Consider the following 113,189-nt stretch of genomic DNA (forward strand, 5'->3'; position numbering starts at 1 on the left):
GCTCTGAGTTCGGCAATGCGCCTCACGATCAATGCGCCTTCTGCAGCCGAGGACTTTGGAGCAGGCCCCCCTTCCAGATGCGCGACGAATGCTTCCAGTTCGGCCAGAAGAGGCATTTTCGTGCCAACCTCGATTTGCTGAGGCTTCTGGCCTTGATCTCTCGGGGCAAGGAGAATGCGATCGTCATAGGATGAGACCAGTTGGGCCACCGCCTTGCTGCCGATTACGACGGCGGAGCGTTTTGGGGCCGGATGGAGGGAAGAGATCTCCATGGTGACGGTGAGCGGTTCCCCATCGTTTTGAAGACGGGCAATCAGGTCCTCACCACCCAGGCCCGGGATCTGGGCGATCGCCGAATGAGCCTTGGGCAATGTTCCCAGGATTTCGAGTGCGATCGAAAGATCATGCGGCATCAGGATCCAGAGGCTGTCGACATCCTTGTGAGGATTGCCCCAGCCGAGCCGATAGGTGCGCACCGCTTCGATCTGGCCCAGAGCTCCGGATTTTGCCAGTTCCGCAAGTTTCAAAATGCCGGGATGATAGCGCCACTTGTCCATGACGAAGAGACGTTCCTGCAGCGTATCGGCAAGTCTTTGCGCTGCCTGTGCGTCGTTGGTGACCGGTTTCTCGCAGAAGATCGGCCGCTTCCGCGGTGCAAGTGCGTCGATGCAGGCTGCGTGAAGCACTGTTGGTGGCGCAACGACATATCCCGCGCAGTCAGGAAGCTTGGCAGCGCTATCGCACACCGAAGCGGCTCCGGCCTCCCGGGCTGCGTTCTGGCTGTCCGAACCGGGCACCGCCACATGCACGTTTACACCCAAGCTGCGCAGATCGCGAAAGATGAGCTTTCCCCACCGGCCAAAGCCAACCAGACCGATATCAGTCATGGCTGTGTCCAACAGCCGGCGATGTGAAATTGCAGGTGACTGCGTAATCAGGCATTGGCGTCCGCATAGAATTTATCAAGCATCTGCGAATAGTTGTCGGCTGTTCTGTCTCTATCGGAAAGGATGGGGTCCTTCGTTGGCCAAGACAGGTTCAGTTCCGGACAATCGAACTTGCAGCCCAATTCGTCCGTCGGGTCAAAGTAGGTGGAAACGGAATAAAGATGCGTCGCGGCTTGCGGAAAATAAAATCCGTGGCAAACCCCCGGTGGGATTGAAACAGCTCGTCTGTTTTCCGCTGAAAGATCGAGAAACTGCGATGTTCCAATGGTCGGGCTGTCGCGGCGTATGTCATGCAGACCAAGCAGCATCTTTCCGGACAGGACCATCAGATAATCGTAATGATCCTTGTGCACGTGAACACCGCGCAATGTGTCTTCTTTCGAGGTGACGATGTTCCACTGGATCGACTTGAAACCGGTGAGCCAGGTCTCCCGGTAGATTTCGGTGAAACTGCCGCGGTCATCGATGTGCGAAACCAGGTCATGGACAATCACGCCTTCAATTGACGTTTCTTCGGTTTTCATCGAATTGCCTGACCCCAACGACCGTTTTTCTCGCGCAAGCTTCGCGGCCCATCCGGACCCAGGGACAGACTAACAGGTTTCACGACGATGTGGAGGCCGGCATCGGAACGGCGTTTGAGGAAAGGAGGCTTTCCCAAGTCCTCAAAAACTGATCTTGGCGCCCAGGCGAACCGATGCGGATAGTGTATCGGCGCTGTCGTAACCGCCTTCTATTCCGGCGAGAAATTTTGTGCCGTCATTGACTTGCCACACGGCATCGGCTGCCGCAAAACCGCGGAGCACCGCATCGTCGTCGTCGACGGACAGGTTCAAGGCAGCTCCCTGCAGGGTGCCGTCGACACTGTCGTTTAGCGTGAAGATGCCGTCGATACCCGCATTCGCACTGAGATAGAGCGTGCCGCCATTCTGGACGATGGGGGCATGATCGTAGGTCGCCTGCGCGCGCAGTTCCAGAACGTGCAGCGACCGGCCGGAAACCGAAAGGCCGGTGGCGCTTTCATCGGCGTCGCCCGTTTGCCAGAGACCCGAGTAGCGCACACGAGCGCTGGGTGTCAGCGTACCCTCACTCAGGGCGAAGGCATGGCCGAGGCGCGCAGAGGGCGTGACGTAGACATAGTCGTAGTCGATGGAAAGGTCCTGCAGGCCACCGACAACCATGTTGTTGAGGACGGTGACATCTTCATCGCTCTTCAGGTAGCCGCCGAGAAGGCTGAATTGAGCAAAGGTCGCCTGCCAGGAGCGGCTGAGATAGCCACCGGCGTGGATGCTGTAGCTGGAGGCCGAGTGAATGTCGCCGTCGCTGGTCGTCCTGCCGATGGTGAAACCACCGGCAACACCGGCGGCAAGCCCTTCGGCGAATGTCTTCTCAGCCCCGGCAGTGATGCCGCCGAATGTATGGTCAAACCCGTCGCTGCCTTGCCTGGAAAGAACACCGCCAAGAGGCGTGACCCAAAGCGCGGTGGCGTTTTGCTCTTCCGGAGCCGGACCGTTGGTTGCGACGAAGGACGTGCCGCCCAGTCGATTGAGGTCCATCTGCTGTTCAAGGCTGCCGGTGACAGCGCGCGTCATGGTGTTGAAGGTCTGGGCAACCGTGTCCAGCCGGAAGTCGTCCGGATTGAGGATGGTGATCGTGTTGCCGTTGGTCGTTGAAGTGAGGCCTGCTGTCGTCAGCGTTCCCGGGATGCTGCTGAAGGTCAGGATCGCCGTTCGCCCGGCCGCGTAGTTCAGGGTTGAGGTGGTCGGATCGGTAAAGGTCAGAACACCCTGAAGTATGGTGCCATTGTTCAGGGTAACGGTTGCATCAGAACCATCGACATAGATCGAGGACCCATTGCTGCTGTAGATCTCGCCGGAGTTGGTGATCGTGACATTGTCGCCGTCAACGGCAATGCCATGTCCGACATCGTCATGATCTCCGGAAATCGTGCCAGTGTTACGTAGCGTGCCGCTGTTGGAGATGGTGACGTCATCGCCACTGGATTCGATCGGGTTGGCGTCTTCTCCCGAAACGGTGATGGTGCCCGAGTTGGTGATCGCGGCGCGGTCACCGTCATTGTCGATGCCGTCTGCCAGCGTACCGGACATGGTCATCACACCGGTATTGATCAGGATGACATCGTCGCCGTCGCTGTCAAAGCCGTCCGCGTCCTCTCCAGTCGTTGTAATCGTTCCGGTGTTGGTTATCTTCGCGTCGTCTTCATCGGTGTCGATGGCATAGGCGTCGTCACCTGTCGTGGTGATCGTGCCTGAGTTCAAGACGGTCGGACGGTCGCCCTCGGCATTGATGCCATAGGCAGCTTCTCCGGTCGTGGAAATCGTGCCGGAGTTGGTGATGTCCGTGTCCGCACCAAGGGACAAGATTGCATCGGATTCCTTACCCGTTGTGGTGATGGTGCCTGAGTTGGTGACCGTGAAGTCGTCCCCGTCACCGGCAATGCCGAAGGCACGGCTGCCCGTGGTAGTAACGGTTCCGTTGTTGTGTACGGTGGCATTGTCCTCATCGGACCCAATACCGGCAAAATTAGGTGTGCCAATGGTTGTCTTGGTGACTGTGATGGTGCCGTTGTTGGTTGCTGTCTGGTCGTCGTTGCCGAGAACAAGGCCATCCTGATCGGTAACGTCGATGGTGCCGCCGCTCTCGACTGTTCCGGTGTCGCCAACGTCCGTCAGCGTCTGTGTTGTGGTGACCGTGGTGCCTGAGCCGATGGTAATGTCACCGGCAAGGCCTTTTTCCGGACCAAGCAAAACCAGGGCGCAACTGCAAAGCAGAAAAGCCTTGAGTTGGCGGCGATGCTGAAGGGCGGATTTCGTCTTGATTGGCAACGGCCTGTCGCTACACAAGTTAACGTCTCACCTGGCTATTATTGTTGTATTCCGAGGAAGACGCCACTGCTCGTCCGCAGAAACCTTAATGAATGAAACGTTTATGTGTCATTGGTAGAAATAGCAATCGATTTGGTTACGTTGCGCGTGTAACCATGCCGTGTATTATTTGAAATCTAAACTTTAAGACTTGTCGGCCGGGTCTTCTTTTTTGGCAAACGAGACAAGCTCACCCATGAAGTCCGAGATGGTCGGTCCAGTGCCGGCCACGAACGGTGCCGGCCTGCAGACTGCAATTGCTGCAATGCCGATGCGGGCAGTGAGCAGTCCATTGACCACGCCTTCGCCCAGGCGGGCGGAAAGTCGAGCCGCCAGACCGTGACCCAGCACCTGCGAGGCAAGGCTGTCGCCTGCTGCCATGCCGCCGGTCACTGCCAGGTGTGCCATGACGTGTTTTGCGAGGCGCAGAAAGCCAAGTGTGCCGGGTCTCCCGCCGTAAAGGGCGGACAGGCGCCGGATCGTGCGCAGGTTCTCGAACAGGACCGCCAGCAGATCGACCAGTGCCCGTGGGCTGACGGCCGTGACGATGGAAACGCGCTTTGCACTGTTCATCACGATACGCCGGGCTTCCAGGTCGAGCGGGCTGAGCAGATCGCGTTCGGCCAGTTTCACCAGATCCCGGCCGTCGATGACTTCCCGCATATGCCCTGCCAGCGCCTTGCGGCCCTGGGCCGTTTCGGGACGGTCCTTGTAGAGTGTGAGCAGTTCCTTCAGGCCGACTGATGCCGCCTTCGCGTCATCTGCTTCGGCCGCGCTCTGCAGCCGGTCTCGCAGGTGGTCTATTCGGCCGAGGCGCATGAGGCCCGCGATCTCGCGAATGACCAGGCCGAGCAGGCCAAGTGCCGCCAGAACGGCAAGAGCCACACCCAGCCATCCCAGCCAGTCGGTCCGGGCAAAGAGATCCCGTATCAGGCTGTCGACCGCAAGGCCGACAGCCAGCGAGACGAGGCCGGACAGGCCGATCATCAGCCACTTGCCGAACCGAAATCCGGATCTGGGAGTGCTGGCGGCGTGGGGAAGGCGAGGTTCCTCGTCGTCAATGAAGGCCTGGGTGACCAGGGCTTCGCCGGCCGAGGGCATCCTTGTTTCGTCATCGGTCATCCGCACCTTGGAATCATCGAGACGGAAGGCGGTCGGTTTGCGATTGGACGGGGGCTGGGAACCGGTCATGCCAGGCGATCTCCGATCAGGAATTCGAGGGCGCGGTCAAGCCGGATATGCGGCAGAGACAAAGTCAGGCCTTCTGCGGTCTTGTCGAGTTCCGGCGGCCGGAACCTCAGGAACTGAAGGTCTGCCTGAGCGGTTTGAAAGCTTGCTCGAAGTGCTTCAGAAACTGAGTCAGCTTGTCCAAAAAGTGATTCAGGGTCGTCCGGCAAGTCACCGGGAAACATGGCGATTTCGGTTTTTCCGTCGTAGGTGTCACCGTTCAGCCGTTCGCCCGGCAACGGTGTTCCAAGGATCGCAGGCAGAGCTTCGCCGCGATGTTTGACCGTTGCCTCACGCGTCGCACGGACCGCAGCCATGGCCAGCACTTCGACCTCCGCACCCTTGAATGTTGCCTTCTCTTCTGCTCGGGCAACCAGTCTCTTCAGGATCAGCTCCAGTCGGTCGTGATCCGATCTGTGCAGGTGGTCTGCCTTGGTCGCCGCGAACAGGATGCGGTCGATCCGTCGCGAAAGGATGGAGGACAGCCAGCTGCGTTTGCCCGGACGGAAAGCTCCGAGAACTTCGGTGAGGGCGGTCTCCAGATCGGCAATCGCATGCGGCCCTGCGTTCAGGGCATGAAGGACATCGACCAGCACGATCTGGCGGTCGAGGCGCGCGAAGTGATTGCGGAAGAACGGACGCACAACGTGGGTCTTGTAGGCCTCGTATCGCCGCTCCATCATCGCCCGCAACGTGCCTGTCCTTGCCGGGGCGGCGTCTGCCGGAATGTCCAGCGGCGCGAAGGTCAGGGCCGGGGAGCCGTCGAGATCCCCGGGCATCAGGAAGCGTCCCGGGGGAAGCATGGACAGGGCGTGGGCGTCGGCTCTGCAGGCAGCCAGATAGGTTTTGAACTTTGCCGCCAGCTCTTGTGCCGCCGGTTCGCTTTCCTCCGCGTTCGCATCCGTGGCGACCAGGATTTTCAGAAACGGCGCGGCGATCTCCGCCCGGTTTTCCGCCCGGGCGCGCCGCATTGCCTCGGCGGAAAAGGTGGCATAGTCCTTGCCGAGAAGCGGTAGATCCAGCAACCACTCGCCGGGATAGTCGATCAGGTCGAGATGAAGGCGGCCGGGACCAAGCTTGCGGTGGAAGTAGGAGGCGCTCTCATAGTCGATGGTCAGGCGCAGCTCGGAGACCTGACGGGTCGATTCCGGCCAGATACGCTCACTCACCAGGGCACGCACGTGCGCTTCATAGTCGAAGCGCGGCACGGCGTCGTCAGGTTGCGGCTGTAGCCTCGCACCGGTCATTCTGTGCCCGGAAGCGGCGCTGAAGAGCGGCAGGCGGCCACCATGAACGAGGTTGTGCACCAGCGCGGTCAGAAAGACGGTCTTGCCTGCGCGCGCAAGTCCGGTCACGCCCAGCCGGACGCTCGGCACTGCCAGGTCGGTTGCCGCATCGGCAAGATTGGCCAGTGTCAGCCGGGTTTCTTCTGCAAGTGTCGTCAATGGGTTCACAAGGGCCTCCAGCGCGTTCATGTAGGCGCAGGCGGGAACAAGTACAATCCGGGACTCGGCTGATGCTCTAGTCGAGGTCTTCCTTCAGGTCCCGTGGTTTGACGAAACGTTCCAGATGGCCGGTCTTCGGCTGCAGCTCCGACCAGTCGGCAATGTCGAAATCGATCACGGCAAGAGCGCCAGTCGGAAACTTTTCCTGAATATCGGCAATCGCGTCGCTGGATGCCGTGCCGCTGAGGCTCAACGCCGTATCCTCGGTTGCCGGGTTATGGCCAATGACCATGAGGTTCTGGGCCCGGCCACCATAGCGGCGGATCAGCCCGACATAGTCGTCTTCGCTTTGCTGGTAGAGGTCGGACACCAGGTGGATCTGTGTTTCCTGTGTGAGGGTCGGCAGAAGGCGGGCCAAGGTTTCCCGGGTCCTCTGTGCAGTAGAGCACAGGATCTGGTTGGGCTGCAGGCCCTGTTCCTTCATGTAACGGGCCATCTTGACGGAGGCGGTCTTGCCGCGGCTGTTCAGAGGCCGGTCGATGTCGGCCAGGTTCGCGTCGCCCCAGTCTGATTTAGCGTGTCTGAACAAAAGGAGCCGCATTGTCTTTCCTGGTTCCTTGAAAGTGGAAAGTGTGCCGGCGGGTCAAAAGCCGGACTGCCGGTCAGTTCTGGTTGGCAAGCGCCATGGTGAAGGCGGTTACTGCCGGTCCGATCTCCACTTCCTGAGTCGGCAGCGTGTAGGACAGCCACAATGTATAGTCCGATGTGGCACCGGAAAAGTACCACATCGTTTCGCACAGGCTTGTCGGCGTCCAGTTGCGGGTCCGGAAGGAGATGCCGGAGGCGGCTGCGCCCGTCAGCTTGATCGGTTCGAATCCGGCTGCCTTGTAATTGCGGGAAAATGTCAGCGCTTCGCGGCGGCCGGTGCCCTGCAGGTGCTTGCGCAGGACAGCGGTAATGCCGTCGCGGCCGGTGTAGATGCATCCCGCCTGGCTGACGGCATCACCCTCCATCACCTTGATGCGGTAGTAATCGCCGATCATGTCGGGGCAGCGCAGGCCGGTGAAATGGCGCAATCCACCGACATCGCTTTGCCAGCCTGCGTCCTTTTCGGGAGGCACTTGTGCGAGAACAGGCCCGCTCGCCGTCATCGGCAGCGTGAGCATCGCCAGTACCAGAAGAGCGGTGGCCTGTTTCACCAAGTCAGTCTCCTTGTCACCCCGACCCGAAGATCGCGTTTTGCCCGGTCAGCCGCCCGGGCGCTCAGCCTCGACCAGCTTTCACGTTGAGGCAGGTCCGGATCTTCAGGACCGTTCCCGCCGCGCCATGAATGCCAGGCGTTCGAACAGGTGCACGTCCTGTTCGTTCTTCAACAGCGCGCCATGCAGCGGCGGTATCAGTTTGGAGCTATCTTGTTGACGAAGGGTTTCAGGATCGATGTCTTCGTTCAGCAGCAGTTTGATCCAGTCGATCAGCTCCGAGGTCGAGGGCTTCTTCTTCAGTCCGGGGACGTCGCGTACGTCATAGAAGAGGCGCAGTGCCTCCGACAGGAGCCGTTGCTTGATGCCGGGAAAATGCACTTCAACGATTTCCGACATGGTATCGGCATCGGGGAACTTGATGAAATGGAAGAAGCACCGGCGCAGGAACGCGTCGGGCAGGTCCTTCTCGTTGTTTGATGTGATGATGACCACCGGGCGCTGCTTTGCACGGACGGTTTCACCGGTCTCGTAGACGTGAAACTCCATGCGGTCGAGTTCCAGGAGAAGATCGTTCGGAAACTCGATATCGGCCTTGTCGACTTCGTCAATCAGCAGAACCGGCCGCTCTTCAGCGTCGAATGCTTCCCAGAGCTTGCCCTTCCGGATGTAGTTGTTGATGTCCTTGACGCGCTCGTCACCGAGCTGGCTGTCGCGCAAGCGCGATACGGCGTCATATTCATAAAGGCCCTGCTGAGCCTTGGTGGTGGATTTGACATGCCATTCGATCAGCGGGGCTTTCAGGGCGACCGCAACCTGTTCGGCGAGCACGGTCTTGCCGGTGCCGGGTTCACCCTTGATCAGCAACGGCCTCTCCAGGGCGACTGCGGCGTTGACCGCGACCCTCAGGTCTTCCGTGGCAATATAGCTTTCAGTTCCTTCAAAGCGCATTTGGCCGTCCGTTTTTCCTAGGTTGGCCGCAAGGTGGCAGGCCGCGCGCGGCTGTGCAAGCCCGTAAAAGGCAGGAGTGCCGGCGCACGGCAATTTTGAACATCTGCCACCGGCCAGAGCGGAAGTTTTTGCCTGTCGGGTCATGACCTGCCGGGTTCTTTTTTCCGCTTCTGGAAAAGGAAAATTTCCTAAGCTTATGAAACAAAACGATAAATTATGTCCTCGTCAAACTGGCACGGCCTTTGCGGAGGAAGGCCGATTATGGGCGTAAGCCCGCGTCGCAGTGCCCGATCTATAAAGAGGACCGCAAATGGGTATTTATGGGGCTATCAACTCGGCTGTCTCCGGACTGGCTGCGCAGGCTACGGCTCTGGAGAATATTTCCGGTAACGTCGCAAACTCGCAGACGACCGGTTACAAACGGCTCGACACGACATTTTCGGATCTGGTTTCCGGGGGTGGGTCCAAGCAGGCCCAGCAGGTTTCCGGAACCACCTTCGCCACTTCCCGCGCCACCAACACCGTGCAGGGTGATATCACGTCGGTCGACGTCGATACCTACATGGCCATCAACGGCGCTGGCTATTTCGTCGTGACCAAGGCGTCCGACGTGGTCGATGGCTCGACCACCTTCGCAGATGAGACCTACTACACCCGCGCCGGTGACTTCGAGCGCGACAAGGAAGGTTATCTGATCAACAGCTCCGGCTATTACCTGCAGGGCTTCCCGCTGGACCCGAACACCGGAAATGCGATCGGCGACAACCCGGCCGTCATCCAGATCGAGAACCAGCCGCTGGCAGCATCCGCAACCACGACTGTGGACTACCAGGCCAACCTGCCACGGGTTCCCGCGACTACCGACTATGATGGCACGGATGAAACCACTGCCCTCCTGAACGCTTCGGTTGGTGCCGGTAACGTTGCCGTTGCAGACGAAACCGACTTCCTGAACAGCTCCATTTCCGGCGGATCCACAACGATCTACAATCAGAACGGTACGGCGATGAACGTCGAAATCCGTTATGCCAAGACCGCGAACTACGATGCTGGCCCGCCCATCGTTGAGGACGCCTGGTCGATGTATATCGGTACTGGCGGCGATGCGACCGATGCCTGGTATGATGTTGGTACCGTCCAGTTCGACGATACCGGCGAGATGACGACCCTGACCGCCGGTGCCATGGCCGGTTCCGCAGTGAACGGTACGGGCGACGGCTTTACAATCTCCTCGCTGACCATCGGCGGCACGACGGCAACGGACGTCGAGTTCTCCTTTGCCGATGGCTCCCTGACCCAGTATTCCGACAAGGACGGCAGGGCCAGCTCCGTGTCGCTGGATCCGGATGGCTATCCTGCAGGTGAGCTGATCGGGGTGGCTGTAGACGCTTCCGGCCGTGTCATTGCCAGCTATTCCAACAACCAGCAGCGTCCGGTTTACCAGATCCCGCTTGCGACGTTCGAGGCCGAGCAGGACCTGCAGCGCGTTGACGGTGCCGCGTTTGCGGCAACGGCCGGATCGGGAGACGCGGATCTTTCCGGAGGCGGGCAGATCCTGGCCAAGAAGCTGGAACTCTCCAACGCCGATATCGCGGACGAGTTTTCCAAACTGATCATCACCCAGCAGGCCTATTCCGCAAACTCGAGGATCGTCACCTCAGCAGACGAAATGCTCGACGATGCCCTGAATATGGTCCGGTAACACCGCCTAGGCCGGCGGGGCACTGACCCGCCGGCCATCTGGCCTGGTCGCGTATAAGGAAGGAGAAGCCGCCATGGGTCTTACAAGTGCCCTGAATACCGCGGTTTTCGGAATCACCTACAATCAGCGTCAGCTGGACGTCACCGCGTCCAACATTGCGAACGCGGATACGGCCGGCTATTCGAAAAAAATAATTTCGGCGAATGTCTATTTCGACGGCAACGGCAACGTCGCCGGAATGAATGCGACGGAAGTGCGCCGGATTGTCAACGAGCAGATCCAGTCCGACTATTTCAACTCTCTGGCCGACACCAGCTACTCCCGGCAGATTGCGGATTTTACCGACCGTCTGGACGATATTTTCGGCACGATCGACGACAAGAGTTCGTTGTCGTCCCTTGCAGGCAATCTTTCAGCTGCACTTGCCGGCCTGGTAAACGATCCGGGCAACTATGCCGTTCAAAAGGACGTGGTTTCGGCCGCCGAAGCTTTTGCGCGCGAAATCAACTCATCCTATGAGCAGATTGCGGACCTGCGCCAGGAAGCGGACAACGCACTGGCTTCCCAGACAGATAGCGTGAACGGCCTGCTCTCAAGCATTGAAGACATTGACGAGGCGATCCAGAACGCGACCCAGTCCGGTGTTTCGACCGCCGACATGGAAGACGAGCGCGACCGGCTGATTGAGCAGTTGTCCGGTTATATCGACATCGACGTCACAAAGAACGACAACAATTCCATTTCCATCCGTACCGCAAGCGGCGACCAGCTTTACGCAGACGGCCAGGCATCGACGCTGACCTTCGATGCCACGCATCTGCTGCAGCCGGGCCAGGCAGGCAACTCGGTGATGGTGAGAACGCCAGGCGGCACCCAGTTCGATCTCATCGCGTCGTCGAAATCTGGTTCGATGCAGGCAACTGCTGAACTGCGCGATGATATCCTGGTCGAGGCGCAGACGCAGCTCGACACGATTGCTGCCGAACTGTCACTTGCCTTTTCCAATGTGAATGTTGAAAGCACAGCTGCGACCGTCGGTCTGGACAGCGGTTTCGATCTCGATGTGTCCGCGCTTCAACCGGGCAACACGATCACGCTGGATTACACCGACAGCAGCGGCAATCCGCAGACAGTCACTCTCGTGGCCGTGGACGATCCCGCACTGCTGCCGCTGGACAACTCCGCTACGGCAAATCCGGGCGACACGGTCTTCGGTATCGACATTTCCAGCGGTGTACCGGCAACCTATATCACCAACATCACCGCAGCACTTGCCGGCACCGGTCTTCTTGTCAGCAATGACGGGTCGGACAACCTTCGGGTTCTGGGCGACAACACGGCGCCGACCAGCGTTGAAAGCCTGAGTGCGAATGTCACCGTGACGGCGAATTCCGATCAGGGGTTGGGCCTTGCGATCTTCGTTGACCAGCGGGCTGGAACGGACCTCTTCACCGATGCGCTTGAAGGCGGTGGCCAGCGGCTCGGTTATGCCTCCGGAATCAGCGTCAATCCGGATCTTCTGGCCGATAGCGCGCTTCTGGTGAACTATCAGACCACGCCGACACCGAATACGACCAACGATCCTGCGCGAGCGCAGTTCCTGTCGGATGCGCTTAGCGTCGGCACGAAACACTATGACCCGGGCTCGGGTATCGGCAGCGCGTCGACACCGTTCCAGGGAACGCTGCTGGGCTTTGTCAACCAGACCGTCGCGTTTCAGGGCAACCAGGCGGAAGACGCAGCCACATATGCGGATTCCAAGGAAGCGCTGACCATGAACCTCGCCATTCGTTACGAGCAGAGCTACTCGGTCGATCTCGACGCCGAACTGGCCTTCATGGTTCAGCTGGAAAACGCCTATGCGGCCAATGCCCGTGTCATGCAGACCATCAAGGATCTCTTCGAAGAGCTCCTGAACATCGTTTAAGGTTGGGTGCGTTATGGCAGTTTCGAATATCACCACCTCCCGGACTTACCTGACCCGCCAGCTCGGCGAGCTCAACGATCTGCTGGCAAGCAAGACAACCCAGCTCGCCAGAGGCAAGGTCGGTACCACATACGGCGAAGTAGGCGACCGCCGGCTTCTGGACATTCAGCTGACACAGAAAGTCAGCATGATAGAGAGCTACCAGGACACCATCACCATCGCCAACTTGCACCTGCAGACCTCGACCATGTCGCTGGAGCGTCTGGAGGATATCCGGCAGGATGCGAAATCCGCGCTCGATACCAACGATTTCGTGCTGCAGGACGACGGGCAGACGCAGACCCAGTCCCGCGCCAAACTGCTGTTGAACGAAGCGCTCAACATCCTGAACACGGAAGTCGCCGGATTTTACGTCTTTGGCGGCACGGATGCCGTACAGGACCCGGTTGCCAAGATCGATGCCATTCTGGAAGGGGCGAACGGCCGGGACGGGCTGAAAACAGTCATGAGCGAGTATTCCCAGGCAAATCTGGGTGCCGGCAACAATGGCCGCACATCGACCTCCGCACTGACAACCAACTACGCCGGCCCCGTGCCGACGGATTCCACCTTCACCATTGCCGAAGATGGAGCACATGATTTCGGTTTCGACATCGCATCGGTTGCCTCGACCCTGACCAACGTCGCGATCACCGGGCCTTCGGGCACCGACCCGGACAGCTTCGACGTTCAGTTCACAGGGCAGCCGGAACTTGGCGAGACCATCACTGTGGAATTCTCCCTGCCGCCTGATCACAGCGAGACGATCTCCATCGAGCTGACGGCAGCAAACAGCACGGCTGAAGACGGAACCTTCGCGATCGGCGCCGATCTTGAGGAAACGGCGCAGAACCTGCGCGATGCCCTGGAAGCGGAGATCGAGCACCAGGCTCAGACAACCCTTCGCGCCGTGTCAGACGAATGGGCGGCAGAAGAATTCTTCAGGACGTTCGGCGGGGAAGAGCCGCAGCGGGTCGACGGACCTCCTTTCGATAGCGCAACCGCGCTGATCGGTGGCAGCTCGACGACTGTCGCCTGGTATACGGGCCGCAACACGGCCACCGACGATCCACGCACGGACAAGAACGCAGTGATCGACAGCAATTTGACGGTGAGCTACGGCGTCCGGGCCAATGAAACACCGCTGCAGGAACTGGTCCAGTCGCTTGCGGCTTTCATTGCCGCGGATTTTTCGGGCGGCTCGACGATCGACGAAGAGTATTACAATACCCTGTCGACCAACCTGCGCACGACCTTGCAGCCGCCAGGTGTCGATCAGTCCGGGATCACCGATATTGCCACGGACATTGCCATCACGCATCGGACAGTCTCGCTGACCGATGACCGGCACGTGCAAATGAAGAGCAGCTACGAAGGCACGATCGCGGATATCGAGGGAATCGACCAGGATCAGGTCGCCGCCGAGATCCTGCAATTGCAGACCAATATCGAGGTTTCCTACAGGGCCTCGTCGATCGTGTTCAATCTGACCCTGTCCGATTACCTCTAGGATCGCCCGGAACTTCCGGCTTTTCCCCGGGCGGTCTTCGCTCACGGCTGCCTGGACTGCCGGTCAGGGCCGGGAAAGGCCTTGAAATATTCCCCCTTTGGGGAAACACTCTCCTGGTTGCCTTTCTTCCCGACGGATATCTTCTGGTGTCCAGTTCCAACCGGTTTGCCGCCGGGGCCTTTGGCAACGGCGCGTTCTTTTCATTATCCCTTTTCAAAAAACAGATCGCGGCATACCGCGTAAAGATCGACACCGTGGGAGGGAGAGCCGATGTGTCACGTATTTGCCGGACAGGATCCGGAACGCTATGCCAGCCAGACCCGGCGGTTGCGGCTCAACGGACAGAGCACGAGCATCCGACTGGAAAATTCCTTTTGGGCAATTCTGGATCAGATTGCCGCGTCGGAAGGGGTGACGACACCGCATTTCATCTCGACGCTGCATTCAGAAGTGATCGAATTGCGCGGTGAACCGAAGAATTTCACATCGCTGTTGCGTTGCGCCTGTCTGAAGTTCCTCGAGATTTCGTCGAACCAGCACGCGGCTTCGATTGCCGCTGAATGACATTTTGCGCTGCAGCGCAAGTTTTACCGCTCGCAGTATAAGCATACTACCCGGGCGATAGTTGCCACGCGCTACGCTTCCGTCATGCAAATACAAGCAGAGCGGAGTAACGCGTGGCGAAAGCAATACATTCTATGATCCGTGTTCTGGAAGAGCACAGGTCTCTTTCCTTTTATGAAAAAGCATTCGGGCTGACCGTAGCGGATCGTCTGGATTTTCCCGATTTTACCCTGATCTACCTGCGCAACAGCGACTCCGGCTTCGAGCTGGAACTGACCGTCAACAAGGGGCGGACAGAGCCCTATGACCTGGGCGACGGCTATGGGCATCTGGCGTTCAGTGTCGATGACCTCGACAGCGAACACGCACGCTTCGAAGCAGCAGGTCTCAATCCAAGAAAACTGGTCGATTTCGCACCGGCGGGAGACGTCATAGCGCGCTTCTTCTTCGTTGCGGATCCCGATGGCTATCAGATCGAGGTGCTTCAGCGCGGCGGTCGATACGAATGAATTGAATTGAACGGGAGGAGAGCATGAAAACCGAAAACAGTCCGAGAGGTCTGACCAGACGGCAGCTTCTGGCCCGGGCGACGGCGGCAGGCGCTGCCTTCGTCACCGGGACCGGGTTTCTGGCAGCAAGGGACGGCGCCTGGGCGACGGAGCTGACGGCACTCAAGCCGGACAGTTTCGCGACGCTGGTGCAGATGGCGCGGGACATCTACCCGCACGACCATGTCGGCGACGAATACTATGTCATTGCCGTCAAGGGATATGACACCCCCGACCACGCCGAGGATATCGAGGCCGGTATCGAGGCCCTGAACGGAGCAGCCCAGGGGAGAGGGCATGCTTCCTATCTTGCGATCGGCTGGGAGCGTGACAGGGCGGACCTGCTGCGGTCCATGGAGGACAGCCCGTTCTTTCAAAGGGTCAGGGGCGGATTGGTAACGGGTCTCTACAATCAGAAAGCGGTCTGGCCGCTGTTTGGATACGAGGGAGCTTCCTACGACCTGGGCGGCTACATCGACCGGGGCTTCAACGACATCAACTGGCTTTGAGCCTTAGGGAGGAAACCATGGCTGCACCATTTGACCTGAATGACGACACGGTTGTCGTCGTGATCGGAACGGGCGCCGGTGGCGGTGTGCTTGCCAACGAGCTGGCGCAGAAGGGCGTAAGTGTCGTGGCTCTGGAGGCGGGCGGACGCTATCTTCCGGATGATTATGTCAACGACGAGTGGGAAAGCTTCGGGCAGCTTGCCTGGGTCGACCCCAGAACCACGTCGGGCGACTGGCGGGTTGCAAAGGACTTTTCCGGCCTGCCGGCCTGGATCGTCAAGGCCGTCGGGGGGACCACCGTTCACTGGGCCGGGGCGTCGATCCGCTTCCAGCCACATGAATGGAAGGCAAAAACGTCCTACGGCAACGTCCAGGGAGCCAATCTGCTCGATTGGCCGCTGGATGCGGAGGAAATGGATCCCTGGTACACGCTTGCCGAAACAAAACTGGGCGTGACGCGCACAGGGGGGCGGGCAGGACTGCCGGGCAACAACAACTACCTGGTGTTCGAGAAGGGCGCTAAGGCGCTCGGCTACAAGGAAGTCCATACAGGCCGGATGGCCATCAACTCGGCCGACTACGACGAGCGTATTGCCTGCCAGCAGACCGGTTTCTGTTTTCAGGGCTGCAAATGGGGAGCGAAGTGGTCCGCCGCCTACACGGATATTCCGCGGGGCGAGGCAACCGGAAATCTGGAAGTTCGCGACCAGGCCCATGTCGCACGAATCCTGCACGACGATGCAGGCAAGGTGACCGGGGTCGAATATTTCGACAAGGACGGCAATCTGCAGCTTCAGAAAGCCCGTGTCGTCTGCGTTGCCGGCAATTCCTTCGAAAGCCCGAGGCTGTTGCTGAATTCAGCGTCTTCCATGTTCCCGGACGGTCTTGCCAACAGCTCCGGCCAGGTCGGTCGCAATTACATGCGCCATACCACTGGCTCGGTCTATGCCATTTTCGACCAGCCGGTGAAGATGTGGCGTGGAACAACGATGGCGGGGATCATTCAGGACGAAGCCCGTCACGACCCGTCCCGCGGCTTTGTCGGCGGATATGAACTTGAAACCCTGGCTCTTGGACTGCCGTTCATGGCGGCGTTTCTTGATCCGGGGGCGTGGGGCCGGGAATTCACAAGTGCGCTCGACGGTTACGAGAACATGGCGGGCATGTGGATCGTCGGTGAGGACATGCCCCAGGAAACCAACCGCGTCACGCTCAATCATGATGTGAAGGACAGCTTTGGCCTGCCGGTGGCGAATGTCCATTTCGATGATCATCCCAACGACGTCGCAATGCGCAATCATGCCTACAAGCAGGGGATGGCCATTTACGACGCCGTCGGGGCGACCCGGACCTTCCCGACGCCGCCTTACCCGTCTACCCACAATCTGGGTACCAACCGGATGTCAGAAAATCCGCGGGACGGGGTGGTCAACCGCTGGGGGCAAACCCACGACATTGCCAATCTGTTCGTGTCGGACGGGTCCCAGTTCACCACGGGCGCTGCCGAAAACCCGACCCTGACGATCGTGGCCCTAGCCATCCGTCAGGCCGATCATATCGCCCGGGAAATGAGTGCCGGCAATCTGTAGTCCCGTGAGGGCCGGCTTCCGGAAGGCTGGGCTTTCAAAGCCCGGCCAACGCGGAGGTTCTGATTGGATTGCCGGGCTCGCACGGGGCCGGTGCTGAATATCTCATGGCTGCAAATCCTGCCCGCAGCTTGAGGACCCGCTGATCTCCGGTGGAGGCTTCCTCCGTTTCTGCCGGAGGAGGGCAGGTGAACGTTGCAGTCAAGAGAAAGGCCGCCGAGGTTACCCTGGCGGCCTTTCTTGATCATCTATCGTGTTTTCCGAGGCTGTTCTTGAACCGGCCGCGCCGGGATCAGGACCTCAGACCCTCGGCAATCGAACGATTGATGCTGATGAGGGTATCGAGCTTGTTTTCGTCGTCAGTCGTCATGACTGTCATGGTCTGCTTGAACACGAACACGCCCAGCGAGGCGATGTTGTTCTTGATGTCCTGAGGCAGTTCGCTTTCAGGACTGGTCGCGGACGTCACGAGAATTGTCCAGAGCTTGCGGTTGTACACCAGGGCGTCATCTTTTTCCGCAAGCGAGGAATTTGCCCATTCATCCTTGATCAACTGAAGCCGGGCTGCGGCCTTCATCAGCAGATTCGCTTCCAGCTCCCTCGGTGACATCGCCACCTGGCTTGTTTTCTGGTAAGCCTGCGCTGCCTGTTTGTACATGACTGATCAGCGTCCCTTCGTACTCGATGAGCTTACGTGCTTCTTTCAGTGCTTTATAGAAGGCGCCGGTTAGTATGGCGTTACTAATCCTGGTGACAAAAGGGATCGTACTCGGCGCGGCTTTCACTATGTCATTGACGAGGCTGAAGTAACTCTCCTGTATCTTCTCCAAGTCAGTTGACAGATACATCAGCTGAACGGCCAGGTAGACCCGTTTGGCTGGTGTATCCGCAGTGGCCGGCGTGAGAATATCCTTTTCTCGCAGAATGGGAGCCTGGCCTTCGATAAAGAGGCGAGTGCGTTGATTGTCATTGGTGATAACGCTTTCCCCAATGATAATTCGCTCGCCCGGTTTCAGCTCGACCTTGAGCGCCATTCCGTGACCTCCACGCATAAGTATCGCTGTGAAACGTTAACGAAATCGTTAACGATTTGCCCCCGATACCTTAATGATAACTGCCGCCGGTGTTAACCGAACAGGCTCAAGACGCTCTGATCTGCCTGGTTGGCCAGAGACAGAGCAGTCGAAGAAAGCTGCTGACGGGTTTGCAGCGCCAGCATGTTAGCACCTTCTTCGTTCATGTCCGCAATAGTTAGGTGGCCAGCGCCAACCTCCAGCGTGTTGATCAGATTTTGGGTGAAATCGGTCCGGATTTCCACAGTCGAAAGAGCCGTACCCATCGAACGGGCCGCATTGCGAAGCTCGTCGAGCGCCGCGTTGATGGCCTGAAGCGTTCGGTCGATATCCGTATCCGACTTGAATTCGGACGGCGCTGCCGTCAGTGACACGATTCCTGTCGTCGATCCGAGCGTCGTTCGGTTGAAGTCGCTGTTGCTGCTGGAAATGTCGAAAGAGACTTCGCCGATAAGGCTGATGCTGCCGCCCGAGAAGGTAGCATCCAGGCCCTTTACGTTGTTGATGAAGGTCACGAGATCGCTGACCGTGGTTTCTTCGTCGATCTCCAGAGAGGCCGGCTCGAAGCCGTTGCCGTCGGTGATCGTGATCGTGTCGCCGGCCTGGAAGCCGCCGGAGGAGACCAGCGTTGCCGTGGAACTGAGAGGAGACACCGTCATCGTGGTCGTTGTGCCGCCGGTGTCGCCACCGTCTGTCGCTGCGCCACCACCGGTGTTGTCCTTGGAGATATAGAGAGGGTTGTCGAGACCGGAAGTGATGGTGATGGAGTCCGTGGCTTCGTCAAAAGTGGCGTGAACGCCGTTCAGATCGTTCAATGCGTCCACGTAGTCCTGCACCGTGGTGATGTCGGTACCGACCGTCAGGTTGGTGGTGCCGGAGGAATCCGTGATGCTGACAACGTTGCCGGTTGCCCAGTCGGCGAGGTCCGTCAGATTCGAGGACGCCTGCAGGCCTGACAGGGAAATGGAGGTGGTGCCGCTGAAGAGGTTGAAGGACGACGTACCGGTGCCTCCGGCATCCAGGTCATCCAGATTGAGACCGTCATCGAGTGAAGTGTCTGTAAAATCTACCGGATTAACGGTCAGATTCGAAGTGCTGTCCTCGTTGAAGATAACTTCCAGCTCGTTGCCGGCACCGGCAAGAAGGTTCTTGCCCTTGTAGCTGGAGTCCCGTGCCATATCCTCGATCTGCTCGAGCAGATCGTTGTACTGGCTGGTGAACAGCTTGCGTTCGTATTCACTGGAGGTCTGCAAGGCCTGGTTCGCGATTGCCTTGGCCGACTCCACCAGTTTGGTGATCGACGTGATGCCCTTGTCCGCTGCCCTGATCGTCTGAACCGCCTGGCCCATGTTATCCAAGAGGTTGGACAGATCACTCGCGCGGTCGTTCAGGGATTGTGCCGTGAAATAGGAGTTTGGATTGTCGAGCGCCGTGTTGACCTTCAGGCCCGTTGCCAGGCGCGTTTGCGTGATCGACTGCAAATCCGCCGTCTGTTTCAGCGACAGGAGATTGTCCCGGACAGCACTGGAGAGAACAATATCAGGCATCAGACTTCACCGCTTTCCCTATTCAGGTCTCGCCAAAGGCAACATGCGGGTAATCCAAGTCGAGCATGCACCTTTGCCGTAAATCTAAATGGAAAGTTAATCACTGATGCACGTATTAACGTCCCGTAAATAAAAGTTACCAAAAGGTTTCTTTTAAGATGTTGATTCTCAATGATAAAAAATTTCGGGTTCAGACAGTAATTCACGGCGTAAACGAAAACGGCGGACCAGTGGCCCGCCGTTTCTGATGCTTGTCTGTGAGTCGTGCGTCCGACTGATTCTCTTTGAATTAGAAGAGGGATAGCACGGTCTGGTCCGCCTGGGAGGCGAAGGACAGAGAGGTGGAAGCAAGCTGCTGACGGGTCTGAAGGGCCAGCAGGTTTGCACCTTCCTCGTTGGTGTCGGCCAGGGTCAAAAGACCTGCACCTTCCTGCAGAGTATTGATCAAGGTCTTCGTGAAGTCTTGCCGGATCTCAACAGTCGAGAGGTTGGTACCGAATTCGGAAGCCTGGGATCGCAGGTTTGACAGACTGGTGTTCAACCGGTCTATGACGCGGTTGATGTTCGTATCCGTTGCGAACCCACTGTCGGAGATAGCTTCGATCACGATGCCATCCGTGTCCGCGGTAAAGCCGGAGCTGTTGAAGTCCGTGTTGTCACTGGTCAGCGACAGGTCGGTTTCCGACGTGATGGTGATACGACCGGAGCCGTCATCGAACTTGGCCGAGACGCCGTTGAAGTCGTTGATGAAGTTTTCCAGGTCATCAACGGTGCTGTCTGCTTCAACTTCGAAAGTGCCGAGCTCGTAGCCGTTGCCGTCCGTCAGCGTCAGTGTATCGCCAACCGCGAAGGAACCGGAGTCGATCAGGGCATCCGTGGTCGAAGAGAACGCGGTTGCGTCGACGAGGGTGCCTGCAAAGCTCGTGGTCGCAGAACCGTTGCCACCGATGTAGAAGTCTTCATCGGAGTAGATGGTCAGTTCGCCCGTGCCGTTGTCGAATTCTGCACGAACACCGGCAATGGCGTTGAGGCCATCAACCAGATCCTGAACGGAAGCCGTCGAGGAAACACCACCGGAGAGCACGGCCGGGTTGGTGGCAGTGTCGTTGACGAAGGACAGGCTCTGGGTCGTGGAGATCAGAGTGGAGTCCGACAGGGTGGAGGAAGTGTTCAGGGCAGAACCGCCTGCATCCTGCAGGGTGATGACGGTCTTGCCGCCCTGCAGCTGCAGGGAAGAGGTTGCACCTTCGCCTTCTGCCAGGTCGGAAAGGTTCAGACCGGTGGACAGTGCGGTGTCGGTGTAGTCGACCGCTTCAATTGTCAGCTTTGAGGTCGCATCTTCGTTGAAGATGGTGGTCAGGTCGTTGCCGTCACCTGCAAGCAGGTTCTTGCCTTTGTACGAGCTGTCCTTGGCGACATCTTCGATCTGTTCCAGCAGGGCGTTGTACTGTGCTGCGTAGGTTTTACGCTCGTACTGGCTCTGGGTCTGCAGGGCCTGGTTGGCTTTCGCCTTCGCGGTTTCAACCAGATCCGTGATGGTCTGAATGCCTTTGTCCGCGGCTTTGATGGTCTGCAGGGACTGGCCCATATCGTCCAGCAGGGTGCTGAGATCGCCTGCGCGGGAGTTCAGTCCGGATGCCGTGAAGAAGCTGTTCGGATTGTCCAGCGCGGAGTTCACCTTCATGCCGGTTGCCAGCTTGTTCTGGACGCCCGACATCAGGTCTGCAGTGGATTGAAGTGTGAGGAGGTTTTGCCGCACGGCGGCTGACAGCGTAATGTCACGCATCGGGTTATCCCTTTCCTGGGTCAAATTTCAACTGCTCTTCCTGAGCAGGTTGGGACCGATCATCGAGCGTTAACCTTAATCAATGGTTAAGCGCTTGAAAAATAGGGTTATCAGGAAGTTAACGCCGTTTTGCGCCCTGTCTGAACTGTCAGGAGGATTGCCTTCTAGTGCCGATGCAAGGTTCCCAAAAGTGCCAGTGTCTTTACTGCGAGGGCGGGGTGCCAGGTTACCGCGACAGGCATGCAAAGCCCGGAGTTCAGCGGGTTTTGTCCTCGTCGGGTTCTGGCGGGACAAGCGATCTCAAAAAAAATCAATGCGAGGTGTCACGGGCGGCGGCGCCGGCCTTGCATGTTCGCGCTGGCATCCGGAGGAGGCCTGAGCAGCCATAGCAATTTGAAGGAATGGGCGTGGGCTGCGAGCCGCGTTTATATCCACCGGAACCAGAATCTTAACGATTGGGATCAGGCAAGGCTTTGAAACCGATGTTCGGGAAGAGGGGAGGTTTCGGGCTGGGGGCGTGTCTTGGGAGTGAGCTTGGGGAGTGAGGCCGGGTACATATGCGCTTAAAGTTTTCCGCGGGCGCGAACGGCTGGATCGGGAAACGCGCTTGAGGATCCGGAAACAAGAAAAGCGGGCCGTGGCCCGCTTTCCAATGTCGTTCTAACCGAAATGTCTGGCTTAGAAGAGACGCAGAACGTTCTGGTCTGCCTGTGCTGCGAAGGACAGCGAGGTAGAAGCCAGGCTCTGGCGAGTCTGCAGGGCCAGCAGGTTTGCACCTTCTTCGTTGGTATCGGCCAGCGTCAGCTTGCCTGCACCTTCTTCCAGCGTGTTGATCAGGTTCTTGGTGAAGTCCTGACGGTTTTCAACGATGGAGAGGTTGGTACCGAAGGAGGAAGCCTGCGTTCTCAGGTTCGACAGTGCAGTGTTCAACCGGTCAACTGTACGGTTGATGTCCGTATCCGTCGCAAAGCCACTGTCGGAGATCGCCGAGATGCCGATACCGGTGGTGTTTGCGGTGAAGCCGGAGCTTGCAAAGTCGTCGTTGTCACTGGTCAGCGACAGGTCGGTTTCCGAAGTGATGGTGATGCGGCCAGAGCCAGTGTCGAAGTCAGCGGAGACGCCGTTGAAGTCGTTGATGAAGTTTTCCAGATCATCAACCGTGCTGTCGTCTTCAACTTCGAAGGAGCCGAGCTCGTAGCCGTTACCGTCCGTCAGCGTCAGAGTGTCGCCAACAGAGAAGGAACCGGAGTTGATCAGGGCATCCGTGGTCGAAGAGAACGCAGTCGCGTCGACGAGGGTGCCTGCAAAGCTCGTGGTCGCAGAACCGTTACCGCCGATGTAGAAGTCTTCATCGGAGTAGATGGTCAGTTCGCCCGTGCCGTTGTCGAATTCTGCACGAACACCGGCAATGGCGTTGAGGCCATCAACCAGATCCTGAACGGAAGCCGTCGAGGAAACACCACCGGAGAGCACGGCCGGGTTGGTGGCAGTGTCGTTGACGAAGGACAGGCTCTGGGTCGTGGAGATCAGAGTGGAGTCCGACAGGGTGGAGGAAGTGTTCAGGGCAGAACCGCCTGCATCCTGCAGGGTGATGACGGTCTTGCCGCCCTGCAGCTGCAGGGATGCGGAAGCGCCTTCGCCTTCTGCCAGGTCGGAAAGGTTCAGACCGGTGGACAGTGCGGTGTCGGTGTAGTCAACAGCTTCAATGTCGAGCTTCGAAGTGGAGTCTTCGTTGAAGATGGTTCTCAGGTCGTTGCCTTCACCTGCGAGCAGGTTCTTGCCTTTATAACCGGAGTCCTTCGCCAGATCTTCGATCTGCGTCAGCAGGTCGTTGTACTGAGCAGCAAACTGCTTGCGCTCGTACTGGCTCTGTGTCTGCAGGGCCTGGTTGGCCTTTGCTTTTGCAGATTCAACGAGCTTGGTGATGCTCGAAATACCCTGGTCGGCTGCCTTCAGGGTCTGCGTGGACTGGCCCATGTCGTCCAGAAGAGTGGACAGGTCGTTTGCACGGGAGGTCAGGCCGGAAGCCGTGAAGAAGCTGTTCGGATTGTCCAGAGCGGAGTTCACCTTTTTACCGGTCGCCAGTTTGTTCTGGACGTCCGACATGAACTGTGCAGTGGACTGAAGGGTGTTGAGGTTCGCGCGAACCGCGCTCGACAGAGTAATGTCGGCCATTTTGTGTCCTTTCTAGGAGTACAAGATACGAGGACCCTTCCTGGGTCCGAGGGACATCTATCGGCGCTTTCTTGTAAGAAGTTCTAAACAAAGATGGTTAGCGTAAATTAACCTTAACAGCCCCCTAAGCCGAGCACATAAAATCATTGCCAGAAAAAGTTGAGTATATTGTTTTGAAAGACAAATTTTAGCTGAGTAAAGATCTTAACAATGAGCCGCGAATGCTTGGGGAATGCCTGTCGCCAGGTGCTCGGGTAGCGCAAATTTCCCCTAAAGGCGGTCGACTTGTCTGAAACCTGACGGATTTGTTAACTCGTGTGCGGAACGAGACCGGTGAAGGTGCCGAAATCGAGGACGATAGACAGATGCGCCGGCAAGACGCGCCGGGCCGATTGCATGTGGGGTTTGCCAGCAGCTTTATAGAGCAAGCGTCAGTGGGGGCGTGAGGAGGCTGCAAGCGATCAGTTGAAAGGCCGTGTGGGGGCGAAGCTGAAGGCGTCGCTGGAGGAGGGCAGCAACCCTGCGGGAGAGGATTGGGGAAAGTCGAGCAGACAGGGGATTGCCAAGGTCACAGCAAAGCCGGGCGCCGTTAGGAAACGGGCAGGATATATGGATGGCTGCGCCTGATCAGATAACGCGCTGAACCGGTTCTGCCTGGGGCTGGGTCTGCCGGGTTTCTATCGACTCGTTGTACGCCCGCAGACGAAGCAATGTCTCTGCAGGTATCTGCCGGACGACCTGACCGGTTTCGGTGTTGGTCGCGACATAGACCAGGGCGTCGTATTCCGGGTCGATAATGTTCTGACGTTCGACCGTGGAAGAAAACCGTTCGCCAAACGAACGCTGGTCGCGCTCGTTGTTCGCACTGCGCTGTGCGTTTTGCGTCTCGGTGGATGGTCTTACGGTCTCTTCGACCGGAAGGTCCGTCTCAACTGAAGGAGCATTGCGCTCCGGAGCCCGCGCTACCGGCGTAATCGCCGTATATGTCGGCGATGGCGGCCGGGCCAATCCCGTGTCCAACATCTTTTCCTCCGGGTGACTAACAACTTTTACCCGATCAATCTGGAAAGATAACGTAAGGGAATGAATCGTCTGTTAACGGAATGATTAGACTTTTAAGGATTGCGATCTATCCGGTTGCGGCTGTTTCTGATTCGCTCTCGCAGTCCCGTCCTGCCGTTTGGGGAAACCTCTGGGCAGGTTTCGCGAGGGGGATAAATACACGAAAAGCTCCCGGCGGGGAGCTTTTCATCGTTACAGGATACCCGGCGTGGTTCTTGCTAGCTGTCAGCAATCCTCAGAGCGACTGATTGACAGCGATGCCCCGAGCGGATTGCGGTCCGGTTGGCGCAGAACCGTTTCGTCCGTAGGTGGTCGGTGCATTGGCATTCTTGGCACCGGCGACCTTCGCGACGGTTGCAACGATGTTATTGGCAACGTCTCTTGCCGTTGAAAGCACCGCCAGGTTGATGCGCAGAACCGGCTGGAATTCGCTGTGCTGGCGACGCAGCGACTGGGTGGAAGCCGGGGAAAGATTGCCCAGGGCGACCGCGTGTTCCTTCGCTGTCATCATGCCGCGGGTGTATTCGTGGATCAGCCGGGCCTTGTCGGGCTGCAGTTCGCCGGCTTCCCGGAGTTTACCGGCCCTGACCAGATCGGTTTCAATTTCGATCACGGACAGGAGGGCTTCCATGGTGCCGGACAAGGCAGAGCAGAACTGCTCGGCTTCCTGCTGGCTGGTCGGCCGCTCAAGGGAAAACGGAAAGGTGGATGCGTTGGGTTGTGCGGTCATCTTGACCCCTCCTGCAATGCGAGCAGTTCACGTTCCACGCTGTCGGCAAGGCCGATGCCGCCTGTTTGGGCGATGTTGCGTGCATATTCGTCGACCAGAAGGCTCTGCCAGGCATCCGCCCCGTGGCCTTTGCCCCAGGTGCCACCGTTTTCAAGGCCGGTGAACATGTTCTGGAGCATGGTGTTCAGGAAAACCGCCTCAAACTCTTCGGCGGCCTCGCGAACGCGCGTCTTGTTGGTCCGGTCGACGCCGCGCAGCGTGTCCAGCGGGCTTTGTTGAAAGGATGTCGGTGAAACAAGCTCGGCCATCACAGCACCTCGATATCGGCCTGGAGGGCACCTGCGGCCTTGATGGCCTGCAGGATCGAGATCATGTCGCGTGGACCGATCCCGAGAGCGTTCAGACCATCAACAAGCTGCTTCAGCGTGACGGTTTGCGGAACGATGGCGAGTTTGGAGCCTTCCTCATCCACGGTGACGTCAGAACGCGGCACCACGGCGGTCTGGCCGTTTGCGAAAGGCAGCGGCTGCGAGACCTGCGGAGATTCGGCAATCGTCACGGTCAGGTTGCCCTGGGCAACGGCGACCATGGAAACCTTCACGTCCTGTCCCATGACGATGATGCCGGAGTTCTCGTCGATGACGATGCGGGCTGCCAGATCCGGTTCGACGATCAACTGCTCGATGTCCGTCAGAAGATCGACGATGTTGCCATCATATTGCTGCGGCAGATCGATGCGTACGGTTGCCGGATCAAGGGGCTCGGCAGTCGGCATGCCGATCAATTCGTTGACGGAGAGCGCGATGCGCCGCGCGGTGGTCAGATCCGGATTGCGCAGGGCGAGACGAAGCGTGGTCAGCGAAGCCAGCTTGAATTCCAGTTCGCGTTCAACAAGGCCGCCATTGGCGATCCGTCCGGCGGTGGGAACACCGCGAACAACCGACGCGGCATCCGCTTGTGCGGAAAAGCCGCCGATCGCGATCGAACCTTGGGCGATTGCGTAGACTTCACCATCGGCACCGACCAGCGGTGTGACCAGAAGCGTGCCGCCCTGAAGCGATTCTGAATCGCCGAGGGCGCTGACGTTGACGTCGATCCGGGTACCTTGTGTGGAGAAGGGCGGCAGGTTGGCAGTCACCATGACGGCCGCGACGGTGTTGGTGTTCAGGTCGATGTTGCGGGTGTTGACGCCGAGACGTTCGAGCATGGCCTGCAGGCTCTGCTGCGTGAAAGGCGAATTGTTGAGCGAGTCGCCGGTGCCATTCAGGCCGACCACGAGGCCGTAGCCGATGAGCTGGTTTTCGCGAATGCCTTCGAAATCGGCAATATCCTTGATACGGGAGGCGGCGTGTACCGGTGCCTGCAAAGTTGTTGCAGCAACGGCGGCGGCAGCACCCAGAAGTGCCAGCCGCTTGAACCCTCCGCAGATCATTTCACCAATTTTTCGCATTACCGATCTGGCCCGCCATCGTGTTTCCGGCTTTGCTGCCGGGATACATATATTCGAAATGCGCAATGCGAGAGCCGTGCCACTTTTTACAAAGGCGTTGGTTCTTTCCATAAAAGTGGCGGAAATCCGGGCTCTTTGCTGGTATGATCACGAGCATATCCACGCAAAACTGTCGCTTGAGGTTAAAGAAATGTACCTGTTGGTCGGCAAATATTGCCTCACCCCCAAGGACTCATTTACCCTTCTCGGCAGAATCTGACGGGCAGAGCCACTCCATGCGCCAGAATTGCCGTCAGTCCGACTGGAAGATCGATCATGCGTATTACAGGCAATAAACCCATTTCCGGCGTTCAGGGACGAGGCGCCAAGAAGAGCGTTTCTTCAAACGGCGACCAGTTCGCACCGGACCTTGGGGGTGAGGTTTCACAGTCTTCCCAGACCGCGGGCGGTGCGTCCATTCAGGGCATGGATGCCTTGCTGGCCCTGCAGGAGGTTGACGACCGCGCCGAGCGCCGATCCCGCGCCACCAAGCACGGGCACAATCTGCTGGACACACTGGAGTCGGTGAGGGCGGATCTGCTTGCCGGACACGTGTCGGAGGACCGGCTGGAGCTGCTCGCCAGGCAGGTTTCCAAACGCCAGTCGAGTGGTGATCCTGAGGTTGATTCGGTGCTCGAGGAGATCGAATTGCGGGTCAAAGTCGAGCTTGCAAAGCTCGGCCGATTCCAGGATTGAGCGTGCACACAAATCGATAAAATTTGTCGGCTTAGTGTTCAAAATTTACGCAACGTCTTGAAAGGTATAAACTTTCCTTGACGCCATTTTTAGCAAATGAACCGTTGTCCGCTGGCGGAACCGCCTATATATTGCGCCCGGCATAACGGTAATCCGGAGCTATCGATGACGGTTGAAATTGAGTCTGAATATCGACCCTCGGAAGACGAGCCGTTCATGAATGACAGGCAGCGCGAGTACTTTCGGAACAAGCTGCTTGTGTGGAAAGAAGAGATCCTGAAGGAAAGCAAGGAAACCCTCGCCAATCTTCAGGAGGAAAGCCAGAACCATCCTGACTTTGCCGACCGTGCGTCGTCCGAAACGGATCGGTCCATTGAACTTCGCGCCAGGGACCGTCAGCGGAAACTGATCTCGAAGATCGATGATGCCTTGGAACGCATTACAGACGGAAGCTATGGCTATTGCGAAGAGACCGGCGAGCCGATCTCTCTTCGGCGCCTCGAGGCGCGCCCGATCGCGACTTTGTCGATCGAGGCTCAGGAAGCCCACGAGCGTCGGGAAAAAGTGTATCGCGACGACTGATTTCCAGAAAACGGCCGGTTTGCCGCACAGACGGCAGATCCGTAACGACTTTCAAGACCTTCCCCTCGTGGGAAGGTTTTTTTATGTCTGTTGGCTGCTTTCCCATGCCGACCGCCCGCATGCCTCACCCTGAGGAGGACCGTCAGGTCCGCCTCGAAGGTTGGGCAGCACGCTCACAAGCATGCGGCCCATCCTTCGAGACAGCGCTATGCGCTTCCTCAGGATAAGTTTTTGGGGAGCTGCTCGTTCAAGCAGGCTTGCGAAAGCCGTGACCGTTCAAAGTGTGATCCGGTAACGGGCAAAACCATCTGCACCGTCGCCTGCCGGTTCGATCCGGACACCTTCCACGGAGGCGGCGTGTTCCGTGCCACCCGGGCCGGTTTCGAACAGGACGCTCGTATCCGGCATCGGTTTGAACGACCAGTTGGCATCTGCCGAAGGGTTGATCGTGCCCTGTTCGACAATGTAGCGCACCAGGACGTCGCGATTGGTGTCCGGGCCGACGAAAACGACAACGTCGTCGCTGATGCCGGGGAAATTGCCGCCGCCACCTGCACGGTAATTGTTGGTCGCGACCACGAAGGTTGCTTCAGGATCAAGCGGTGCACCGTTGAATTCCAGGTTCACGATGCGGCTGGCGTCCGGATTGAGGACTTTGCCTTTCGCGTCATATTTCGATGGCTGGCTCAGGTCTATCTGGTAGGTGACACCGTCGATCACATCGAAATTATAGCTTGGAAACTCCGGGTTGATCAGTGTCTGGTCGGCCTTGCCCGGCTCGACTTCCTGGAAAATTCCGGCTGAACGTTCCAGCCATTCCTTCACCGTGCTGCCCTTGATGGCGACCGCGCGAATGGTGTTCGGATACAGGTAGAGATCGGCCACGTTCTTGATGGCGACATCGCCGACCGGAACGTCGGTGTAGTAGTCCGGGCCGCCACGACCGCCGGCCTTGAAAGGCGCTGCTGCGGAAAGTACCGGCAGGCCTTCCCATTCCGTACCCTTCAGCATCTGTTCGATGTACCAGATCTGCGCCTTTGAAACGATCTGGACGCTCGGGTCGTCGGCCACGAGGGCGAAATAGGAATGCAAGGGAGCCGACGTCTTGCCGACGGGGCGGCGGACATAGGCAAGGGTTGCCTCGTGATCTTCCTTCACCGCATCGAGTACATCCTGCTGGCTCTCCACCAGAGGTGTCACGGTTCGACCTTCTTTTTCGTAGATCGGGCGTGCTTCGGTCATGAAATTGGCGACACGCCAGCCGTTGCCGTCGCGTTCGATCATCAGGTCGATAACGCCCAGATGCGATCCCCAGAAACCGCCCATCGCGGCAGGCTTGCCGAACAACGTGCCTTTCTCGCTGTCGATACCCGGCAGTCCCTCATACTGGGGACCGGGGAAGACCAGATGCTGGTGACCGGTAAAGACGGCGTCGATCCCGTCCACGCCGGCAAGGTGCAGGGAGGCGTTTTCCATGCCTTCGGAATAGTCGTTGGCGTCAATCCCCGAGTGGGAGAGGGCGATTACAAGGTCGCAGCCCTGTTCGCGCATTTCCGGGACGAAGGCCTTGGCGGTTTCGATAATGTCACGCGCATTGGCGTTGCCTTCCAGGTGGCGGCGGTCCCAGTTCATGATCTGCGGTGGCACGAAGCCGATGAAGCCGATCTTGATCGGATAGGACTTGCCGGCACCGTCGGTGACCTGTTTTTCAACGATCACGTAGGGCTTCAGGAAAAGGGCGTCGTCTCGCGGGTTACCGGCCAGCGTGCTGCCCTTGACAAGATTGGCGCAGACGACGGGGAAATTGGCACCGGCCAGCACCTTCATCATGAAGTCCAGGCCGTAGTTGAATTCGTGATTGCCGAGTGTTGCCGCATCGAATTCAAGGACGTTCATGCCCTTGATGACTGGGTGCAGGTCGCCTTCGCTCATGCCGCGTTCATAGGCGACATAGTCCCCCATCGGGTTGCCTTGCAGAAAGTCGCCATTGTCGACCAGAACCGAGTTTGTCGCCTCGTTCCGGATATCGCGGATCAGTGTGGCTGTCCGGGCGAGGCCGGCGGTGTCGACAGGTTTGTCGCTGTAGTAGTCGTAAGGGAAAACATGGACATGGAGGTCCGTGGTCTCCATCAGGCGAAGGTGAGCCGTACCTTCCTTGGCCAGAACCGAATAGGGGTGCAGAGCTGCCGTGAAGCCAGTTGCCGCCGCGCCCATCAAAAGGGTGCGCCGTGAAATCGATAAGTCTTTGATCCTGGACATGAAATGGCTCCTGTTCGGTCGCTCGGCGATTGGTGTCGTTCAGCCTTGCGGAACAGCGCGAGCCGGACCGACAGCTGCTGGTGCCCGCAGGGCGGCATGTTTCCGCGGCATACGGTTTTGATCCGCAAGGATTACAACCGTATGACGCAAATTGCTGCCCGGATCGTCAGTTTTGTCAAGCAGGTTTATGGGGCGTCGAGCGGGGTCTACTCGCTGATCTGGCCAGCCATGACCGAGATCGTTTCCACGTAGACACTGGCCTTGTTCCATTGCTTTAGAACGTTGTAATTGGCAGTGCCCGGGCCCCAGCCCTGGCCGCGGCGCCAGCCTTTCTGGGCAAGATAATTTGCGGTGGAAGCCAGCACATCGGGGATCGAGCGGATCAGGTCCTTGCGGCCGTCGCGGTCATAATCGACCGCATAACGGACATAGCTGGTGGCGAGAAACTGGGTCTGGCCGAGTTCGCCGGCCCAGGCACCCTTCATTTCGGCCGGCTGCATGTCACGGCCCTGCACGATCTTGAGCGCGGCGACCAGTTCGGCGGTGAAGAAATCGGACCGGCGGCAATCATAGGCCAGCGTGGCAAGGGATTGCAGGACCGGCATGTTGCCGGAGAAGCTGCCGTAGTTGGTTTCAAGCCCCCAGATCGCCAGCAGAACAGGTGCGGGAACGCCATATTTCTTTTCGATGCCACGGAAGATGCGGGCGTAGGTCTTGCCGAGCTGCTTGCCCCGCCGGATCATCGCGTTGTTGACCCGCTTGGCATAGAACTGGTTGAAGCTGAGCTTGAAGGATTTCTGGTTCCGGTCGAGCGAGACCACCTTCTTGTTGTATTTCACGTTCTTGAGGGACGATTCAACGACCCTTTTCTTGAGGCCGTAGCTTTGGGAATTTGCAATGAACGACTGTTTCCAGGCTTCAAAACCACCCGGGCCATTGCCGCAGCTTGCACTCCAGGCAGAAGGTGCGGACAGAAGAACAAAACCAAAGACGAATGCAGAAAGGAGGCGCATCGAATCCCCGCTGGGCCAATATAAGATTACCGGCATTCTATCCGAAAAAGCGGTAGCGTCATCCGGTAGATACAGGAAAAAGAGGAGTGGAGGCGGACAAATCCGGTTACGTCTTTTCCGGTTGCCGCAAAATCAGGGGTCGTGCCGGATGAAGTGGCTGTAAGATGGCGCGCCCGGGCTAAGGGTGCCGGCGCGGTCGAATTCGCTGTCGGCATTGAAGCTGATCTTCGGCAGCGTTGCGAACCTTGCGATCGTCTCCCGGTGGCCTTCGATCTCGTTTTGAAGTCGCGTTTCCAGGTCGTCCCGTGCCGCCCCCTTGTGATAACCGTGAACACCGTGGACGATCCTGGGAACCAGAACATCGAAACCCAGATAGCGCAGTGTGTAGGCGAGCGGCCAAAGCAGCATCTGAATGTCGCCTTCCTTGCCGTTGTGGGCACTTTCGCTCGCCTTGGATCCGGTCGTGACACAGAAGAGAACGGGCTTGTTCCTGAAATGGCCGGTATCGAAACGGTTGGAAGTATCGTGCAGGCCGCCGTTGGCCAGCACGCGCTCGCACCAGCCCTTCAGGATGGCAGGTGGGGCGAACCACCAGACCGGAAAATGAAACACGATCCGGTCCGCCTGGCGCAGCTTCTCGACTTCTTCCGTAATGTCCGCGGGAAGGTTCCCGGTTTTTGAGGCCGCTTCCTGCGTTTTCAGGACGTCATAAGGTTCGGTGACGATCTCCTCTACATAGTGCGCTGCGCGCTCCGCCGGATCAAAGCCAAGCTGGTAGAGGTCTGACCAAAGCACCTCATCGCCTTCAGCTCGGCACGCGGCTTCGGTTGCGCGCGCCCAGGCAGCATTGAAGGAAGTCTGAGCAGGGTGGGCGAGAACGATGAGGGTGGTGGTCACGCGGTAGGGTCTTCCGGAATGAGCGACAAATCAGGTAACGGGCCACACCCTAAACGGTCTTTTCCGGCCTGGAAATGAGAACGGGCACGATGCTCGGGGAGCGAGACATCGTGCCCGTCATCAGCCGGGCCGGCGGCGCTTCTAGAACGCGTCGCCGGATTCGGCCGGGGGACTGTGAAAGGTTTGGGATCAGAAGGGGAGCAGGATATCCAGCACCTGATTGCCGACCCGTGGCTGTTGGACATCGGTAATCTGGCCGCGGCCACCATATCCGATCCGCGCTTCGGCGATCTGCTCGCTGGCGATGCGGTTATCCGACGTAATGTCTTCAGGTCTGACGATACCGGCGACGATCAGCTCGCGGACTTCGAAGTTCACACGAACTTCCTGACGGCCTTCGATCACCATGTTGCCGTTCGGCAGAACCTGGGTCACCACGGCGGCGACGGTGGTCTGCAGGACTTCGTTGCGGTCAACGCTGCCGTCGCCTGAGAAGCTGGAGTTGCTGTTGACGTTGGCAAGGTCGCTGGCGGCAGAACTTGCCGGCAGGAAGATGGTGTCGATTGCCGTTCCGAGTGCGCCACCAACATCGGCGCCGCTGGACTCAGACCGGCTCCGCTCGGTCTTGTTGTCGATCTCGGCCTGGTCGTCGATGGTGACGACGACCGTCAGGATGTCGCCAACCTGGCTGGCGCGCTGGTCCTTGAAGAAGGCGCGGCTGCCGGACTGCCACAGCGAATTCGGATTGTAATGGGCCTGCTGCGGTTCCGGCATGGGCATCTGCACGGGCCGGTAACCCGGAGTGGTGGTCGGATCCTGAATGGCGTTCAGGGCTGGCTGCTGGCCAACATTCGCGAGTTTGTCGGCAGTGCCGCACCCCGCGGCGAGGGCGGAAAGGGCGATGCTTGCCAGCAGGTGTCTGGGAAAGGTGCTCAGCATTTAATTTTTCTCGCTGTTCAAGCTTGCAACAATCGGATTGGCGGCGTGAACGCGTACTTGGCCGCGGGAGGTAATCGTCGCCGGCACGATGCGCCGCGACTGCAGGTTCATGACGTCGATCACGTCGCCCTTGGCGCCGGTATCCATGGCCTGGGCCCGTGAAGTCAGCTTCATGCCCGGCATGACATAGGTGACAGTGATCTTCTCACCGCGTTCGATCAGGATCGGGCGCTGGACGTCATTGCGGGACAGGGGCGAATTCGCACGCAAGGTGGTGCGGGCCTGCTTGCCGACAATGTCTTCCATTTCGGTGAGGGCACCTGCCGGTACCTTGGTGCGGGCTTCGCGAATGATGTTCAGGTCTTCTTCACGAACAATGTCGCCCCGGCGCACGGGCTGCACCAGAACCAGCACATCGACCATCTCCGTCGCAACGCCGGTCAGGGTCAGAGGCTCGGTTCCGAACTCGACTGCGACAGCTGCGTGGATGGTGAAGCGGCCGTTCGACTGGGACCATTCAACCCGGTCGATGCGGATCGGATCGTGTACCTTGGGATCGGCGAGAACCTGATCCGGCGCCTGCAGCAAGCGGATATCCAGGCGCTCGGCATCGATGCCGGCGTTGCGGTCTGCCAGAGCCTTGCGGGCAAGGCCGGCAAGCTGGTCCCGGTTCAGCCTTGTTGCCCCGCGAAAGACGACGACGGTTCGCAGGCCATCGGTGCCGGCCGTCTCGAGGCCGGCCGCGCGAGCGCGTTCGGCGACGACATCCGCAGGCACATTGCCGGAGGTTCCCATGTCCGGTGAACGGAACAGCGGCTTGGACGCCAGCAGTCCGGCATTGGAATAGAAGTCGCCTACCGTCACGATGTCCGACAGGGTCATGACCTGCGACCGGAGCACGGGTTTTTCGTCCGCCAGGGCAGGCAGGGACAGCAAGCCCGCCAGCAGCAACCCGACTTTCAGCAGATGTCTCATCATCGTCTCAAGCCTCGGTCTTAGCGGAGGTTCGTGGTGGTGGAATACATCTCGTCGGCTGCCTGGATGATCTGTGAGTTCATCTCATAGGCGCGCTGTGCGGAAATCAGGTCGGCGATTTCCGTGACTGCATCCACGTTGGCCATTTCAAGAAAATACTGCTGCACCGTGCCGTAGCTCTCGTCGCCCGGATTGCTGGTATCGGGTGCGCCGCTGGCGTCTGTTTCCAGGTAGAGGTTGTCGCCAATGGCTTCGAGACCAGCCTTGTTGACGAAACGGGCAAGCTGGATCTGGCCGAGCTGAACAGTATTGCCGCCCTGGTCGACGCCCTGAACGACACCGGTGTTGGAAATGGTGACGTCCTTGACCGTTTGCGGAATGGTGATGCCCGGATTGACGGAATAGCCGTCGATGGTCACCAGCTGTCCGTTGGCATCGCGCTCGAAGGAACCGTCACGGGTATAGGCCGTGGTTCCGTCCGGCATGTCGATCTGGAAAAAGCCTTCGCCGCGGATGGCCAGATCCAGTTCCTTGCCGGTCTGCTCGAGAGAGCCCTGGGACATGATGCGGCCGGTGGCTGCGATCTTTACGCCGGAACCGATCTGGATACCGGTCGGCACGATGGTGCCGGAATCCGATGTTTCCGTGCCCATGCGACGCAGGTTCTGGTAGAGCAGGTCCTGAAAGTCGGCCCGCTGCTTCTTGAAGCCTGTCGTGCGCATGTTGGCGACGTTGTTCGAAATGACTTCGACGTTCAGTTCCTGGGCCTTCATGCCAGTTGCGGCGATATGAAGTGCTTTCATGGTAGTGATCCCTTAAAGGCGCTTAGGCCTGAATCTTGCCGAGAGTGGAGATCGCCTGCCGGCGCAACTCATCCAGGTCTTTCACGATCTTGGAAGTGGAGTCGTAAGCGCGCGTCACTTCGATGAGGCGCGTGACTTCCGTGATGCCGTAGACGTTGGAGCCTTCGACGGCGCCCTGCACCATGCGGACTTCCTGAGCCGGTATCGGGTTATCAGCCTTGAACATCGTGTTGCCGATCTTCTCCATCGTCCGAACGTCTTCGAAGTCGACGACCTTGATGCGGCCGCGAATGCCAAGTCGGGTGGAGATCGTGCCGTCCTGGGCAATCTCGACGCGGCCATCCTGTTCGTTGAAGGAGATCGGACCCTGGTCGGTCATGACAGGGCTGCCGTCTGCCGAGATCATCTGGCCGGTGGAATCGAGCCGGAACGCGCCGCTGCGCGTATAGGCTTCTGTTCCATCGGGCATCTGCACGGCGAAAAAGCCGTCGCTGTTCAGCGCAAGATCGAACTCGTTGTCCGTCAGCTTGATCGGCCCGTGCGTGAAGTCGGTCCGTGTCGTGAACATGTCGACATAGGAAATGGCGCGGTCCTGCGGCTCAAAAGCCGAGCCGTCTGCCACCGGCATGACGTATTCCGAAAAATGCAGATTCTGCGACTTGAACCCGGACGTATTGATGTTCGCCATGTTGTTGGCGATCACATCCAGATGGTTCCGCAGGATCGATTGCCTTGATAAGGCAACTAGTTGAGCGTTCTCCATAGTGAACGGTTCCCTTCGTGCTCCCCGAGTAAGCCGGCCGATCTCCCCAGATCCGCTGGCTCGTTAAGGTTAATGCACGAGGCGTGCCAGTTTTTAAATCCTTGGGAAATCTGGGTAAAAATCAAAAGGGGCGGGTGCACGCGGCAAGAGATTCCGGCAGAAGTTAACCACTTGGCAATTTTTGCCCGGTGACTCGCGTTAATGGCTCGGTAACCATTCGTTAACCATTAACTCTTTAGTAATAAATAAGCGCGCGCGAGCGCCTGCAGATCGGAGTGCGGAATGACAGACGAAAACGCCGCAGCCGGAGAAGACGGCGAGGATGGAGCTGAAGCTGGTGGCGGTGGCCGCAAGAAGAAGCTTATCCTGTTCGGCGGCATCGGTCTGGTGGTTCTGCTCGCCGCAGGTGGGGCGGCCTATTATTTCCTGATGGGATCGAGTGCACCGGCACCGGTTCCCGGAGAGACGGAAGCGCCGCAGGAAGTGCAAAAGCCGGTGGTCTTCTATGACCTTCCGGAAATGACGGTGAATTTGGCGACGGAAGGGCGTACGACCTATCTGAAGGTCAGGATTGCCCTGGAAGTCGAGAACCGTGCGATGATCGACCAGATCCAGCCGTATCTGCCGCGCATCCTGGATGCGTTTCAGATCTATCTGCGCGAGCTTCGCCCTGCGGACCTGGAAGGGTCTGCCGGTTTGTTCCGCCTGAAGGAAGAATTGCTCAGACGGATCAATCTGTCGGTTTATCCGGCGAAAGTTGAAGGGGTGCTGTTCAAGGAAATCCTTGTCCAGTGACTTTGTGAATGGCTGATATCGACGACGATGACGACCTGTCCGAAGAGGATATGGCCGATGCCTGGGGCGCCGCTCTTGCAGAGCAGGGTGCCGGCAGCGACGACGACGAAGATCTCGCCGCGGCGTGGGGTGCTGCTCTAGAGGAGCAGGGCGCCGGCAGTTCCGACGATATGGCGGCCCAGTGGGCAGCCATGATCGACGACAGCGAACCGGACCTTGAAAATGCCACGCGCGGTGCTGACCGTGTCCTGAACCAGGAAGAAATCGACAACCTCCTCGGCTTCAACATCGAGGACACGATTGCCGGCGACCAGAGCGGCATCCGCGCGCTGATCAACTCGGCAATGGTGTCCTACGAGCGTCTGCCGATGCTCGAAATCGTGTTCGACCGTCTTGTGCGTCTGACGACCACGTCCTTGCGCAACTTCACGTCCGACAACGTGGAAGTCTCGCTCGATTCCATCAGCTCGGTTCGTTTCGGCGACTATCTGAATTCCATCCCGCTGCCGGCCATTCTCGGTGTCTTCAAGGCCGAGGAATGGGACGGGTTTGGTCTGATTACCGTTGAATCCAGCCTGATCTATTCGATTATCGACGTGCTTCTTGGTGGAGGTCGGGGGACATCGGCCGTGCGCGTCGAGGGCCGGCCCTACACCACGATCGAGACCGGTCTGGTCCAGCAGATGGTGGCGCTGATCCTTCAGGATGCCGAGCACGCCTTCGCGCCGCTTTCTCCGGTCCATTTCAACTTGGAACGTCTTGAGACGAACCCGCGCTTTGCCGCGATTTCCCGGCCCGCAAACGCCGCCATTCTCGTCGAGCTCAGAATCGACATGGAAGACCGGGGCGGGTCCGTCGAAATCATGATGCCCTATGCAACGCTGGAGCCGATCCGCGATCTGCTTCTGCAGATGTTCATGGGGGAAAAATTCGGCCGGGATCCGATCTGGGAAGGCCATTTGGCGACCGAAATTCATGCCGCGGAAGTCGAGGTCGATGCGGTTCTTTACGAGACCTATCTGCCGCTCGGACGGGTGCTCAGTCTCGATGTCGGCCAGACGCTCGTCTTCGACAAGGAACCGACCGATCCGGTGACGATCAAATGCGGCAACATTCCACTGACCGAGGGAACGCTCGGCAAGGTGGAGGATTCCATTGCCATCCGTGTCGCAAAGAATTTGCGCAAGCCAAAAATGACGCTGGCCGCCTTCGAGCGCGCCATGCAAAGCGAAATGGGGGACCAATGAGCACTTTGCCACTCGGAATGATCATTGAAGGACTGGTCGCGGTTCTTCTGGTGATTACCATCGGCTACTGCTTCACGCTGAACCGCCGTCTGCAGCGCTTGCGGGCCGACGAAGAAGTGCTGCGTGCGACCATTTCGGAGCTCATGACGGCCACGGAAATTGCCGAGCGTGCCATCCTCGGTCTGAAGACGACCGCGGCGGAGGCTGACAAGACACTTGGCAGCCGTCTTAAGCAAGCGGAAACCATGTCTCACACTCTTGCCGAACAAGTCGGCGAAGGTGAGATAGTATTCACGCGGATTTCGCAGATTGCGGAGGCTGCCCGTTCGGCTGCGCCGCAGCGCGAGGCGGTGACGAGGAGCGATCCTTATGCGGCTCAGCCGCAACCGGAACCGCAACAATACGCGCAACAGGCTGCAGGCTATGGCCAGGCAGCTCCGGCCGTGGAGCCGGAGCGCCGCAGGAGCAGCCGGGCTTCCGACATTCGCAGTGCTGCGGCGGAAGCAACCGCGCGGCTGGAACAATTCCGTAAACGGAACGGTGCTGCTGCATGAACTTGAGACTGCTGCCTTTGTTGGGTGTTTCGGCAAGCGCTCTGCTGGCCCTGAAGCTGCTTGGCTTCGCGCTGGGCCCGCAAAGCGGCAACCTGCCCATCAATGGCGCAGTCGCACAGGAAACGCCGGGGGCTGACGGCGGTGACATGGCTGACCCAACGGCTGAAATGGCCGCGGATGGTCCGCCGCCACCACCGCCGCCGGGGGGCGGGCTGCCCGACCAGCCGGCCCTGCCGGACAGTCTTGAAATCGGTGGTTCGGCCGCGGAGCGCGCTGTTCTGGAAAGTCTTGGCAGACGGCGCGAGTCGCTGCAGGAGCATGAAGGCCAGCTGGACCTGCGTGAAAAGCTTCTGCAGGCCACCGAAGAGCGCATTCAAAAGCGCGTTGATGAACTGAAGAAGCTCGAAGAGCGCATCGAGGCAGCTGTCGGACAGAAGCAGGAGCAGGAAGAAAGCGAAATTGCCGGCCTCGTGACCATGTACGAAAGCATGAAGCCGAAAGATGCCGCCCGGATCTTCGACCGCTTGAGCCTGCCGGTCCTTTTGAAGGTGGTGCGCCAGATGAAACCTCGAAAGATGGCAGATATCCTCGGGAAAATGGATCCCGAAGCGGCCGAGCGCATGACAGTGGCAATCGCGAACGCCTCTCCGTTGCCCTCAGCGGACACAAAACCGGTGCAGGCACAGGCGCAAGCGCCGGAGGCCTTGCCGAAAATTCCGTCAAACTGACCGAGAAGACCGGATTTCGGCGTATCGCGTAAGGGCACGTTAACAAGACCTGACTAACAATAGTGTGTTGGCGTCATCCGAGGACAGAACATCTTGCCAGGACCGTTCCTGACATCCCAGACCGGCGGAACTCCCGCGTTTTCGGACAGGGTGCGAGCTTTCGCGCGCCTGCTGGTTTCGTTCTGGCTTGTTCTGGCCTGCGTCACGGGTGCCGCTCTGGCCCAATCCGACAATCTGGAACCGGTTGATCTGACCGTTTCTCCGGGGGAGGGTTATGGCCGTATCGTCCTGACGTTCAAGGACCGCACGCTGCTTCCGATCTATGATGCGGTCATCACGGGCGGGGTCCTGCGGATTTCATTTGAAGATCCGATCGACATCAACGTTGACGATGTTCCACTGGACCTGGGCGACTACGTGACCATTGCCCGGCGAGATCCGGACGGAAGTGCCATCCGCTTTGCGCTGAAGAACCAGTTCCAGATCAATACTCTTGAGGCCGGCGAAAAGCTGTTTGTCGATATCCTGCCGATGGACTGGCAGGGCTTGCCGCCAGGACTTCCCGACGATGTCGTGCGTGATCTTGCAAAGCGTGCCGAAGAGGCTATGCGCAAGGTTCGTGCCCTCGAACAGGCGCGGCTTAAGGCTCAGGAAGGGCCGGAGGTGACGCTGCATGTGGGTGAACATCCGACATTTACCCGTCTGGTGTTCGACTGGTCGATCAAGTTCGACACCGCTTTCGTGCGCGAAAACGACATCATCAAGGTGACGTTCAACCATCCGGCACAGCTGGACATTGCCCACCTGCGCGCACATCTGCCCCAAGGGGTGATCGATGCGACCTCCTTCCTGGATCAGGGCAAGCTGAAATTCCTTATGCGCGTCGAGCCGTCAGTCGACATTCGGGCGTTCCGGGAGGAACAGACCTACGTTATCGACGTAACGCCGGAAAACATGGAAGTGAATGATCCGGCAAATGCGCTGATCAACAAGGAACTGTCCGTCGAGGACAACGAAAACCGCAAGGACATGATTACCGCGCCGGGTCTGCGCGACACGCGTGAGGTCAAGAACCCGCGCGGGAATCCGACGTCCGGCGGGAGCACGGCGAGTGGAGGCGGGGTCCTGAAGGAGTCCAAGGCCGATGAATCGCCGGCCTATACGATTGTTCCGCTGGGAGGCGGCAAGACGGATGAGGGGGCCGAGGCACCGCAAGCACCACAGCCGTCAGCCGTTGAAAATTCTGATCAGTCCGCCGCACTGTCGGCCGAGCCCGATCCGGAAGCCGGTCGTGCGAACGCTCCGGCCGAAACTCAGCTTGCCATGGTCCCGCGCATCAAACCCTTGGTCGGGGAAGAAGCGCTGCCAGGGCCAGGTAGCGGGACCGAGATCGCTGCCGCTGGTGTTGACGTCACTCCGACCGCCTTGGCGGTCGAAACGCTTCCTGCACCAGAGCTTGCTGCCGCTGTCCTGCCGATTTCGGCTGATGGCGCAGCTGAATTGCTGACGACAGCGGCCATTCCCGCGGCCGAAGCAACAAGCGGGAACGACGCCGTTGCTCCGTCCAACGCTGGTCTGGTAACCGTTGCCCAGGCTGAGCCCGGTGCTTTGCCGTTGAACGAAGTGCTGCCGGAGGATGAAGAAATCGTCCGGGAAGCGCCGATGCTGGACTTGTCCACGCAGCAGATCGGCGACCAGCAGCAGGAAGCCGCGCCCGAAAACAACGGCATTCCGACACTGCAGCAGGTCGACACAATTAACCGGGGTAGCCAGCCGAATGCGCCGTATGGCGCAACGCCAGTGCAGATCCTGAATACGCCGACGCTTGGTAGCGGCGACGTTCCAGCCGGGATCCAGCTTCCCGGCACGCAGCAATCAGCACCGGAGACCTGGCGCGCCAACGGCGGTCAGGATTTGAACCAGGGGCGTCCCTCACCGGAGCAGCCGCCGGAAAACTTCGCTGAGGAAGTGCGCAATTTCGTTTCTGCTGAGGCCCGGCGCATCGGTAATACGGTCCGCGTTGTGTTTCCGTTCTCCGAGCCGGTTTCCAGCGCGGTGTTCCGGCGCAATGACAGCATCTGGCTGATCTTCGATACCGATGCCACGATCGACACCCGGGGAATGGTCTCGGCGCTGGCCGAAACGGCGGAAACTATCGAGGTTCAGCAGTTCGACGATTACCAGATCCTGCGGATGGACATGACCGATCCTGTACTGGCGACGGTGGGTGTTGACGGCAATGCCTGGTCGCTCGTTATTGGCGACCTGATCCTGGAACCCTCCATTCCGCTGCAGCTGGAACGGACTGTGCGAGGCGATGGCGGCTCCGTGCTGCGAGTGCTTTATCAGGATCCGCAGAACATTCGTCAGATTACCGACCCGTTCGTTGGCGACACGATATCTCTCGTCACCGGCTTCGGTCCGCCACGCGGTCTGTTGAAGCCTCAGACGTTTGTCGATCTGGACGCCCTGAGTTCCGCGCAGGGCATTGCCGTCGTGCCGAAGTCTGACGGCTTGAAGATGAAGATCCTTGGAGATGACGTGATCATCGAAAAGGAAGGCGGTCTTGCGCTTTCCAGCCAGCATCTGCGAGGCGGATCCGGATCGAGCCAGACAATCGTCGATCCGGAAGACAGCAACTTCATCGAGTTCGTTTCCCTGAGCACCGAAGGTCCGGGGGCTTACCGCACCCGCCTGCTGGAGCTGCAGGACAAGCTGGCGAAGTCGCCGGCAGGCAAGCGCCGCAAGCCCTTGATGGCTTTGTCGCGGTTCTATCTGGCACATCAGTTTGCGCAGGAAGCGCTGGGGCTGATGAAGCTTGCGCTGGAAGAAGAACCGGCACTTGCCGAAGACAGTTCCTTTAACCTGATGATGGGGGCGGCACAGACTCTGGCCAACCGGCCCGACGCGGCCTACGCGCATCTGAACCGACCAGACCTGAAGAACAGCCCCGATGCTGCTGTCTGGCAGACGATTGTTGATGTGAAGCTGGGTAACTGGACGTCTGCCCGTATTGCCATGCCGCGCGGGCGTGCCGTGGTCGGCAACTACCCGGAAGCCATCCAGACAGAATTCAAGCTCGCCGCCGCACAGGCCATGGTCGAGGTCAATGATTTCGGTGTTGCCAACAGCGTTCTGGCCGAGATCGAGCCCGCCGAAGTGACCCGGACGCAGGCTGCCCGTTACGATATCCTGCGTGGCCGCGTTGCCGATGCCTCCGGCCGGTCGCAGGAAGCCTTGACCGTGTTCGATCTCGTGACCAGGTCCGACGACCGGCCGCGGGCGGCCGAAGCGGAATACCGCGCGCTCCGGATCCGTTACCGGGATGGCGAACTCAACATGGAGCAGGCCATCGATCAGCTTGCCGGGCTGGCAACGTCCTGGCGTGGTGATGAAATCGAATTGAAGACGTTGAGGTTCCTGGCACAGCTCTATGCCGAGCAGGGCCAGTACCGCGAAGCGTTCGAAGCCATGAAATCGGCTGTTCAGGCTGAACCCGATGCGGATACCACGCGGCTGCTGCAGGAAGAGATGAACGGCCTCTTCAACGCGTTGTTCCTGGACGGCAAGGCGGACGAGATGCAGCCGGTGAAGGCGCTGGCACTCTTTTATGATTTCCGCGAACTTGTGCCGATCGGTCGTCAGGGAGACGAGATGGTCCGCCTTCTGGCCAAAAGACTGGTTGAAGTCGACTTGCTGGACCAGGCAACCGAGTTGCTGCGCCATCAGGTTGACAACCGCTTGAAAGGTGCGGCACGGGCACAGATTGCAGCGGATCTTGCGGCGATCTACCTGATGGATCGCAAGGCTGAAGAAGCACTGCGGGTGCTCAACCGGACACGGCAGGCGAGCCTTCCGTCGACCCTGGAGCGTCAGCGCAACATCGTTGAAGCCCGTGCCCTGACCGAAAGCGGGCGCCCGGATCTTGCCCTGGAACTGGTTCGCAACATGCGCGGTTCGGATGTCGATCGGTTGAGGGCAGATACATTCTGGGCAGCCGAAAGCTGGCGGGATGCAGGTGAGCAGCTGGAAGCGATGCATGGCTCGCGCTGGTCCGACAACATTCCGCTCGACGATCTTGAACGCCGCGACATCCTGCGGGCGGCCATCGCCTATTCTCTGGCGGGCGACCAGCTCAGCCTGGAACGCCTGCAGACAAAGTACATGTCCAAGATGTCCGACAGCCCCGAGGCAATGTCCTTTGAGGTCGTGACCCGGCCGATCGAGGCGCAGGGTGTCGAGTTCCTCGAAGTCGCCAACAGGCTTGCCGATGTCGATTCACTGGAAACCTTCCTGAAAGAATACCGGCGTCAGTACATGTCTCCCGATCGCAGCCCGGATCAGTCTGCCGCTGCACCCGTCACGGAAGAAAATGCCGGCTGAAGCTGACGCTGTGTGAAAGTTGTCCGGTTGCAGAGGGACTTGCGCACCGGTGCCAACTCCTGTTCAGTTGCGGTCGTTCACCCGTCCACACGTGTCGTGATCTGCCGCACGTTCTCACAAAGAACCTGATTATCCGGCCTCATGGCCCCATCTTTCCGCTTTGCAGCGGTGGATGTGTCGGTTCGATGGCTTTGGAACACCGGAACAAAGGAACTCCTTCATGTCCTTGAAAATCGTCCGGCGTCTTATCCCGGAATGGGGCACGACCTATGGTCCTGCAGGCGAGGGACCCTTTCCTGCCGTCATGGTGTTTCATGGCTCAGAGGGGGCATGGTCTGGCTGGAGCCATCGAAATGCGGTTCTCCTGGCAGCACACGGTTACCTGGCCTTTCCTTTCGGCTATTCGAAGGGGGGCAATGCCTGGAATGCCGGCAGCATCGAAAACGTGTCACTGGACAGAAGTCTGGATGCCTTCCGGGCGCTGCGTGCATTTGAGGCCGTTGGTGAAAAGGCGGCATTCTATGGCGTGTCGCGGGGGGCTGAACATGCCCTTTTGCTGACAGCCCTGATGGCGGAGGAGGGTCTTGACGGCCTGCCTGACGCGGTGGCTGTGCACAGTCCGCCAGACGTTGTGTGCGGGGCGTTCGACAGCAAGGCTTACCGCGACGCTGGAGATCCAGGCTGGCAGCCATGGGACCCCGGTGAGCGGGCATGGTCCTGGCGCGGGTCTTCCGAGAACCTTCTTCCTACGAAACAGATCGAAATAGAGCGCTATGACGGACCGATTTTCCTGAGCCACGGGTCGGCCGACCGGGTCTGGTCAGTGGACATGACAAAGCGTCTGGAAGGGCGGCTTCTTGCCCATGGCCGGAAGCCGGAGGTTCATATCTACGAAGGCCAGGACCATATCCCGACCAGTGCTGCAGAAAACCTGCATCACGAGAACCTGCTGACATTTCTGGACAGAAATCTTCTGGCATCGTGACATTGCCGAGGGCGGCGGGCTGACCACGCACTCGTGTCAGGTGACTGCCTTCACAAGCGACTGTGACGGCGGCTGACCAGGGTTTTGATGCGGTTTCTTGAGTTCGGACTTGTAGCGCATGACGAGTTCGGGAATGGACCGAGTGCTTCGGTCCAGCCACTCGCAGCGTGCTTTCAGGAAGTCGCGATAGGTCTTTTCATGGATGCCGGTCTGCAGCATCAGGCGCATGATCGCACCATCCGCATCGGATTTCAGCGTGTCGGAAACAACCTCGTCGGCGAGGTTGATCTTGCGGCTAATCAGCCAGATGGCCGCATCAAGGCGGCCTTCTTCGAACAGAGTTCGCAGAATTGCATCGAAGGACAACTCGCCGTTCGCAATCTGGATGCTGGCTTCGTGGCGCGAATAGGTGATGCCATCGAGGTCGATGCTGCCGTCGTGTCGTTCTTCGATGGTCTTCGCCAGGCGCTGCAGTTCGCCGGTTTCCAGGGCCTTCTTGAGGGGAGGCGGGATCAGCGGACAGTTGGTCTCCAGAATGTCCATCTGGGTTTGGAGAAATTCTTCGTCTTCCAGTGCACGCCTTGCAATGCCGGCGAGCACGTCTGCTTCCGTGTTTGCAAAGATCAGCAGGGCGAGTGTGCCCCGGACTGAAAAGGGCGCTGCCATATTATGGAGGAGCTCGTGGACCACATCCCGGCTGGCCCGCGCAATCATCGTGTCGGTCATCTCTTCGGAAAGATCAGGTCTCTTTGCCGTTGACTTGCGCTTGTCGTTGCCGCCGTTTTTGGCGATCTGCATGAGACCGTTCTGGCTGATCATCGGCGAGCATTCGATCACCGGTTCCGACAGTTCGTAATCTTCCTGGGCGAGCCGGTCCGCAAGGTCGGGGATGATGCGGTCGGTTTTTGCAAGGCGTACGACAAGTTCGTAGCGTGCAGCGCGGTCCAACTGGTCGAAAACCGAGAGAACAATTCGCGAAAACAGTTCCCGCTCCATCTCCGTCGGCTCGTGGTCTTCCGACCGCGCATATTCGCCGACGAGCGTGCGGATGAGTTTTGATCTCGCCTCTGGTTCTTTGATCCGGGCGAGCTGTTCTAATTGTTCTCTTAACACTGTCCTGCCGCTATTAACGAAGGGGCACAGTTCGGGCCCGCACGGCTGTAACTATTACAGTCCTATCTTAATTTTCTTCTACTTTTAACGACTTGGCCGGGTGCTTCAGCCGCCGCCGAAGCTCTTGACCAGCGAGCCTGCCACCAGGTTCCAGCCATCGACAAGTACGAAGAAGATCAGCTTGAACGGAAGAGAGATTACCACCGGCGGCAACATCATCATACCCATGGACATCAATACGGATGCAATCACGAGGTCGATGATGAGAAACGGCAGGTAGAGCAGGAAGCCGATCTCGAAAGCACGTCGCAGTTCGGAGATCATGAAAGCGGGAATGAGCGTGGCCATGGAAAGGTCTTCCGGGCCTTCCGGTGCTTCTTCTCTGCCGGAGAGCTCCTCGAACAGGGCGAGGTCCTTTTCGCGGACCTGGGACAGCATGAACGTCCGGAACGGATCGGAGGCACGCTCGAAGGCCTGCTCGAATTCTATGTCCCCGTCGATGAGCGGTTGAACGCCGGCATCATAGGAGGCCTGCAAGGTAGGCATCATGATGAAGGCCGACAGGAACAGTGCAAGGCTGACCATCACCATGTTGGGCGGGGCCGTCTGCAGGCCGATGGCAGACCGCAAGAGCGACAGCACCACCACGATACGGGTGAAGCTGGTCACCATGACGAGAATGGAAGGCGCCAGCGACAGGATGGTCAGAAGGACAACCATCTGGACGGCGCGTTCCGTCAAGGTGGTGTCATCGCCAAAACCGACCGAGATTTCCTGCGCAGCAGCCGGTCCGGCCAGAACCGCGAGCAATGCGGTCAGCAAAAGCATCAGGCGGATCAGACCGCCAGGCCGCAGGAGCGATTGCAAGCGCATCATCCGTTTGACTGTCCACCCAGTTCGTCGAGGATCTTCGCCATTTCTTCCTCGATGGGATTTCTGTCGCCCAAACCGGCGGAAGGCCTGACAGGCGCCTTGACCGGTGGCGCAGAGCTCGTCACGGGACCGCTGGTTACCGGGGCAGGGGCTGCTACCGATGCCACAGCAGACGGCGCGACCGTTGCAGTAGCGCTTGCGGTTTCTTCCTGCGCCTCTTCAGCCTCGTCGGCAGATGCCTCGTCAGCTGGCATTTCCGCTGCGAAAGACGCTTCGGGCTTGTCCTGAGCCGGGGTGGACGCTTCCGGCACGTCTTCCAGGAGATCGCCGATATCCAGCGAGAGTTCCCTGGAAGGGGCGGCTTCTGCGACCGACTGCGTTTCGGCTGTGGCGCCTTCCTCTTCCAAGGAAGCCGCTGTCCGGGCTTCATCATCCGCCGTGACGTCGGCAGGTTCGATTGCTTCAGTCACTTCGGGCTCTGAAACATCGCTTGAAGAGTGTTGTGCATCGGCCATCTGGACGTTTTCGTCCGCCGTGTCCGCCATCGCCTGGCCAAGGTCGGCGGGCTGGTCCGGTTTCGGCATGCTTTCTTCCGCCGGAGCTTCCTGCGCAGGGGCTTGTTGAGGTGTGGATGCTGCGGTCAAGGTTGCGGCAACGAGCACCGGCTCCACCTTGTGCTCCGGCAGAACCTGCTCAACCGGCTTCAAGAGAGCGGTTTTGGCCCGTGCCGCCGGTCCGGAAGCGGGCGGCGAGATCGTACCGCCATAGGAAGGCCGGTCACGGGCCGTGAACGGGCGTGCCAGGGACTTCAATGTGGAAGCTGTCTTGCTTTCCTGCGGCGCAGAGGGAGACGGAACGGCAGGACGCACTTCCGGCGCTTTTACGGGTGCTGTTGCAGGTTCACTTGCCTGTATCTCAGCTTCCAGGGCAGCAGCAATGTCGACCTTGCCTTCGTCGGTGCTTCGCGGAGGCGAAACTTCCGGCGAAGCAGGCGCAGGAGCGGCTGGTTTAGTGGCGGCCCGGTTGAAGCCGTTCTGAGTGGCGGCACGTAGCAGATCGCTCGCGCGGCCCAGTCCTCCACCGCTTTCCGGCTTGTCGGGGGTGGTCTTGGGGGGCGTTGCCTGTTGGGCCGGGGGCGTCGGGGCTTGTACGGCTGCCGAAGCACTCTCGGCCGCACGCGTGGCGGTAAGCCGGGAGGGAGCGGGTTCCGAATAATTGCGTTGCGGTGCAGCCGAACTCACACTGGGCGCTGCCGGCGTGGCAATCGGGGTGGCTGCTGCCTGATACGAAGGTGAGGCCGGTGCGGATGGCTGTGCCACCGGAGTGGCAGGTTGCGGTGCCGGGGCAGCCTGTTGTGGTGCCGGTGGAGACGGCTGCGCTAGCGGCGCGGCAGACGGAACCGGCGTACGTGCCTGGACTGCGGGCGCTGCGACTTCCTGTTCTTCGAGGAAGTCGTCGGGCCGGGCCGGGATCTCCGGTCCTGGGGCGACTGCGGCCTTGACCGGCATCGGCATGTTCGAGAGAGACGGCTGCCCGGGCCGGGTCTGGGCCAGCGGGGTGTTGCGAACGATATTCTGTTCCACCACAACGTCGCTCGGGCCGCCGACCAGGATGAGATGCTCGATATTGTCCCGGCGAATGAGCAGCAGCCGGCGGCGAGCGTCGACAGAAGCGCTGTCCATGATGGCAATCCGGGGCTGCCGGTTGCGGCTTTGTGGAGCACTTGCCCCCATCAGGCGCTTCAGAATGAAAATAAACAGTCCGAACAGCAGCAGCACGACGGCCAAAGCCAGGATGACTGCAATAGCCTGCGTGATGCCCCCGCTCACGTTGAATGTGGTCTCAATCCAGTTATACATCTTACCCTCGTGCCGCCCCGCTTGCGGTTTGATCGCGTGTGCCGGTTACTCCGGTTTTTTGCCTCAATTGGGGAGGTTTGCCTTTATCCCCAGTAATTCCGGCGGTTGAGCCTGTGCAGGCTCCTGTCTCGCAAACCTCTCGGCTTTTTTGTTTTTCCCCGTTGCGGCGGGAATGTTTTGCCCCGTCGGTACCGGTTCAGCCGCTTGCTGATCTGCTTCGAATCTCTCTAGGACTTAAAGTTAACAGAGGCAGGCAAATTTTGCCTGTTGGCGGCGCCTCTCTTTTTGCGAAATGCAAAGGAAAGTTGCCTCCTCCACTGGTTTTTGAAGGGTTTGGGCCGGAAGAGGTAAATGGCTGTTAACTTTTCATTAACCATTTGAGCGGCAATCATTGCCGGGTTGGTTAACGAATGGTGAATCGGAATGGCCATAACGGATCTGCCGCTGTTCCAGGCATTGAAATCCAAGATGCAGTGGCACCAGACGAGACAGAGCGTGCTGGCGCAGAACATCGCCAACGCGGATACGCCCGGATACATGGCGCGGGACGTGAAGGAATATACCTTCAAGGATCACATCGGACGGCAGTCACTGAACCTGGCGACGACGACGACGGTGGCCGGGCACATTCCCGGGAAGCTGGGAAATACCGGTTCGGCCAAGATCGAGGAAGACGACACCTTCGAAGTCACGCCGAGCGGCAACAGCGTCAATCTGGAAGAGCAGATGATGCACATCACCGAGAACCAGATGGATTACCAGGCTGCGACAACGCTTTACACCAAGGGGCTCGGTCTGATCCGGACCGCGCTTTCCAAGAGTGTATGAGGCAAGGCAGCACAAGCTAGAGGACCGATAACATGGACCTGATCAAATCCCTGTTCATCTCGGCAAGCGGGTTGAGAGCTCAGAACGGGCGCATGCGCATCATCGCGGAGAACATCGCGAATGCGAACTCCACTGCCAAGACGCCTGAAGAACTGCCGTACCGGCGCAAGATCCCGACCTTCAAGAGCCATTTCGACAGGGAAATGGGCGCTGATATGGTCGAGCTGGGCAAGATCGCGGAAGACAACACGGACTTCCGTTCGGTGCACATGCCCGGGCACCCGGCGGCCGATGCCAACGGTTACGTGCTGCAGCCGAACGTCAACACGCTGATCGAAACGACGGACATGCGCGAAGCGCAGCGATCCTACGAAGCCAATCTGAACGTCATCGATTCCACGCGGCGGATGCTGCAGCGGACCATCGATATCCTGCGCGCCTGAGCGGCAGTCCTAATCCGGGAAGGGAGCCTTAGTCATGTCTACTCCGTCGATCGCAAATAATGCCTACCAGATGGCCGCCAAGCTGCAGCAGCAGGCGCGTGCGATCGAGGACAAGGCGGGCGCTCCCGAAGCTGCCGGTCTCGATTTTACCAAGCTGGTGGAAGAGGCTGTCGGCGGTGTCGTCGACAAGGGCCGTGTTGCAGATGACAAGGCTGTCGGCCTTGTCGAGGGCAAGGCTGACGTGGTCGACGTTGTCACCGCGATCGCCGAAACGGAAGTTGCTCTGGAAACGATGGTCGCCGTTCGCGATCGAGTGATTTCCGCCTATGAGGAAATCATGCGGATGCCGATCTGATCCGATGCGGCAAGGGGGCCTTTGATGACCGCTGGTGAAGTTCTCGATCTCGCCCGTGAAGGCGTTTGGACCATGATCCTGGTGGCCGGACCGGTCATGGTCATCGGTCTGTTGGTGGGTGTCGTCATCGCCTTGTTCCAGGCTCTGACGCAAATCCAGGAAATGACGCTGGTTTTCGTTCCCAAGATCCTCGCGATCTTCGTGACGATTCTGATTGCGCTGCCCTTCATGAGCCAGGTTCTGGAGGCATTCATGGGCAGGGTTGCCGAAATGATCCTGACCACCGGTTAGGGCGTGGACCTTCATGACCATCCAGCTCGATTATCTGCCGAATATCGCAGCCATCTTCATGCTGATGTTCGCACGTATGGGCACGATGGTCATGTTGCTGCCGGCTCTGGGCGAAAGCACGATCCCGACACGGTTTCGGCTGACCATTGCCCTGGCGTTGACGATTGTTCTCTACCCCGTCGGTTCGCAGTATTATCCTGCCGACCTGACATCCAATACCTATCGCATGATTGCGCTCCTGTTCGGAGAGCTGGCCATCGGCTTCGGTATCGGCCTGTGCGCCAAGATGATCACGTCCGTCTTGCAGATCGCCGGCATGATCATGGCCAACCAGTCCGGCCTTGCTTTCGCGCTTGGGACGGATTTCGCCAACCAGGGCCAGCAGGGGGCGCTGTTCGGCAACTTCCTGTCCATTCTCGGTATTACGCTGGTCTTCGTCAGCGACAGCCACTTCCTGGTGATCGCGGCGCTCCACGACAGTTTCACGATCTTTCCGCCTGGCCTTGCTCCGCCGGTCGGGGACTTTTCACAGAACGCGACGGAAACCGTTGCGCATGTGTTTTCCATCGCGGTGCGCATGAGCGCGCCTTTTCTGGTTGTCGGTCTGGTTTTCTATTTCGGCCTTGGCCTGCTCAACAAGCTGATGCCGCAGATGCAGATCTTCTTTATCGCCATGCCCGTGAATATCGCGATCGGGCTGTTCCTGCTCATGGTGCTGATCGCAACCCTGATGATGTTCTATCTGGATCATTTTCAGGAATCGCTCGGCAAGTTCATCGTGGGGTAGCGCTGCGCTATGGCTGACGATACCGACGACTCGGAAAAAACAGAGGACCCCACGCACAAGCGCCTGAAAGAGGCGCATGACAAGGGGGACGTACCGAAATCTCAGGAAGTCAGCACCTGGTTCACACTGGCCGGTGCGACGCTGATGATTGCCATTTTCGCGCCCAGCACCGCCGTGTCGCTGGGCGAGTTGATGAAGGGCTACATGGAGCATGCCCACCAGATTGCGGTGGACGGCTACGCGCTGAAAGCCCTGTGGCGGGACACGGGGCAGTCGGTGGCTCTTATCGTCGGCATTCCGCTGCTGGCGCTGGTGATCATGGCTGTGGCGGGCAATCTCGTGCAGCACCAGCCACTGCTGACCGCGGAAACGATCAAGCCGAAATTCTCGAAGGTTTCACCGGCCTCCGGTTTCAAGCGGCTGTTTTCCGCCGACAGTCTTGTCAACTTTGCCAAGGGAATGGTGAAGATTGCTGTTGTCGGCGCCATCATGGTGGCGGTGATGTGGCCGCACCGCGACGAAGCGGAAGTTATGGTGTTCGCCGATACGAACATCATCCTGGAGGAGGCACGGATCCTGATCCTGCAGCTTCTGGCTGCCGTGCTGGCTGTGATGACGGTGGTTGCCGCAGCCGACTTCATCTACCAGCGCAACAAATGGTTCAACAAGCAGAAGATGTCCCTGCGCGAGGTCAAGGAAGAATACAAACAGACCGAAGGTGATCCGCAGGTCAAGGGCAAGATCCGTCAGCTGCGCATGGAGCGGTCGCGCAAGCGCATGATGGCGGCGGTACCGCAGGCCACTGTGGTCGTGACCAACCCGACGCACTATGCTGTGGCGTTGAAGTATGAAGAAGGCATGGGAGCACCGCTCTGCCTTGCGAAAGGTACCGATGCGGTCGCGCTCAAAATTCGTGAGCTCGCCAAGGAAAGCGATATTCCGGTCGTCGAAAATCCGCCTCTGGCCCGCGCGCTTTATGCGACAGTCGAGATCGACCAGGAAGTTCCGGAAGAACACTACAAGGCCGTTGCCGAAGTCATCGGCTTCGTCTTCCGCATGCGCAAGCGCGCATCCTGGCGTGCCAACTAAGTTGCTCTCAAGGATAGCGGACTGAAAAAGTCCGCGGCAAACAGGTGAATTTCAACAGGACTTGGTCGCATATCAGTTGAAATCGGCTATTAAGCACAGAATGCTTATGTACGGCCCCTTCAAGAACCGAATCGGGCCCGGGAGACAGGATTGATGAGTGACATGGACGGGACGCCGAGCGGGCCGATGATCAGCCGCCCGGAACGTTCCGGTAATATAGGCCTTCTCATAGGCCTCGCACTGCTGCTCGTCGGCGCTGCTGCTGCCTTTGCGGTCATGGACCGCGAAGTGGCGCAGCCGTTTATTCTTGCACTGCTCGGTATCCTGGCTGTCGTCGGCGTTTTCTGCCTGTTTGCCGGAGCCATAGGCTTTCTGCGCCTGTCGGCCCGCCCAGGCGAAGCCAATCCGCTTGCCTCCGCTTTTGTCGATACCCTTGAAGACGGAGCGCTCATTACCGATCTGGACGGCCGGCTTGTCTATGCCAACAAGGCCTATGCGGATCTGACCGGCGCTGAAACGGCTGCCGACATCCGTGTGGTCGAGCGTGTGTTTTCCTCCGATCCGGATGCCGCCGACGCCATTTTCCGCCTGTCCCAGGCCATGCGCGACAGCCGCAGGGCGCAAGAAGAGATCCGCATGCCGTTCCCGCTCGGCAGGGCCGACGGCGCTGCGCGCTGGTATCGGGTGTCGATCCGCCCGTTGCAGGTGTCCAAGGAACGCGGCGGCGGCAAACCCATGGCGGTCTGGCAGCTGGCCGATATCACCCGCGACCGGGCCGAACAGGAAAACTCGTTTCAGGAACTGCAGCGCGTCATCAATTTCCTGGATCACGCGCCGGCCGGTTTCTTCTCCTGTGATGCGGAAGGCCGCATCGTCTATCTCAACGCCACCCTGGCCGACTGGCTTGGCTACGATCTTGCCCAGTTCGACGCGGGCGACCTCGATCTTTCGAGCATCGTGCGCGGCGACGGCACCGAGCTGATCCGCTCGATCAAGGGTCAGGCGGGCGAGGTCAAGAGCGAAACCTTTGATCTCGACTTCGTCACCCGCAACGGACGCGGCTTGCCGGTGCGACTGCTCCACCGTGTGCCTTTCGGTGAAAACGGCCAGCCGGGTGACAGCCGCACACTGGTTCTCAACAGGTCTCGCGGTGAGGAAGCCTCCGAGGCGCTTCGGGCGGCGGAAGTCCGCTTTGCCCGTTTCTTCAACAACACGCCGATCGCCATTGCCTCGCTCGACAAGGAAGGCCGGGTCCTGAGAACCAACGCGCCGTTCCTGAAGCTGTTCGGTGCGGTCGATACGGATGACGAATCTCCCAAGCTGGAGGCTTATGTGGCCGAGAGCGGGCGGCAGGAACTGGCAAAGTCTCTCCAGGCTGCTGCCAACGGGATCGGCGAGATTGCGCCGATAGACATTCCCCTGGTAGAGGGCAATGACCCGCGTTCCGCAACCTTCTACGTCTCCGCAGTGCAGGAAGGTGAGGGCGACGGCGAAGCCGCCATCGTCTACGCGCTTGAAACCACCCAGCAGCGAGCCCTGGAAGCCCAGTTCGCCCAGAGCCAGAAGATGCAGGCCATCGGCCAGCTGGCCGGGGGTGTCGCGCATGACTTCAACAACGTCCTGACCGCGATCATCGGCTTCTCGGATCTGCTTCTGGCAAGCCACAGGCCGACCGATCCGTCCTTCCAGGACATCATGAACATCAAGCAGAACGCCAACCGTGCAGCCGGCCTCGTGCGGCAGCTTCTGGCCTTCTCGCGTCGTCAGACGCTTCGTCCGCAGCAGTTGGAGCTGAACGACGTTCTGGCAGATCTCTCCATCCTGCTTGACCGCCTGCTGGGCGAGAAGGTGGAACTGAAGGTGATCCACGGCCGGGACCTGTGGCCGGTCATGGCCGACCTGAACCAGCTGGAGCAGGTGATCGTCAACCTGGCGGTAAACGCGGGCGATGCAATGTCCGACGGTGGCCGTCTGACTATCCGCACGCGCAACGTCAACGAAGCCGAAAGCACTCAGTTCGACAACATCCGCGGCATGCCACCGGGCGAGTACACCCTTGTCGAGGTGGACGACACGGGCCACGGCATTCCGCCCGACGTGATGGAGAAGATCTTCGATCCGTTCTTCTCCACCAAGGAAGTCGGCAAGGGAACGGGCCTTGGCCTGTCGACGGTTTACGGCATCGTCAAACAGACCGGCGGTTTCATTTTCTGTACCTCCGAAGTTGATGTCGGCACGACGTTCCGTCTGTTCCTGCCACGCCACATTCCGAAGGTCGTGGAGAAGAAAAAGCCGGAGCCGAAGGAAGTCGAGCCGGAAAAGGTCAAGGATCTGACCGGTTCCGCATCGATCCTGCTGGTGGAAGACGAGGAGGCCGTGCGTGCCTTTGGCGCCCGTGCCCTCGCGTCGCGTGGCTACACCGTCTACGAGGCGGGCTCGGGCAACGAGGCGCTGGAGGTCATGGAAGAGACAGACGGCAAGATCGACCTCGTGGTCTCCGATGTGGTCATGCCGGAAATGGACGGGCCGACGCTTCTGGTCGAGCTGCGCAAGACCCGTCCGGACCTCAAGATCATCTTCGTGTCCGGTTATGCCGAGGACGCCTTCGAGGAAAACCTGCCACCGGGCGAACAGTTCTTCTTCCTGCCCAAGCCTTTCACGCTGAAGCAGCTTGCGACGACTGTGAAGGATGTCTTGAACGGATAGGTCGACCTGGTCCAGACTTGCCTCAACACCATCCGTTTGAGGCAAGAGGTCCATGCAGCTTCCAGATTTCATCCAAAAGTTTCCAGCTCTAGATGTTCCCTTTCCCGAGGACGTTGTCAGATCCTATGCAGTGCGCTCTGACGCCGGACTGGTCGTTTTTTTCGATTTCGTGAAGGACATGGTCCTGCCGCCGCATTCGCATCTGGCGCAATGGGGCGCTGTCCTGAGCGGCGAGATCGAATTCACCATCGCTGGTGAAACAAGGACGATGGGTCCGGGCGCTATCTACGATATTCCCAGCGGGGCGGAGCACAGTGCGATCATCAAGGCCGGAACCAAGGTGATCGATGTCTTCGAGGAGCCTGACCGCTATCCGGTCAAGGGATAGCACTTCATACAGGCTCTGGTCGCTGCCGCCTGCCACTGTGTTGCACCGGTTCAGGTCTGACGGCATTCGGGTAAGGATTGCAGTTACCCTTCCATCCCGAATGCGTTAGAGGAAGGTCACGACAGGCTGTCTGCGACGAAAAGGGCTGACACGTTGACCGCACATCATGCACCTGGTGAAGGCGCTCCGGGCAAGGATGGAACAGCTTTCGACCAGGAAGCATCCTGGCGGCGGCTGATGTCCGTCTTTGGCAGCATTGGTCTGCTGTCTTTCGGTGGTCCGGCCGCACAGATCGCGCTGATGCACCGCAAGCTGGTTGATGAGACCGGCTGGCTTTCGGAAAAAAGCTACGTCAACGCTCTCGGGTTCTGCATGTTGCTGCCGGGTCCGGAAGCCATGCAACTGGCGACGTACTGTGGCTGGAAACTGCGCGGCGTTGCCGGTGGCTTGCTGGCGGGCCTTCTGTTTGTCGTTCCCGGCGCACTCGCAATTTTCGCACTTGCCGCGGTTTACGGAACCTTCGGCAATGTGCCGCTGGTCAGTCAGCTGTTTCTGGGCATCAAGGCAGCCGTCCTGATCGTGGTTCTGGAGGCGCTGCTACGCCTCTCCAAACGGGCACTCACCATCAGGCGGCAATGGGTCATTGCAGCTCTGGCCTTTGTCGGAATTTTCTTTCTGGCCCTGCCGTTCCCGCTGATTGTTCTGGCCGCCGGGCTTTACGGTGCCGCGTTCAGCGTGGCGCAGACTGAAAGCCTCAGTGAGCCTGGTGTTGCCATTGGCAGACCGATTGCGAAAACGCTCCGCACGGTGTTTCTCTGGGCCTTCATCTGGATCGCGCCGCTGGCGCTGCTGGATCTGGCCGGCAACGTGCCCTTGCTGGCGGATATCGGCTGGTTCTTTTCAAAGCTCGCTGTCGTCACCTTTGGCGGCGCCTATGCGGTGCTTGCCTATATGGCCCAGGACGTCGTCGCCATTCACGGTTGGCTGAGCGCCGGTGAAATGATGGACGGGCTGGGTCTGGCGGAAACAACGCCGGGGCCGCTCATTCTGGTGACCCAGTTCGTCGGCTTTCTGGCGGCCTTTCACGAAGGAGGACTTCTTCTTGGCCTCGCAGGGGGGCTGGTTGCGCTCTGGGCGACCTTTGCTCCCTGTTTTCTCTGGATCTTTGCCGGGGCGCCATACATCGAATGGATCTCGGCGCAGCCGAGGCTCAAGTCGGCACTTTCGGCCATCGTAGCGGCGGTGGTCGGCGTCGTGCTCAATCTGTCGGTCTGGTTCGCGCTGCATGTCTTCTTCGAAGAGGTCACGGCGACAAAGTGGGGTGTCGTGACACTCTGGATCCCGGACCTTGCCAGCCTCGACTGGCGCGTGCCGGTCCTCGCGGCCCTGTGTGGCCTGTTGCTCCTGCGGTTTCACATGGGGCTGATCTGGGTGCTGCTGACGGCGGCACTTGGCGGGGTGCTGCTGTCACAAGTGGGATGAGGGGTCTGTGCCCGCTCACCAGCCCGCGGTGAGAAAATAGTTGGCATAGACAAATGGCCAGACCGCAAGGCAAAGGGCGAGCTTTCTCCTGTCGCTGAGACGGGCGCCGACAAGTCGGGACACTGACCAGGAAATGAAGGCGACAAGGACAAACCTTGGTAGCCGCGCCACCGGCGAGACAAGAAAAAGCGATTGTGCGGGGATCGAGGCATAGCCCGCTTCGGCCGAAAGAACCTTGTAAGGGATGCCGCTGAAGGCTCCCCCGAGCAATCCCTCGAACAGGCCTGCCTGCAGCAGCTGCCTGGCCATTTCAAATGTTGATCCGGAAATCCCGGGCACCAGCAGCAGCACCTGAAGCGTTTCTTCCGGAAAATGCTGTGCGCAGGTCCAGACCAACAGACCGCCGAACGCGGCCGCGAAGGACGCCAGAAGCGCCGCTACCATGGCCTTGCGTAGGGAGCGAAGCGCGATGATGCTCAAAAGCGCGTCGGGAGCGATGAAGAACAGCGTTGCCTCGGCAAAGCTCCAGAGCGCAGCCAGGCAGAAAAGTGCCAACTTACTATTCCCAGGATGCAAAGGTCTTTTCCGTCGAGAGTGCGTTAAAGCGCTCCTTCAACCCGGTCATAAAATGAGTCCGGTCCTCGTTCCAAGTGATTGGTTCCCCGACGAAAATATCGCAGAAGAACGGCACCAGCAGGAACGACCCCTTCGGCAAGGCCTTGCCGAGGCCGTGGGTGAAGACGGGCACGACCGGTGCTTCCGGGAACCGTTCGGCAAGAAAGGATACGCCTTTCTTGAGATCCGTCATCTGTTCCGGTTCGCCGCGCGAACCTTCGGGAAACAGGATCAGAACCTTGCCCTGACGCAGAACCTCGTAGCAGCCTTCCAGCGGGTCGACATTCTTCTCTTTCCGGCCACGCTCCACTGGGATAATGCCGAGGACATGTTCCGACAGCCAGGCCTTGAGAGGGGAGGAGAAGAAATAATCTGCCGCCGCAACCGGCTTGATGTCCTTCAGCTTCGACAGGGGCATCAAGGCCATCAGCACCATCGTATCCAGATGGCTGTTGTGGTTGGCAACGATGATCGCCGGACCGTTGGCCGGCAGCAGTTCCTTGCGACGCACGTTCAGCCCGAGCAGGAACAGGACCGCGATCTTGACGAAAATGTAGAAGATTTTCTGGAGCATCAATGGAGGTTCCTGAATGCTGACGGTCGAGCGCTTGTTCCAGGGTCGTCCTCTCCTCGGTCACCCCGGACGCAGTGAAGCGGAGATCCGGGGCCGGGGAACCCAGGCGCAAGATCAGTGGCTGAACCTTTAAGCCTATTGAAAGGCCCCCCGATCCCGGCTCGCGCTGCGCTTGGCCGGGATGACGAGAGGAGAGGCGCGTGGGCTTGGAGAAGAGAGAAAGAGAAGCCTGCCGACTGCGTGCGCGGAGTGAAAGCGGTCATCCTGACATCCCCCTTCAGTAATAGAAATAGCGGGTGAAGTGGAAGAACAGCGGCGCGGTGTAGGTCAGGCTGTCGATCCGGTCGAGGATGCCACCATGACCGGGAATAAGACTGCCGGTGTCCTTGACCCCGAGATCCCGCTTCAGGGCCGAGACGGTGACATCACCAACGAACCCTGCGACCGGGATCAGCAGGCCGGCGGCAGCTGCGTGGATCATGTCAAAGGGCGTGACCAGCGGTGCCGTCAGAAGGGACAGAACAAAAGTGGTTGCAACGCCGCCAAGAAAACCTTCCCACGTCTTGTTGGGACTGACGCCCGGAATGATCTTGTGACGGCCAAACAGTTTGCCCCAGGTGTATTGGGCGACGTCGTTGAACTGGGTCAGGAACAGGAGGAACAGCAGCAGGCCTGGACCGCCGGTGCTGTTGGCCTCGGTCGCCGGCAGGATCAGGAGGAAAGCCGCGTGGCTGATGGAGAAGACGCATAGCATTAGCCCCCAGTTGAGGGTGCCGACAGCGCGCAGGAAGCCCTCGGTCTGCTGGGTCAGCAGGCTGACGAAGGGCAGGAACAGGAACATGTAGACCGGGATGAACACCGCGAACATGCCATAGTAGCTGTCGTAGACCCAGAAGTACTGCACGGGGATCGACAGATACGCCCAGAACAGCACCCGCCTGTCAGCCCGGCGGGTGGGGATCATCGAGAAATACTCTTTCAGCGCCAAGAAGCTGATGAGGGCGAATACAATGATCGAGACCGTGTTGCTGACCAGGAAGGAGACGGTGAAGATTGCCACCATCACCCACCAGCTGACGGTGCGCTGAACCAGTTCGCTCATATTCTTGGCGGAACGTTTCGAGATCACGAAGACGATGGCGCTGGCAGCGCACAGCACGGCCCAGATGCCGATCAGGGCCCAATGGATGGTCAGGAGGTTCATGCGGATTGTTTCTCCCTGATTGCCGCCCTGGCGCGGTTGAAGATGGTGACCGCGGACAGCGCCAGTCCGGCACCGAAAAGGATCTGATATAGGAGAGGTGCGGTCAGGCCAAAGGCCATCAGGAACCCGCAAAGACCGAACAGGGCTGCCCGGTCGCTCTTGCCGAAGGGGCCGTCATACCGGCGGCTTGCACCGATCTGGACTGCGATCACGCCGGTCATTTCGCCGATGATGGCAAGCATGACCAGTCCGACGACAATCGGCCCATCGACAAAAGGCAGGAGTGCGAAGGGCAGGTAGAGCGCGGCGTCTGACAGCACATCGCCCAGTTCGTTGAGCACCGCGCCAAGGTCGGATTTCTGGTCGTGTTCCCGCGCCAGCATGCCGTCAATGGCATTGAGGCCCATGCGGATGAACAGAACCAGCGGCAGCAGGATCAAGGGCAGGAAAGCGCCGGGAAAGATCCAGAGCAGCAGGCCTTCGCCAATCGACAGGCCAAGCGCGGCCAGGGTTACCTGATTGGCCGTCACCCCGTTTGCGGCAAGCGATCTGCACACCGGGCGAAGCAGGTCCTGAAAACGGGACTTCAGCTGGTAAATCGTTGGCATTCAAAAACTTTCCCGACTAATTTTCGGGAAAGATATAGGTATCGAGCACCCGGTGCACGCTAGAATTTCAAATGCCTGCTGTCACTTCCTGACAGGGTCGCGCTGGAGCAGGCGTTTCAGGTGATCAGTAACATTTTCCGGCTCTTCCAGCGGTGTCAGGTGGCCACTGTGTTCCAGGACGACAAGGTCCGCTGACGGGATCAGGCTGGCCATGGACCGATGAAGCTCCGGCGGCGTCAACTGATCATGATCGCCACACAGCACCAGTGTCGGGCAGGTAATGCCGGTGAGCGACGCGCGGCTGTCGGGGCGAGCAATGCGGGTCTGGCGAATGAAGACGTCTGGACCAAGGCGCTGCGTCATGGCACGAACCCGATTGATCATGTCGGAATTGTTCCGGTTTTCCGGGGCAAGATAGGACTGGGCGAGTTTTCTGCCGAAGCCGTGGAAACGGCCCGGTTTCGACGCCTGAGCAATCAATTGTTCGCGCTCTGCGGCGCGTTCCGGCGTGTCAGGCAGCATGGTGGTGTCGAGGAGGGCGAGATGGGTCACGCGTTCCGGGGCGCGGCGCAGGATTTCCTGAGCGACGATACCGCCGAGCGAAAACCCGGCGAGCGCAAAGCGGTCCTCGCTGGTGGCCAGAACCATTTCCGCCAGAGCCCCCAGCGAACTACCGCGTGTTATGTCGGCAACCCGGGGGCGAGCAATGTCAGCGAGACCGGTGATCTGATCCCGCCAGAGATCCGCATCGTTCAGGAGCCCCGGGATCAGGACGATCTGCGGCAGGCTCATGCATCGGCCTCCTGCGCGGAGGCGAGGATTGTCCGGGCACGGATGCGGACCGGCTCGTCGACCATTGCGCCATCGACATTGGCTGCGCCATCACCCGAGGCGAGAACACGCCTGGCCCACTCGATTTCGTTTAGGCTCGGGGCGAAGGCGCGTTTGATCTCGGGAAGCTGTCTTGGGTGAATGCAGAGTTTGCCGGCCATACCGAGATCCCGTGCATGGGAGGCGTCTTCAAATGTCTGCGCAGGGTTGTCGAGCTGTGCTGTGACGCCGTCGATCGGGGCCGCGATACCGGCAAGCCGGGACGCCAGAACCAGTTCGGAGCGAACGGGCAAGAGCACCTCCTTCAAATGCGCGCAGCCAAGATCGGCACAATAGTCGATGGACCCGAAAGCCAGTCGAACCACCCCATCGGTGCTTGCAATGCTCCTGGCATTGGCAAGCCCCCTGGCACTTTCAATGAGCGCGATAACCGGGACCGAGCCCCCAAGGGCAGCGTGGAGTGATGCAATCTCTTCGGAAGCTTCCGCCTTCGGCAGCATGACGGCATCCGGTGCAAGCTTGCGAAGAGCAGCGACATCCTCTGGGTGCCACGAAGTCCCAACGGCGTTGATGCGCACGATGACAGGTTTTTCGGTGAAGCCGGTTGTCAGATTGATGCGGGCAGCCTCTTTGTCCGATGCGGGGACCGCGTCTTCCAGATCCAGGATGATCGCGTCGGCTTCGGTTGCGGCTGCCTTGGGGAACCGGTCGGGCCTATTTGCCGGCACGAACAGAGGTGTCCTGACTGCCGTTACCATGCCGCCGTCGCCTCCATGGCAACCGGGCCGCCAAGCTGCGCAGTCCAGAGCTTCATGGTTTCTCCCTCCGTTTGCGCGTTCACCGTGAAGTCCGCCGTGTCGAATATGGTCGACAGACTTCGAAACCGGAAGGATTTCGGTGCTCTTTCCTTGAGATCCGCCGCGAATTGGCAAAGCAGTGTTGCCTGCAAGGGACCGTGAACAATGAGCCCTGGATAGCCTTCCACGTCGCGGACATAGTCCTTGTCGTAGTGGATGCGGTGCCCATTGAAGGTCATGGCCGAATAGCGGAAGAGGTAGGCGGCCGATGGCGTGATCTGCATGACGTCGTCTCCAGCCGTCGCAGGCGCCGGGGGCGTCTTCATGCCCGTTACGTTCTGCGCCTCCCGGTAGACGATGTCCTGACGCTCGTTCAAGACAGGTCGGCCGTCAGAAGTGACTTCATGATTGACCGTGACGAAACAGAGTGGCCCGGTTCGGCCCTGTTTCAGGACCACATCCCTGACGGTTGACACCCGCCGGACTTCTTCGCCAATCCGGATGTCTCCCTGGAAGGTAAACTCGCCGCCTGCCCACATGCGTCGGGGCAGGGGCACGGGCGGCAGGAAGCCGCCACGGGCTGCATGACCGTCCGGCCCCAGACCGGCTGTCTGAACGGCCGGCTGAGCAAGGCAGAAATGGATCAGCAGCGGCGCGACATCACCTGGAGCTTCACCTGATGTCCGGTCAAAGGTCGCGTTGAACCGGCGAACCAGTGTGGGACTCAAGACCTCCGAGGCGCTGTCTTCGCGCCCTATCCAGCCGCGCAGGTGGTCGATGTCGAGGTCCATGATCACGCCTCCAGGGGCTTGAGGGCCGGGATAGGGCCGTAGCTGCGCGGTTCGCCCGAAAAGATGGCTGCAGGGGCGGGGAAGGCGACCGGGCCATTCGGGCTGTCGACGGTGATACGCCTCAGGTGCGGATGGGTCGACAGGCCTTCCATATCGTTGACCGAGGCCAATGCGATATTAGCCTCCGTCAGCAACCTGATGGCCGTTTCGGCATCAAATTTCGCAAAGGCTTCGCCAACAGCGGCATCCGTTTCCCTGCGATTGTTCACCCGCGCGACGTTTGTTGCGAACCTTGGATCGGCGCCGAGTTCGGGTTTTCCGATGAAGTCGCTGCAAAGGGTCCTCCATTCCCGGTCGCTTTGAATGGCGATCAGAATTGCCGGACCTTCCTTTGGCTGGAAGACGCCATAGGGCGCAATCGAAGGATGGGCGAGGCCGACCCGCTGGGGGCTTTTGCCGCCTTCATGGTTGAGAAGGGGGACGGTCAGCCAGTCGGCCAGAACATCGAACATGGAAACCGAGATCTGCGCGCCCTTGCCGGTGACCCCGCGCTGGATCAGGGCTTCCAGAATGGCGGTATAGGCCGTTGCCCCGGTGGCGATGTCGACAAGGGAAATGCCGACACGCGCGGGTTCGTTCGGTCCGCCGGTGATCGAACAAAGACCGGTTTCAGCCTGGATCAGCAAATCATAGGCCTTGCGGTCGGCCATCGGCCCGGTTTCGCCGAAACCGCTGATGGAGCAGGTAATGAGGCGCGGATAATCCACCACCAACCTGTCCGGATCAAAACCAAGGCGGGCCAGGGCGCCAGGCTTGAGGTTCTGGATCAGGACATCGGCGTTTGCGATCAGCTGCGCCAGCTTTTCCTTGCCCGTGTCGGAACCAAGATCCAGCGTGATGCTGTCCTTGCCCCGGTTCAGCCAGACAAAGTAACTCGACTGGCCCTTGGCAACGTCGTCATACCCCCGGGCAAAATCACCTTCGGGCCGTTCGACCTTGGTGACTGTCGCTCCGGCATCCGCAAGCCGGGACGTGGCGTAGGGGGCGGCCACCGCCTGTTCGATGGCGACGACGTTCAATCCTTCCAGCGGCAACACCATCAGAACGACCTCGGCAGGCCAAGCACATGCTCGGCAACATAAGAAAGGATGAGGTTGGTGGAGATTGGTGCTACCTGGTAGAGCCGCGTCTCGCGGAACTTGCGCTCGACGTCATATTCGCAGGCAAAACCGAAGCCGCCATGGAACTGGATGCAGGCATTTGCCGCTTCCCAGCTTGCCTTTGCGGCCAGGTATTTGGCCATGTTTGCCTCCGCGCCGCAGGGAGCGCCGGCATCAAACAGGCTACAGGCCTTGTAGCGCATCAGGTTGGCCGCCTCGATCTCGATATAGGCTTCGGCTATCGGAAACTGGACGCCCTGGTTCTGGCCTATGGGACGGCCGAAGACTTCCCGTTCGCGCACATAGTCAGTCACCTTGTCGGTGAACCAGTAGCCGTCGCCGATACATTCGGCGGCAATCAGAGTGCGTTCGGCGTTGAGACCGGTAAGGATATATTTGAAGCCTTTTCCTTCCTCGCCGATGAGATTTTCTTCCGGGATTTCCAGATTGTCGAAGAAGAGTTCGTTGGTCTTGTGGTTGACCATGTTCAGGATCGGGCGAACCTCCATGCCCGATTTCATGGCTTGCCTGATATCGACCAGGAAGATCGAAAGGCCTTCCGATTTCTTCTGCACGTCGGCAAGTGGCGTTGTTCGCGCCAGGAGGATCATCAGGTCGGAATGCTGCACACGGCTGATCCAGACCTTCTGGCCGTTGACGACGTAGCGGTCGCCCTTCTTCACGGCGGTGGTCTTGATCCTGGTGGTGTCCGTGCCCGTGGTCGGCTCGGTCACGCCCATGGACTGCAACCGCAATTCGCCGCTTGCGATCTTGGGCAGATATTTCAGCCGCTGTTCTTCCGAGCCATGCCGCACGAGCGTGTTCATGTTGTACATCTGGCCGTGACAAGCGCCGGAATTGCCGCCTGCACGGTTGATTTCTTCCATTATGACCGAAGCTTCGGTGAGCCCGAGGCCCGATCCGCCGTAGTCCTCCGGGATAAGTGCGGCCATCCAGCCTTCGCGTGTCAGGGCGTCGACAAATTCTTCCTGATAGGCGCGAGCCTCATCGATCTTGCGGTGGTATTCGGCGGGAAATTGGGCACATAGCGCGCGGATGCCGTCGCGAATGTCCTGATAGCTGTCGGTTTGGCTTGTCATGTGGGCTTTTCGTCTGGCGTGTTTGTTGACCGCAGTTAAGCCGCTGAACTGTTATTGAACAAATATATGTTTTGGATGGATATCATATAAATTTTATATGCTAACTTGTTGCCATGGACATCCGCCAACTCCGCTATTTTCTGGAAATCGTTGCGCAGGGTTCGCTTACGCGGGCTGCCGAAAGCCTGCATGTGGCGCAGCCGGCCCTCTCGCTGCACCTGAAGAACATGGAGGAGCAGCTTGGCACCAGGCTGCTGACGCGCAGTCGCTCCGGTGTCACGCCCACGGAGGCGGGAGAGCTGCTGCTGCAAAGGGCGCGGGCAATTCTCGAGGATCTGGCGCGCACGGAAGACGATATCCGCAATCTGGAAACCGATCCGTCCGGCATCGTGCGGATCGGCCTGCCGGGCACGATCAGCGCTATGGTGTCTCTGCCGTTGATCCTGGCGGCGCGTGAGCGCTTTCCGCGGATCACGCTCAATATTACCGAGGCCATGAGCGGTTTTGTTGGCGATTGGCTGAGCGAAGGCAAGATCGATCTTGCCGTGCTTTACAGCCGTTCCAAGGATGCACGTATCCGGTCTGAATTATTGCTTGAAGAAGAGCTTGTGGTTCTGTGGCCCGCCGATGCCGAACGTCCGCTGGAAATGAACATGGAGGCACTCGACAACGTGCCAATGGTGCTGCCGAGCGGAGCGCACGGCTTACGGGTGCTGATTGACCGGACGTTCCAGGCGTTGGGCTTTGCACCTGAAATCGCGATGGAAATCGACTCCTTCAACAACATCAAGCGCCTGGTGGCGGCCGGGTTTGGCCCGTCGATCCTGCCGCTTTATGCGGTGACGGAGGAAGTGGCAGCAGGTTCCCTTCGTGTCAGCCGCATTGCCGCGCCGGGGCTCTGGCGCGGGGCTCATCTGATGTCGCCGGGTGGACGACCCGTGACGCGGGCGCTGGAAGCGGTGCACGCTTTGCTGCGCGAGGTTATTCTGGATTTGCGCGACAAGGGGGCCTGGGCCGCTTCCCGGCCACCGCAGGTTTCCGGCACCGAGACTGTCTCCTGAGCGGAACAAAACCCGGAGCTCTGTCGTTTTCCCGATACTGCCCTATGCTGGCTGAGCAAGCAGCCTGTCCATGTGTGCAAGGCTTCCCGCTATTTCTGGAGAACCGATTGACGATGATCGACGCTGTCCTGCTGACCTCGCCCCGTATTTCCACCTTTGATGACCAGACCTATCTCACGAACGCCAGCAGCTTTTTCTTTGCGCGTGATGAGCGCCTGTTTCTCGTTACCAGCCGGCATGTCATGGTGGATGAGGCAAGCGGGCATCATCCCTCCCGCATCGAAATCGAACTCCACAACGACCCTGAAAACCTGGCCGACTCCATCGCTTTTTCGATCCCGCTTTTCCGGGATGGCAAAAGCCTCTGGCGGCAGGGAGAGGATACCGCAGGCGATATCGACGTTGCCGTGATCGAGATTGACCGGGCGGCGCTACCTGAAAATATCGTCTATCGGGCTTTCGGGCCGGAACACCTGAGTGACCCGCAAGAGCATGTCGAGATCGGATCATCCATTCTGGTTGTCGGTTTTCCGCTCGGGTTTCATGACACGCTCCATCACATGCCAGTGGTCCGCCACGCGGTCGTGGCTTCCTCCTTCGGCTTTCGGTTTCAGGGCATGGGTTATTTCCTGACCGATGCCCGCACGCATCGCGGCACAAGTGGGGCTCCGGTGGTCATGCGCAATACGGCAGACACCGCAAGCGAACTGCCGTGGAAACTGCTTGGCGTTCACTCCGCCCGCCTCGATGTCGGAACGCGCGATCTCGTGCTGGATGAGGCGCTAGGCCTCAACTGCGCCTGGTATGCGGACATTCTGATGACGCTTACGGAGGGGTGACCCCCGTCAAAGGCAAACTTCAGCCCTGTAGCGTCAGGCGGGTCTGAACCTGTAGTGGCCGGTGATTTCGAAATCGAACAGCCGGTCTTCCAGCTGCGTTCCAGCACCAATGTTGTGGACCACCATTGGTCGTTCGCTGTCTGCGGAGGCACGGTGACTGACAATCGCCATGTGCGGCAGGTTTCCAGGCAGCATCTGGGAAACGACGTCGCCGGGCTGATAGTCTTTGGCGTTTGCAGTGACCGGAAGAGCTGCGCCTTTTCGTCTGAAGAAGGTCTGCAGGTTTGGCACCCGCCGGTGGTCGATGTTCCTGTCCGGTCGTTTGAGACCCCAGATCTTTGGATAGGACGAAAAGTCCGACTTCATGTCCGCATTGACGGCCGACTGAAGATCGTAGCCGAAGGCGTCGCGGTAGGCTCTGACGACCACATCGGTGCATACACCGCGTTCGCGCGGCAGGTCGCCATTGGGAAACGGGAGCGAGACATAGGCCGGATCGTAGACCACCGTAACGCCGATCTGGCTTTCTGCCGCCTCAATCAGCTGTCCCGCCCACGGATTGGGCAAAGCAAAACTGTTTGACGTTGCTTCAGTGGGCGGCGTGGACGGTCCGGCAAGTGCCTTGCTGACGAACTGCAACCCGGTTTGCAGCCGATAAGCGGGGAGGGTGTGTGCCGCGTAGGCGCCTCCTGCTGCCAGAAGTCCGGTTCCGAACAGGAATGTACGCCGCTTCATGTGAGAGCTCCCATAAATCTGAAGCCGGAATACTGGCGGAGTGGGACCGGAATGGGGCGAGGCGACATTTGACCGATTTTCCCGTTGGGTAAACCAAAACGCGTGTCGTTGCGGAAGTCGGTCAATTGCACGTTTTTTGTTCTCGAAAATTTAATCCGATGAGTCTTTACTGCAGCAAAAGGCGGTAAATGTTGACGAAATTTGTGGAAATACTGCTGAAAATGGCAATGATTGTCTTTTTGTCCTGGCTGGCTACGCCTGCCCAGGCCGAGCAGGCATCCCTGTCCTATGATCAGTTCTTTCTGCGTCACAGCGCAACCATGATGCTGATCGATCCGGATACCGGAAGCATTCTTGATGCCAACAATGCTGCGGCAGACTTCTACGGGTTCGACCGGGATACGCTGCGCCGCATGTCCATTCAGAACATCAATCAGCTGACGGCCGAGCAGGTTGAAGCCGAACGTCAACTTGCCAAGGATGAACACCGAAATTTCTTCATCTTCCGCCATAAGCTGGCAGATGGCTCCGTTCGAAGCGTGGAAGTTCATTCAACTCCGGTGGACTACGACGGCAGGAAGGCTTTGCTTTCCGTGGTGCACGATATTTCCGACGACCGGCAGCGGGAACAAGAACTGTGGCACTACAAGAACCGCCTGGAGGAAATGGTCGACAGCAAGAGCGCGGAACTTTCCTCTGCCTATAACGCCCGGAACCAGTGGATGCTGGGCCTGGTCGGCACGCTTGGTCTGTCGCTTGTCGTCGTCAGTTTTCTGCTGCTTGAAAGACACACCGCGCACAAGCGGTTGCGATCCTCGGAGCAGCGTTTGCGAGAGATCATCTTCGGCACCAACGTCGGGACCTGGGAATGCAACGTTCAGACCGGGGAGGTGGTCTACAACGAACGCTGGGCTGAAATTCTCGGCTATTCGCTAGCCGAGTTGCAGCCGCTCAGCCGACAGACCTGGTACCGGCTGACCCATCCGGACGATGTGGAAAAATCTGAGCAGAAGCTGGCAGAGGTGTTTTCCGGAGCAAGGGAAGCCTACGACAACGAAATTCGCATGCGCCACAAGGAGGGCAGGTGGGTCTGGGTTCTCGACAGGGGACGTGTGGTCGAATGGACGAAAGACGGCGAGCCTTTGCGCATGTCCGGCACCCATTCGGACATTACCCGTCTGAAGAAGACGGAAGAAGCTGTCAGGCGGCTAGCGATGACCGATCATCTGACAGGCCTTTCGAACCGGGCACATTTCAGCCAGAGCCTTGCCGAAAACGTTGCCATAGCAGACCGGGATAACCGCAAGTTTGCGCTGATGATGCTGGACCTTGATACCTTCAAGCCGGTCAACGACAGCCACGGGCATCCGGTGGGTGACGCGCTGCTCCAGGCCGTTGCGTCCACCATCAAGCGCTGCACGCGCGAAGGGGATGTCGTGACCCGGATTGGCGGGGATGAGTTTGCCGTGATCATCGGTGACTATGCGGAAGAGAAGGATGTTCTGGCCTGTGCCACCCGCATTTACCGGGAGGTCTCGCGGCCGATGGAAATCAAGGGCAAGGATATCAACATCAGCATCAGCATCGGGGTGTCGTTCTATCCCGATGATGCAGATGATGCCAAATCGTTGATCACCCACGCGGATCAGGCCATGTATGAAGCCAAGAAGAGCGGGTCGAACGTCCTGACGTATGAAGCCTACAGGATGCGGGTGGCGAGCTAGCTGCGGTGAAAGTGAACGACATTCCTAGGGCCTGCCTTCTCGCTCAGCCCTGCTCCTAGTCTAGACCCAGCGTGCCAGTTCCTCTTCGTAGGGTGAGATATCGCCGAACTTCGCCGTGACCCAGTCCGGATTGTAGTAGGTATCGAGATAGCGCTGACCGCTGTCGCACATCAGCGTGACGATCGAGCCTGTCTCGCCTTTCTCGATCATCCGGCCGGCGATTTGCAGCGCGCCCCACAGATTTGTGCCGGTGGAAGCGCCCGCCTTGCGGCCGATCAGTTTCTCCAGCCACAGGATCGTTGCAATGCTTGCGGCATCAGGCACCTTGATCATGTCGTCGATGACGTCCGGCAGAAACGAGTGTTCCACCTTTGGCCGGCCAATGCCTTCTATCCGGCTTGAACAGTTTTCGGTGAGAGCGTGGTTCCCGGTACGGTAGGCATCATAGAACACCGAGTTTTCCGGATCGACCACGGTCAGGCCGGTGTCGTAGCCCCGGTAGCGGATAAACCGGCCAAGCGTTGCGGACGTGCCACCCGTGCCGGCGCTCATCACCAGCATCTTCGGCACAGGATGTGGCTCGAATTCCATCTGGTTGAAGATGCTTTCGGCAATGTTGTTGTTCCCGCGCCAGTCGGTTGCCCGCTCCGCATAGGTGAACTGGTCCATGAAATGCCCGCCGAGTTGTTCGGCAAGGTCCACCGCCGCGCCGTGCATCTCGGGCGCTGATCCGACGAAATGCGGTTCACCGCCGTAGAGCCGTATTTGCTCGATCTTGCTGTGGGCGGTGCTTTGCGGCACCACGGCAATGAATGGAACGCCGATCATTTGCGCAAAGTAGGCTTCCGAAACGGCCGTGCTGCCCGACGAGGCTTCGATCACCGGTGTGCCTTCGCGGATCCTGCCGTTGCACAGCGCATAAAGAAACAGCGACCGGGCGAGACGGTGCTTCAGGCTGCCGGTCGGGTGGGTGCTTTCATCCTTCAGATAGATATCGACATCGGCGCAACTGAGGCCATGCAGCTTGAACAAATGCGTGTCGGCGGACCGATGCGCATCCGCGTTAATCCTGGCAACAGCATCCCGCACCCATTTGTCCATCGCAGTTCTCCCGGCAGTTGTTGCCCAAGAGTGGCGCTAAAGCGGAACGCCCGCAATATGGGCGATGAGTTCCAGGCTGTTGCGGGCGCTGAATTTCTTCATCAGCCGGGCCCGGTGGACCTCGACCGTGCGCGGTGACAGCCCGAGCAGGCGGGCGATTTCCTTGGTTGTATTTCCTTCGGCCAGCAGTTTGGCCACCTGGCGTTCACGCAGGCTCATTTCAGCCAGTGGCCGGTCTTCGGAAATGTCGGCAAAGCTCCAGACCGCCCGTGCGAACGGGGCGTCAAGGTTGAGAGACTGGCCACGCACGCGGCACCAGAACAGATCTCCGGATTTGCGGCGCATGATGCGTTCATCCCGGTAGCGACCACTGCCTTTCATCCGTTCCAGCCCGATCTTGCCGATGCGGAGAAACTCTTCCGAAGAGGGATAAAGGACAGACAGCGAGGTCCCGGAAAGTTCCTCTGGTTCAAAGCCGAACATCTCGGCAAGACGGGCATTGCAGCGTCGGATCTGCCGCTCTTCCGTCAAGGCCAGGCCGACGGGCGCATTGTCGAAAGCAAGCGCTGCGAAGTCGTCCATGGGCTCCCCGTTACGTGTTTTGACGGAATTTTCGCTCTAAGGGTCTGAAGAGTATCAGATAGCTGTCCCGCACGGCCGTTTTTCTGGAAACCACATCTGGTCCGGAAGAACCAGCGAGCCGAAGGGACGAGGGAGGTGCCGGGAGGAGACTGGCTGGGGTGTGTCCGGAGGAGGGCATGCCCAGTCGGTCATTCTTGTCCTGAGGAGCGAGCCTTGCTCGCATCTCGAACGATGGGCTGCTTGTCCGCAATATGCCGCCCGTCCTCCGAGACAGCGCTCGGCGCTTCCTCAGGATGAGAAAAGCGGGATGGCGGACCAACGCGGTCGCACTGCACCAAACGGCGTATCGGGGGGAGAAAAACAGGATGAATCCGGCAGAATGGTTATACCGGAGCGCGGCGAGAAACCCGCAGAGCCCGGCGCTGCTGCAGGGGACCGAGCGCAAGGCAAACTATCTGGAGTTTGCTCGTAGTGCCGGGGCCATAAGCGCTGCGCTTGCCGGCTACGGCATCGGCAAGGGAGACAGGGTCGCACTGTTTGCCGCAAATTCCACGCGCTATCTGGAAGCGCTTTACGGCATCTGGTGGTGTGGCGGCGCAGCCGTGCCGATAAACGCCAAGCTGCACGAAAAGGAAGCCGCCTGGATGGTGGAAAATTCCGGTGCAGAATTTGTGTTCGCCGACAAAAAGACCGCCGAGCTGGTGGCGCCATATCTGCCGGAGGGTGTGGGTCTTGTCTCGCTCGACAGCCCTGAATTCGGCGCCCTATGCCAGGCAGCGCCGCACACCACGCCGGAACCTCTGGATCCTGCAGATCTTGCCTGGCTTTTCTATACCTCCGGCACCACCGGCAGGCCCAAGGGCGTGATGCTGACTTGCGGCAATCTTGCTTCGATGGCGCTGAGCTACTTTGTCGATGTCGATGACGTCAAGCCGCAGGATGCAATCCTCTATGCCGCGCCGATGAGCCATGGTGCCGGGCTCTACAATTTCATGCACGTGATGAAAGGGTCGCGTCACGTCGTGCCGGTCAGCGGCGGGTTTGATGCCGCCGAAATCCTTCAGATCGCGCCTGTGATCGGCTCCATCTCCATGTTTGCCGCGCCCACCATGGTCCGCCGCCTGGTGGATGTCGCCAAGGCTTCGGGGGGCACTGGCCGGGGGCTGCGGACCATCGTCTATGCCGGCGGGCCTATGTACGAGGCGGACATTCTGGAAGCGGTTGAAGTGATGGGCGCACGGTTCGTGCAGATCTACGGTCAGGGCGAATGCCCGATGGGCATCACCGCACTGCCGCGCGCCGAAGTTTGTGACCGCAGCCATCCACGTTGGCGCGAGAGGCTGAATTCCGTCGGCACGGCCCAGTCCGTCGTGCGGGTTGCGATCGTCGACGGTGATGGCCGGGAGCTGCCCCACGGCGAAGTCGGGGAAATTGCCGTGCGCGGAGATACGGTGATGAAGGGCTACTGGCGAAACGAGGAAGCAACAGCCCAGACCATCCGTGATGGCTGGCTGTGGACCGGAGACGTTGGTCGCATGGATGAGGACGGCTACGTCACGCTGCAGGATCGGTCCAAGGACGTCATCATTTCCGGTGGCTCCAATATCTACCCGCGCGAAGTCGAAGAGGTGCTGCTGACACACCCGGCTGTGCACGAGGTGGCAGTCGTTGGCCGGCAGGACCAGGAGTGGGGTGAGATCGTTGTCGCCTTTGTTGCCTGTCACCCGGGCCAGAGCGTGAGTGAGGCTGAGCTCGACAAGCTCTGTCTGGACCGGATCGCCCGGTTCAAGCGGCCGAAACACTATCATTTCCCGGCTGCCCTGCCGAAAAACAACTACGGCAAGATCCTGAAAACGTACCTGAGACAACAGCTCGAAGCGGAGGAAACGGCATGACAGATCTCACCGGAAAAACAGCTCTCGTCACAGGGTCCGTTCAGGGGATCGGCCTGGCGATTGCCAAGGCACTGGCGGGGGCAGGGGCACGCGTTGCCGTCCACGGTCTGGCGAACCCGGAAGAGGCGCAAGCGGCTGTGGCAGAGATCAAGGCTGCCGGGGCACCGGACGCCCGGTTCTTTTCTGCGGACATGCGCGACGTGGCGGCTGTCGAGACGATGATGGCGGACGTTGCCGCCTGGGGCGGCCCGGATATCCTGGTCAACAATGCAGGTATCCAGAAGACAGTCAGCTTTGCCGAGGCGGATGCTGCCACATGGGATGCCATCATCGGCGTCAATCTGTCAGGCGTCTACCATACGATGCGTCTTGCCCTGCCGGCGATGGCCGAACGCGGCTTTGGCCGTGTCATCAACATTGCCTCGGTGCACGGGCTGGTCGCCTCGGTCAACAAGGCGCCTTACGTGGCTTCGAAATTCGGTGTCGTCGGGATGAGCAAGGTGGCCGCGCTGGAATATGCGGCAAGCGGTTCCAGAGCCTCGGGTGGGGTGACGGTCAATTGTATCGCGCCCGGCTGGACGGAAACCGCAATCATCGAGCCGCAGGTGGCAGCCCGCGCCGCCCTTCATGGCGGCGATCGCGACAAGGGCGTTGCAGATCTTCTGGCGGAAAAACAGCCTTCAAACCGCACGTCCGACCCGTCTGAAATCGGTGCGCTGGCGCTTTGGCTGTGCAGCCCGGTGGCGCACAACGTGACGGGCGTGACCATCCCCGTCGACGGTGGCTGGACAGCTCAATAAGGCTGTCGACCACTAAAACGGCAGACGAGCCCCCGGTCGGGGCTCGTCTCTGTTTGGCTTCATGGGTGATCAGAGATCGCCAATGGCTGTCTCGCGGATCTCCGGCCACTTGGCGTAAGCACCGGCGAGAACCTCGTCCTTCTGCTCCAGGTATTTGTCGAAGATGACGGCGTTGACGAAGAGATAGAGCTTGCCGTCGACGATATCGGCAAAGCGGACGTCGCCATCGAGTTTCTTGCCGACATAGATGCCGAAGGCGCAGAAGCCGCCGAACTGCGGCAGGAAGCTTTCCGGAGCAGCGTCGAACTGCTCCTTGGTTTCGGCCGTGGCGAAATAATAGTCGACACCATCATGGCTTGAGGTGTGGACCGCATCGCCAAGGCCCGGGGTCGCGCCTGCGAACATGGAAACAGGGTCGATGCCGTGCATGCCGAGCGGATTGCCGTTGAGGGTGAGGCCGTTGGCAACGTTGTATTCGTCCGCAGCAAGGGCGGCGGTGGACAGAACAAGGGCTGCGGCCAGGGCCGGAAGGGCGAATTTGAGTTTCATCGGTTTGATCCAGTCTTGGGTTGGGGTAGTCGGTTTTGAGGAGAGTGCTGGTGGTCAGGCGGAACGGGCGATGCGTTCGACTGCGTCGTCGGTCCACCAGACGCCGTTGGCGACCATGCGGAAATTGATGATGGCGGCGAGGTAGCCGTCGCCCTCGGGCACCTTGGCGCCTGCGGTCGCATCGCGAACCACGGCCACTTCGAAGCCGAGTTCCAGAAGCTCGTAGAGATGGGCCTGCGTGCACAGGTTTGCGGACATGCCGGCCAGGATCACCTTGTCGATCCCGCGCTTGCGCAGCTGCAGGTTCAGATCGTTCTGCGCCGGGCTGTAGACCTTGTGCGGTGAGCAGATGACGGTTTCGCCGTCCTCGATGTATTTCTTGTACTGCGGCATCCAGTCGGCGCCGGACCCTTCGAAATTCTCCAGGGAGAGCGGGCCCGGGCGATCGAACATGCCGATGGAATGCATGGTCTTTTCCAAGGTGCCTTCGAACTGCCACTTGTGGTCGTGCGGATAATAGTAGTGGGGCGAGATGAACACCGGCATCGCGGCAGCCTTGGCCGCCTTGAACAGGCGTTCGATGTTGTCGACGGTGCCTTGCTCGGTGACGCTTTCGCCAACGACACCCCAGGTGACGCCGTCTTCGGACAGGAAGTCGATCTGCGGATCGGTGACGACAAGCGCGGTGCGGCCGGCTTCGATTTCCATGTCGATCTGTGGCAGGCCCGGTTTTTCCGGATCGGCATAGAGCGCGCGGGCTTCTTCTGTTGCAGCGGTGGCGGAACCGGTGGCCATGGCGACGGCACCCACGGTTGCCGCACCGGCTGCCCCGGCAAGCAGGCGGCGGCGGGCGTGATCAACCGTTTCCGGTGTTACGCAGCAGGCGCAGGTCTTGTCATGTTCGTTGTCCATATGAAGTCTCCATTGCTTGTGTTGGACAGGGTTGCGATGGGCAGCGCATCAACTTGAAACGCTGTCAGGTTCGCGGCCGATCACCGGGTGCCTGAAGGCACGGCTCTCCTGTTCCCGGTGCCGGGTTGGCGTCGGGTTTGGCCACGTTCCATGGGGGCGGCACCGGCATGCCGGTGCCAGAAAGCTGAGGTCAGAAAACTGAGGTCAGATAGTTGCGTGGTCCGGTGCCTTGCTGGCACGCTCTGGAACCTTCCGGCGGACTGAAGCCGGTTTCGCATCATTTGCGGGTAAGGTCGGCAGGCGCACGGTCAGAACCGCGCCTCTATTGCTGCTTCCGCCTCCGTTCTGAGCCGCAATCTTGCCGCCATGGCGTTCGGCGATCAGCCGGGCGATCCAGAGGCCAAGTCCCGAGGACGGCCCAGGCCGGGCGGCCTTTGCGGAAAGCTGGGTGAAGGGACGGAAGGCCCGGGCAAGATCGGCAGCGGTGAAGCCCTGACCCTGGTCGCTGATACGTACGGAGACATTACCGTCATCTTCCCGGGAGATAGCGCAAAGAACGGTGCCGTCGTCCGGGCTGTGGCGCACCGCATTGCCGATGAGATTGTCGAAGGCCTCGAACAAAAGCTCCGCATCGCCGCAGATCAGACAGGGGGATAGGGACGCAATTTCCAGACTGACCGCATGGCGGCGAGCCAGCGGTTGGTTGACGGCGACCGCCAGCGCCAGAACCTCGGCCAGATCAACTGGCAGCATTACACAGGAGAGCGGATCCCGTCCCTCCTTGCCGCGCTTGACCAGGGCGCTGAGACTGCCGGTCAGGTGCTGGAGGATACGGTCGGCCTTTGCGGCGTTATCCGCAATGGCGGGCTGACCTTCCCAGGTTGCGCATTGGGCAATGTGCTCGATCAACAGCGAGAGGTTGGCAAGGGGACCGCGCAGGTCGTGGGCGACGATGGAAAGCGTCCGGCCATAGGCGTTGCTGTCGGTCAGGTTGTCCAAATGCGGCAGTGCTGCCGGAAAAGTCGAAGGTGCATGGTTATGCCTGGCCGGACTGCGGGCCGTGATCTGTTCGATAATCATGTGGCGCTCCTTGTCTCAAAAGCCCTGGAGCGCTGCGGGAAAGTGCCCGGTGATGACCGCTCCGTCGTTCGATGACCTTTGAATACGCGAGGAGTGCCTTCTTGGTATCGGCCGGGCCTGCCACTGTTTTGGCCCTATCTGCCAAGCCAGTTCTGACCCGCCAGAAGGCAGCAAAACAGGTTGAGCCCGGCCATGTTTGGCCGGGCTCTTCCGGGATTTGAGAATGTTTCGGGTTTTGCCAGATCTGGCCGCGATCGTTGCCGCAAGCCAGTGCGTCGGGCGGGGGTGTTCTCAGACGGTTGCGCTGTGTTGCCGGAATTGCGCCGGTGGCTGGCCGACCCAGCGCTTGAACGCACGGGTGAAGGTGCTCTGTTCGGAAAAGCCTGTGAGGAAGGCAATTTCGGCAATGGAACAGCTGCTGCCTGCCAGCAGCTCCCGGGCCAGCTTCGTCTGTGCCTCGCGCAGCATGTCGCGGTAGGTCAGCCCTTCCTCCGCCAGGCGGCGATAGAGGGTGCGCTCGCTCATGCCGAGATCACGCGCGACGGCTGCCGCGGAAGGTACGCCGCTGCTGAGTGTTTTCGTCAGGCGGTTCAGAAGATCGCGCGTCAACGCGCTGCCGGCAGGCAGGGCGTCGATTTCCGTCTCCAGATGATCGGTCAGGAAAGTGCAGACGCCTTGATCTCCAAGCCGGTTCGGCAGGTCCAGCATCGGCTGGGTCATTATAATTGCGTCTTGCGCTTCACCGAAGCGGACCGGACAGCCGAAAAACGCCGCGTAGCGCTCTGCATCGCCCCGGCAGGGATGGCGAAAGGTGATGGCCTCAATTTTCAGGCGCGGACCGACTTGAGACGCCAGATTATGAGCAAAACCTGCAAGGGCGCATTCGTTGCGAAGATGCAGGATCGGTTGAGGGGAGGTCTGCCCTGCAATGGAGAAGACGGCAAGTGGCCCGTCTTCCTCCAGGCAATATACCGCGGTGTCGGTCACCAGCCGGAAGTAGCGCTCGATCAATTGCAGTGTGGTGCGAAGAGTGGGCGCGGTTTTGATGGCAAGACCCAGAACGCCGAGATCATCCGGTTTGATATTCTGCGCATAGGCAAATACCAGACCTGTTTCATCCGGATACCAGCTGCGTATCCAGTCGAGCAGCTCGAAGTGGGCTGTGTCCGGTATGCGGCCGTCCTCGGTGCGCACCTCATGGCGCACGGTTCCATCTGCTGCGACCAGCTTGCCGTCGCTGGTCATGGTCAGTCCTGCGGTAGCGGCCATGGTGTGCGCAAAGGCGGCAATGACACTCGCCATCGTCAGACCCCTCTTGCTGCACGGTGCGCCAGGACAGGGGCTTGGCCTTGCGCCAGTTCAGAGCACGCACCGGATACAGACCAGCTGGCAAGAGCCACGTAGTTCCAGTGAGACCGTTTCCCGGAACAAATGCTGGTGTCTGCAAGAATGTGAACCGCGATCTGACTTCCGGACATGACTACCGCCTCCCTGATCGAAAACGTGACGTTGAGGAAATTTATACAGACAGGTCTGTCTATATGTCAATAAGCCGTGATAACCTCGTGTGAGGATGGACGAGAAGGGGGCAAACAGGATAGTAAAGTAGACAAACCTGTCTGTATATGGAGATGATGGTGCAATCACGCCGAGACGAGCTCGTGGATACAGCGCTCAGGCTGTTCTACACCCGCGGGTTCAATGCGACCGGAATAGACAAGATCCTCGCCGAGGCGGGGGTGGCCAAGATGACGCTCTACAAGCACTTCCGCTCGAAGGAGGAGCTTATTCTGGCCGCGCTCAACCGCCGGGACGAGCAGTTCCGCAACTGGCTGATGGGCGAAATGGAAAAAGCCTCGCCGCGGCCGCGAGAGCGGCTTCTGGCAATGTTCGACGCGCTGGAGGACTGGTTCAACGGCCGTGCCTTCAAGGGGCTCGGCTTCAACGGCTGCGCCTTCATCAACGCGGCGAGCGAATTCGGCGACCATCAGCACCCGATCCACCGCACGGCGGCCGAGCACAAACAGCGGATCGTCGATTACCTTGAGCCCCTGTGTCGTCAGGCCGGCGCTGAAGATCCGGCAGCCCTTGCCGAACAGCTTGCCGTTTTGAAGGAAGGCGCCATCGCCACCGCACAGGTGCGCGGCATGCCGGCCGCCTCCAGAACCGCAAGGGCCATCGCCGAAACGCTGATCCCAGCCTGAGGAAGCGTTTGGCGGGACAGACCGGTCGAGTTTCTGGCGGTATCAGATGCGGAAAGCGATGCCGGTCTGCTGTTCGGCCAGCTTGCCGAAATGCAGTTTCAACAGCTTGTGGTCATCCTCGGTCGACGTCTGGAAACTGCGCCGCTCGGTGTCCTTGACGATCAGGAAGGCAGCGGCCCAGATGCCGATCAGAAAACCGGTGTCGTCGCGCAGCTCCAGCCGGTGGCCGATCAGGTCACTGCCATCCAGCCCGACCGCATCCTTGCTGCCACAAACCTCCAGGCAAATCAGGCCGTTCTCGTAGAACCGCCAGGAGATCTTGTGCAGGACACAGTCCTTGATTGTCTGGTCCGACGTCCAGACGAACTCCTTCCAGGTGACCGGTTCCTTTTCCGGGCCGATTTCACCGGTGTTGTGGATGTCGGACGCCATCTGCCGGTGCGTGGAAAAATCCAGTGTTGCGGAAGGTCGGGACAGCGGAATCCAGGCCGTGCCCGTTTCCCCCGTCACGGCCTTCTGTAACGCCACAAACCGCTCCCTGGCCTCATCACTGACACCAAGTTTCCCCAAAAGGGGTTTTGCAAAAACCGAAGCAAGCTGAATCACGACCGCCTCCCGTGGTGGGCGTTACCGGATCATCCCGTCTAGAGGATGGAGGGTAGGGTACAGGGGCGGCAAGGGTATGACGAGAAAAGCGAGCCGATTGACTGGAAGGGGCCCGGAACTGGCAACTTTGAACGTGGTGAAAGCCGATATTGCCGCCCCGGCACAACGTTGGCCTGACCTGAGCTGTGGTCCCCTTGCCCCGCACGCAGCAAAGGCAAGATGTTCTAGTCGTTTCTCAAAGCGCCGACACGATCCACGATATCTGCGCATTCGGCACGGCTCTGAGGTCCGCAGGTGGCGTTCAGCCGCGCGATCACGTTGGCAACTGCCGACGGAAAGGCGATGTTTGTGTCCTCCACGATGTATTCAAACAGCTCTTTGTACTGCCTTGCGTTGTTCACGCTGTAGAAAAAGGCGCGGGGCAGATAGGTTCGCAATTCGTCCTGTAGTTCCTTGTTGTCCTTGAATTGGTCAGGCAACTGGACAGGGTCCAGCGGAAAGTCCTGGGGTTGCTCGCCTTCCTGAATGTCGAAATAGAGAAAGGCGTTCTTGACGTAGCGCGGCAGTGGTTGACCGGCGATCGGGTTGCGTTTGCGGCAGGTAACGGTCTGCGCCAACCCGCCAAATTTGTAGAAGTCCGGATTTGTCCATTCGGAATCGCGATAGGCAAAGACAGTGAAGTCAAGCGCCACGGGACCATCATCGGACTCGGTACCGACACCGAGCTCGGAATTCAGCCGTCCGACGTAGTGTGTGCCTTCCGGGTTCAACTCGACCTTGCCGACATCAAACAGCTCCAGCGCTTTCAACGACCAGTTCAGGCTGTTGACGTCCCAGGTCAGAGGCAGAGTATCGTATTGATCTTTCGGTACCTTGATCAGCGGTTGAACCGGCCGTGTCAGCCCGCAACCGGTTGAAATCTCTGAAGCATATCCGTCGTGAACCTTCAGGCGCGGGTGCACTCGGTCCTTGACGCGTGTGGAATATCCCCGCGCTTCATTCTGATCGAAAGCGTCCAGAGTGTGTATGATCCGCAGTTCCGATTGCGGGTTGTACAGAACCAGCCTTTCATCGTCTTCTTCTTCAATCTTGAAGGAATAGCCAATGCCGACTTCAGCCTCCAAGGTACAGGCAAGATCCCGGCATCCCGTATAGGATTGATGCGTGACCACATCTGTCGTGTCGCGGTTTCCAAAGTCGTTTGCCGATATGTCGCGGGCCAGAACCGCTACGGGGATCCCGTAGTGTGTCGTACCCTCAAGGTACTCTGATCGTCCCGGTACTGTGCTTCTTTCCAGATTGAACATGATCGTCATTCCGGGCAGGAAAGTCGCAAGTCTGTTTGCCTCCTTTTCTGCGCCCGAATAACTCTTGCTGCCTCTGAGCTCGTTGTCGCCAATTTTGGACAGCGCGAACGTGCCGCCAACGACCCAGCGTGCTCCTTCGGGAATATCGCTGGTCGGGTCCTGAGCACATGCGACAGAAATTGAGCAGATAAAAAGCAAGCTGTGAAACATACATTTCATGATCAGGCATCCTTTCTTATCTGAAGTTCTGCGCCATCTCGTGCAGCGATGCTCCAAAGGTGGCTGCGAAGCCGTCTATGTTCTGCTGGGTCACTTGCGACGGTGTTGAGTACATCAGTTCTGCCTGGTCTTGCAGCTCGACCAATTTCGGGAACCCGGAAGTCGGGTAGATTGCCTTGAGTTCCAGGAAAATCGTATTCAACTCCGTCAGGAAGGTCGCGATATCGCTTTTGCAGGAATTCGTCGAAAGGGTGCTAACGCTTCGCGTACAATCAAGGGTCAGAAAAGCGTCTGAAAACCGCGTGGTCAGCTTGGATAAATGGCTGTTCCTGAAGGTGTTCAGCGCATCGCGTTTCGACGCGACTTCGATTTGGTTGTCGACCCTGGCGATCAGGAATTGCGCGAAAAACACGATCACAAGGCCGGAGAGCACCGCTCTGAAGGTGATCTCCACCAGGCTTTGATTGAGCGACTCTTTCTTTCCCGACCAGAACGACACGCCTTACCTCACCAGTTCGAGAAAGCCTTGAACGTGCCGAACCTTTGAAACGGACAAGGCTCCAGACAAGCTGTTCTAACAGCGCTGATATCTCGGGTTGCAGGCTTCAACCGGAACCGTAGATATGGTCGTGAAGGCGATCGTCGCGGTAAAGAGTACTGCAAAAAACGTGTGCATATTCCACGTCATCTCGAACTCCATATTTAAAAACGATATAAATCTTATATCTACAACTTATTCGATAACTTCCGTTACGTCAATATTTGATGATTTGTCAGGCAAAGCAGCCAACCTGGACGGTCAGCAAGACGGCGGCCCGGATGGCAATCAGGAATCTGGTGTCGTCGCGCAGCTTCAGCTGGTGGCCGAACGGCTAGCTGTCGTTCAACCCCTCCGCCTGCCTGCTGCCGCAGGCCGCCTGACAACCGGTTCCCAGGCCAGACAGACCGTTGGTGTTCTTCGCAGCGAAAGACTGCTTTGCCTATTTTCGCCACGTGCTGCGATGCGCATGAACGGCAGTTGCCTGGAACAGCAGAGACGGCGATGCAAACCTGGTGGCCCAGCTCGTAAGGGATAGGGAGCAAACTCAGGATGAAACCGGAACCAACGTTTGCCATTTCTTTCGATAAGCAGACGCCGAGGTTCCGACGCGCTTTCGGAATGCCGATCGGAAACTCGAGGGTTCGGTGTATCCGATCTCGGCTGAAATTTCTTCGATCGACATCGCCGTCGTCTCCAGCAGCTGTTTGGCTTCCTCGACACGCAAAGTCTGCACATAGTCGGCTGGCGCCTGTCCGGTCGCCTTCCTGAAGCGGCGCAGAAACCCGCGCTCGGTCATTTGGGCCATTACCGCCATGGCGGTTACGGGACTTGATCTGTGGTAATTTCGTGCGGCCCAGACCTGCGCCTCTGCAATCAGCTGGTCATCATGTTGTCGCCCGGAGGCAAGGGATGCGTATGTCAGTTGGCCCTGGTCATGTGGATCGATCAAATAGATCTTCGCGATCCTGCGGGCTTCTTCTGTTCCGGCGAACCGTCCGATCAGATACAACATGAGATCAGCCCACGCCGAGGCACCACCGGCGGTGACCACCTGGTGACCGTCCCCTGCCGCGACGAGAATGCGTTCACGGCAAACCTTCACCTTCGGGAAGTTTCGTCCAAGCATATCCGCATAGCCCCAATGCGTCGTCGCTTCCTTGCCGTCCAACACTCCTGCTGCACCCAGAAGGATTGAGCCAGAGCAGACGGAGGTGACAATCGCGCCGCGTGCGTAGGCTTCACTGAGCCAGTCCGCGACCGGGTTAAACTCTTCCGGCAGGTGGCCATTTGGGTCGAGGTGCAAATCGGACACGATAATCAAGTCGGGTTCCGGCGCTTCGGTCAGCATCCCGTCAGGTGTGATCTTGCGCCCGTTCACGTCCCAATATGGTGCGCCATCGAGGGTTCTGAGGCTGACCTGAAACACCGGCGATTGCGCAGGCAAGCCGTGCAACATTTCCCAATCGCGACCCACGGAGGCCAGCACGTCAAGGATCGAGAACAGCACGGACGTTCCGGTCAAGCGTGTTCCTATAACGGTCGTGTTCAAGCTCATATTGCACAAAACCCCTCAACTTTAGTCTGATTATCACCGTTTCATTCTTTTTCACTTCTAACGCGCTTGGCGGATTTGGTCCATCTCCATGGTCAGGACAGCGGCAGATCGTGCTGCACATTACCACTTCAGGAGCATCGGATGACCTACCAGAACCCAAATCTTGCATTCAACGAAGCGAAAGCCGAAGCCTTCGCCGAACGCTTTGTCGGTACGCTGAACGAAGCGGCACTCGCGATCATGACCTCTCTCGGGCACCGCGCAGGACTGTTCGATGCGCTTGGGGCCAACCCCTGCCTCAATTCGCAGATGCTTTCGCAGAAGGCCGTTGTCAACGAACGCTACCTGCGTGAATGGCTCGGCGTGATGGTGACGGCGGGTGTCGTCGACTATGACCCGCGGGCGAACAGCTACACGTTGCCTCCGGAGCATGCCGCGTTTCTGACCCGTAGCGCCAGCCCGGACAACATGGCCGTCACGACCCAGTTCATCAGCATCGCGGCGTCCATCGAAAACGAACTACTGGAGCGTTTCCGCAGTGGCGAGGGCCTTTGTTACCACCATTTTGATCGCTTTCACGAGGTGATGGCCGAGGACAGTGCGCAGTTGGTCGTCGCCAACCTTGTGAGCGCTATCCTGCCGGTGGTCCCGGGCCTGATCCAACGGTTGGAGGACGGCATCGACGTGGCCGATTTCGGCTGCGGACGAGGTCTGGCGATGATGGCGCTGGCGAGCGTTTATCCAAACAGTCGCTTTCACGGTTTCGATCTTTGCGAGGACGCTTTCGCACAGACGGCCGCTGAAGCCAGAACCAAGGGTCTGGAGAACCTGCACTTCGAAGCGCGTGATCTGTCGGCCGCAAACGAGTTGGGCCGGTTCGATCTGGTGACCGCCTTCGATGCGGTTCACGACCAGGCGGATCCCAAGGCGTTTCTGCGGCTCGTGCGGCAGTCAATGCGGCCGGGCGGCGTCTTCCTGATGCAGGATATCGGTGGGTCGCGCGATCTTGAAAAGAACATCGCAAATCCCTTCGCGCCGCTCTTGTACACGATCTCGAGCATGCACTGCACACCCGTCTCCATCGGCCAGGGTGGTCCGGGTCTGGGGGCGATGTGGGGAGTGGAGACGGCCGAAGAGTACCTTGCCGAAACCGGCTTCGCATCGGTCGAAACCCACCGGCTGCCGCACGATCCCATCAACGCGTATTTCACAGCCCGGATCTGACCGGGCACCGACAAGGATACATGACATGACGATGATATTGCCGTTCGTCGACGGGGTGCACAGGACTGTCTCAAGTCGCGTGAAGAGCTTTTGGCAACGGATCAGAGAAGCGCGCGAACAACGACGCTTTCGCCGGAATTTCGGAGACCTCTCGCGGCTTTCGGACCATCTCCTGCAGGATTTGGGCCTCGAACAATACGCACATCTGCGTGACCCTGAATTTCCTCAGCATTTGCTAAGAAGACACCGAAAGGACTGATCATGAAGTCCCAACAACACAGCAACACGCTTGGCATCGGAGCAGGACTTTCGGGTCTTGCCGTGGCACGCTCTCTTTCCGATCGTGGCCTGCCGGTCACCGTGCTGGAAGCAGGGGACCGGGTTGCTGAACCCTGGCGGGCGCGGCATCCGGCGCTTCGGCTCAACATACACCGCAAGTTTGCCAGCCTGCCCGGCCAAGAGGCGCCAAAGACCGATGGCGTCTTTCTGAAGCGTGACACCGTAGTGGAATTTCTTGAAGCCTATGTAGCGGGACTGGACAAACATGTCCGATACAGTGGCAAGGTAACCAGTGTCGCCCGTACGCCAGACGGGTGGCACGTCTCCACCGCGACCGGTGACTATCAGGCAGACAATCTGGTAATCGCGACGGGCCGCGAAAACATTGCGCACATTCCGGACTGGCCGGGGCGCGACCAGTTTTCGGGCGAGTTGCTGCACACGGCGAACCTCGGTGATGTGTCCCGCTTCGATGGCAAGCGCATTCTGGTCGTCGGTGCCGGGAATTCGGGCACGGATGCGCTCAACCATCTCGCGCGGCACCGCCCGGCAGAGGTCATCGTGTCTGTCCGATATGGGCCTGCAGTCGTACCACAGCGCATCTTCGGGTTTCCGCTGCACCGATTGGCCCGGGTTTTCGCGGCCCTTCCGGCCTTGGTCCTGGATCCGGCCTTTCGGCTGACCGAGAGGGTTTTTCTTGGCAATCTTCGCCGATACGGGCTGAGCACCCATCCAGAAGGAGGCGGGACCCGGCTTCTGCGGGACGGTGTCACCTTTGCGATCGATGACGGATTTGTGGCCGCCTTGAAGGCCGGGCGGTTCCGGGTGGTTCCCGGTGTTGACCGCTTCGAGAGGGACAACGTCATCCTCACGGATGGTTCAAGCTGCGCACCCGACGTTGTCATCGCGGCAACGGGCTATCGCACGGGGCTGGAACCGCTGCTGGGACATCTCGGCGTGCTCGACACCAATGGAGTGCCGCACTACCCGATGGGCGAGCGTGATCCGGAAAATCCCGGGCTCTGGTTCACCGGGTTCAAGCCGATTTTCACTGGTTACTTTGATGCCGCCGGGATCGCAGCCAACAGGATTGCCGCCGGGATCGCCGCTGAAACGACGCGTGGCGTGCCTTCTGACGGCCACGGAGCGCGGAAGGTTCATGCCGACAACGGACGGTCCGTCCCTGCAAACGCAACCGCTTGATGTAGCCGCCGGGGCCGTTGCAAGCCCGGCATGTCGGTAACCCGGGCTGCAAGGGGCGCAACACGCTTCGAACAGGAACCAAGAGAATGAAATTCGTCAAAATCTGCGCATGCGCAAACGGCGACTCCCATTTTTCGGATGAGTTCTGGACGCTTTCGGAAGGTGATTTCACGCCGCCTTCGCCAAAGGGCTACAGTGTCACCGAAACCATGGATGCAACCGGCGTTCTCATGATGCATCACCCCCCCGGCTACAAGGACGAATGGCATTGCGCGCCTGCACCTGTTCTTGGAACCGTTCTCGGTGGCTTGGTCCGCATTGAAACGAGCGATGGAGACACACGGCTGCTTTCACCCGGCGATCAGTTCCTGGCTGCTGACCTGCATGGCTCGGGACACAGGATGGAGGAAGCGAACGGCCGGGCTTATGACCTTGCGCTCGTCCTGCTGAATGGCATTCCTGACATGGGGTCCGGAGGGCAATCGGAATGAAACTCTATTTCATGCCGGGAGCCTGCTCGCTGGCACCGCATATCGCTTTGCGTGAGGCCGGTCTGCAATTTCGTTTGATAAAAGTCGACTACAAATCACGACGGACTGAAGAAGGGGACGACTTTCGCCGGATCAATCCCAAAGGGTACGTTCCGGCACTCGAACTGGAGGAGGGCCAACTTCTGACCGAAGTCCCTGTGATCCTGCAATATATCGACATGATCCGTCCCGACGCCTGCCTGTTGCCGGACGCTGCATTGGAGCGCCTGAAAGCCCTGGAATGGCTGAATTACATTGCAACCGAGGTTCACAAAAGCTTCAGTCCGCTGTTTCGCCCGAAGACGCCGGAAGCATTTCTGTCTCCAGGCCGCGCGCACTTGTCGCTGCGGCTGAATGTGATTGAGCGACATCTCCAACAGCACAGATACCTGACGGGCCCAGCCTTTTCGCTGACCGACGCCTATCTGTTTACGGTTTGCCGTTGGCTTGACGATCAGAAGCTTTCGATTGCGGACTGGCCAGCCTTGCAACGACATTCCGATGACGTTGCAAGGCGGCAGGCTGTCCGCGATGCCCTGGCGCGCGAAGGTTTGGCAGACTAGGGCTGGCCGTATCCGATGACGAGACAGGGTGGTGCGGACTGGGGGCTTACCATGTGACGAGGTGGGAGATCCACGAACGGCCCGTGCCGGCAGCGAACGCACCGCCAGTTGGCAGTGCGTCGCCGGCCAGAGCGGCGTGGGACACAAGCGCCATCGTCAGAGCGTCAGGAAAAGAGAGGCGGTCTAAGCGCAGAAACTGCGTGTGGGGGGGACGAGAATGGTCTTTTCCAGCTGCGACTTGGGTATTGCCGGAAACCAATTTCTCTGCCGCCACTCCTCGGTATGTTCCTGATGTACTTCGTCGACACAGGCGTGTGCCGCTCAACATATTCGAAAATACCGGGGATCGTCTGGCTGGTTCCACCTACCAATTCTGAACAATCATGACGAATTCTGACAATGCCGCTTCACTTGAAGCGCATCGGGAATGCAGCGGAAAGGGCTGTGCGCAGGAGGCCTATGTCGTTTTCGCAAGCTCTGCGGTAGTCCCTTTCAGATACGGTAGGAACCCGTCCAGAAACCGGGTTGTCGCCGGCATGAAATGGCTGCCGTGATGGTACATCGGGTCGAGGGACGTGATCAGCAGGCGGCCGGGGGTGGAAACCGTGTCCTCGTAGAAGATCGAGCCGAGATCTCCGACATCGACCAGCGACTGCGCCCCGTCTGGCACCTGGAAATAACCATGATAGTGCCAGGTGACGTCGGCCAGGGAGAGTTGGTTGAAGAGGGGATGGTCTGGTGTTGCCAACTTCAGGCCGATCTCGCCGCCTTCCTTCCACCACCAGAAATTGGTCGGTGTGTCCGTCCAGTTCACATTGGGCAACCAGTCCGGATGTCCGGTGGAGCCCATGGCGACAACGGTCTTGCCGCTTGCCAGAAAGTTGGCGATCTGTTCGCGCCGGGGGCGCAGCACCGAAGGATCGGTGCGGCAGGAAACAAGCAGGGTGTCGACGCCGGACAGATCTGCTTCCGGCAGGTCGCGCGTGTAGATGATCTCGTCGAAAAAGTCGCGGTAGCGTGGCTCGTAAATGGTGCGATGATGGTAGTAGGTGCCGGCGTCGAGCACTGCGAGCGTGGTCATTGCTGGGGTCCTTTTCCGCTGGCCCAGGCGCAGAGCTGCGGGGCAATGCGCGCCGTTGTGTCGCTGGAGCCGACGTACATCCAAAGATCATTACCGGCATGCATGAAGATGCGACCGCCGGACGGGCGCTCATAGACCCAGTCGCAGGGCAGGCGGTCCGGACCGACACCGTGGAGGCTAACAGCACCTTCCGGCGGCGGGTTGAAACCGCGGGCGTAGAAGCCGGCAACGCCCCGTCGATAGGTCAATTCCTCGGTTGAAACGCCTTCGAACACCGGGTGGTCGGTCAACCGGTGGATTTGCAGGTCTTCCAGCGAGAAGCGGTTCAGGGGAACGAAAGGCTGGAATTCGGGCAGCATTGGCCAGGCAACATGGCCGTTGAATACCAAGGTGCCGCCAGCATCCAGAAACTGTTCGATCTTCGCTGTGAGGCTGCCGAAAAAGCGCTGGTCGAGATGGGCCGGCAGGCAGAGTGCGGGATAGCGCGACAGGTCGGCGGTTTCGAGGTCGTAATGGCCGATCACGTCGATGTCGGGCACATAATCGCCAACATCGGGCAGGTCGTTGCCGGCGCCCTTGATCGGTTTCAGAAAAAGGCAGGATGCCATTCGGGTCTCCCGTGAAGGCCCGGACGGAGTACCGTCCGGGCAAAGGTCAGGCGCAGTTACTGTTTGCTGACGGCCTTGAAATTGTAGAAGAAGCCGGAAGGATGGACCTTGTAGCCACTGACGTTCTCGCTAGAGGCAGCTACATAGATCTTGTGAACCAGCGGGATAATCGGCGCGTCGGTCTGCAGGATTTCCTGTGCCTTGGCGTAGGTTTCCAGAGCTTCCGGACCTTCTTCCAGCGTGCGGCCCTTGTCGACAAGCGCGTCGAATTCCGGGTTTGCCCAGTTTTGGTAGTTGAGGCCCGCCTTGGAATGGAACTGCGACTTCAGGTGCAGATCCGGATGACCGGTCATTTCCGGGGTCCAGAAGACGACGGAAACGTCATAGTGGCTCTGCTTGACGAGATCGAGCATGCCTTCCCAGGTGTACATTTCCAGCTTCGTGGAAATGCCCTGCTGCTGCAGAAGCGCAGCCATTGTCTCGCTGATCGTGGCCATTTCGGCGCGGCTGGAATAGCTGAGGATACGCAGGCTCAAAGGCTCGCCGTCCTTCTGCCAGGTGGTGCCGTCTTTCTCGTAACCGGCCTCGGTCAGAAGCCCGGCTGCTTTTTCCGGTTTGAAGGAATAGGCTGAAAGCTCTGGTGCGGCCCACGGGAATTCCGGCGGAAAGAAAGTCCAGGCCGGCTTGCCGATGCCGTCGAGCGCCCCTTTGACCAGGATTTCCCGGTCAACCATCAGGTTGACCGCCTGGCGGACCTTCGGATCATGCAGCACGCTGTTTTCGCCGGCATTGAAAGCGCCGTAATAAAGACCGGCGCTCGGCTCGGCATAGACTTCGAATTTTTCGTCGGCCTTCATGCGTTCCACATCGGAAGGCAACAGGTGGACGACGAAGTCGACCTCGCCGGTTTCCAGGGCCAGCGCGCGGGCATTGTGGTCCGGTATGTAGCGGTAGACGATTTCTTCCAGCTTGGGTGCTTGGCCCCAATAGTCATCGTTGCGAACAACGATGGTGCGGTCCTGCTTCTGGTACTCCTTGAACACCCAGGGACCGGTGCCGACAGGCTTCACGAACTCGCCGTTCTCGTCGAACGAGGCCTTGGCGTAGATGACGGTGATGGCGTCGGTCAGCTGGTTTGGCAGGGCTGTGAAAGGTTCGTTGGTCTCGATTTCCAGTTCAAGGCCGGATACGGCGCGGATTTCCTTGATGTTGAGCAGGTCGGATGCATAGGGCAGCAACGCGATCACTCGCTCCAGCGAGAACTTTGCGGCTTCCGCGTCAAAAGTGCTGCCGTCATGGAAGGTGACGCCGTCACGCAGCTGGAAGCGCCAGACATTGGGTGAAACGCGTTCCCAGGACGTGGCAAGACCGGGCACAAGTTTCATGTCGAAATCGAGTTTTACCAGAGTGTCCAGTATCTCGCTTTCGTTGAAGAACCGGCTGCGGCGCGGTTTCATCGACAGCGGCAGGGCTTCCCACATTGTGGCAACGGTCAGCGTTGAACTGCCTTCGGCCTGCGCCGGCATGTGCGGCAGGTTCAGCATGGCGGCCGTTGCCACGGAAACGGCAAGACGGCCCAGGGTTCTGCGGGAGATCATGAGGATCAGCTCCTTGGTTTGAGGATTGTTTTTCGAAAGGTCAAAAGGTTGGTGTGGCGGGCGCGCATGTGGTCGCCGATGCCGTCGCCCAGCAGGTTCACCAGCATGACGAACGCGGTGATCGTCAGGCCCGGGGCGAGGACGAGATGCGGATGGCTGCGCATGTGGTTGCGCGCATCGGCGATCATCCGGCCCCATTCGGCTGTTCCAGGTTCCACGCCAAGGCCAAGGAAGCTGAGCCCGGCAAAGGCGAGGATGACCCAGGAGAGCGAATAGGCGGCCATGGTCAGGAGAGGCGCCGTAATGTTCGGCAGCAGATGGCGATGGACAATGCGTTTGCGCGACGAACCGAGCGCTTCAGCCGCCTGCACATAAAGTTTGGCCCGTTCCACCAGGATCATGTTGCGCACCAGCCGGGCATATTCGGTCCAGTGCACCGCAGTGAGCGCCAGAAGCACGACGGCAAGGCCAAGACCCATGACACCGGCGATGATCATGGCAATCGCCAGTGCTGGCAGGACAGAAAGTCCCTCGCAAAAGCGCATCAGAAGCTGATCCGGCCAGCCGCCGAGATAGCCGGCGATGCAGCCGAGCAGCGTGCCGGTGAGCGCGGACGCCAGCACCACCAGCAGGGCCGCGCCGGTTGTGAGGCGGCCGGCGTAAAGGAGGCGGGAAAAGACGTCGCGGCCCATCTGGTCGGTGCCCAGAAAATGCTGCCAGCCCGGAGGCGCAAGACGGTTCAGGATGTCTATCTGGTCCGGCGGATAGGGCGCTGCGAGCGGTGCCAGCACGATCAGAAGGATGAGAAGGGCCAGCAGTCCTGCACGCGTTTCTCGGCTCTGTGCATCAGGTCTTGTCTGAAACAGGCGTCGGGATCTTGCCATTCAGATCGCCTCCTGCACGCGCGGGTCAGCCAGCGTCACCAGGTAATCGACCAGGAGATTGATGATGATGTAGCCGCAGGCGATCACCAGGAAGCAGATCTGGATCAGCGGGTAGTCACGGTTGAGCAGCGAAGCGACCAGCAGGCTGCCGATGCCCGGCCAGGCGAAGATCGTTTCCACGATGATCATGCCGTCAAAGGCGCGGGCGAATTGCAACCCGGTCAGGGTCAGGAGCGAAGGCAGGATGTTGGGCAGGGCATGATGCAGCAGGATCCGCGTCTGGCTCAGGCCCTTGGCCTTGGCCGTGCGGATGTAGGCATGGTGGAACTCGTCCAAGAGCCTGGCCCGCACGAAGCGCGCAATCACGCCGGTCATGGTGGTCGCGATGACCAGCGCCGGCAGCGCCGCATGTGCAATCGTGCCGTGGCCCGAGCTCGGCAGCCAGCCGAGCGTAAGCGAGAACAGAAGCGCCAGCAGCAGCGCGTACCAGAAATTGGGAATGGACAGGCCGGCAACGCTTGCCGCCGCCAATAGACGATCCGCAAGGCCGCCGGCGTGATAGGCACAAAAACAGCCGATCGGCACTGCAAGGACAAGGGCAAGGCCGATCGACAGCAGTGCCAGGATCAGTGACTGGCGTATCCGCAGCAGGATATCGGCGGAAACGCTTTCTCCGGTAACGAAGGAAGTGCCGAGATCCCCTGTCAGCACATTGCCAAGCCAGCGCAGGTATTGAACGGGCAGGGGATCGTCAAAGCCGTTTTCGGCTGAAAATCGCTCGACCGCAGCCGCATCCGGCAAGGTGCCGTCCATCTGGGACAACAGCAGTACTTCAGCAAAATCCCCCGGCAACAGGCGCAACAGGGCAAAGCCGGCAATGGACACCAGGAACAGCAGTATTACCGATTGGACAAGCCTGTGGCTCAGCCGGCGCACCATCCGAAAACCGCCCCAAATCCACTGAATGAGAAAACTTGAGCTTTATAATCATAATTTTACAGGTGGTGTCGAGGCTGGTTTGTAAAAAACTTGAAAAAAATACTCAGATTTCTATCCGACAGTTTTGTGCTGCCTTTTGAAAAGCGGAAAAGTCGAGGGCGCAGCTGCAAGATTGCCCCAGACGTATGGCCACCGGGCATCTCGGAAAATATACCTGGAGAGAGGTTCTGAGCGGTGCCGGCCCTGCGGGCGGACATGGAGCGCAACGGGTGACACCCGGAAAAGGAGGCAAGCCACGGGGACGCCGTGGCTTGCGGAAATTCGGTCTTAGAGAGCGGGGATGCGCAGCACCTGACCCGGATAGATCTTGTCCGGATCGGACAACATCGGCTTGTTGGCTTCAAAGATCGCCTGGTACTTTGCGCCGTTGCCATAGGCCGCCTCGGCAACCTTCCAGAGCGTATCGCCCTTGACCACCGTGTGGAACTTGGCTTCCGGTTCGCTGCTCTCGACGGTGATTTCTTCCTCGACCTTGGAAATGCCAAGCACGTTGCCGACGGCAAGGATCAGCTTTTCACGGGCTTCCTGGGTGGGGGCGGCGCCTGCGATCTTGACGGTGTCGCCGCTGACTTCAACCTTGACGTCGCCATCGAGACCGAGGTCGGCAACTTCCTTTTCGATGGCTCCAGCGCTTGCTTCCGGCGCTTCGTCATCGCCGAACAGCTTCTTTCCCGCATCCTTCACGAAATCAAAGAAACCCATGTCATTTTTCCTTTAAGTCAATTCAGCCGAAATCCGCCGGTACGCCCCTGCGGAGGCAATTTCACGATACGGAACCATATTGCAAAATTCTCCGGGGGGCGGAAGCGAATTCGGGTTGGGCAAGACGTGTGCGGCGGGTCGGAAAAAAGAGGCTTCAGGCGAAGCGCTTGGCGCCGGCAACGCAGCCCACCACCAGGGTGGTGACGAGGAGCATGGTTGAAGACACCGGTTCATGCAGCAGCAGGCTGGCCAGCATCAACCCGAAGAAGGGCTGCAGCAGTTGCAATTGGCCAACACCTGCAATGCCGCCGATGGCGAGGCCCCGGTACCAGAAGATGAAGCCCACAAGCATCGAGAAAATCGAGACATAGCCGAGCCCGACCCAGGCGGGCATTTCGATGCCTGTCAAACTGTCCGGCCATGTCAGCAGTGCAAGCGTACCCATGACGGGAAGCGAAAGGGCAAGCGCCCAGGAAATGACCTGCCAGCCGCCAAGGCGGCGGGAGAGGGCGCCACCTTCTGCATAACCGAAGCCGCAGACAATGACCGCCGCCAGCATCAGGAGATCGCCCTTGAGTGAAAGGTCCGCACCTTGTGACAGCGCATAGGCGCCAACAGCCGCGCTGCCTGTACAGGAGAATACCCAGAACAGGGGCTTTGGGCGCTCCATCCCGCGCAACATGCCGAACAGGGCGGTTGCCAGGGGCAGAAGGCCAATGAAGACAATCGAATGGGCCGCAGTGACATGTTGCAGGGCAAGCGCCGTCAGCAGCGGAAAGCCGACAACGACACCGGCTGCAACAATCAGCAGCGAGATCACGTCGCGCCGCTCCGGCCGGGCCTGTCGCAGCACTAGCAGCAACGCAATGCCAAGGAGCGCCGCGACAACGGCACGGGCGGACGTCAGGAACATCGGGTTGAAACCACTGAGCGCAACCCGTGTTGCCGGCAGGGAGCCGCTGAAAATGAGAACGCCCAGGAGCCCGCTGCCCCATCCTGCCATCGATGCCTGCATATCTGGTCTTTCTGCTGTCTTGTTTTTCAAGGTGCCAGGCGTGTCAGGGAGGCTGTGGCATCCGTCCTGCTCTCTTGCGAAGCCGAGAAGCAGGCAGACAAAGCGAGGCTTGCCGAACGTAGCCTCTTCCTGAACGTCCATGACGACACGTTGCAGGGGCAGGAATAATCCGGCGGGGCTGGTCAGGACAGAGACAGTGCAATACAATTTTGCAAAACTGTACTGTACACACTTGCCATACACTTCAGCGGACAAACGAATGGAACAGGACACACGGACGGCCACGGTAATGGAAGCCGTCAAGCGGAAGATCGCCAGCCGTTTGCTGCAACCGGGTGAAAAGTTGCCGTCCATCCGCGGATTTGCCGCGACCATGCGGGTGTCGCCGTCAACAGTCGTGACCGCATACGACAGGCTGGCGGCAGAGGGCATCATTTATGCCCGTCGAGGCTCCGGCTTTTATGTTGCCGATGCCGCCCGTCCGTTCTCGGTCGCCGACGTCGGACCGCAGCTTGACCGGGAAATCGACCCGTTCTGGGTGTCGCGCCAGTCGCTCGATGCCGGGCCGGATGTACTGAAGCCCGGCTGTGGCTGGCTGCCGGCGGACTGGATGCCAAGCGAGGCCATGCAGCGTGGCTTGCGAGCGCTGGCGCGTACCGGCGGTGGCCACTTGTTCGACTATGGCGAAACACGGGGTGCTTTGAACCTGCGCCACCTGCTTGCCCGGCAGTTCTCGGAGGAAGGCCTTGAGGTGAACCCGGGCCAGGTGCTGCTCACGCCATCGGGAACACAGGCCATCGACCTCATTTGCCGCTTCTTTTTGCGGCCGGGCGACACGGTTCTGGTCGATGACCCGTGTTACTTCAACTTTCAGGCGCTGTTGAAGGCGCACAGGGTGGAGGTTGCCGGTGTACCGTTCACGCGCAGCGGACCGGATACCGAGCTGTTCGAAGAAGCGCTGACCCGGCACAAGCCCAAGCTCTACATCACCAATTCCGGCCTTCACAATCCCACCGGCGCGACGATCTCGCCCCAGGTTGCGCACAAGGTCCTGAACCTTGTGACAGCCCACGGCCTGGTGGTGATAGAAGACGATATTTTCGGCAGCTTTGCGCCAGAACCCCTGCCGAGCCTTGCCGTTCTCGATGGACTGGAGCGTGTCATCCGCATCGGCAGCTTTTCCAAGACCCTGTCTGCCTCCGTGCGCTGCGGTTACATTACCGCTCGAACGGACTGGATCGAGGCTCTTGTTGACCTGCAAGTGGCCACCAATTTCGGTGGCCCGGGACCGGTTGCGAGCGATCTTGTCTATGGCGTCCTGAGCGACGGCAGTTATCGCAAGCACATGGAAGCCTTGCGGGTGCGCCTTGCGAAGAAGCGGCGTGAGGTTGCCGACAGGCTGGAGCGGCTCGGTATAACGCCCTGGCTCAGCCCCAAGGGTGGCTTTTACCTCTGGTGCAGTCTGCCGGACGGCCGGGATGCAGCCGCCATTGCCCGCTCGGCGCTGCGCCGGAACGTCGTGCTCGCCCCCGGCAACGTCTTCAGTGTTTCGCAGACGATGACCGGGTTCCTGAGGTTCAATGTCAGCCAGATGGGCGAGCGCCAGGTTTATGACGTGCTGGAAAGCGCGATGTATCCAGGTGGAGGCTGAGCCTCGCAACCATCCGTGGCTCGCTGCGTTTGCCTGTCAGAAAACTTCAGCCGGCCGGTGCGGAACAGGCATGCTCGCGCAATCAATATCATGTTGAAGTGAGTGGTCGTTTCCCGGTCGGATCCCGTTTGACTGAGGAGCTTTTCCGATGAACGGCACTGACGAGCAAAAGACCGCCAGGCTTTACCGAATGGTCATGCCCGGGCACATCTGTCCCTATGGCCTGAAATCGAAGGACCTTCTGGAACGGCAAGGCTTTGAGGTTGAAGATCATCACCTCACCACCCGTGAGGAGACTGACGCCTTCATGGAAAAACACGGTGTCGAGACGACCCCACAAACCTTCGTCGGCAACAAGCGGATCGGGGGTTATGACTCCTTGCGCGTCTATTTCAAACTCGATCCACCCGAGGAAGAGCGTAGCGACACGACCTATCGGCCTGTGATCGCCATCTTTTCAGTGGCCCTGCTTCTGGCGCTTGGCCTCTCCTGGCATCAATATGGAGCGCTGCTCAGCTTGCGGGCCGTGGAATGGTTCGTGTCGCTTTCCATGACAATCCTCGCAATCCAGAAGCTGCAGGACGTGGAGAGTTTTTCCACGATGTTTCTCAACTACGACCTGCTGGCGCGGCGCTGGGTTCCCTATTCCAGGATCTATCCCTATGCCGAAGCCTTCGCCGGTATCCTGATGACGGCCGGTGCATTGGTCTGGCTGTCGGCGCCGGTTTCCTTCTTTATTGGTCTGATTGGCGCTATCAGCATATTCAAGGCGGTCTATCTGGAGAAACGGGAACTGAAATGCGCCTGCGTTGGCGGCAGTTCCTCCGTTCCGCTCGGCTTTGTTTCATTGACCGAAAGCCTGATGATGACGGCCATGGGGCTGTGGATGCCGGCTCGGGTTTTGCTAATGGGATGACGGGGTGCGAAGCACGTTGGCTTCTGCAGTCAGGGAGACGGACGGCAGATTGGCCAGGTTCGTTCTTGCGATTAATTTTCAAGGTTCGGTTATAACTATATGACTTGAAAGACTTTTCTTTCAGTCGTGCTGCCCGCCGCAGGCTAAAACTTAGCTAATTGACGAAGTTTTTCCTTGCGCCTGATGTGGATTTTGAAATACTTAGCAATATGGCTAAGCATGATCCTGATCTCTCCCTGTTGTTCCACGCGCTGTCCGACCCGACGCGCCGCGCGATGTTGACAAGGCTCGCAAGTGGCCCGGCGCGGGTGACGGACCTTGCGGAGCCGACCGGACTGAAGCTGCCGACGGTCATGAGGCACCTTTCCGTGCTGGAGGAGGCAGGTTTCATCACCACCGCCAAGGATGGACGCATACGCACCTGCGCCATCGTTCCGGAAGCCATGGAGCCGGTGCGGACATGGATCGATGAACAGCGCGCCATCTGGGAGGCTCGCCTCGACAGGTTGGATGCGTTTGTAATGAACGTGATGAAGGAGAACGGAGAATGACGCAGAGCGTGGTTCTGAACAACACTGCCTCCAACGCGGCTGGCGAGGGAAGAAACGGATTTGCGACGCTTGTCTTCGAACGCGACATGGCCGCCCCTGCCGAAACCCTCTGGCAGGCCTGGACCGCTCCGGCGGCAAGGGCTGTCTGGGCGGCACCGTCACCCGCCGTTACCGTGGAATTTCTCGAAGCCGACACCAGGGTGGGCGGACGCGAAATTTCGCTCTGCAAGGTGGATGGTCAGCCGGATATGCGCTGCGAATGCGGTTGGCTGGACCTTCAGCCACCTCTGCGCAGCGTGAATTACGAGGTGATTTCGTGCGAAGGTGAAACTCAGTCCGTCGCGCTGGTTACGGCTTCGATCGCGGATCTGGGTGAAAGCAGCCGCTTGTCCATAACCGTGCAGCTTTCCTCGCTGGCCGCGAATATGGAAGGCGGATATCGGGACGGCTTCAATGCTGGCCTGGACAATCTGGCCGGCGCTGCTGAGCGCACGATGATCTTGCAGCGGGTGATCCGTGCACCGCGGTCCGTTGTCTGGGGCGCCTGGATGAACCCCGAAACCCTGCCGCAATGGTGGGGGCCGGACGGCTTTTCCTGCCGCACCACCCGGATTGATCTGTGCGCGGGCGGCGAGTGGGTGTTCGACATGATCGCACCTGACGGTACGGTTTTTCCGAACCACCATCTCTATACGGACGTCCGGCCAAATGAACGGCTCAGCTATACGCTGCTCTGGGGCGAGAATGGCCCGAAGCATGCCGACGCCTGGGCCTCGTTCGAGGAAGAAAACGGCGCAACGAAGATCACGCTCGGCATGGTCTTCAGCACTGCTGCGGAATTCCAGGAAGCCAAGGGCTTTGGCGCTGTGGAACTTGGACAGCAGACATTGGGCAAATTGGAAAACTTCATCAAGGCGGGTTGAGCCACCGAGTTGTCCCCCTGATCTGCGCAATCGGCTCAGGGGGATAACCTTTTTTGCGGGCCGCTCACTGGCCGAATGTAAAGTCTTTCAGGTTGTGTTTCGGCCGGGAGAACACCTTTCCGCTTAATCCGCCTTGCCCTTCCGTCCAATCTCCGCAAGTCTCCCGAGGAACGTTCCTGCCATCAAGTTCCGCGGAGACCCTCCATGCATGTTCTCGTCATCGGCGCTGCCGGTATGGTTGGCCGCAAGCTGGTCGAAAAGCTGGCTGCGCAGCCGGAGGTTCTTGGTTTTGAAGTGTCCCGGCTGACGCTGGCCGATGCCGTTTCGCCAACCGCACCAGCGGCGCTGCCCGGTATTGCCGAGGCAGTCACCGTCGATCTTTCGAAGGCAGGAGCCGCCCGGACGCTGGTCGCTTCGCGCCCCGATGTCATCTTTCACCTGGCGGCGATCGTCTCCGGCGAAGCGGAGCAGGAGTTTGAAAAGGGCTATGCGGTCAATCTCGACGGCAGCCGCGAATTGTTTGAGGCGATCCGGATCGAAGGCGCTCGCGAGCCGTATTTTCCGAAGGTGATCTTCGCATCGTCGATTGCAGTGTTTGGTCAGCCGTTTCCCGAAAAGATTGGCGATGAATTCTTTACAACGCCACTGACAAGCTACGGCACGCAAAAGGCGATCACCGAGCTTCTGCTGGCCGACTATTCCCGCAAGGGCTTTTTCGACGGCATAGGCCTGCGCCTGCCAACCATCTGCATTCGCCCGGGCAAGCCAAACAAGGCGGCCTCGGGGTTCTTCTCCAACATCATGCGCGAGCCGCTTGCCGGGCAGGAAGCTGTTCTGCCGGTGGATGACAGCGTACGCCACTGGTTTGCCAGCCCACGTGCCGCGGTCGGCTTTTTCGTTCATGCCGCACGGATGGACGCTGCTGGGATCGGTCCACGCAGAACGGTCACGCTGCCGGGTCTTTCCGCCACTGTCGGGGAGCAGATCGAGGCCTTGCGGCGGGTCGCGGGGGAAAAGGCTGTCAGGCTTATCCGCCGGGAACCGGATGAGGCTATTGCACGGATCGTTGAGGGCTGGCCGAGGAATTTCGATGCCAGGCGTGCGCTGGAGCTTGGGTTCCAGGCGGAAACGAGCTTTGACGACATCATCCGCATACATATCGAAGATGAACTGGAAGGCAGAAACCCATGACCGCAGACGGATTTGACGTGAAGGGAAGGATCGCGCTTGTGACCGGTGGCGGCACGGGGGTCGGCAAGGCAGTTGCCGCTGGTTTGAGCCGCGCCGGCTGGCGGGTTCTGATCACTGGTCGCCGCAAGGATGTCCTGGAAAAGACTGCGACAGAACTCTCCCGCAACAGCGGCAATGAAGTCTCTTGGATTGCCGCGGATGTCGGTGACCCGGTATCTGTGAAGGCGCTCTTTGAGGAGATCTCGAAGACTTTCGGCAGGCTCGATCTCCTGGTCAACAACGCAGGGATTTCGAATTCGTCCGTTCCACTTGAAGATATTTCTTTCGAGGAATGGAGCGCTGTCTTGGCAGCAAACCTGACTGGTGCCTTCCTGTGCACCCAGCAGGCGTTCCGGATGATGAAGGCGCAGGAACCAAGAGGCGGGCGCATCATCAACAACGGTTCGATTTCGGCCACGACGCCAAGACCGAATTCGGCTCCCTACACCTCGACCAAACATGCCATTACCGGCCTGACGAAATCGGCCGCACTGGATGGACGTCCCTTCGATATTGCCTGTGGCCAGATCGACATCGGCAACGCGGCCAGTGACATGACGGCCAAGATGAGCGGTGGTGTGCTGCAGGCAAATGGCGAAACCGCTTCCGAGCCGACCATTGACCCTGCCCACGTCGCCAATGCCGTCACCTACATGGCCAGCCTGCCGCTGGATGCCAATGTGCTGACGTTGACGGTAATGGCAACCGGCATGCCGTTCGTGGGGCGTGGCTGATCTAGACTTCGGGTTGCATGGGGTTCAGTGCGGAAGGGTTTCAGTCCGGGGCAGGGACTTGCGGCTCGTTGCCAAGGCCGGAAAGACAAGCTGCCCGGATCTCCTCCGCAAACAGGCGCATGCGACGGTTGAGGCGGCGTTCGCGGGCGTGGAGCAGATAGATGCCCCATGCCGGCACAGCGATGTCCGGTAACAGGGGCACCAGCTGTCCGGCTGCCAGTGCGCCCGTCACGATGAAATCCGGCAGCCGGCTGATGCCATGCCCCTGGATGGTTGCATCCAGCAGGAACGCGCCACTGTTGGAATTGAGTGCGGGCTGAAACTCAAGTTGCTGGCGCTTTCCTTTTTGCGTTTGGAACTCCCAAACGGTCCGCCTGGCCCAGCCGAAATGAAGAAGCCGGTGCTGCTGCAGATCTTCGATCGATTGCGGTGCAGGGTGCTGGCGCAAGTAGTCGGGGCTGGCAAAGAGGCAATGCTCCACGGTACCCAGTTTCAACGTGATGGCATCTTCGGGCCGTGTTTCGGTGATACGGATCGCAAAGTCGTAGTTCTCTCTGGCCAGATCGACCAGCCTGTCATCGAAATCCACGGTCAGCTGGATATACGCGTGGCGAGCCTGGAAATCGATCAGCGCCGCATTGAGGAAACCGTGGCCGAAATCTCTGGGTATGGAAATCGACAAGGGTCCGGAAGGGGCTGTTCCGCTGCTCTGGAAATCGTCCTCGATATCGTCGACATCGCTGACGACGCGGCTCGCGCGCTGAAAGAGTTCGCGCCCGGGCTCGGTCAGGTCCCAATGGCCGGGCGAGCGGTCGACGAGACGTGTCCCATAGCGATCTTCCAGGAGGGACAGGCGACGGCTGACGGCCGACTTGGCAATGCCGAGTTCTCCAGCGGCTTTCGAGATGCTGCCACTGGCAACCACCTGAACGAAAAGGCGCAGGTCTTCTATCTGTCCCAAGTGTTCTCCAAATCAGAACGTTGATCCCTGATTTTGATATCTGGTTATGAAAAATGCAACTTCCTATCTGTGGCAAGACCTGAAGTGCCGGATCGTTTCACGCCAGGTGTCTTCCGATCCGGCCCGCCAACAATCAGATTGGAAACGTCATGAACGCAGATATTGAAATTCGCACCACGGAAATGCCCGCGGACATGCGCATTCTGCTGGATGCGTGTCCGCGCGATACCTGGGAGACACATCCAGGTTTCAAGGAGAAAACCAGCAACTGGCTGGGGGCACATGTGATGTTCCGGCAGTTGGCGGAACTGGTTCGGCTCGAAACGGAAGCCTATATGGAGAAGCTGAGAGACCCGGACGATTTTGCTTCCAGGCTCTCTCGTTACGGCGATCTGCTGGTACGCAATCTCCATGGCCACCACACCTGGGAAGACAAGAGCTACTTTCCGGAACTCTGTGAGGCCGACCCGCGTTTCGAAAGGGGACTGGAGATCCTGGAGAAGGACCACGAGGCGCTGGACGCGATGCTGTTCCAGCTCTCGCGAACCGCCAATCGCGCCATCAAGCTGGTCCAGCTGGACGAAGCGCAGGCGCGCGAGGAAGCCGGCAAGCTGCAGCCGGTAACCGGGACGATTGAAAGCCTGCTGGCGCGCCACCTGAGTGATGAAGAGGAATTGGCAGTGCCGATCATCCTTCACCATCGCCTGCGCGGATAACAGCAACTAGCGGCCGGGTGCGGTTTTGCTCCCGGCCGCTAGTTGGTTCTAGACTGACAGCCCCGGAGGAAAACGATGCCCAAGCCGAATGCCGATTTGTCCAAGGAAGAAAACCAGTCTGATGCGGCCGGCCGACGTGCGCAAGGAGAGTTCGTGCGCGGCGTGAGCGGCTTTCGGTCTGCTATCGGCGATGCGGATTTCCCGGCCGAACCCGGGAGATATCATCTCTTTGTCGCACTCAATTGCCCCTGGTGCCACCGTGTAACGCTTGCCCGAAACATCCTCGGGCTTCAGTCGGGTGTTTCCATGGATGTCGCCTTTCCGGGTCGGACTGAAAAAGACGATCCGGCAGGGGAGAACCTTTGGGAATTCAATCCCGGACGGATTGCGAGCCTGACGGGTGCGCCCTTGCCGGAATGCACTGAGGAAACGGCGACGGGCGAGGGGCTGCGCCTGGTGCAACAGATATACCGCGCCGAAGGGTCTGATGAACGATCCGTCCCGGTTCTTTACGACAAGAAGCAACAGCGCATCGTCAACAACGAAAGCGCCGAGATCATCCGCATGCTCAGCGCGCATGCCGGGGCGCTGGGCAGTACGATAGTTCAGGAAAAAAGGCCTGACCTTTATCCGAACGATGTGGATTTGCAGTCGGAGATCGATGCCCTGAACGAGGCAATCTACACACGTATAAACAATGGCGCCTACAAGGCCGGCTTTTCTTCCGACCAGAGCGTCTATGCGGCAGCATACGAAAGTTACTTCACCATGCTGGCAGAGCTGGAAGACCGGCTGGCAGCGAATGGTGGACCGTTTCTTACCGGGGAGAGCTTTACGGAAGCCGACCTGAGGCTGTTTCCGACGCTTTATCGGCACGACCCGGTCTATTTTGTGCGCATGAAGTTGAACGGCGCGCGGATCCTGGACTATCCCAATCTCTGGCACTGGCTGTGTCGGGTGCATGCCTTGCCGGGTGTTGCCGACAGTTCTTCGCTGGTCCATTGCAGGCAGGGGTATTTCGGGCGCTCCTGGAACAACGTCGTGCCGCTAGGGCCGTTCCGGCCAATGCCTTATCCGCAGGCCTATTCGCATCCCGAACTTGCAGGGGCGCTGTAAGTGGCGTGGAGGCGAGATACGTGTTGTAGGTCTGTCTTTCAGGCGTCAGCTACCGCGCAGGCGTTCGGCCGTAGCTTTGCCGATACTGCTTCGGCGTCATGCCGGTCTTGCGCTTGAACGCCCGCTCGAAGGCGGTCTGGTCGGAATAGTCCAGTTCGAAAGCGATCTGCGCCAGGGAATGACTGGTGTCGACAAGGGCATGGCGGGCTATCCGGTAGCGGCAATCGTCCAGAAGCGTGGAGAAGCGCAAGCCTTCCTCACCCAGATGCCTGTGCAGACTGCGGCGCGACAGGCCGAGGCGCCGGGCAACGGCTTCCTGGTCGGACGTCCCGGCGCCGAGCCCTTCGTAGATGGCTGTGCGTGTGCGTGCGGTCAAAGACTTGGTGCGGGCCTTGTTGGCAAGTGCCTCGCTCAAGCTGGCAAGGGCGTTGCGATGACCACCGCCACTGTCGCGTGGCATTGAGGCGGACAGAACCTTTTCTGGAAAACTGAGCGCGTTCGTTTCACAGTCGAACAGGCAGAAGCTGCCCGCGGTTTCCGCCCAGATCGATAGCGGGCGCGCCGCCGTGTGTTCGAAGCAGATGAGGTCCGGTTGCCAGTTGGGTCCGGCACCACGCCGGATGAGCTCTGTCAGGACGGAAAGCGTGAATTCCGCATCCTGCCTGCGCGGCCAGATATCCGGATTGAGGATACGATAGGTGAGGGTGGCAACGCCGTCTTCAACGGTCAGCTGCAGATCCGTCTCGCTCTGGATGAATTTGATGAAGCGTTCGAACGTGCGCAACGCAGAACCGACGGTGGACGCAGTCAGAAGGGCTTCGCCCAGTTCGCCGAGGTCGTGAAGGTCGAGCCTGGGGCCAGATTGCCAGCCGATGCCGGGTTGGCCAAGCATGGCGGCGCCGTGCTCGTAGATCTCGACAAACGCATAAAGCGGGATTTCGAAGTGTGCGTCCTGCCAGGCGTCGACAGGCACGCCGCTCTGGCGTCCCAGAGCTGCCGGCTCCAGCCCCTTGTCGATCAGCATTGACTGCAGACCGCTCAAGGCACCTGCGATGATCGTGGCACCTGTTGGCATGACCCCCGCCTCTCCCGAAAGTCCCGCTTGGCCCACCTGCCGCAGTAAACAGCAAGTGGAAGCTTCAACTACAGCAGAGTTCCGGAGTTGTTGCAATTGACCAGTTCGGGATTTCAATAGGCCGGCAAAGATTGGCCGAAATTGTCGAGAAGTACGAAAAAGCCCTCTCTCTAATGGCAGGTACAGAGAGATCCGGTTCAGCACCTTGAAAACTTGGGCGTCCGGACGAGGGAACAGATTTGGTGACCTGCATCGATGTGGCAGTGGCCGGCGGTGGACCCGCCGGTGCATTCACAGCGCGTGAGCTGGCCTGTGCCGGGCTCAGCGTGCTCCTGATCGACCCGGCAACCTGCCGGCCCAGGCTGGAAGGCCTCGGCGAGCGGGTGGCGCAGCTTCTTATTGCCAAGGGACTTGGCAACACGCTGGGTGCTGCCAGCGACCCCTTACCCCGACACGTGACATGGGCTGGCCTCACCGGAACGGCCAATGGCGAGCGGCTGGTTCGACGTCATGTCTTCGACGAGGCCATGAGGCGTGCAGCCATTGAGGCAGGTGCACAGACCCGGCAGGCGCGCCTTGGCCGGATCCTGAAATCCGACGAACAGCAGGGCGTCGTGTTGAAGCTTACGACTGGTGAGGAGATCCGGGCTCGCCTGTTGATCGACGCACGCGGACGGCAGACTTCTACCGCCCAGCGCCTCAAGGGACCACAGACCCTGGCAATTGCAGGACTGGCCACGCAAGCTGCAGGTGCCGCCGGCACCCATGTGGAGGCCACCCCTGAAGGCTGGCTCTGGGTTGCGGAAGATCCGGGTTTTGGCCGCTGGCTGCAGATTTCCGTTGGCGCGGATGATCTCGTTGGAGCCGGACAAGCAGCCTTGCGGGAACGAATGGCCCGGTTCCTTTCCCAGGACCAACTTGCTGGCCGGTTCTCTGACCTCGTCTTCCAGGATCCATTGATTGCCCGCTCGGCTGGTCTTGTTCTGGCAGCTCCCCGGTTGAAGCTGCCGGTCATCCCTGTTGGCGATGCCGCGGTTGCTATCGATCCCTTGTCCGGTCACGGCCTGTTCTGGGCCCTGTCGTCCGCGCTTTCTGCGGTGCCGAGCGTGTTGACCATTCTCGAGAACCTGGATGAAGGAAGCCATCTTGCCACCCGGTTCTACCGGGACCGCGTCGTGGAAACCTTCTGGCGTCAGGCACGAACCGGGCGCGATTTCTACCGGTTGGAAACAGGCCTTTCCGGCAATCCTTTCTGGGCGGAACGGGTCTCATGGCCGGATGACGAACCGTCCCATCCGACCGTGTTCGAGACCAGCCTGCACAAGCGCGTTGTCGTCGAAAGTAACCGCCTGGTCGAGCGCGAAGTGCTGGTGACGCCGCAGGATCCCGGCGGCGTTGCTTATGTCGCGGGCATTCCAGTGGGCGACCTGAAGCCTTTCTTTCCGTCTTCCGCCTTGGCGCAGCCACCGCCAGGCGCACCGTCTCCCGCGCTCAAGGCCGCCTTCGGCTGGCTTGAGAGTCGCGGACTACTGCATGGCTCGATGAGCCGCACAAAACAACAGCAGACCAAAACGAGGGAAACAGCATGATCAAACGAATGCGAAAGGGGCATCTGGCCGGCCTTGCCGGACTCATGCTTCTGATGCCTCTTCCGGCGGGGGCGCAGGACGGTGCCACGCTTCTGGAAGAAAATTGCAGCGGCTGTCACATGGCCGACGACAATGGTGCGCTCAGCCGCATCAGCGGTCAGCGAAAGACGCCGGAAGGCTGGTTGATGACCATCGTGCGCATGCGGCTCTTCCATGGCATGGAAATAGAGCCTGCCGTGCAGAGCGAGCTGGTGCACTACCTATCGGACACGCAAGGTCTTGCCCCCAGCGAGACCGAAGGGCTGCGTTACGTTCTGGAACGTGAACCTGCGCATATGGAAGAGGTCGAGGCCCCGCTCGGCGAAATGTGCTCTCGTTGCCATTCAGCCGCTCGTTTCAAGCTTCAGCGGCGCACCCAGGAGGAATGGGCGCTCCATATCGATTTCCATGTCGGTCAATGGCCAACCCTGGAATATCAGGCGCTCGGGCGTGATCGTGAATGGCTGAAACTGGCTCGCGAGGAAGTGGTGCCGCTATTGGCTGAGCGCTATCCGCTCGAGTCCGACGCCTGGAACACGTGGCTCGAGGCACAGAAGCCTGAGGCCGCTGGAAGTTGGGTGTTCGCAACCAGCCTGCCGGAGAAGGGCGAGGCCTACGGCACGCTTGAGGTTTCCGGTGACAGCCAGCCCTATACGGTTTCCGGTACGCTGATGACCGTCGGCGGCGAGGAGTTGACCCTTGAGGGCAAGCTGAACGTCTATACCGGCTACGAATGGCGCGCCAACCTGGACATCGGCGGAACGAAGTACCGGCAGATCCTGGCGATCTCCGAAGACGGCAGCAGCCTGAGCGGCCGCCAGTTCCTGCATGCCGAAGACAGCCTCGGTGGTGCGTTCAGGGCGGCCAGGGCTGGCGGTGCTCCTGCGATCGTCGGCGTCGTTCCGTCCACGGTTCCGGCCGGCAGCAGCGCTACGGTCCAGATCGTCGGCACAGGGCTTGGCGATGTTGCCCTCAGCGGTGCTCTTGAAGCCACCGGCGGCGCTACCAACGCCTATGGATCCGCAATTGAAGTCTCTCCCGCGGCGGATACCGATGGCCTGATCACCGTTGCGTCCGGAGACGCCACCACGGATGAGACGCTGGCGGTCTATAGCCATGTCGACAGCCTCAAGGTGGAGCCGGCCTTTGCCGTTGCCCGTGTCGGCGGCGGTGGCGGGTCTGCCGGCAAGGTTCCCGCCCGCTTCGATGCGGTCGGTTACTGGAATGGTCCGGACGGTCAGCCGGGGACCGAGGACGATATCCGCATCGGCTCCGTGCCGGCATCCTGGTCGGTTGCGCCTTTCAACGAAGAGGCCGAGCACCTGAAAGATACGGAATATGCAGGCGTGATGGATGAAACGCTCGGCATCTTCATGCCTGGCGTTGCAGGTCCGAATACCGAGCGTCCGTTCTCCACCAACAATGCGGGCAATCTGAAGGTGCTGGCAACCAGCGGCGAGGCGACCGGCGAAGGTCAGCTCATCGTCACGGTGCAGCGCTGGAACGATCCCCCGATCCGCTGAAACAGGAGTTTGTAATCATGGGATATCTCTTTTTTCAGCCGCAGAATGCGCACCGGGTCGAAGTGGACGGACGCCATCTGCTCTTCCACGTGCCGACGACATCTCTGTTCGAGATCGACCGGCTCGACAATGACGTGATCGACCTCTTCAGAGACCGGACCAGGGTTTCCGAAGCCGATGTCCGGGAACGGTTCAGCGGCCGGGTCGATCCGCTCGAGGTGACAGAGCGAATCCGTGCGTTTCTCGATCTCGACATTATCACCGACGGCCGCCCGCCCCGGGCGGAACGGCCGCCTATCCATATCCAGAACTTCCCGCTGACGACGATCGTTCTCAACGTCAACACGGGCTGCAATCTTTCCTGCACCTATTGCTACAAGGAGGATCTGGATACGCCGTCCAAGGGCCGGCGCATGGCGTTCGAGACGGCGAAGCGCTCGATCGAACTATTGCTGGCGGAAAGCCCCGACCGGGACAGCTACAATGTTGTCTTCTTCGGCGGCGAACCGCTCAGCAACCTGGCCCTGATCAAGGAAGTCGTTGCCTATGCGGAAGACCGCTTCGGCAATCTCGGCAAGCGTGTCGACTTTACCCTGACGACAAACGCGACGCTTCTGACCGAGGAAATCGTCGACTGGCTCAATACCCACCGGTTCGGTCTGACCGTTTCGATGGACGGGCCGAAGGCGCTTCACGACAAGAACCGCAAGACCGTAGGCGGCAAGGGCACCTACAACGTCGTTGCCTCCAAGACCAGGATGCTGCTGGAACGCTACACCTCCCGCCCGGTCGGCGGGCGAGTGACGCTGACCCATGGCGTGACTGCCGTCTACGAGATCTGGGATCACCTGAAAAACGAAATCGGCTTTCATGAAGTCGGCTTCTCGCCGGTGACCTCCGGTCCCATCGCGCCGTTCAACCTGACCGGCGACGAGCTTCAGACAGTGTTCGACGAGATGAAACGTCTCGGACGGCACTACCGGGATGAAGCGCTTCTTGGCCGCAACATCGGCTTTTCCAACATGCACCAGCTCATGAACGACCTTTACGAAGGCCGGTCAAAGGCACTGCCTTGCGGGGCAGGGCTCGGCATGCTGGCGGTTGATCACGAGGGCGGTCTCAATCTCTGCCATCGGTTCACCGGGTCCGACATGGAGACCTATGGTACGGTCGACGGCGGCATCGAAAAGCAGAAGCTCGCCCGTTTCATCGAGGACCGGGCGGACCGCACCGACAAGGGCTGCTCCACCTGCCGCATCCGCAACATCTGCGCGGGTGGCTGTTACCACGAGAGTTACGCCCATTTCTCCGATCCGATGAAGCCGACCTACCACTATTGCGACCTCATGCGCGACTGGGTGGATTTCGGCATCGGCGTCTATGGCGAGTTGATCGCCGGCGCTCCGGCCTTCTTTTCGGATCACATCATGCCTCGGAGGGCATTCGGCAAATGAGACACTTGAAACCCCTGAACCAGAAAGCCGACCGCGTCGTCACTGCGGTCGAAACCGACAAGATGGACGAAGTGCGGGCCATGCAGACCGTTGTGGTTGGCTGCACGTCGACCCTCGATCCCGGCTGGGAAGTCGACCCGTTCGGCGGTGTCGCCGCCCTGTGCCAACCGATGGAGGCCGATCTTTACGGCTGCTCGGACCCTTGCTGGTGGCCGGCCCAGGTGCCGGACACGATCAATTCCTATCGGGACTGGAACGCCGATGCCGACAATGCCGGCAAGGACTGGCGCTCGCTCGGAACGGTTTTCCCGTCCGACAGCGAAACCTGACCGGCAGACGCCCTTCAAGATATTCGGAGAAACCCGATGCGAAACCTTATTGCTGCGGCAAGCGCAGCCCTGGCCTTGAGCCTTACCGCTCTGCCGGCCCTCGCCAAGGATCTGATTGTCACGGCCGCAAAGCCCGACCGGCTTTACGTGATCGACGCCAAGGCACGGACGATAGAGACCGACTGCAAGCTCGACTTCAACCTGATCCCCGGTGTCATCGTTGTCTCGCCCGACAACAAGATCGCCTATATCCTCGGCAATCGCTGGGAGGATGTGTTCGGTATTGACCTTTCCACCTGCGAGACGGTGTTTTCCGCGCATCAGTCAGAAAGCGACATCCGGCGCAAGTCGATCGCCTCGCTGGCCGTCTCCAAGGATGGCAAGGAGGTCTACACGGTGCGCAATCCGGTTCGGCTGCTTGCCGACCGATACGAGGTTCTTGAACCGGAAATTGCGGTCTATGAAACAGCAGCCGGTCTTGACGCCAAACCGGCCCGCACGTTCCCGAGCCCGCGCCGCATGACGGTGATGGCAACCGGGCGTGACGGCATGCTCTATGCCGCCGGGCACGAGATCTATGCGATTGACCCGAAGACCGGCGAAATCTCCATCAAGATCAAGAATGCCACCTGGGACCGGCCGACTTATTCTCCGCCGGACGTCCTTGCCTTCTGGCCTATCGGTACACAGGCAGACGAGTTCATGCTGCTTTATTCAGCCGCCAAGTTCACCGATGAGTCGATGAGCGAGATTGCCGATTTCGTCTGGGGGTACCAGTCGGTCGATCTGACGACTGGGGAAAGCGATATCCAGGATTTCGCCAGCCTGGAAGTGATCATGTTCTCCGCCGTGCGTGACCTCAACGACAAGAGCAAGCTTTACGGTGTCTACACCCAGCTTTCCAAGCATGATGTCGAGAAGAAAGAGCTGATCAAGCGGGTCGACCTGCCACACACCTATTACTGTGTGAACATCTCGTCCGACGGCAAGGAGATCTATGTCGGCGGCACCAATGACGACATTGGCGTCTATGATGCAGAAACCCTTGAACGTATCGGTGAAATCCTCCTGCCTTCGGGCGGCGACATGGCCGCCGGTACGATGCAGGTGATCAGCACCGGAAGCTAGGAGAGAACCGAACCTGCGAGGATCCCGGTTGTCGTCCCGGTTTGCTGCGTCAGCGGCAAATCGGGACCCGGTATTCCCGATGGCGACTGAAGTGCTCCAATCTCATTGCCGGTGATTACCGGGTCCTCGATTTCGCGGGGATGACAATGGGGAGGTTGCAAACAAGGAACACGGATGAAACAGGCAGTTTCCTTGAGAGGAGCAGACCGGGCCGGGACCATGTCGACCCGGCCTTCGCTGCTGCGTGGGTTGTTCAACCGGGTCTTCGGCACCCGTGAGGCGGCGTGGCTGGTGCCGCTGGTCTCGCCATACCGCTGGCCGCTGGCAATGCTGTTCCTGTTATCCCTTGTGGCGGCAGGTGCGGCGCTTGTGCCGCCTTACCTGACCAAGCTTGTCATCGATCGGGGCCTGATGGCTGGCGACAAGCACGCGCTTGTGGTTTTTGTGGCCATCCTTTTTGGGGTTGGCCTGGCGGCACTGGCGCTGGGCGCACTGAATTCCTTGCTGCACCTGAGGTTCTCGGCAAGGCTGCTGAAGGACCTGCGCCGTTCGGCCGTCGACAGGATCCTTGCCCAGTCGCCCCGCTGGCAGGCCAAACAATCCATCGGCGAACTCATGAGCCGCCTTGATGGCGATGCCGGGGAAGTACAGCAATTCACGTTTGCCGTGCTGGTGAACGGTGGTGGCAGCCTGTTGAGACTGGTCGGCGGCCTGGTCATGTTGTTTGTGCTGGCGCCCAAGCTGGCTCTTCTTGCACTGGCGCTGGCACCGGTCGAACTGTTGTTTTTCGCGCGCGCCCGACCCGTCACCCAGGCGAAGGCAACTGAGGTACGGCAAGCGCGCGGTGTGCTTGCATCCGGGCTTGCGGAGACGATTACCGGGCTTTCCGCGCTGCGGGCTTTGAATGCGACTGGAGCTGCGGCAAAACGGATCGAAACACGGCAACAGGGCCTTGTCGCAGCATTGATGTCTGCGCAGATGTGGAACGAAGTAACGCGGGCAGTGCCGATGGTGCTGACGGCGCTCCTGCGTGGTGCGGTTTTTCTGGTTGGCGGGCTCGCGGTGATCGACGGCACCATGCCGCTCGGGTCTCTGATCGCCTTCACCGCCTACCTCGCCTTCCTGATCGGGCCGATGCAGTCGCTCATTTCCCTCTGGCACGGACAGGCGCGCATGAAAGCGGCGCTCGACCGGCTCAACCGGATCATGAGTGCCGTACCGGATGTCCAGGACCCGGTATCACCTGTGCCACTGACTGCCGGTGGTGGTGAATTGGTACTGGCAGGTGTTGCCTATGCACCGGATGGCGGCGTGCCGCTTTTTGAGAATGTTAGCCTCATCGTCCCAAAAGGACAGAAAATCCGGCTGAGCGGTCCATCCGGCATCGGCAAGACGTCGCTTCTGTCGCTTCTTCAACGCCATGACGACCCGAAGGCCGGAACGATCCTTCTGGATGGTACGGACTTACATCATCTCTCTCTTCAAGATCTCCGCACGGTTGTCGCCCTCGTGCCGCAAAAAGGGCATGTCTTTTCCGGAACGGTGGCGGACAATCTCTGTCTCGGGTCTTCTGAGGCAGCCGAGGAAGACATGCATGCCGTTCTGCAATTCGTGGAGCTGGAGGACCGGTTTTCTGGCAAGGGACTTGAAACGGCTCTTGGCGAGGGAGGGCTTGACCTTTCCGGCGGAGAACGTCAGCGGCTGTGCCTTGCCCGCGCCCTGTTGCAGCCATTCCAGGTGCTGATCCTGGATGAAAGCCTTTCGGAGGTTGATGCGGACCGGGTGGCACGGATCATGACCCGGATCGATACTCGGTTTGGTGATCGTACCCGCCTTGTCGTCACGCATGGGGACACGGAACGGTATGGGACCTTTGACAGTGAGCTGGTGCTGCAAGCAAGAGAGGTCGGGGTTTGATCAGGGTCGGGCTGATAGACGGCGCCTTGCCGGGTGACTGGCCGGGCCTGGTGGGACAGGAATGGTTCTGCAGGCCGGATGCCGCTGAACTTGCCTCAGGGCATGCGGAGGCGATGGCGCAGACCGTGTGCACTCATGCGGAAGATGTTTTGCTTCTCAACGCCGTTGTGTTTCCGGGGCAGCTTTCGACCACGCTTGACGCCATCTGCGCTGCCTTGAGCTGGCTTGCCGAAGCTCCACCCGACATTGTCCTGTGTGCCTTCGGCATGGCGCGATCTTCCATCGAGATGTCCGTGGCAGTGGCCCGGCTACAGCAGGCGGGCAGTCTGATTGTCGGTTCTGCTCCGGCGCGCGGTGGTAACGCCTATCCGGCGGCAATTACAGGCGTCCTGTCAGTGCAGGGGGATGCCCGCTGCAGGCCGAATGACCTATCGCGGCTGGACCTGCCGCACGCAGCGTATGGTGCTTGCCCGATCGCTGCTGGGCGCGAGGATATTCGCGGCGCCAGCGCGGCGGCAGCGCATCTCGCTGGACTGCTGGCGAGATCGGTTCAGGGGTCTGAAAGGAATGCCCTGGTCGGGCTGGAGACCTTTGTCCGTTACCGGGGGCGGGAACGGCGCGGGGATGGGGCGCTTGCGGGCAGCGGAGCGGCCGGGGTATCTGCCGGCGGGTAGTCTTATTTGAAAAGAGGCCGGAGTTTGTGGACCATCCGTCGAGACAGCGCTTCGCGCTTCCTCAGGATGAGGTTGTATTTGTTGCGAGGCCGAAATCTCCCTTTCGACCTCATCCTGAGGAGGACCGTCAGGTCCGTCTCGAAGGATGGGCCGCATATTCGCAGCGGCAGAATTTCCGAATTTTAGTATCGTGGCAAAGAAGAGGGAAACCCTCCCGTCAGAGCCTGCGCACGCTTTCCAGGACGACCGCGTCGAGACCGGCACCGCCGGCTTCCACATGGGCTCTCAACTGGTCGCGCATGCGCGGCTCCCAGAAGTCCTTAAGATGGTTCGCAACCTTCTCCGCCTGGTCAACGCCTGGCTGGGTCTTGAAGAAGGTGGCGATCTGGTTGGCCATATAGACCATCTTTTCAGGCGACATCTGCAACTCCGGATAAGACGCGCTCTGGATGCGCGTAAAGATCAAACCCGCCGTCCCTTGAAAATGCGGCGACCGTTATGCCGGCCTCGTCTGCGAGGCGAAGTGCGGTCGACGTCGGGGCCGAGGCGGCAATCAGGGCCGGGCAACCGGCGAAGGCGCATTTCTGCACCAGTTCCACCGACAGCCTGCTGGTGAGGACGAAGGCGCCGGTTGCGGGGGCGGTCCCGGCTTGGGCAAGGGCGCCGATCAGCTTGTCGAGCGCATTGTGGCGGCCAACGTCCTCGCGCGCCACGACCACGCCCTTGCCCGGTTGGAGGAAACCGGCGGCGTGGGTGGCGCGCGTCTGGTCCCGAAGCGGCTGCAGCCGGCTGAGCGCATCGGTCGCTCTGGCCACATCCAGGCGGGACAGGACTGTTGTTGCGTCGACCGTCGGCAAAGGCCGCAGGGCCTGATCCAGACTTTCGATGCCACACAAGCCGCAACCAACCGGACCGGCCATGGCACGGCGGCGGGCAAGAAGCCGTTTCGAGCGGTCTGCGCGTAACCAAAGACGAGCCTCTATGCCGCGGTCATGAGAGACCTCCTCGAAGGCTTCGATTTCGGCGATCGAGCTGATGATGCCTTCGCTCAGGGCAAAACCGACGGCAAAGTCGGCAATATCGCCAGGCGTTGCCATCATCACCGCCTGCGTGGTGCCATCGAAGACGAGCGCAACAGGGCTTTCCTCCGGCAGGCTTCTCGCGACCGCCACCTGGCCGTCCGCGTGGACGGCACGGCCGGGCATGGAGCGGGAGAGCGGGCGATCCATCACCAGTTACTCCGCAGCCGGCAGGATCCGCCGGGACATAGCTGCCTGGGCGGCATAGTCTTCCTGCCAGTTGGTCGGTCCGTTGGACAGGCTGACCTGAACCGCCGTCACCTTGTATTCCGGACAATTTGTGGCCCAGTCGGAGAAGTCGGTCGTGATGACATTCGCCTGGGTGTCCGGATGGTGGAAGGTGGTGTAGACGACGCCGGGGCTGACCCTGTCGGTGAGATGGGCCCGCAAGGTGGTCTCTCCGGAACGCGATGCCAGCTTCACCCAGTCGCCTTCCTTCAGTCCGCGGTTTTCCGCGTCATGCGGGTGGATTTCCAGAAGATCCTGATCGTGCCAGATAACGTTGTCGGTTCGCCGGGTCTGGGCACCGACATTGTACTGGGACAGGATACGGCCGGTGGTCAGAAGCAGCGGGAAGCGTGGCCCGGATTTCTCGTCCGTCGCCACATATTCGGTGACAATGAACCGGCCCTTGCCACGCACGAAACCATCGACATGCATGAGCGGCGTGCCATCCGGCGAGGCTTCGTTGCAGGGCCATTGCACCGACCCTTTTTCCTCCAGCAGATCGTAGGTCACACCGGCGAAGGAGGGCGTGGTTGCAGCGATTTCAGC

At 59.6% G+C, this 113,189-nt stretch carries 110 protein-coding genes (2 of these 110 running past the window's edge); 51 read left to right on the plus strand and 59 right to left on the minus strand.

Going from position 1 to position 113,189, the window contains the following annotated elements:
* The 8 genes from FIU93_RS15600 to FIU93_RS15635 all read right to left on the minus strand — a co-directional run.
* Positions 1–887, minus strand: partial view of a Gfo/Idh/MocA family oxidoreductase gene (locus FIU93_RS15600; protein ID WP_152506097.1) — the 5' portion only. It extends 19 nt beyond the left edge of the window; the window shows 887 of its 906 coding nt (coding positions 1–887); its start codon is at positions 885–887; its stop codon lies beyond the left edge, outside the window.
* Positions 888–934: 47 nt separating this feature from the next.
* Positions 935–1,471 carry a dTDP-4-dehydrorhamnose 3,5-epimerase family protein gene (locus tag FIU93_RS15605; RefSeq protein ID WP_152506098.1) on the minus strand — a complete coding sequence of 179 codons (537 nt, stop codon included), beginning with the start codon at positions 1,469–1,471 and terminating at the stop codon, positions 935–937.
* 141 nt (positions 1,472–1,612) lie between these two features.
* Positions 1,613–3,793, minus strand: a complete 2,181-nt coding sequence (locus FIU93_RS15610) for an autotransporter outer membrane beta-barrel domain-containing protein (RefSeq protein ID WP_152506099.1) — start codon at positions 3,791–3,793, stop codon at positions 1,613–1,615.
* 183 nt (positions 3,794–3,976) lie between these two features.
* Positions 3,977–5,023, minus strand: a complete 1,047-nt coding sequence (locus FIU93_RS15615; RefSeq protein WP_152506100.1) for a TIGR01620 family protein — start codon at positions 5,021–5,023, stop codon at positions 3,977–3,979.
* Positions 5,020–6,534 carry a YcjX family protein gene (locus FIU93_RS15620; RefSeq protein WP_152506101.1) on the minus strand — a complete coding sequence of 505 codons (1,515 nt, stop codon included), beginning with the start codon at positions 6,532–6,534 and terminating at the stop codon, positions 5,020–5,022. Before FIU93_RS15620 ends, FIU93_RS15615 begins: the two co-directional genes overlap by 4 nt.
* Positions 6,535–6,580: 46 nt before the next feature.
* Complete coding sequence (locus FIU93_RS15625; RefSeq protein ID WP_023000684.1) at positions 6,581–7,105, minus strand: histidine phosphatase family protein; 525 nt, start codon at positions 7,103–7,105, stop codon at positions 6,581–6,583.
* Positions 7,106–7,166: 61 nt separating this feature from the next.
* Complete coding sequence (locus FIU93_RS15630; RefSeq protein ID WP_209010136.1) at positions 7,167–7,703, minus strand: hypothetical protein; 537 nt, start codon at positions 7,701–7,703, stop codon at positions 7,167–7,169.
* Between the two features lie 105 nt (positions 7,704–7,808).
* Positions 7,809–8,654, minus strand: a complete 846-nt coding sequence (locus tag FIU93_RS15635; RefSeq protein WP_031269182.1) for a MoxR family ATPase — start codon at positions 8,652–8,654, stop codon at positions 7,809–7,811.
* A gap of 310 nt (positions 8,655–8,964) precedes the next feature.
* Here FIU93_RS15635 and FIU93_RS15640 point away from each other — a divergent pair, with 310 nt between their 5' ends.
* From FIU93_RS15640 to FIU93_RS15670, 7 genes are all read left to right on the plus strand, one after another.
* Positions 8,965–10,356 (plus strand): flagellar hook-basal body complex protein, encoded by a 1,392-nt coding sequence (locus FIU93_RS15640; protein ID WP_152506102.1) that lies wholly within the window; start codon positions 8,965–8,967, stop codon positions 10,354–10,356.
* A 73-nt stretch (positions 10,357–10,429) separates the two neighbouring features.
* Entirely contained in the window at positions 10,430–12,283 is a 1,854-nt protein-coding gene (flgK, locus tag FIU93_RS15645; protein ID WP_152506103.1) for a flagellar hook-associated protein FlgK, read from the plus strand.
* Positions 12,284–12,296: 13 nt separating this feature from the next.
* The gene (locus FIU93_RS15650) at positions 12,297–13,832 is read left to right on the plus strand and encodes a flagellar protein (RefSeq protein ID WP_152506104.1); all 1,536 of its coding nucleotides are present in this window, start codon (positions 12,297–12,299) and stop codon (positions 13,830–13,832) included.
* Between the two features lie 270 nt (positions 13,833–14,102).
* Positions 14,103–14,396, plus strand: coding sequence for a ribbon-helix-helix domain-containing protein (locus tag FIU93_RS15655; protein WP_006932702.1), 294 nt, complete (start codon positions 14,103–14,105; stop codon positions 14,394–14,396).
* Positions 14,397–14,509: 113 nt separating this feature from the next.
* Positions 14,510–14,905, plus strand: coding sequence for a VOC family protein (locus tag FIU93_RS15660; protein ID WP_031269183.1), 396 nt, complete (start codon positions 14,510–14,512; stop codon positions 14,903–14,905).
* A 23-nt stretch (positions 14,906–14,928) separates the two neighbouring features.
* A complete protein-coding gene (locus tag FIU93_RS15665; RefSeq protein WP_152506105.1) occupies positions 14,929–15,453 on the plus strand; it encodes a Twin-arginine translocation pathway signal in 525 nt (174 codons plus the stop codon).
* 17 nt (positions 15,454–15,470) lie between these two features.
* Positions 15,471–17,042, plus strand: coding sequence for a GMC family oxidoreductase (locus FIU93_RS15670; RefSeq protein WP_023000692.1), 1,572 nt, complete (start codon positions 15,471–15,473; stop codon positions 17,040–17,042).
* A 289-nt stretch (positions 17,043–17,331) separates the two neighbouring features.
* On the opposite strand, the gene flaF is transcribed toward FIU93_RS15670, so the two are convergent.
* The 9 genes from flaF to FIU93_RS15715 form a co-directional block, all read right to left on the minus strand.
* On the minus strand, positions 17,332–17,697 hold the full coding sequence (gene flaF / locus FIU93_RS15675) for a flagellar biosynthesis regulator FlaF (protein WP_075284275.1): 366 nt from the start codon (positions 17,695–17,697) through the stop codon (positions 17,332–17,334).
* A complete protein-coding gene (gene flbT / locus FIU93_RS15680) occupies positions 17,579–18,073 on the minus strand; it encodes a flagellar biosynthesis repressor FlbT (protein ID WP_006932693.1) in 495 nt (164 codons plus the stop codon). Before flbT ends, flaF begins: the two co-directional genes overlap by 119 nt.
* A 92-nt stretch (positions 18,074–18,165) precedes the next feature.
* A complete protein-coding gene (locus FIU93_RS15685) occupies positions 18,166–19,659 on the minus strand; it encodes a flagellin (protein ID WP_023000694.1) in 1,494 nt (497 codons plus the stop codon).
* 289 nt (positions 19,660–19,948) lie between these two features.
* Positions 19,949–21,445 (minus strand): flagellin, encoded by a 1,497-nt coding sequence (locus FIU93_RS15690; RefSeq protein WP_023000695.1) that lies wholly within the window; start codon positions 21,443–21,445, stop codon positions 19,949–19,951.
* Between the two features lie 678 nt (positions 21,446–22,123).
* A complete protein-coding gene (locus tag FIU93_RS15695) occupies positions 22,124–23,620 on the minus strand; it encodes a flagellin (RefSeq protein WP_152506106.1) in 1,497 nt (498 codons plus the stop codon).
* A 627-nt stretch (positions 23,621–24,247) separates the two neighbouring features.
* Positions 24,248–24,643 carry a hypothetical protein gene (locus FIU93_RS15700; protein WP_062488262.1) on the minus strand — a complete coding sequence of 132 codons (396 nt, stop codon included), beginning with the start codon at positions 24,641–24,643 and terminating at the stop codon, positions 24,248–24,250.
* A gap of 274 nt (positions 24,644–24,917) precedes the next feature.
* Positions 24,918–25,412: a flagellar protein FlgN gene (locus FIU93_RS15705; protein WP_152506107.1), complete on the minus strand. Its 495-nt coding sequence runs from the start codon at positions 25,410–25,412 to the stop codon at positions 24,918–24,920.
* Positions 25,409–25,720, minus strand: a complete 312-nt coding sequence (locus FIU93_RS15710; RefSeq protein WP_023000700.1) for a rod-binding protein — start codon at positions 25,718–25,720, stop codon at positions 25,409–25,411. Before FIU93_RS15710 ends, FIU93_RS15705 begins: the two co-directional genes overlap by 4 nt.
* Entirely contained in the window at positions 25,720–26,844 is a 1,125-nt protein-coding gene (locus FIU93_RS15715) for a flagellar basal body P-ring protein FlgI (RefSeq protein ID WP_209010137.1), read from the minus strand. Before FIU93_RS15715 ends, FIU93_RS15710 begins: the two co-directional genes overlap by 1 nt.
* On the opposite strand from FIU93_RS15715, the gene FIU93_RS15720 reads away from it, so the two are divergent.
* The 3 genes from FIU93_RS15720 (at position 26,825) to dksA (ending at position 28,179) form a co-directional block, all read left to right on the plus strand.
* Positions 26,825–27,121, plus strand: a complete 297-nt coding sequence (locus FIU93_RS15720) for a hypothetical protein (RefSeq protein ID WP_139314277.1) — start codon at positions 26,825–26,827, stop codon at positions 27,119–27,121. The two genes, FIU93_RS15715 and FIU93_RS15720, sit on opposite strands and share 20 nt — an antisense overlap.
* A 56-nt stretch (positions 27,122–27,177) precedes the next feature.
* Complete coding sequence (locus FIU93_RS15725; RefSeq protein WP_023000703.1) at positions 27,178–27,597, plus strand: flagellar assembly protein FliX; 420 nt, start codon at positions 27,178–27,180, stop codon at positions 27,595–27,597.
* 165 nt (positions 27,598–27,762) lie between these two features.
* Positions 27,763–28,179 (plus strand): RNA polymerase-binding protein DksA, encoded by a 417-nt coding sequence (gene dksA, locus FIU93_RS15730; RefSeq protein ID WP_006932683.1) that lies wholly within the window; start codon positions 27,763–27,765, stop codon positions 28,177–28,179.
* Positions 28,180–28,455: 276 nt separating this feature from the next.
* Here the strand turns inward: dksA and FIU93_RS15735 are convergent, their stop codons facing one another.
* The 7 genes from FIU93_RS15735 to flgF form a co-directional block, all read right to left on the minus strand.
* Positions 28,456–30,438 carry a bifunctional 2',3'-cyclic-nucleotide 2'-phosphodiesterase/3'-nucleotidase gene (locus FIU93_RS15735; RefSeq protein ID WP_209010138.1) on the minus strand — a complete coding sequence of 661 codons (1,983 nt, stop codon included), beginning with the start codon at positions 30,436–30,438 and terminating at the stop codon, positions 28,456–28,458.
* Positions 30,439–30,644: 206 nt separating this feature from the next.
* On the minus strand, positions 30,645–31,451 hold the full coding sequence (locus FIU93_RS15740; RefSeq protein WP_023000705.1) for a lytic murein transglycosylase: 807 nt from the start codon (positions 31,449–31,451) through the stop codon (positions 30,645–30,647).
* 132 nt (positions 31,452–31,583) lie between these two features.
* Positions 31,584–32,348 (minus strand): NAD(P)H-dependent oxidoreductase, encoded by a 765-nt coding sequence (locus FIU93_RS15745; protein WP_152506108.1) that lies wholly within the window; start codon positions 32,346–32,348, stop codon positions 31,584–31,586.
* A gap of 189 nt (positions 32,349–32,537) precedes the next feature.
* On the minus strand, positions 32,538–33,287 hold the full coding sequence (gene flgH, locus FIU93_RS15750; RefSeq protein WP_023000707.1) for a flagellar basal body L-ring protein FlgH: 750 nt from the start codon (positions 33,285–33,287) through the stop codon (positions 32,538–32,540).
* Complete coding sequence (gene flgA, locus FIU93_RS15755) at positions 33,288–34,265, minus strand: flagellar basal body P-ring formation chaperone FlgA (protein ID WP_023000708.1); 978 nt, start codon at positions 34,263–34,265, stop codon at positions 33,288–33,290. It abuts the gene before it with no gap.
* A gap of 17 nt (positions 34,266–34,282) precedes the next feature.
* The gene (gene flgG / locus FIU93_RS15760; RefSeq protein ID WP_023000709.1) at positions 34,283–35,065 is read right to left on the minus strand and encodes a flagellar basal-body rod protein FlgG; all 783 of its coding nucleotides are present in this window, start codon (positions 35,063–35,065) and stop codon (positions 34,283–34,285) included.
* Between the two features lie 22 nt (positions 35,066–35,087).
* Positions 35,088–35,828 (minus strand): flagellar basal-body rod protein FlgF, encoded by a 741-nt coding sequence (gene flgF / locus FIU93_RS15765; protein ID WP_031269185.1) that lies wholly within the window; start codon positions 35,826–35,828, stop codon positions 35,088–35,090.
* A 282-nt stretch (positions 35,829–36,110) separates the two neighbouring features.
* Between flgF and FIU93_RS15770 the strand changes: the two genes are divergently transcribed.
* From FIU93_RS15770 to FIU93_RS15795, 6 genes are all read left to right on the plus strand, one after another.
* A complete protein-coding gene (locus tag FIU93_RS15770) occupies positions 36,111–36,623 on the plus strand; it encodes a flagellar basal body-associated FliL family protein (protein ID WP_023000711.1) in 513 nt (170 codons plus the stop codon).
* Between the two features lie 50 nt (positions 36,624–36,673).
* The gene (gene fliM, locus FIU93_RS15775; RefSeq protein WP_228872743.1) at positions 36,674–37,870 is read left to right on the plus strand and encodes a flagellar motor switch protein FliM; all 1,197 of its coding nucleotides are present in this window, start codon (positions 36,674–36,676) and stop codon (positions 37,868–37,870) included.
* The gene (locus FIU93_RS15780; protein ID WP_031269186.1) at positions 37,867–38,424 is read left to right on the plus strand and encodes a DUF6468 domain-containing protein; all 558 of its coding nucleotides are present in this window, start codon (positions 37,867–37,869) and stop codon (positions 38,422–38,424) included. The genes fliM and FIU93_RS15780 overlap by 4 nt, the downstream gene beginning before the upstream one ends.
* The gene (locus FIU93_RS15785) at positions 38,421–39,152 is read left to right on the plus strand and encodes a hypothetical protein (RefSeq protein ID WP_152506109.1); all 732 of its coding nucleotides are present in this window, start codon (positions 38,421–38,423) and stop codon (positions 39,150–39,152) included. The genes FIU93_RS15780 and FIU93_RS15785 overlap by 4 nt, the downstream gene beginning before the upstream one ends.
* Positions 39,153–39,245: 93 nt before the next feature.
* Positions 39,246–43,535 (plus strand): hypothetical protein, encoded by a 4,290-nt coding sequence (locus tag FIU93_RS15790; RefSeq protein WP_209010139.1) that lies wholly within the window; start codon positions 39,246–39,248, stop codon positions 43,533–43,535.
* Positions 43,536–43,755: 220 nt separating this feature from the next.
* Positions 43,756–44,520, plus strand: a complete 765-nt coding sequence (locus FIU93_RS15795) for an alpha/beta hydrolase (protein WP_152506110.1) — start codon at positions 43,756–43,758, stop codon at positions 44,518–44,520.
* Positions 44,521–44,556: 36 nt separating this feature from the next.
* Here the strand turns inward: FIU93_RS15795 and FIU93_RS15800 are convergent, their stop codons facing one another.
* From FIU93_RS15800 to FIU93_RS15810, 3 genes are all read right to left on the minus strand, one after another.
* Positions 44,557–45,633, minus strand: coding sequence for a DUF2336 domain-containing protein (locus FIU93_RS15800; RefSeq protein ID WP_152506111.1), 1,077 nt, complete (start codon positions 45,631–45,633; stop codon positions 44,557–44,559).
* 105 nt (positions 45,634–45,738) lie between these two features.
* Positions 45,739–46,461 carry a flagellar type III secretion system pore protein FliP gene (gene fliP / locus FIU93_RS15805; RefSeq protein ID WP_055656672.1) on the minus strand — a complete coding sequence of 241 codons (723 nt, stop codon included), beginning with the start codon at positions 46,459–46,461 and terminating at the stop codon, positions 45,739–45,741.
* A gap of 44 nt (positions 46,462–46,505) precedes the next feature.
* Positions 46,506–48,365: a flagellar biosynthetic protein FliO gene (locus FIU93_RS15810; protein ID WP_152506112.1), complete on the minus strand. Its 1,860-nt coding sequence runs from the start codon at positions 48,363–48,365 to the stop codon at positions 46,506–46,508.
* Between the two features lie 423 nt (positions 48,366–48,788).
* Here FIU93_RS15810 and flgB point away from each other — a divergent pair, with 423 nt between their 5' ends.
* The 9 genes from flgB to chrA all read left to right on the plus strand — a co-directional run bounded on the left by flgB (position 48,789) and on the right by chrA (position 56,734).
* Positions 48,789–49,193, plus strand: coding sequence for a flagellar basal body rod protein FlgB (gene flgB / locus FIU93_RS15815; RefSeq protein WP_023000722.1), 405 nt, complete (start codon positions 48,789–48,791; stop codon positions 49,191–49,193).
* Positions 49,194–49,225: 32 nt separating this feature from the next.
* A complete protein-coding gene (gene flgC / locus FIU93_RS15820) occupies positions 49,226–49,636 on the plus strand; it encodes a flagellar basal body rod protein FlgC (RefSeq protein WP_023000723.1) in 411 nt (136 codons plus the stop codon).
* Positions 49,637–49,670: 34 nt separating this feature from the next.
* Entirely contained in the window at positions 49,671–49,991 is a 321-nt protein-coding gene (locus FIU93_RS15825; RefSeq protein ID WP_031269190.1) for a flagellar hook-basal body complex protein FliE, read from the plus strand.
* Between the two features lie 24 nt (positions 49,992–50,015).
* On the plus strand, positions 50,016–50,282 hold the full coding sequence (gene fliQ / locus FIU93_RS15830; RefSeq protein ID WP_023000725.1) for a flagellar biosynthesis protein FliQ: 267 nt from the start codon (positions 50,016–50,018) through the stop codon (positions 50,280–50,282).
* 13 nt (positions 50,283–50,295) lie between these two features.
* On the plus strand, positions 50,296–51,069 hold the full coding sequence (gene fliR / locus FIU93_RS15835; protein WP_023000726.1) for a flagellar biosynthetic protein FliR: 774 nt from the start codon (positions 50,296–50,298) through the stop codon (positions 51,067–51,069).
* Between the two features lie 9 nt (positions 51,070–51,078).
* Entirely contained in the window at positions 51,079–52,158 is a 1,080-nt protein-coding gene (flhB, locus tag FIU93_RS15840; protein WP_023000727.1) for a flagellar biosynthesis protein FlhB, read from the plus strand.
* A gap of 153 nt (positions 52,159–52,311) precedes the next feature.
* The gene (gene cckA, locus FIU93_RS15845; protein ID WP_023000728.1) at positions 52,312–54,864 is read left to right on the plus strand and encodes a cell cycle histidine kinase CckA; all 2,553 of its coding nucleotides are present in this window, start codon (positions 52,312–52,314) and stop codon (positions 54,862–54,864) included.
* A 52-nt stretch (positions 54,865–54,916) separates the two neighbouring features.
* Positions 54,917–55,252, plus strand: coding sequence for a cupin domain-containing protein (locus FIU93_RS15850; protein WP_152506113.1), 336 nt, complete (start codon positions 54,917–54,919; stop codon positions 55,250–55,252).
* A gap of 237 nt (positions 55,253–55,489) precedes the next feature.
* Positions 55,490–56,734, plus strand: coding sequence for a chromate efflux transporter (gene chrA, locus FIU93_RS15855; RefSeq protein WP_152507613.1), 1,245 nt, complete (start codon positions 55,490–55,492; stop codon positions 56,732–56,734).
* 15 nt (positions 56,735–56,749) lie between these two features.
* Here chrA and FIU93_RS15860 read toward each other — a convergent pair whose 3' ends face one another.
* The 9 genes from FIU93_RS15860 to FIU93_RS15900 form a co-directional block, all read right to left on the minus strand.
* Positions 56,750–57,289: a hypothetical protein gene (locus tag FIU93_RS15860; protein ID WP_152506114.1), complete on the minus strand. Its 540-nt coding sequence runs from the start codon at positions 57,287–57,289 to the stop codon at positions 56,750–56,752.
* A gap of 4 nt (positions 57,290–57,293) precedes the next feature.
* Positions 57,294–57,923, minus strand: coding sequence for a lysophospholipid acyltransferase family protein (locus tag FIU93_RS15865; protein ID WP_023000732.1), 630 nt, complete (start codon positions 57,921–57,923; stop codon positions 57,294–57,296).
* Between the two features lie 277 nt (positions 57,924–58,200).
* Positions 58,201–59,127, minus strand: a complete 927-nt coding sequence (locus FIU93_RS15870; RefSeq protein ID WP_152506115.1) for a phosphatidate cytidylyltransferase — start codon at positions 59,125–59,127, stop codon at positions 58,201–58,203.
* On the minus strand, positions 59,124–59,735 hold the full coding sequence (locus FIU93_RS15875) for a CDP-alcohol phosphatidyltransferase family protein (RefSeq protein ID WP_152506116.1): 612 nt from the start codon (positions 59,733–59,735) through the stop codon (positions 59,124–59,126). Before FIU93_RS15875 ends, FIU93_RS15870 begins: the two co-directional genes overlap by 4 nt.
* An 81-nt stretch (positions 59,736–59,816) precedes the next feature.
* On the minus strand, positions 59,817–60,527 hold the full coding sequence (locus tag FIU93_RS15880) for an alpha/beta fold hydrolase (RefSeq protein WP_152506117.1): 711 nt from the start codon (positions 60,525–60,527) through the stop codon (positions 59,817–59,819).
* A complete protein-coding gene (locus tag FIU93_RS15885; protein ID WP_152506118.1) occupies positions 60,524–61,324 on the minus strand; it encodes a CoA ester lyase in 801 nt (266 codons plus the stop codon). The genes FIU93_RS15880 and FIU93_RS15885 overlap by 4 nt, the downstream gene beginning before the upstream one ends.
* Positions 61,318–62,154: a MaoC family dehydratase N-terminal domain-containing protein gene (locus FIU93_RS15890; protein WP_152506119.1), complete on the minus strand. Its 837-nt coding sequence runs from the start codon at positions 62,152–62,154 to the stop codon at positions 61,318–61,320. Before FIU93_RS15890 ends, FIU93_RS15885 begins: the two co-directional genes overlap by 7 nt.
* Positions 62,155–62,156: 2 nt before the next feature.
* A complete protein-coding gene (locus FIU93_RS15895; RefSeq protein ID WP_152506120.1) occupies positions 62,157–63,254 on the minus strand; it encodes a CaiB/BaiF CoA-transferase family protein in 1,098 nt (365 codons plus the stop codon).
* Positions 63,254–64,414 (minus strand): acyl-CoA dehydrogenase family protein, encoded by a 1,161-nt coding sequence (locus tag FIU93_RS15900; RefSeq protein WP_152506121.1) that lies wholly within the window; start codon positions 64,412–64,414, stop codon positions 63,254–63,256. The genes FIU93_RS15895 and FIU93_RS15900 overlap by 1 nt, the downstream gene beginning before the upstream one ends.
* 113 nt (positions 64,415–64,527) lie before the next feature.
* Here FIU93_RS15900 and FIU93_RS15905 point away from each other — a divergent pair, with 113 nt between their 5' ends.
* Complete coding sequence (locus tag FIU93_RS15905) at positions 64,528–65,475, plus strand: LysR family transcriptional regulator (RefSeq protein ID WP_023000740.1); 948 nt, start codon at positions 64,528–64,530, stop codon at positions 65,473–65,475.
* 113 nt (positions 65,476–65,588) lie between these two features.
* A complete protein-coding gene (locus FIU93_RS15910; protein WP_023000741.1) occupies positions 65,589–66,314 on the plus strand; it encodes a serine protease in 726 nt (241 codons plus the stop codon).
* 33 nt (positions 66,315–66,347) lie between these two features.
* Here the strand turns inward: FIU93_RS15910 and FIU93_RS15915 are convergent, their stop codons facing one another.
* On the minus strand, positions 66,348–67,049 hold the full coding sequence (locus FIU93_RS15915) for a DUF1287 domain-containing protein (RefSeq protein WP_152506122.1): 702 nt from the start codon (positions 67,047–67,049) through the stop codon (positions 66,348–66,350).
* A gap of 188 nt (positions 67,050–67,237) precedes the next feature.
* Here FIU93_RS15915 and FIU93_RS15920 point away from each other — a divergent pair, with 188 nt between their 5' ends.
* Positions 67,238–68,773 carry a sensor domain-containing diguanylate cyclase gene (locus tag FIU93_RS15920; protein ID WP_152506123.1) on the plus strand — a complete coding sequence of 512 codons (1,536 nt, stop codon included), beginning with the start codon at positions 67,238–67,240 and terminating at the stop codon, positions 68,771–68,773.
* Positions 68,774–68,833: 60 nt separating this feature from the next.
* Here FIU93_RS15920 and FIU93_RS15925 read toward each other — a convergent pair whose 3' ends face one another.
* Both FIU93_RS15925 and FIU93_RS15930 read right to left on the minus strand, forming a co-directional pair.
* Positions 68,834–69,874: a PLP-dependent cysteine synthase family protein gene (locus FIU93_RS15925; protein ID WP_152506124.1), complete on the minus strand. Its 1,041-nt coding sequence runs from the start codon at positions 69,872–69,874 to the stop codon at positions 68,834–68,836.
* Between the two features lie 36 nt (positions 69,875–69,910).
* On the minus strand, positions 69,911–70,456 hold the full coding sequence (locus FIU93_RS15930) for a LuxR C-terminal-related transcriptional regulator (protein WP_152506125.1): 546 nt from the start codon (positions 70,454–70,456) through the stop codon (positions 69,911–69,913).
* A 365-nt stretch (positions 70,457–70,821) separates the two neighbouring features.
* Here FIU93_RS15930 and FIU93_RS15935 point away from each other — a divergent pair, with 365 nt between their 5' ends.
* Positions 70,822–72,351, plus strand: coding sequence for an AMP-binding protein (locus FIU93_RS15935; protein ID WP_152506126.1), 1,530 nt, complete (start codon positions 70,822–70,824; stop codon positions 72,349–72,351).
* A complete protein-coding gene (locus FIU93_RS15940) occupies positions 72,348–73,151 on the plus strand; it encodes an SDR family NAD(P)-dependent oxidoreductase (RefSeq protein ID WP_152506127.1) in 804 nt (267 codons plus the stop codon). The genes FIU93_RS15935 and FIU93_RS15940 overlap by 4 nt, the downstream gene beginning before the upstream one ends.
* A 69-nt stretch (positions 73,152–73,220) precedes the next feature.
* Here FIU93_RS15940 and FIU93_RS15945 read toward each other — a convergent pair whose 3' ends face one another.
* From FIU93_RS15945 to FIU93_RS15960, 4 genes are all read right to left on the minus strand, one after another.
* Entirely contained in the window at positions 73,221–73,700 is a 480-nt protein-coding gene (locus FIU93_RS15945; protein ID WP_055655209.1) for a YHS domain-containing (seleno)protein, read from the minus strand.
* Between the two features lie 54 nt (positions 73,701–73,754).
* Positions 73,755–74,612 carry a cysteine hydrolase gene (locus FIU93_RS15950; RefSeq protein ID WP_023000749.1) on the minus strand — a complete coding sequence of 286 codons (858 nt, stop codon included), beginning with the start codon at positions 74,610–74,612 and terminating at the stop codon, positions 73,755–73,757.
* Between the two features lie 204 nt (positions 74,613–74,816).
* Entirely contained in the window at positions 74,817–75,692 is an 876-nt protein-coding gene (locus FIU93_RS15955) for a HAMP domain-containing sensor histidine kinase (RefSeq protein ID WP_152506128.1), read from the minus strand.
* Between the two features lie 291 nt (positions 75,693–75,983).
* Positions 75,984–76,994, minus strand: a complete 1,011-nt coding sequence (locus FIU93_RS15960; RefSeq protein ID WP_152506129.1) for an AraC family transcriptional regulator — start codon at positions 76,992–76,994, stop codon at positions 75,984–75,986.
* 359 nt (positions 76,995–77,353) lie between these two features.
* Here FIU93_RS15960 and FIU93_RS15965 point away from each other — a divergent pair, with 359 nt between their 5' ends.
* Entirely contained in the window at positions 77,354–77,896 is a 543-nt protein-coding gene (locus tag FIU93_RS15965; RefSeq protein ID WP_209010140.1) for a TetR family transcriptional regulator, read from the plus strand.
* 42 nt (positions 77,897–77,938) lie between these two features.
* Here the strand turns inward: FIU93_RS15965 and FIU93_RS15970 are convergent, their stop codons facing one another.
* From FIU93_RS15970 to FIU93_RS15980, 3 genes are all read right to left on the minus strand, one after another.
* The gene (locus FIU93_RS15970; protein ID WP_208984206.1) at positions 77,939–78,424 is read right to left on the minus strand and encodes a hypothetical protein; all 486 of its coding nucleotides are present in this window, start codon (positions 78,422–78,424) and stop codon (positions 77,939–77,941) included.
* A 302-nt stretch (positions 78,425–78,726) separates the two neighbouring features.
* The gene (locus tag FIU93_RS15975) at positions 78,727–80,028 is read right to left on the minus strand and encodes a hypothetical protein (RefSeq protein ID WP_152506131.1); all 1,302 of its coding nucleotides are present in this window, start codon (positions 80,026–80,028) and stop codon (positions 78,727–78,729) included.
* Positions 80,029–80,044: 16 nt separating this feature from the next.
* Positions 80,045–80,527 (minus strand): hypothetical protein, encoded by a 483-nt coding sequence (locus FIU93_RS15980; protein WP_152506132.1) that lies wholly within the window; start codon positions 80,525–80,527, stop codon positions 80,045–80,047.
* Between the two features lie 130 nt (positions 80,528–80,657).
* On the opposite strand from FIU93_RS15980, the gene FIU93_RS15985 reads away from it, so the two are divergent.
* On the plus strand, positions 80,658–81,104 hold the full coding sequence (locus tag FIU93_RS15985) for a hypothetical protein (RefSeq protein ID WP_152506133.1): 447 nt from the start codon (positions 80,658–80,660) through the stop codon (positions 81,102–81,104).
* Positions 81,105–81,113: 9 nt separating this feature from the next.
* On the opposite strand, the gene FIU93_RS15990 is transcribed toward FIU93_RS15985, so the two are convergent.
* On the minus strand, positions 81,114–82,091 hold the full coding sequence (locus FIU93_RS15990; protein WP_209010141.1) for a helix-turn-helix domain-containing protein: 978 nt from the start codon (positions 82,089–82,091) through the stop codon (positions 81,114–81,116).
* Positions 82,092–82,265: 174 nt separating this feature from the next.
* On the opposite strand from FIU93_RS15990, the gene FIU93_RS15995 reads away from it, so the two are divergent.
* The 4 genes from FIU93_RS15995 (at position 82,266) to gstA (ending at position 85,923) form a co-directional block, all read left to right on the plus strand.
* Positions 82,266–83,348, plus strand: coding sequence for a methyltransferase domain-containing protein (locus FIU93_RS15995; protein WP_152506135.1), 1,083 nt, complete (start codon positions 82,266–82,268; stop codon positions 83,346–83,348).
* A 261-nt stretch (positions 83,349–83,609) separates the two neighbouring features.
* On the plus strand, positions 83,610–84,830 hold the full coding sequence (locus FIU93_RS16000; protein ID WP_152506136.1) for an NAD(P)/FAD-dependent oxidoreductase: 1,221 nt from the start codon (positions 83,610–83,612) through the stop codon (positions 84,828–84,830).
* Positions 84,831–84,916: 86 nt separating this feature from the next.
* The gene (locus FIU93_RS16005; RefSeq protein ID WP_152506137.1) at positions 84,917–85,321 is read left to right on the plus strand and encodes a hypothetical protein; all 405 of its coding nucleotides are present in this window, start codon (positions 84,917–84,919) and stop codon (positions 85,319–85,321) included.
* The gene (gstA, locus tag FIU93_RS16010) at positions 85,318–85,923 is read left to right on the plus strand and encodes a glutathione transferase GstA (protein ID WP_152506138.1); all 606 of its coding nucleotides are present in this window, start codon (positions 85,318–85,320) and stop codon (positions 85,921–85,923) included. The genes FIU93_RS16005 and gstA overlap by 4 nt, the downstream gene beginning before the upstream one ends.
* Before the next feature lie 457 nt (positions 85,924–86,380).
* On the opposite strand, the gene FIU93_RS16015 is transcribed toward gstA, so the two are convergent.
* From FIU93_RS16015 to FIU93_RS16045, 7 genes are all read right to left on the minus strand, one after another.
* Entirely contained in the window at positions 86,381–87,004 is a 624-nt protein-coding gene (locus FIU93_RS16015) for a hypothetical protein (protein ID WP_152506139.1), read from the minus strand.
* Positions 87,001–87,612 (minus strand): hypothetical protein, encoded by a 612-nt coding sequence (locus FIU93_RS16020; protein ID WP_075283771.1) that lies wholly within the window; start codon positions 87,610–87,612, stop codon positions 87,001–87,003. The genes FIU93_RS16015 and FIU93_RS16020 overlap by 4 nt, the downstream gene beginning before the upstream one ends.
* 56 nt (positions 87,613–87,668) lie before the next feature.
* Positions 87,669–89,210, minus strand: a complete 1,542-nt coding sequence (locus tag FIU93_RS16025) for an ABC transporter substrate-binding protein (protein WP_209010142.1) — start codon at positions 89,208–89,210, stop codon at positions 87,669–87,671.
* Positions 89,211–89,215: 5 nt separating this feature from the next.
* Positions 89,216–90,094, minus strand: a complete 879-nt coding sequence (locus tag FIU93_RS16030; RefSeq protein ID WP_152506140.1) for an ABC transporter permease — start codon at positions 90,092–90,094, stop codon at positions 89,216–89,218.
* On the minus strand, positions 90,095–91,033 hold the full coding sequence (locus tag FIU93_RS16035) for an ABC transporter permease (protein ID WP_152506141.1): 939 nt from the start codon (positions 91,031–91,033) through the stop codon (positions 90,095–90,097).
* Between the two features lie 327 nt (positions 91,034–91,360).
* Positions 91,361–91,795, minus strand: a complete 435-nt coding sequence (lysM, locus tag FIU93_RS16040) for a peptidoglycan-binding protein LysM (protein WP_023000769.1) — start codon at positions 91,793–91,795, stop codon at positions 91,361–91,363.
* A 154-nt stretch (positions 91,796–91,949) separates the two neighbouring features.
* Complete coding sequence (locus FIU93_RS16045) at positions 91,950–92,810, minus strand: DMT family transporter (protein WP_152507615.1); 861 nt, start codon at positions 92,808–92,810, stop codon at positions 91,950–91,952.
* A 259-nt stretch (positions 92,811–93,069) separates the two neighbouring features.
* On the opposite strand from FIU93_RS16045, the gene FIU93_RS16050 reads away from it, so the two are divergent.
* The 6 genes from FIU93_RS16050 (at position 93,070) to FIU93_RS16075 (ending at position 98,815) form a co-directional block, all read left to right on the plus strand.
* Entirely contained in the window at positions 93,070–94,461 is a 1,392-nt protein-coding gene (locus tag FIU93_RS16050) for a PLP-dependent aminotransferase family protein (RefSeq protein WP_152506142.1), read from the plus strand.
* 148 nt (positions 94,462–94,609) lie between these two features.
* Positions 94,610–95,377 carry a glutaredoxin gene (locus FIU93_RS16055; protein WP_286202362.1) on the plus strand — a complete coding sequence of 256 codons (768 nt, stop codon included), beginning with the start codon at positions 94,610–94,612 and terminating at the stop codon, positions 95,375–95,377.
* A 209-nt stretch (positions 95,378–95,586) separates the two neighbouring features.
* Positions 95,587–95,928: a metalloregulator ArsR/SmtB family transcription factor gene (locus FIU93_RS16060; protein WP_023000773.1), complete on the plus strand. Its 342-nt coding sequence runs from the start codon at positions 95,587–95,589 to the stop codon at positions 95,926–95,928.
* On the plus strand, positions 95,925–96,851 hold the full coding sequence (locus tag FIU93_RS16065) for an SRPBCC family protein (protein ID WP_152506143.1): 927 nt from the start codon (positions 95,925–95,927) through the stop codon (positions 96,849–96,851). The genes FIU93_RS16060 and FIU93_RS16065 overlap by 4 nt, the downstream gene beginning before the upstream one ends.
* Positions 96,852–97,055: 204 nt before the next feature.
* Positions 97,056–98,042, plus strand: coding sequence for a D-erythronate dehydrogenase (gene denD, locus FIU93_RS16070; RefSeq protein ID WP_152506144.1), 987 nt, complete (start codon positions 97,056–97,058; stop codon positions 98,040–98,042).
* Positions 98,039–98,815 carry an SDR family oxidoreductase gene (locus tag FIU93_RS16075; RefSeq protein WP_152506145.1) on the plus strand — a complete coding sequence of 259 codons (777 nt, stop codon included), beginning with the start codon at positions 98,039–98,041 and terminating at the stop codon, positions 98,813–98,815. Before denD ends, FIU93_RS16075 begins: the two co-directional genes overlap by 4 nt.
* Before the next feature lie 40 nt (positions 98,816–98,855).
* Here FIU93_RS16075 and FIU93_RS16080 read toward each other — a convergent pair whose 3' ends face one another.
* Positions 98,856–99,776, minus strand: a complete 921-nt coding sequence (locus tag FIU93_RS16080) for a LysR family transcriptional regulator (protein WP_152506146.1) — start codon at positions 99,774–99,776, stop codon at positions 98,856–98,858.
* A gap of 149 nt (positions 99,777–99,925) precedes the next feature.
* Between FIU93_RS16080 and FIU93_RS16085 the strand changes: the two genes are divergently transcribed.
* Both FIU93_RS16085 and FIU93_RS16090 read left to right on the plus strand, forming a co-directional pair.
* Positions 99,926–100,492, plus strand: a complete 567-nt coding sequence (locus FIU93_RS16085) for a hemerythrin domain-containing protein (protein WP_152506147.1) — start codon at positions 99,926–99,928, stop codon at positions 100,490–100,492.
* A gap of 75 nt (positions 100,493–100,567) precedes the next feature.
* Positions 100,568–101,608, plus strand: a complete 1,041-nt coding sequence (locus FIU93_RS16090; RefSeq protein ID WP_152506148.1) for a glutathione S-transferase C-terminal domain-containing protein — start codon at positions 100,568–100,570, stop codon at positions 101,606–101,608.
* 49 nt (positions 101,609–101,657) lie between these two features.
* Here the strand turns inward: FIU93_RS16090 and FIU93_RS16095 are convergent, their stop codons facing one another.
* The gene (locus FIU93_RS16095; protein WP_152506149.1) at positions 101,658–102,683 is read right to left on the minus strand and encodes an AraC family transcriptional regulator; all 1,026 of its coding nucleotides are present in this window, start codon (positions 102,681–102,683) and stop codon (positions 101,658–101,660) included.
* A 242-nt stretch (positions 102,684–102,925) separates the two neighbouring features.
* Here FIU93_RS16095 and FIU93_RS16100 point away from each other — a divergent pair, with 242 nt between their 5' ends.
* The 7 genes from FIU93_RS16100 (at position 102,926) to FIU93_RS16130 (ending at position 111,336) form a co-directional block, all read left to right on the plus strand.
* Positions 102,926–104,272 (plus strand): lycopene cyclase family protein, encoded by a 1,347-nt coding sequence (locus FIU93_RS16100; protein ID WP_209010143.1) that lies wholly within the window; start codon positions 102,926–102,928, stop codon positions 104,270–104,272.
* Entirely contained in the window at positions 104,269–105,834 is a 1,566-nt protein-coding gene (peaA, locus tag FIU93_RS16105; protein ID WP_173017342.1) for a quinohemoprotein amine dehydrogenase subunit alpha, read from the plus strand. Before FIU93_RS16100 ends, peaA begins: the two co-directional genes overlap by 4 nt.
* Positions 105,835–105,851: 17 nt before the next feature.
* Complete coding sequence (peaB, locus tag FIU93_RS16110) at positions 105,852–107,288, plus strand: quinohemoprotein amine dehydrogenase maturation protein (protein ID WP_152506151.1); 1,437 nt, start codon at positions 105,852–105,854, stop codon at positions 107,286–107,288.
* Entirely contained in the window at positions 107,285–107,617 is a 333-nt protein-coding gene (gene qhpC, locus FIU93_RS16115) for a quinohemoprotein amine dehydrogenase subunit gamma (protein ID WP_006932572.1), read from the plus strand. The genes peaB and qhpC overlap by 4 nt, the downstream gene beginning before the upstream one ends.
* A gap of 36 nt (positions 107,618–107,653) precedes the next feature.
* Entirely contained in the window at positions 107,654–108,745 is a 1,092-nt protein-coding gene (gene peaD, locus FIU93_RS16120) for a quinohemoprotein amine dehydrogenase subunit beta (RefSeq protein ID WP_152506152.1), read from the plus strand.
* Between the two features lie 174 nt (positions 108,746–108,919).
* Complete coding sequence (locus tag FIU93_RS16125; protein ID WP_152506153.1) at positions 108,920–110,662, plus strand: ABC transporter ATP-binding protein; 1,743 nt, start codon at positions 108,920–108,922, stop codon at positions 110,660–110,662.
* Entirely contained in the window at positions 110,659–111,336 is a 678-nt protein-coding gene (locus FIU93_RS16130) for a hypothetical protein (RefSeq protein WP_152506154.1), read from the plus strand. The genes FIU93_RS16125 and FIU93_RS16130 overlap by 4 nt, the downstream gene beginning before the upstream one ends.
* Before the next feature lie 217 nt (positions 111,337–111,553).
* Here the strand turns inward: FIU93_RS16130 and FIU93_RS16135 are convergent, their stop codons facing one another.
* The 3 genes in view from FIU93_RS16135 to fdhF are tightly spaced (at most 6 nt apart) and all read right to left on the minus strand, a layout consistent with a single transcriptional unit that may run on beyond the window.
* Entirely contained in the window at positions 111,554–111,757 is a 204-nt protein-coding gene (locus FIU93_RS16135) for a formate dehydrogenase subunit delta (protein WP_062488321.1), read from the minus strand.
* Positions 111,747–112,565, minus strand: a complete 819-nt coding sequence (gene fdhD, locus FIU93_RS16140) for a formate dehydrogenase accessory sulfurtransferase FdhD (protein WP_152507618.1) — start codon at positions 112,563–112,565, stop codon at positions 111,747–111,749. Before fdhD ends, FIU93_RS16135 begins: the two co-directional genes overlap by 11 nt.
* A gap of 6 nt (positions 112,566–112,571) precedes the next feature.
* On the minus strand, positions 112,572–113,189 hold the final stretch of the coding sequence (gene fdhF / locus FIU93_RS16145) for a formate dehydrogenase subunit alpha (RefSeq protein WP_209009370.1). It continues 2,226 nt past the right edge of the window; the window shows 618 of its 2,844 coding nt (coding positions 2,227–2,844); its start codon lies beyond the right edge, outside the window; it ends in the stop codon at positions 112,572–112,574.

Origin of the sequence: Labrenzia sp. THAF35 (genome assembly GCF_009363595.1) — a bacterium.
GTDB lineage: Bacteria > Pseudomonadota > Alphaproteobacteria > Rhizobiales > Stappiaceae > Roseibium > Roseibium algicola.

Excerpts from the sequence above, each read along its gene's own strand:
- FIU93_RS15605 (WP_152506098.1), bottom strand. The coding sequence starts at position 1,471 with ATGAAAACCGAAGAAACGTCAATTGAAGGCGTGATTGTCCATGACCTG.
- FIU93_RS15615 (WP_152506100.1), bottom strand. The coding sequence starts at position 5,023 with ATGACCGGTTCCCAGCCCCCGTCCAATCGCAAACCGACCGCCTTCCGT.
- FIU93_RS15620 (WP_152506101.1), bottom strand. The coding sequence starts at position 6,534 with ATGAACGCGCTGGAGGCCCTTGTGAACCCATTGACGACACTTGCAGAA.
- FIU93_RS15625 (WP_023000684.1), bottom strand. The coding sequence starts at position 7,105 with ATGCGGCTCCTTTTGTTCAGACACGCTAAATCAGACTGGGGCGACGCG.
- FIU93_RS15635 (WP_031269182.1), bottom strand. The coding sequence starts at position 8,654 with ATGCGCTTTGAAGGAACTGAAAGCTATATTGCCACGGAAGACCTGAGG.
- FIU93_RS15640 (WP_152506102.1), top strand. The coding sequence starts at position 8,965 with ATGGGTATTTATGGGGCTATCAACTCGGCTGTCTCCGGACTGGCTGCG.
- flgK (WP_152506103.1), top strand. The coding sequence starts at position 10,430 with ATGGGTCTTACAAGTGCCCTGAATACCGCGGTTTTCGGAATCACCTAC.
- FIU93_RS15650 (WP_152506104.1), top strand. The coding sequence starts at position 12,297 with ATGGCAGTTTCGAATATCACCACCTCCCGGACTTACCTGACCCGCCAG.
- FIU93_RS15655 (WP_006932702.1), top strand. The coding sequence starts at position 14,103 with ATGTGTCACGTATTTGCCGGACAGGATCCGGAACGCTATGCCAGCCAG.
- FIU93_RS15665 (WP_152506105.1), top strand. The coding sequence starts at position 14,929 with ATGAAAACCGAAAACAGTCCGAGAGGTCTGACCAGACGGCAGCTTCTG.
- FIU93_RS15670 (WP_023000692.1), top strand. The coding sequence starts at position 15,471 with ATGGCTGCACCATTTGACCTGAATGACGACACGGTTGTCGTCGTGATC.
- flaF (WP_075284275.1), bottom strand. The coding sequence starts at position 17,697 with ATGTACAAACAGGCAGCGCAGGCTTACCAGAAAACAAGCCAGGTGGCG.
- flbT (WP_006932693.1), bottom strand. The coding sequence starts at position 18,073 with ATGGCGCTCAAGGTCGAGCTGAAACCGGGCGAGCGAATTATCATTGGG.
- FIU93_RS15685 (WP_023000694.1), bottom strand. The coding sequence starts at position 19,659 with ATGCCTGATATTGTTCTCTCCAGTGCTGTCCGGGACAATCTCCTGTCG.
- FIU93_RS15690 (WP_023000695.1), bottom strand. The coding sequence starts at position 21,445 with ATGCGTGACATTACGCTGTCAGCCGCCGTGCGGCAAAACCTCCTCACA.
- FIU93_RS15695 (WP_152506106.1), bottom strand. The coding sequence starts at position 23,620 with ATGGCCGACATTACTCTGTCGAGCGCGGTTCGCGCGAACCTCAACACC.
- FIU93_RS15700 (WP_062488262.1), bottom strand. The coding sequence starts at position 24,643 with ATGTTGGACACGGGATTGGCCCGGCCGCCATCGCCGACATATACGGCG.
- FIU93_RS15705 (WP_152506107.1), bottom strand. The coding sequence starts at position 25,412 with ATGACCGCACAACCCAACGCATCCACCTTTCCGTTTTCCCTTGAGCGG.
- FIU93_RS15710 (WP_023000700.1), bottom strand. The coding sequence starts at position 25,720 with ATGGCCGAGCTTGTTTCACCGACATCCTTTCAACAAAGCCCGCTGGAC.
- FIU93_RS15715 (WP_209010137.1), bottom strand. The coding sequence starts at position 26,844 with ATGATCTGCGGAGGGTTCAAGCGGCTGGCACTTCTGGGTGCTGCCGCC.
- FIU93_RS15725 (WP_023000703.1), top strand. The coding sequence starts at position 27,178 with ATGCGTATTACAGGCAATAAACCCATTTCCGGCGTTCAGGGACGAGGC.
- dksA (WP_006932683.1), top strand. The coding sequence starts at position 27,763 with ATGACGGTTGAAATTGAGTCTGAATATCGACCCTCGGAAGACGAGCCG.
- FIU93_RS15735 (WP_209010138.1), bottom strand. The coding sequence starts at position 30,438 with ATGTCCAGGATCAAAGACTTATCGATTTCACGGCGCACCCTTTTGATG.
- FIU93_RS15740 (WP_023000705.1), bottom strand. The coding sequence starts at position 31,451 with ATGCGCCTCCTTTCTGCATTCGTCTTTGGTTTTGTTCTTCTGTCCGCA.
- flgH (WP_023000707.1), bottom strand. The coding sequence starts at position 33,287 with ATGCTGAGCACCTTTCCCAGACACCTGCTGGCAAGCATCGCCCTTTCC.
- flgA (WP_023000708.1), bottom strand. The coding sequence starts at position 34,265 with ATGATGAGACATCTGCTGAAAGTCGGGTTGCTGCTGGCGGGCTTGCTG.
- flgG (WP_023000709.1), bottom strand. The coding sequence starts at position 35,065 with ATGAAAGCACTTCATATCGCCGCAACTGGCATGAAGGCCCAGGAACTG.
- flgF (WP_031269185.1), bottom strand. The coding sequence starts at position 35,828 with ATGGAGAACGCTCAACTAGTTGCCTTATCAAGGCAATCGATCCTGCGG.
- FIU93_RS15770 (WP_023000711.1), top strand. The coding sequence starts at position 36,111 with ATGACAGACGAAAACGCCGCAGCCGGAGAAGACGGCGAGGATGGAGCT.
- fliM (WP_228872743.1), top strand. The coding sequence starts at position 36,674 with ATGGCCGATGCCTGGGGCGCCGCTCTTGCAGAGCAGGGTGCCGGCAGC.
- FIU93_RS15780 (WP_031269186.1), top strand. The coding sequence starts at position 37,867 with ATGAGCACTTTGCCACTCGGAATGATCATTGAAGGACTGGTCGCGGTT.
- FIU93_RS15785 (WP_152506109.1), top strand. The coding sequence starts at position 38,421 with ATGAACTTGAGACTGCTGCCTTTGTTGGGTGTTTCGGCAAGCGCTCTG.
- FIU93_RS15795 (WP_152506110.1), top strand. The coding sequence starts at position 43,756 with ATGTCCTTGAAAATCGTCCGGCGTCTTATCCCGGAATGGGGCACGACC.
- fliP (WP_055656672.1), bottom strand. The coding sequence starts at position 46,461 with ATGCTTTTGCTGACCGCATTGCTCGCGGTTCTGGCCGGACCGGCTGCT.
- FIU93_RS15810 (WP_152506112.1), bottom strand. The coding sequence starts at position 48,365 with ATGTATAACTGGATTGAGACCACATTCAACGTGAGCGGGGGCATCACG.
- flgB (WP_023000722.1), top strand. The coding sequence starts at position 48,789 with ATGGCCATAACGGATCTGCCGCTGTTCCAGGCATTGAAATCCAAGATG.
- flgC (WP_023000723.1), top strand. The coding sequence starts at position 49,226 with ATGGACCTGATCAAATCCCTGTTCATCTCGGCAAGCGGGTTGAGAGCT.
- FIU93_RS15825 (WP_031269190.1), top strand. The coding sequence starts at position 49,671 with ATGTCTACTCCGTCGATCGCAAATAATGCCTACCAGATGGCCGCCAAG.
- fliQ (WP_023000725.1), top strand. The coding sequence starts at position 50,016 with ATGACCGCTGGTGAAGTTCTCGATCTCGCCCGTGAAGGCGTTTGGACC.
- fliR (WP_023000726.1), top strand. The coding sequence starts at position 50,296 with ATGACCATCCAGCTCGATTATCTGCCGAATATCGCAGCCATCTTCATG.
- flhB (WP_023000727.1), top strand. The coding sequence starts at position 51,079 with ATGGCTGACGATACCGACGACTCGGAAAAAACAGAGGACCCCACGCAC.
- cckA (WP_023000728.1), top strand. The coding sequence starts at position 52,312 with ATGAGTGACATGGACGGGACGCCGAGCGGGCCGATGATCAGCCGCCCG.
- FIU93_RS15850 (WP_152506113.1), top strand. The coding sequence starts at position 54,917 with ATGCAGCTTCCAGATTTCATCCAAAAGTTTCCAGCTCTAGATGTTCCC.
- chrA (WP_152507613.1), top strand. The coding sequence starts at position 55,490 with ATGTCCGTCTTTGGCAGCATTGGTCTGCTGTCTTTCGGTGGTCCGGCC.
- FIU93_RS15865 (WP_023000732.1), bottom strand. The coding sequence starts at position 57,923 with ATGCTCCAGAAAATCTTCTACATTTTCGTCAAGATCGCGGTCCTGTTC.
- FIU93_RS15870 (WP_152506115.1), bottom strand. The coding sequence starts at position 59,127 with ATGAACCTCCTGACCATCCATTGGGCCCTGATCGGCATCTGGGCCGTG.
- FIU93_RS15875 (WP_152506116.1), bottom strand. The coding sequence starts at position 59,735 with ATGCCAACGATTTACCAGCTGAAGTCCCGTTTTCAGGACCTGCTTCGC.
- FIU93_RS15880 (WP_152506117.1), bottom strand. The coding sequence starts at position 60,527 with ATGAGCCTGCCGCAGATCGTCCTGATCCCGGGGCTCCTGAACGATGCG.
- FIU93_RS15885 (WP_152506118.1), bottom strand. The coding sequence starts at position 61,324 with ATGGTAACGGCAGTCAGGACACCTCTGTTCGTGCCGGCAAATAGGCCC.
- FIU93_RS15890 (WP_152506119.1), bottom strand. The coding sequence starts at position 62,154 with ATGGACCTCGACATCGACCACCTGCGCGGCTGGATAGGGCGCGAAGAC.
- FIU93_RS15895 (WP_152506120.1), bottom strand. The coding sequence starts at position 63,254 with ATGGTGTTGCCGCTGGAAGGATTGAACGTCGTCGCCATCGAACAGGCG.
- FIU93_RS15900 (WP_152506121.1), bottom strand. The coding sequence starts at position 64,414 with ATGACAAGCCAAACCGACAGCTATCAGGACATTCGCGACGGCATCCGC.
- FIU93_RS15905 (WP_023000740.1), top strand. The coding sequence starts at position 64,528 with ATGGACATCCGCCAACTCCGCTATTTTCTGGAAATCGTTGCGCAGGGT.
- FIU93_RS15910 (WP_023000741.1), top strand. The coding sequence starts at position 65,589 with ATGATCGACGCTGTCCTGCTGACCTCGCCCCGTATTTCCACCTTTGAT.
- FIU93_RS15915 (WP_152506122.1), bottom strand. The coding sequence starts at position 67,049 with ATGAAGCGGCGTACATTCCTGTTCGGAACCGGACTTCTGGCAGCAGGA.
- FIU93_RS15920 (WP_152506123.1), top strand. The coding sequence starts at position 67,238 with ATGTTGACGAAATTTGTGGAAATACTGCTGAAAATGGCAATGATTGTC.
- FIU93_RS15925 (WP_152506124.1), bottom strand. The coding sequence starts at position 69,874 with ATGGACAAATGGGTGCGGGATGCTGTTGCCAGGATTAACGCGGATGCG.
- FIU93_RS15930 (WP_152506125.1), bottom strand. The coding sequence starts at position 70,456 with ATGGACGACTTCGCAGCGCTTGCTTTCGACAATGCGCCCGTCGGCCTG.
- FIU93_RS15935 (WP_152506126.1), top strand. The coding sequence starts at position 70,822 with ATGAATCCGGCAGAATGGTTATACCGGAGCGCGGCGAGAAACCCGCAG.
- FIU93_RS15940 (WP_152506127.1), top strand. The coding sequence starts at position 72,348 with ATGACAGATCTCACCGGAAAAACAGCTCTCGTCACAGGGTCCGTTCAG.
- FIU93_RS15945 (WP_055655209.1), bottom strand. The coding sequence starts at position 73,700 with ATGAAACTCAAATTCGCCCTTCCGGCCCTGGCCGCAGCCCTTGTTCTG.
- FIU93_RS15950 (WP_023000749.1), bottom strand. The coding sequence starts at position 74,612 with ATGGACAACGAACATGACAAGACCTGCGCCTGCTGCGTAACACCGGAA.
- FIU93_RS15955 (WP_152506128.1), bottom strand. The coding sequence starts at position 75,692 with ATGATTATCGAACAGATCACGGCCCGCAGTCCGGCCAGGCATAACCAT.
- FIU93_RS15960 (WP_152506129.1), bottom strand. The coding sequence starts at position 76,994 with ATGGCGAGTGTCATTGCCGCCTTTGCGCACACCATGGCCGCTACCGCA.
- FIU93_RS15975 (WP_152506131.1), bottom strand. The coding sequence starts at position 80,028 with ATGAAATGTATGTTTCACAGCTTGCTTTTTATCTGCTCAATTTCTGTC.
- FIU93_RS15995 (WP_152506135.1), top strand. The coding sequence starts at position 82,266 with ATGACCTACCAGAACCCAAATCTTGCATTCAACGAAGCGAAAGCCGAA.
- FIU93_RS16000 (WP_152506136.1), top strand. The coding sequence starts at position 83,610 with ATGAAGTCCCAACAACACAGCAACACGCTTGGCATCGGAGCAGGACTT.
- FIU93_RS16005 (WP_152506137.1), top strand. The coding sequence starts at position 84,917 with ATGAAATTCGTCAAAATCTGCGCATGCGCAAACGGCGACTCCCATTTT.
- gstA (WP_152506138.1), top strand. The coding sequence starts at position 85,318 with ATGAAACTCTATTTCATGCCGGGAGCCTGCTCGCTGGCACCGCATATC.
- FIU93_RS16015 (WP_152506139.1), bottom strand. The coding sequence starts at position 87,004 with ATGACCACGCTCGCAGTGCTCGACGCCGGCACCTACTACCATCATCGC.
- FIU93_RS16020 (WP_075283771.1), bottom strand. The coding sequence starts at position 87,612 with ATGGCATCCTGCCTTTTTCTGAAACCGATCAAGGGCGCCGGCAACGAC.
- FIU93_RS16025 (WP_209010142.1), bottom strand. The coding sequence starts at position 89,210 with ATGATCTCCCGCAGAACCCTGGGCCGTCTTGCCGTTTCCGTGGCAACG.
- FIU93_RS16030 (WP_152506140.1), bottom strand. The coding sequence starts at position 90,094 with ATGGCAAGATCCCGACGCCTGTTTCAGACAAGACCTGATGCACAGAGC.
- FIU93_RS16035 (WP_152506141.1), bottom strand. The coding sequence starts at position 91,033 with ATGGTGCGCCGGCTGAGCCACAGGCTTGTCCAATCGGTAATACTGCTG.
- lysM (WP_023000769.1), bottom strand. The coding sequence starts at position 91,795 with ATGGGTTTCTTTGATTTCGTGAAGGATGCGGGAAAGAAGCTGTTCGGC.
- FIU93_RS16045 (WP_152507615.1), bottom strand. The coding sequence starts at position 92,810 with ATGCAGGCATCGATGGCAGGATGGGGCAGCGGGCTCCTGGGCGTTCTC.
- FIU93_RS16050 (WP_152506142.1), top strand. The coding sequence starts at position 93,070 with ATGGAACAGGACACACGGACGGCCACGGTAATGGAAGCCGTCAAGCGG.
- FIU93_RS16055 (WP_286202362.1), top strand. The coding sequence starts at position 94,610 with ATGAACGGCACTGACGAGCAAAAGACCGCCAGGCTTTACCGAATGGTC.
- FIU93_RS16060 (WP_023000773.1), top strand. The coding sequence starts at position 95,587 with ATGGCTAAGCATGATCCTGATCTCTCCCTGTTGTTCCACGCGCTGTCC.
- FIU93_RS16065 (WP_152506143.1), top strand. The coding sequence starts at position 95,925 with ATGACGCAGAGCGTGGTTCTGAACAACACTGCCTCCAACGCGGCTGGC.
- denD (WP_152506144.1), top strand. The coding sequence starts at position 97,056 with ATGCATGTTCTCGTCATCGGCGCTGCCGGTATGGTTGGCCGCAAGCTG.
- FIU93_RS16075 (WP_152506145.1), top strand. The coding sequence starts at position 98,039 with ATGACCGCAGACGGATTTGACGTGAAGGGAAGGATCGCGCTTGTGACC.
- FIU93_RS16085 (WP_152506147.1), top strand. The coding sequence starts at position 99,926 with ATGAACGCAGATATTGAAATTCGCACCACGGAAATGCCCGCGGACATG.
- FIU93_RS16090 (WP_152506148.1), top strand. The coding sequence starts at position 100,568 with ATGCCCAAGCCGAATGCCGATTTGTCCAAGGAAGAAAACCAGTCTGAT.
- FIU93_RS16095 (WP_152506149.1), bottom strand. The coding sequence starts at position 102,683 with ATGCCAACAGGTGCCACGATCATCGCAGGTGCCTTGAGCGGTCTGCAG.
- peaA (WP_173017342.1), top strand. The coding sequence starts at position 104,269 with ATGATCAAACGAATGCGAAAGGGGCATCTGGCCGGCCTTGCCGGACTC.
- peaB (WP_152506151.1), top strand. The coding sequence starts at position 105,852 with ATGGGATATCTCTTTTTTCAGCCGCAGAATGCGCACCGGGTCGAAGTG.
- qhpC (WP_006932572.1), top strand. The coding sequence starts at position 107,285 with ATGAGACACTTGAAACCCCTGAACCAGAAAGCCGACCGCGTCGTCACT.
- peaD (WP_152506152.1), top strand. The coding sequence starts at position 107,654 with ATGCGAAACCTTATTGCTGCGGCAAGCGCAGCCCTGGCCTTGAGCCTT.
- FIU93_RS16125 (WP_152506153.1), top strand. The coding sequence starts at position 108,920 with ATGAAACAGGCAGTTTCCTTGAGAGGAGCAGACCGGGCCGGGACCATG.
- FIU93_RS16135 (WP_062488321.1), bottom strand. The coding sequence starts at position 111,757 with ATGTCGCCTGAAAAGATGGTCTATATGGCCAACCAGATCGCCACCTTC.
- fdhD (WP_152507618.1), bottom strand. The coding sequence starts at position 112,565 with ATGGATCGCCCGCTCTCCCGCTCCATGCCCGGCCGTGCCGTCCACGCG.